Annotated in this window: 95 protein-coding genes, 1 tRNA gene and 1 other RNA gene (1 of these 97 cut by a window edge); 59 read left to right on the forward strand and 38 right to left on the reverse strand. The window is 27.6% G+C overall.

Annotated features, from left to right (window positions below; all coding sequences use genetic code 11):
- The 13 genes from rsgA to HNP63_RS03845 all read left to right on the forward strand — a co-directional run.
- Positions 1 to 791: the 3' portion of a ribosome small subunit-dependent GTPase A gene (gene rsgA, locus HNP63_RS03785; protein ID WP_011600833.1), read on the forward strand. The gene continues 133 nt to the left of window position 1, outside the view; only the last 791 of its 924 coding nucleotides appear in the window; the start codon falls outside the window, past its left edge; its stop codon occupies positions 789 to 791.
- Positions 781 to 3,117, forward strand: coding sequence for an endonuclease MutS2 (locus HNP63_RS03790; protein ID WP_183227244.1), 2,337 nt, complete (start codon positions 781 to 783; stop codon positions 3,115 to 3,117). Before rsgA ends, HNP63_RS03790 begins: the two co-directional genes overlap by 11 nt.
- Positions 3,118 to 3,122: 5 nt before the next feature.
- Positions 3,123 to 3,509 carry a hypothetical protein gene (locus HNP63_RS03795; RefSeq protein WP_004790655.1) on the forward strand — a complete coding sequence of 129 codons (387 nt, stop codon included), beginning with the start codon at positions 3,123 to 3,125 and terminating at the stop codon, positions 3,507 to 3,509.
- Between the two features lie 185 nt (positions 3,510 to 3,694).
- Positions 3,695 to 4,294, forward strand: a complete 600-nt coding sequence (locus tag HNP63_RS03800) for a V-type ATP synthase subunit E (RefSeq protein ID WP_004790537.1) — start codon at positions 3,695 to 3,697, stop codon at positions 4,292 to 4,294.
- A gap of 9 nt (positions 4,295 to 4,303) precedes the next feature.
- A complete protein-coding gene (locus tag HNP63_RS03805; protein WP_183227246.1) occupies positions 4,304 to 4,849 on the forward strand; it encodes a hypothetical protein in 546 nt (181 codons plus the stop codon).
- Between the two features lie 13 nt (positions 4,850 to 4,862).
- Complete coding sequence (locus tag HNP63_RS03810) at positions 4,863 to 6,590, forward strand: V-type ATP synthase subunit A (RefSeq protein ID WP_183227248.1); 1,728 nt, start codon at positions 4,863 to 4,865, stop codon at positions 6,588 to 6,590.
- 21 nt (positions 6,591 to 6,611) lie between these two features.
- Positions 6,612 to 7,916 carry a V-type ATP synthase subunit B gene (locus HNP63_RS03815; RefSeq protein WP_004790416.1) on the forward strand — a complete coding sequence of 435 codons (1,305 nt, stop codon included), beginning with the start codon at positions 6,612 to 6,614 and terminating at the stop codon, positions 7,914 to 7,916.
- Between the two features lie 2 nt (positions 7,917 to 7,918).
- Positions 7,919 to 8,518 (forward strand): V-type ATP synthase subunit D, encoded by a 600-nt coding sequence (locus tag HNP63_RS03820; protein WP_011600829.1) that lies wholly within the window; start codon positions 7,919 to 7,921, stop codon positions 8,516 to 8,518.
- A 10-nt stretch (positions 8,519 to 8,528) separates the two neighbouring features.
- Positions 8,529 to 10,355 (forward strand): V-type ATP synthase subunit I, encoded by a 1,827-nt coding sequence (locus HNP63_RS03825; protein WP_183227250.1) that lies wholly within the window; start codon positions 8,529 to 8,531, stop codon positions 10,353 to 10,355.
- A 16-nt stretch (positions 10,356 to 10,371) separates the two neighbouring features.
- Positions 10,372 to 10,806 carry an ATP synthase subunit C-like protein gene (locus tag HNP63_RS03830; RefSeq protein WP_004790144.1) on the forward strand — a complete coding sequence of 145 codons (435 nt, stop codon included), beginning with the start codon at positions 10,372 to 10,374 and terminating at the stop codon, positions 10,804 to 10,806.
- 77 nt (positions 10,807 to 10,883) lie between these two features.
- Positions 10,884 to 11,855 carry a hypothetical protein gene (locus tag HNP63_RS03835; RefSeq protein WP_183227252.1) on the forward strand — a complete coding sequence of 324 codons (972 nt, stop codon included), beginning with the start codon at positions 10,884 to 10,886 and terminating at the stop codon, positions 11,853 to 11,855.
- A 33-nt stretch (positions 11,856 to 11,888) separates the two neighbouring features.
- Complete coding sequence (gene lepA / locus HNP63_RS03840) at positions 11,889 to 13,694, forward strand: translation elongation factor 4 (protein ID WP_004790503.1); 1,806 nt, start codon at positions 11,889 to 11,891, stop codon at positions 13,692 to 13,694.
- A gap of 120 nt (positions 13,695 to 13,814) precedes the next feature.
- Positions 13,815 to 14,765, forward strand: a complete 951-nt coding sequence (locus HNP63_RS03845) for an L-lactate dehydrogenase (RefSeq protein ID WP_011600826.1) — start codon at positions 13,815 to 13,817, stop codon at positions 14,763 to 14,765.
- Positions 14,766 to 14,794: 29 nt separating this feature from the next.
- Here HNP63_RS03845 and HNP63_RS03850 read toward each other — a convergent pair whose 3' ends face one another.
- The 3 genes from HNP63_RS03850 to HNP63_RS03860 all read right to left on the reverse strand — a co-directional run bounded on the left by HNP63_RS03850 (position 14,795) and on the right by HNP63_RS03860 (position 18,233).
- Positions 14,795 to 16,330 carry a YifB family Mg chelatase-like AAA ATPase gene (locus HNP63_RS03850; RefSeq protein ID WP_011600824.1) on the reverse strand — a complete coding sequence of 512 codons (1,536 nt, stop codon included), beginning with the start codon at positions 16,328 to 16,330 and terminating at the stop codon, positions 14,795 to 14,797.
- Positions 16,327 to 16,755, reverse strand: coding sequence for an iron-sulfur cluster assembly scaffold protein (locus tag HNP63_RS03855; RefSeq protein WP_011600823.1), 429 nt, complete (start codon positions 16,753 to 16,755; stop codon positions 16,327 to 16,329). Before HNP63_RS03855 ends, HNP63_RS03850 begins: the two co-directional genes overlap by 4 nt.
- Before the next feature lie 209 nt (positions 16,756 to 16,964).
- Positions 16,965 to 18,233: a cysteine desulfurase gene (locus tag HNP63_RS03860; protein ID WP_004790191.1), complete on the reverse strand. Its 1,269-nt coding sequence runs from the start codon at positions 18,231 to 18,233 to the stop codon at positions 16,965 to 16,967.
- A gap of 184 nt (positions 18,234 to 18,417) precedes the next feature.
- Between HNP63_RS03860 and HNP63_RS03865 the strand changes: the two genes are divergently transcribed.
- Positions 18,418 to 18,738 carry a hypothetical protein gene (locus tag HNP63_RS03865; RefSeq protein ID WP_004790586.1) on the forward strand — a complete coding sequence of 107 codons (321 nt, stop codon included), beginning with the start codon at positions 18,418 to 18,420 and terminating at the stop codon, positions 18,736 to 18,738.
- Positions 18,728 to 20,026, forward strand: a complete 1,299-nt coding sequence (locus tag HNP63_RS03870; RefSeq protein ID WP_110482910.1) for a hypothetical protein — start codon at positions 18,728 to 18,730, stop codon at positions 20,024 to 20,026. The genes HNP63_RS03865 and HNP63_RS03870 overlap by 11 nt, the downstream gene beginning before the upstream one ends.
- A gap of 10 nt (positions 20,027 to 20,036) precedes the next feature.
- On the opposite strand, the gene HNP63_RS03875 is transcribed toward HNP63_RS03870, so the two are convergent.
- The 13 genes from HNP63_RS03875 to HNP63_RS03935 form a co-directional block, all read right to left on the reverse strand.
- Positions 20,037 to 21,290, reverse strand: coding sequence for an ABC transporter permease (locus HNP63_RS03875; protein WP_004790267.1), 1,254 nt, complete (start codon positions 21,288 to 21,290; stop codon positions 20,037 to 20,039).
- Positions 21,287 to 21,967 carry an ABC transporter ATP-binding protein gene (locus HNP63_RS03880; RefSeq protein WP_004790318.1) on the reverse strand — a complete coding sequence of 227 codons (681 nt, stop codon included), beginning with the start codon at positions 21,965 to 21,967 and terminating at the stop codon, positions 21,287 to 21,289. Before HNP63_RS03880 ends, HNP63_RS03875 begins: the two co-directional genes overlap by 4 nt.
- A gap of 1 nt (position 21,968) precedes the next feature.
- Complete coding sequence (locus HNP63_RS03885; protein WP_004790409.1) at positions 21,969 to 23,222, reverse strand: ABC transporter permease; 1,254 nt, start codon at positions 23,220 to 23,222, stop codon at positions 21,969 to 21,971.
- Positions 23,223 to 24,251: a hypothetical protein gene (locus HNP63_RS03890; protein ID WP_004790749.1), complete on the reverse strand. Its 1,029-nt coding sequence runs from the start codon at positions 24,249 to 24,251 to the stop codon at positions 23,223 to 23,225. It lies immediately after the preceding gene.
- The gene (ftsY, locus tag HNP63_RS03895; protein ID WP_044052109.1) at positions 24,248 to 25,093 is read right to left on the reverse strand and encodes a signal recognition particle-docking protein FtsY; all 846 of its coding nucleotides are present in this window, start codon (positions 25,091 to 25,093) and stop codon (positions 24,248 to 24,250) included. The genes HNP63_RS03890 and ftsY overlap by 4 nt, the downstream gene beginning before the upstream one ends.
- 36 nt (positions 25,094 to 25,129) lie before the next feature.
- Positions 25,130 to 26,539, reverse strand: a complete 1,410-nt coding sequence (locus HNP63_RS03900; protein ID WP_183227254.1) for a hypothetical protein — start codon at positions 26,537 to 26,539, stop codon at positions 25,130 to 25,132.
- A protein-coding gene (gene prfB / locus HNP63_RS03905; RefSeq protein ID WP_150119844.1) for a peptide chain release factor 2 occupies positions 26,521 to 27,598 on the reverse strand; the annotation gives its coding sequence in 2 pieces (ribosomal slippage) (positions 26,521 to 27,540 and positions 27,542 to 27,598; 1,077 coding nt in all). The genes HNP63_RS03900 and prfB overlap by 19 nt, the downstream gene beginning before the upstream one ends.
- A 15-nt stretch (positions 27,599 to 27,613) precedes the next feature.
- The gene (locus HNP63_RS03910) at positions 27,614 to 28,174 is read right to left on the reverse strand and encodes a hypothetical protein (RefSeq protein WP_004790555.1); all 561 of its coding nucleotides are present in this window, start codon (positions 28,172 to 28,174) and stop codon (positions 27,614 to 27,616) included.
- The gene (locus tag HNP63_RS03915) at positions 28,171 to 30,489 is read right to left on the reverse strand and encodes an RnfABCDGE type electron transport complex subunit D (RefSeq protein WP_183227256.1); all 2,319 of its coding nucleotides are present in this window, start codon (positions 30,487 to 30,489) and stop codon (positions 28,171 to 28,173) included. Before HNP63_RS03915 ends, HNP63_RS03910 begins: the two co-directional genes overlap by 4 nt.
- A gap of 7 nt (positions 30,490 to 30,496) precedes the next feature.
- Complete coding sequence (locus HNP63_RS03920; protein WP_011600816.1) at positions 30,497 to 31,969, reverse strand: hypothetical protein; 1,473 nt, start codon at positions 31,967 to 31,969, stop codon at positions 30,497 to 30,499.
- 16 nt (positions 31,970 to 31,985) lie between these two features.
- Positions 31,986 to 32,447, reverse strand: coding sequence for a divergent PAP2 family protein (locus HNP63_RS03925; RefSeq protein WP_004790747.1), 462 nt, complete (start codon positions 32,445 to 32,447; stop codon positions 31,986 to 31,988).
- Between the two features lie 14 nt (positions 32,448 to 32,461).
- Entirely contained in the window at positions 32,462 to 33,700 is a 1,239-nt protein-coding gene (locus HNP63_RS03930; protein WP_011600815.1) for an aminopeptidase, read from the reverse strand.
- The gene (locus tag HNP63_RS03935) at positions 33,685 to 34,593 is read right to left on the reverse strand and encodes an HAD family hydrolase (protein ID WP_011600814.1); all 909 of its coding nucleotides are present in this window, start codon (positions 34,591 to 34,593) and stop codon (positions 33,685 to 33,687) included. The genes HNP63_RS03930 and HNP63_RS03935 overlap by 16 nt, the downstream gene beginning before the upstream one ends.
- A 114-nt stretch (positions 34,594 to 34,707) precedes the next feature.
- Between HNP63_RS03935 and HNP63_RS03940 the strand changes: the two genes are divergently transcribed.
- From HNP63_RS03940 to HNP63_RS03960, 5 genes are read left to right on the forward strand one after another with little or no spacing between them, the layout of a single operon-like run.
- The gene (locus tag HNP63_RS03940) at positions 34,708 to 36,486 is read left to right on the forward strand and encodes an aminopeptidase P family protein (RefSeq protein WP_183227258.1); all 1,779 of its coding nucleotides are present in this window, start codon (positions 34,708 to 34,710) and stop codon (positions 36,484 to 36,486) included.
- Positions 36,483 to 37,169: a hypothetical protein gene (locus HNP63_RS03945; RefSeq protein ID WP_004790198.1), complete on the forward strand. Its 687-nt coding sequence runs from the start codon at positions 36,483 to 36,485 to the stop codon at positions 37,167 to 37,169. The genes HNP63_RS03940 and HNP63_RS03945 overlap by 4 nt, the downstream gene beginning before the upstream one ends.
- 32 nt (positions 37,170 to 37,201) lie before the next feature.
- Complete coding sequence (def, locus tag HNP63_RS03950; RefSeq protein WP_015055280.1) at positions 37,202 to 37,699, forward strand: peptide deformylase; 498 nt, start codon at positions 37,202 to 37,204, stop codon at positions 37,697 to 37,699.
- Positions 37,696 to 38,643, forward strand: coding sequence for a methionyl-tRNA formyltransferase (gene fmt / locus HNP63_RS03955; protein WP_011600809.1), 948 nt, complete (start codon positions 37,696 to 37,698; stop codon positions 38,641 to 38,643). Before def ends, fmt begins: the two co-directional genes overlap by 4 nt.
- A gap of 49 nt (positions 38,644 to 38,692) precedes the next feature.
- Positions 38,693 to 39,700: a PASTA domain-containing protein gene (locus tag HNP63_RS03960; RefSeq protein WP_073999232.1), complete on the forward strand. Its 1,008-nt coding sequence runs from the start codon at positions 38,693 to 38,695 to the stop codon at positions 39,698 to 39,700.
- Positions 39,701 to 39,750: 50 nt separating this feature from the next.
- Here the strand turns inward: HNP63_RS03960 and HNP63_RS03965 are convergent, their stop codons facing one another.
- Positions 39,751 to 40,467, reverse strand: coding sequence for a 16S rRNA (uracil(1498)-N(3))-methyltransferase (locus tag HNP63_RS03965; RefSeq protein ID WP_183227260.1), 717 nt, complete (start codon positions 40,465 to 40,467; stop codon positions 39,751 to 39,753).
- Positions 40,468 to 40,540: 73 nt separating this feature from the next.
- On the opposite strand from HNP63_RS03965, the gene trxA reads away from it, so the two are divergent.
- The 8 genes from trxA (at position 40,541) to secG (ending at position 47,611) form a co-directional block, all read left to right on the forward strand.
- Complete coding sequence (trxA, locus tag HNP63_RS03970; protein WP_015055275.1) at positions 40,541 to 40,894, forward strand: thioredoxin; 354 nt, start codon at positions 40,541 to 40,543, stop codon at positions 40,892 to 40,894.
- An 82-nt stretch (positions 40,895 to 40,976) separates the two neighbouring features.
- A complete protein-coding gene (ybeY, locus tag HNP63_RS03975; RefSeq protein WP_011600806.1) occupies positions 40,977 to 41,435 on the forward strand; it encodes an rRNA maturation RNase YbeY in 459 nt (152 codons plus the stop codon).
- Positions 41,436 to 42,215, forward strand: coding sequence for a hemolysin family protein (locus tag HNP63_RS03980; protein WP_011600805.1), 780 nt, complete (start codon positions 41,436 to 41,438; stop codon positions 42,213 to 42,215).
- Positions 42,212 to 44,182, forward strand: a complete 1,971-nt coding sequence (locus HNP63_RS03985) for a tetratricopeptide repeat protein (protein ID WP_183227262.1) — start codon at positions 42,212 to 42,214, stop codon at positions 44,180 to 44,182. Before HNP63_RS03980 ends, HNP63_RS03985 begins: the two co-directional genes overlap by 4 nt.
- A 74-nt stretch (positions 44,183 to 44,256) precedes the next feature.
- Positions 44,257 to 45,264 (forward strand): type I glyceraldehyde-3-phosphate dehydrogenase, encoded by a 1,008-nt coding sequence (gene gap / locus HNP63_RS03990; protein WP_011600804.1) that lies wholly within the window; start codon positions 44,257 to 44,259, stop codon positions 45,262 to 45,264.
- A gap of 24 nt (positions 45,265 to 45,288) precedes the next feature.
- Positions 45,289 to 46,470, forward strand: coding sequence for a phosphoglycerate kinase (locus tag HNP63_RS03995; protein WP_183227264.1), 1,182 nt, complete (start codon positions 45,289 to 45,291; stop codon positions 46,468 to 46,470).
- Between the two features lies 1 nt (position 46,471).
- A complete protein-coding gene (tpiA, locus tag HNP63_RS04000) occupies positions 46,472 to 47,233 on the forward strand; it encodes a triose-phosphate isomerase (RefSeq protein WP_004790299.1) in 762 nt (253 codons plus the stop codon).
- 15 nt (positions 47,234 to 47,248) lie between these two features.
- The gene (gene secG, locus HNP63_RS04005; protein WP_044052101.1) at positions 47,249 to 47,611 is read left to right on the forward strand and encodes a preprotein translocase subunit SecG; all 363 of its coding nucleotides are present in this window, start codon (positions 47,249 to 47,251) and stop codon (positions 47,609 to 47,611) included.
- A 73-nt stretch (positions 47,612 to 47,684) separates the two neighbouring features.
- On the opposite strand, the gene ung is transcribed toward secG, so the two are convergent.
- On the reverse strand, positions 47,685 to 48,356 hold the full coding sequence (gene ung, locus HNP63_RS04010) for a uracil-DNA glycosylase (RefSeq protein ID WP_011600801.1): 672 nt from the start codon (positions 48,354 to 48,356) through the stop codon (positions 47,685 to 47,687).
- A gap of 82 nt (positions 48,357 to 48,438) precedes the next feature.
- Here ung and HNP63_RS04015 point away from each other — a divergent pair, with 82 nt between their 5' ends.
- Entirely contained in the window at positions 48,439 to 49,095 is a 657-nt protein-coding gene (locus tag HNP63_RS04015; protein ID WP_044052099.1) for a TrmH family RNA methyltransferase, read from the forward strand.
- Here HNP63_RS04015 and HNP63_RS04020 read toward each other — a convergent pair.
- Both HNP63_RS04020 and HNP63_RS04025 read right to left on the reverse strand, forming a co-directional pair.
- The gene (locus tag HNP63_RS04020) at positions 49,092 to 49,793 is read right to left on the reverse strand and encodes a queuosine precursor transporter (protein WP_004790644.1); all 702 of its coding nucleotides are present in this window, start codon (positions 49,791 to 49,793) and stop codon (positions 49,092 to 49,094) included. The two genes, HNP63_RS04015 and HNP63_RS04020, sit on opposite strands and share 4 nt — an antisense overlap.
- A 64-nt stretch (positions 49,794 to 49,857) precedes the next feature.
- Positions 49,858 to 50,532 (reverse strand): queuosine precursor transporter, encoded by a 675-nt coding sequence (locus tag HNP63_RS04025; RefSeq protein ID WP_004790481.1) that lies wholly within the window; start codon positions 50,530 to 50,532, stop codon positions 49,858 to 49,860.
- A 109-nt stretch (positions 50,533 to 50,641) separates the two neighbouring features.
- Here HNP63_RS04025 and ssrA point away from each other — a divergent pair.
- Positions 50,642 to 51,003, forward strand: a transfer-messenger RNA (tmRNA) gene (gene ssrA / locus HNP63_RS04030).
- Positions 51,004 to 51,080: 77 nt separating this feature from the next.
- On the opposite strand, the gene HNP63_RS04035 is transcribed toward ssrA, so the two are convergent.
- A tRNA-Gly gene (locus HNP63_RS04035) sits at positions 51,081 to 51,152 on the reverse strand.
- Positions 51,153 to 51,303: 151 nt separating this feature from the next.
- Here HNP63_RS04035 and bpuR point away from each other — a divergent pair.
- A complete protein-coding gene (gene bpuR / locus HNP63_RS04040; protein ID WP_004790392.1) occupies positions 51,304 to 51,675 on the forward strand; it encodes a transcriptional regulator BpuR in 372 nt (123 codons plus the stop codon).
- A gap of 17 nt (positions 51,676 to 51,692) precedes the next feature.
- Here the strand turns inward: bpuR and rnhB are convergent, their stop codons facing one another.
- A complete protein-coding gene (gene rnhB / locus HNP63_RS04045) occupies positions 51,693 to 52,238 on the reverse strand; it encodes a ribonuclease HII (RefSeq protein ID WP_004790588.1) in 546 nt (181 codons plus the stop codon).
- A gap of 92 nt (positions 52,239 to 52,330) precedes the next feature.
- On the opposite strand from rnhB, the gene HNP63_RS04050 reads away from it, so the two are divergent.
- The 4 genes from HNP63_RS04050 to phoU are packed head-to-tail and all read left to right on the forward strand — an operon-like array spanning position 52,331 to position 56,921.
- Positions 52,331 to 54,781, forward strand: coding sequence for an AAA family ATPase (locus tag HNP63_RS04050; RefSeq protein WP_004790413.1), 2,451 nt, complete (start codon positions 52,331 to 52,333; stop codon positions 54,779 to 54,781).
- Positions 54,782 to 54,806: 25 nt separating this feature from the next.
- Positions 54,807 to 55,208: a hypothetical protein gene (locus HNP63_RS04055; RefSeq protein ID WP_004790522.1), complete on the forward strand. Its 402-nt coding sequence runs from the start codon at positions 54,807 to 54,809 to the stop codon at positions 55,206 to 55,208.
- Complete coding sequence (locus tag HNP63_RS04060; protein WP_183227266.1) at positions 55,205 to 56,239, forward strand: tetratricopeptide repeat protein; 1,035 nt, start codon at positions 55,205 to 55,207, stop codon at positions 56,237 to 56,239. The genes HNP63_RS04055 and HNP63_RS04060 overlap by 4 nt, the downstream gene beginning before the upstream one ends.
- 10 nt (positions 56,240 to 56,249) lie before the next feature.
- On the forward strand, positions 56,250 to 56,921 hold the full coding sequence (gene phoU, locus HNP63_RS04065) for a phosphate signaling complex protein PhoU (RefSeq protein ID WP_004790733.1): 672 nt from the start codon (positions 56,250 to 56,252) through the stop codon (positions 56,919 to 56,921).
- A gap of 64 nt (positions 56,922 to 56,985) precedes the next feature.
- Here the strand turns inward: phoU and HNP63_RS04070 are convergent, their stop codons facing one another.
- Positions 56,986 to 57,837, reverse strand: coding sequence for a protein-glutamate O-methyltransferase (locus tag HNP63_RS04070; protein ID WP_157859659.1), 852 nt, complete (start codon positions 57,835 to 57,837; stop codon positions 56,986 to 56,988).
- 195 nt (positions 57,838 to 58,032) lie between these two features.
- On the opposite strand from HNP63_RS04070, the gene HNP63_RS04075 reads away from it, so the two are divergent.
- From HNP63_RS04075 to HNP63_RS04100, 6 genes are all read left to right on the forward strand, one after another.
- The gene (locus HNP63_RS04075; protein WP_183227268.1) at positions 58,033 to 59,535 is read left to right on the forward strand and encodes a peptidylprolyl isomerase; all 1,503 of its coding nucleotides are present in this window, start codon (positions 58,033 to 58,035) and stop codon (positions 59,533 to 59,535) included.
- A gap of 12 nt (positions 59,536 to 59,547) precedes the next feature.
- Positions 59,548 to 61,071: a pallilysin-related adhesin gene (locus HNP63_RS04080; RefSeq protein WP_183227270.1), complete on the forward strand. Its 1,524-nt coding sequence runs from the start codon at positions 59,548 to 59,550 to the stop codon at positions 61,069 to 61,071.
- 8 nt (positions 61,072 to 61,079) lie between these two features.
- On the forward strand, positions 61,080 to 61,817 hold the full coding sequence (locus HNP63_RS04085; RefSeq protein ID WP_011600792.1) for a 1-acylglycerol-3-phosphate O-acyltransferase: 738 nt from the start codon (positions 61,080 to 61,082) through the stop codon (positions 61,815 to 61,817).
- A 20-nt stretch (positions 61,818 to 61,837) separates the two neighbouring features.
- Positions 61,838 to 63,637, forward strand: coding sequence for a DNA topoisomerase IV subunit B (locus tag HNP63_RS04090; RefSeq protein ID WP_004790466.1), 1,800 nt, complete (start codon positions 61,838 to 61,840; stop codon positions 63,635 to 63,637).
- Complete coding sequence (locus tag HNP63_RS04095) at positions 63,637 to 65,517, forward strand: DNA topoisomerase IV subunit A (RefSeq protein ID WP_004790601.1); 1,881 nt, start codon at positions 63,637 to 63,639, stop codon at positions 65,515 to 65,517. The genes HNP63_RS04090 and HNP63_RS04095 overlap by 1 nt, the downstream gene beginning before the upstream one ends.
- A gap of 67 nt (positions 65,518 to 65,584) precedes the next feature.
- On the forward strand, positions 65,585 to 66,121 hold the full coding sequence (locus HNP63_RS04100; RefSeq protein ID WP_183227272.1) for a P13 family porin: 537 nt from the start codon (positions 65,585 to 65,587) through the stop codon (positions 66,119 to 66,121).
- An 81-nt stretch (positions 66,122 to 66,202) separates the two neighbouring features.
- On the opposite strand, the gene smpB is transcribed toward HNP63_RS04100, so the two are convergent.
- Positions 66,203 to 66,655, reverse strand: coding sequence for an SsrA-binding protein (gene smpB, locus HNP63_RS04105; protein WP_004790217.1), 453 nt, complete (start codon positions 66,653 to 66,655; stop codon positions 66,203 to 66,205).
- Between the two features lie 2 nt (positions 66,656 to 66,657).
- Complete coding sequence (locus tag HNP63_RS04110) at positions 66,658 to 68,121, reverse strand: SUMF1/EgtB/PvdO family nonheme iron enzyme (protein WP_183227275.1); 1,464 nt, start codon at positions 68,119 to 68,121, stop codon at positions 66,658 to 66,660.
- A 70-nt stretch (positions 68,122 to 68,191) separates the two neighbouring features.
- Here HNP63_RS04110 and lepB (HNP63_RS04115) point away from each other — a divergent pair, with 70 nt between their 5' ends.
- The 3 genes from lepB (HNP63_RS04115) to HNP63_RS04125 are packed head-to-tail and all read left to right on the forward strand — an operon-like array spanning position 68,192 to position 70,230.
- On the forward strand, positions 68,192 to 69,172 hold the full coding sequence (gene lepB / locus HNP63_RS04115) for a signal peptidase I (protein ID WP_048830483.1): 981 nt from the start codon (positions 68,192 to 68,194) through the stop codon (positions 69,170 to 69,172).
- A gap of 1 nt (position 69,173) precedes the next feature.
- Positions 69,174 to 69,809: a signal peptidase I gene (lepB, locus tag HNP63_RS04120; RefSeq protein ID WP_004790444.1), complete on the forward strand. Its 636-nt coding sequence runs from the start codon at positions 69,174 to 69,176 to the stop codon at positions 69,807 to 69,809.
- Entirely contained in the window at positions 69,799 to 70,230 is a 432-nt protein-coding gene (locus tag HNP63_RS04125) for a DUF188 domain-containing protein (protein WP_004790159.1), read from the forward strand. Before lepB (HNP63_RS04120) ends, HNP63_RS04125 begins: the two co-directional genes overlap by 11 nt.
- Here the strand turns inward: HNP63_RS04125 and bamB are convergent.
- On the reverse strand, positions 70,216 to 71,265 hold the full coding sequence (gene bamB, locus HNP63_RS04130; protein ID WP_011600788.1) for an outer membrane protein assembly factor BamB: 1,050 nt from the start codon (positions 71,263 to 71,265) through the stop codon (positions 70,216 to 70,218). The two genes, HNP63_RS04125 and bamB, sit on opposite strands and share 15 nt — an antisense overlap.
- Positions 71,266 to 71,272: 7 nt before the next feature.
- Positions 71,273 to 71,908, reverse strand: a complete 636-nt coding sequence (locus tag HNP63_RS04135; protein WP_004790180.1) for a BB0027 family outer member beta-barrel protein — start codon at positions 71,906 to 71,908, stop codon at positions 71,273 to 71,275.
- Positions 71,909 to 72,054: 146 nt separating this feature from the next.
- Between HNP63_RS04135 and HNP63_RS04140 the strand changes: the two genes are divergently transcribed.
- Entirely contained in the window at positions 72,055 to 72,960 is a 906-nt protein-coding gene (locus tag HNP63_RS04140) for a bifunctional 5,10-methylenetetrahydrofolate dehydrogenase/5,10-methenyltetrahydrofolate cyclohydrolase (protein ID WP_183227278.1), read from the forward strand.
- Entirely contained in the window at positions 72,961 to 73,692 is a 732-nt protein-coding gene (locus HNP63_RS04145) for a YebC/PmpR family DNA-binding transcriptional regulator (RefSeq protein WP_011600786.1), read from the forward strand. It abuts the gene before it with no gap.
- A gap of 14 nt (positions 73,693 to 73,706) precedes the next feature.
- Here the strand turns inward: HNP63_RS04145 and HNP63_RS04150 are convergent, their stop codons facing one another.
- Positions 73,707 to 74,846 carry a PQQ-dependent sugar dehydrogenase gene (locus tag HNP63_RS04150; protein ID WP_183227280.1) on the reverse strand — a complete coding sequence of 380 codons (1,140 nt, stop codon included), beginning with the start codon at positions 74,844 to 74,846 and terminating at the stop codon, positions 73,707 to 73,709.
- 69 nt (positions 74,847 to 74,915) lie between these two features.
- Between HNP63_RS04150 and ruvA the strand changes: the two genes are divergently transcribed.
- From ruvA to HNP63_RS04180, 6 genes are all read left to right on the forward strand, one after another.
- Positions 74,916 to 75,506 carry a Holliday junction branch migration protein RuvA gene (ruvA, locus tag HNP63_RS04155; protein WP_004790661.1) on the forward strand — a complete coding sequence of 197 codons (591 nt, stop codon included), beginning with the start codon at positions 74,916 to 74,918 and terminating at the stop codon, positions 75,504 to 75,506.
- Between the two features lie 59 nt (positions 75,507 to 75,565).
- A complete protein-coding gene (gene ruvB, locus HNP63_RS04160) occupies positions 75,566 to 76,609 on the forward strand; it encodes a Holliday junction branch migration DNA helicase RuvB (RefSeq protein WP_004790515.1) in 1,044 nt (347 codons plus the stop codon).
- Positions 76,584 to 77,624 carry a tRNA preQ1(34) S-adenosylmethionine ribosyltransferase-isomerase QueA gene (gene queA, locus HNP63_RS04165; protein ID WP_004790512.1) on the forward strand — a complete coding sequence of 347 codons (1,041 nt, stop codon included), beginning with the start codon at positions 76,584 to 76,586 and terminating at the stop codon, positions 77,622 to 77,624. The genes ruvB and queA overlap by 26 nt, the downstream gene beginning before the upstream one ends.
- Before the next feature lie 79 nt (positions 77,625 to 77,703).
- The gene (locus tag HNP63_RS04170; RefSeq protein ID WP_183227282.1) at positions 77,704 to 79,371 is read left to right on the forward strand and encodes a diphosphate--fructose-6-phosphate 1-phosphotransferase; all 1,668 of its coding nucleotides are present in this window, start codon (positions 77,704 to 77,706) and stop codon (positions 79,369 to 79,371) included.
- Between the two features lie 7 nt (positions 79,372 to 79,378).
- Positions 79,379 to 79,891 (forward strand): DUF8521 domain-containing protein, encoded by a 513-nt coding sequence (locus HNP63_RS04175; RefSeq protein ID WP_004790285.1) that lies wholly within the window; start codon positions 79,379 to 79,381, stop codon positions 79,889 to 79,891.
- A gap of 6 nt (positions 79,892 to 79,897) precedes the next feature.
- Positions 79,898 to 80,878, forward strand: coding sequence for an RluA family pseudouridine synthase (locus HNP63_RS04180; RefSeq protein WP_183227284.1), 981 nt, complete (start codon positions 79,898 to 79,900; stop codon positions 80,876 to 80,878).
- Here HNP63_RS04180 and HNP63_RS04185 read toward each other — a convergent pair.
- Positions 80,875 to 81,849 (reverse strand): YitT family protein, encoded by a 975-nt coding sequence (locus tag HNP63_RS04185; RefSeq protein ID WP_004790380.1) that lies wholly within the window; start codon positions 81,847 to 81,849, stop codon positions 80,875 to 80,877. The genes HNP63_RS04180 and HNP63_RS04185 overlap by 4 nt on opposite strands.
- Positions 81,850 to 81,976: 127 nt before the next feature.
- On the opposite strand from HNP63_RS04185, the gene HNP63_RS04190 reads away from it, so the two are divergent.
- Positions 81,977 to 82,351, forward strand: a complete 375-nt coding sequence (locus HNP63_RS04190; RefSeq protein WP_004790706.1) for a rhodanese-like domain-containing protein — start codon at positions 81,977 to 81,979, stop codon at positions 82,349 to 82,351.
- Positions 82,351 to 82,974 (forward strand): uridine kinase, encoded by a 624-nt coding sequence (gene udk / locus HNP63_RS04195; RefSeq protein ID WP_004790381.1) that lies wholly within the window; start codon positions 82,351 to 82,353, stop codon positions 82,972 to 82,974. The genes HNP63_RS04190 and udk overlap by 1 nt, the downstream gene beginning before the upstream one ends.
- Here the strand turns inward: udk and priA are convergent.
- The 7 genes from priA to cdaA are packed head-to-tail and all read right to left on the reverse strand — an operon-like array spanning position 82,971 to position 89,281.
- Complete coding sequence (priA, locus tag HNP63_RS04200; RefSeq protein WP_004790377.1) at positions 82,971 to 84,962, reverse strand: replication restart helicase PriA; 1,992 nt, start codon at positions 84,960 to 84,962, stop codon at positions 82,971 to 82,973. The two genes, udk and priA, sit on opposite strands and share 4 nt — an antisense overlap.
- Entirely contained in the window at positions 84,955 to 85,554 is a 600-nt protein-coding gene (locus tag HNP63_RS04205; protein WP_015055244.1) for a uracil-DNA glycosylase family protein, read from the reverse strand. The genes priA and HNP63_RS04205 overlap by 8 nt, the downstream gene beginning before the upstream one ends.
- Entirely contained in the window at positions 85,547 to 86,287 is a 741-nt protein-coding gene (truA, locus tag HNP63_RS04210) for a tRNA pseudouridine(38-40) synthase TruA (RefSeq protein ID WP_004790594.1), read from the reverse strand. The genes HNP63_RS04205 and truA overlap by 8 nt, the downstream gene beginning before the upstream one ends.
- Complete coding sequence (locus HNP63_RS04215; RefSeq protein WP_004790625.1) at positions 86,288 to 87,127, reverse strand: DUF2225 domain-containing protein; 840 nt, start codon at positions 87,125 to 87,127, stop codon at positions 86,288 to 86,290.
- A 3-nt stretch (positions 87,128 to 87,130) separates the two neighbouring features.
- Positions 87,131 to 87,505 carry a holo-ACP synthase gene (gene acpS / locus HNP63_RS04220; RefSeq protein WP_183227286.1) on the reverse strand — a complete coding sequence of 125 codons (375 nt, stop codon included), beginning with the start codon at positions 87,503 to 87,505 and terminating at the stop codon, positions 87,131 to 87,133.
- Positions 87,502 to 88,506 (reverse strand): YbbR-like domain-containing protein, encoded by a 1,005-nt coding sequence (locus tag HNP63_RS04225; RefSeq protein WP_004790379.1) that lies wholly within the window; start codon positions 88,504 to 88,506, stop codon positions 87,502 to 87,504. Before HNP63_RS04225 ends, acpS begins: the two co-directional genes overlap by 4 nt.
- 4 nt (positions 88,507 to 88,510) lie before the next feature.
- Positions 88,511 to 89,281, reverse strand: coding sequence for a diadenylate cyclase CdaA (gene cdaA / locus HNP63_RS04230; RefSeq protein WP_014486333.1), 771 nt, complete (start codon positions 89,279 to 89,281; stop codon positions 88,511 to 88,513).
- Positions 89,282 to 89,389: 108 nt separating this feature from the next.
- Between cdaA and HNP63_RS04235 the strand changes: the two genes are divergently transcribed.
- From HNP63_RS04235 to trpS, 3 genes are read left to right on the forward strand one after another with little or no spacing between them, the layout of a single operon-like run.
- Positions 89,390 to 90,247: a haloacid dehalogenase-like hydrolase gene (locus HNP63_RS04235; protein ID WP_015055238.1), complete on the forward strand. Its 858-nt coding sequence runs from the start codon at positions 89,390 to 89,392 to the stop codon at positions 90,245 to 90,247.
- Between the two features lie 57 nt (positions 90,248 to 90,304).
- Entirely contained in the window at positions 90,305 to 91,393 is a 1,089-nt protein-coding gene (locus HNP63_RS04240) for an AI-2E family transporter (protein WP_004790344.1), read from the forward strand.
- 2 nt (positions 91,394 to 91,395) lie between these two features.
- On the forward strand, positions 91,396 to 92,442 hold the full coding sequence (gene trpS / locus HNP63_RS04245) for a tryptophan--tRNA ligase (protein ID WP_048830476.1): 1,047 nt from the start codon (positions 91,396 to 91,398) through the stop codon (positions 92,440 to 92,442).
- A gap of 76 nt (positions 92,443 to 92,518) precedes the next feature.
- Here trpS and HNP63_RS04250 read toward each other — a convergent pair whose 3' ends face one another.
- A complete protein-coding gene (locus tag HNP63_RS04250) occupies positions 92,519 to 94,309 on the reverse strand; it encodes a phosphoglucomutase (RefSeq protein WP_183227288.1) in 1,791 nt (596 codons plus the stop codon).
- Between the two features lie 142 nt (positions 94,310 to 94,451).
- Here HNP63_RS04250 and HNP63_RS04255 point away from each other — a divergent pair, with 142 nt between their 5' ends.
- Both HNP63_RS04255 and HNP63_RS04260 read left to right on the forward strand, forming a co-directional pair.
- The gene (locus HNP63_RS04255; RefSeq protein ID WP_183227290.1) at positions 94,452 to 95,927 is read left to right on the forward strand and encodes a UTP--glucose-1-phosphate uridylyltransferase; all 1,476 of its coding nucleotides are present in this window, start codon (positions 94,452 to 94,454) and stop codon (positions 95,925 to 95,927) included.
- On the forward strand, positions 95,915 to 96,934 hold the full coding sequence (locus tag HNP63_RS04260; protein ID WP_004790329.1) for a glycoside hydrolase family 3 N-terminal domain-containing protein: 1,020 nt from the start codon (positions 95,915 to 95,917) through the stop codon (positions 96,932 to 96,934). Before HNP63_RS04255 ends, HNP63_RS04260 begins: the two co-directional genes overlap by 13 nt.
- 75 nt (positions 96,935 to 97,009) lie before the next feature.
- On the opposite strand, the gene HNP63_RS04265 is transcribed toward HNP63_RS04260, so the two are convergent.
- Entirely contained in the window at positions 97,010 to 97,585 is a 576-nt protein-coding gene (locus HNP63_RS04265; RefSeq protein WP_110482918.1) for a hypothetical protein, read from the reverse strand.
- Positions 97,586 to 97,779 lie beyond the last annotated feature (194 nt).

A 97,779-nucleotide genomic window follows, 5' to 3' on the forward strand; every position in this document is an offset into this window, starting at 1 on the left:
CTTTAGTTCCGGGGGATATAGTCTTAGGGTATATTTATGGTTCTCGTAAAGTGTACATTGATAAGCGAGCAAGTAGAAAAAATATTCTTTGGCGTTATAACAGAAAAGCAGATCTTAGGCAGACGATTGTTTCTAATATTGATAACATTTTGATTGTAAATTCTGCTAACTTCCCTGAGATGAAAAATTTTTTTATTGACAGAGTTCTTGTTGTTGCAGAAGAGCAAAATATTGTTCCTATTATTGTGATTAATAAAATTGATAAAGGAATAAGTCAAAGGGTTGAAGAATTTTCTGAAATTTATAAAAATCTAGGATACAAGGTTTTAAAAACCTCTGTTAAAACTTTTGAGGGCATTAAAGAAATAAAAGAGGTTTTGAGAAATTCAAGAACTTCTTTTATTGGTCAATCTGGTGTTGGTAAATCTTCTTTAATAAATTTAATTGATTCAAAAGCTTCTCAATCAGTAAATGAAATTTCACATAAGTATTCTAGAGGAAAACATACTACCGTTTATGCAATATCATTTTATTCTGAGAGCGGTATAATAGTTGACACTCCCGGAATAAAGGAGTTTGGAATTGAAACATTACCTTTTGAAAATCTTAGGTATTATTTTAAAGAGTTTGAAAATTTTGCTAGTCTTTGTAAATATAAATCCTGTTTACATGTTAGCGAACCTTGTTGTTCTGTTATTAGTTCTTTAGGTAATGGTATTTCTAAACTTAGGTACGAAAGCTATTTAAAGATTTTGTCAGAGCTTAAAAATTATAAAAATTATGCAAGATAAATATTTAAAAAATATTGACTTTTATGAAATTTTATCTTTAGTATCCAAATATGTTTCTAATCCAGATACTGTTAATTTACTAAATAATCAAAAAATATTAAAAACAAGAGAAAGTTTAGAAAAAATGTTTTCCTTTGTAAATCTTATTAGAATGCTTTTTGAGACTTGTAAAGGATATCCAAACTCTTTTATAAATAGCTTGAAATATCCCATTTCATTATTATCAAAAGAAAATTCAAGAGTTTCTATTGAAAATTTAAGAGATATTGTGAGGTTTTTAGATGAGGTTTTAAGAATAAATTTATTTTTGGATAAAAATGGTGATACCAAGTATTTTAATGCTCATATTTTGTCTGATTTATTATTTTTAAGTCCAGAGTTAAAAAATTTGCTTAGTGAATTGAAAGAATATATAGATTTTGACACTCTTGAATTGAAAAGTGGTGTTGTAAAAGAATATGATTCGATTGAATTTGAAATTAAAAATTTAAATAGGCGAGTTGAAAAGCAGATAAAAAAAATAATTAGCTTGAATGTAGAATATTTGGCTTCTAATTTTGTTTATTATAAATCAAATAAATATACTCTTGCTCTTAAGTCTAATTTTAAAAGTAAAATTAAGGGTAATGTTATTTCTATTTCCTCATCAGGTGAAACATTTTATATTGAACCAAATGATATTGTAAATGATAACAATAGACTAAATTATTTGAGTTTAGAAAAAAAAAGAATAATTTTGAAAGTTTTACAAAATCTTTCTAGTAAAGTTCATAGTAACATTGTTTTTTTAGATAATCTTTATAATAATTTTTTGTATTATGATTCTTTAAAAGCACGAGCTATTTATGGAATCGAAACTAAAGGGGTATTTCCTGAGATTTCAGATGTATTAAATATTTTTGATGCACATCATCCTTTGTTAAAGGATTCAAAGGCAATAACTTTTACTCCTATTGAAAATCGTGTTGTAATTATTACTGGTCCTAATGCTGGTGGAAAAACTGTAACTTTAAAGACAATTGGACTGCTTAGTGCAATGTTTCAATTTGGGATTCCTATTGCTGTTAGTGAGTCTAGCACTTTTAAAATTTTTGACAACATTTTTATTGACATTGGTGATGAACAGTCAATTTCTAATTCTCTTTCAACTTTTTCAAGCCATATGAGTAATATTTCTTATATTTTAAAACATGCTACAAAAAATAGCCTTATAATATTTGATGAATTTTGCTCAGGAACAGACATTGATCAAGGGCAGGCTCTTGCTATTTCAATTCTTGAATATTTAATTAGTATTAATTCTTATGTTTTAATATCAACTCATTATAATGCTCTTAAATATTTTGCGTATACCCATGAAGGTGTTATTAATGCTTCTATGCGAATGGATTTAGAGACAATGCAGCCCAATTATGATTTAATTTTTTCCATTCCTGGTGAAAGTTATGCGTTTAATGTTGCTAGTAGAGTTTTGATTGACAGCAATATAATAATTCGTGCTAATGAAATTTATTCATCTCAAAAAACAGAAGTTAATAAAATTTTAGAAAGATTAATAGAGAAAGAGAAAGATTTGCTTTTCATTAAAGAAAGCATGAATGAGAAATTAATCCAAATAGAATTGCAAAAAAAAGAAGTAGAAAATATTTGCCAAGATCTTTTGTTAAAAGAAAAAAATATTGAGATAGAGCTTTTAAATGAGCAGAATGAATTTTTAAAAAATTCAAGAAAAGTTTTGGAGAATTTAGTCAGAGAAATAAAAGAGGGCAATATTAATGTTGCAAAGAATAAAGCTTTTATATCAGATTTGGAGAAAAATATAGATTTCAAGTCAAATAAAGTAAGTTCTCTTAATAATAAGAGAAATGTAGCCACAGATTTTAAAATAGGAGACAAGGTTAGAATAGTTAATTCTAATGCAAAAGGAAAAATAGTCGGGATTTCTAAAAAGAAAATTACTGTTAATGTAGGTGCTTTTAATGTTAGTGTTTCTAGCTCAGAGATATCTTTGGAAAACTTTACAGAGCATAAAAAAGAGGGTAGTAAAAATTTCAGCTTTTCAATTGATTATAATAAGGAAGACATGTTAAGTTTTACCATTGATATTAGGGGTATGAGGGCTATTGATGCTCTAGACTTTTTGAATAAGAAAATAGATAATATTATATTAAATGGCATTAATAAATTTGAGATTATTCATGGAAAAGGTGAGGGGCATCTTATGAGGGAAGTTCACAGCTTGTTAAAAGACTTGAAGTTTGTTAAAAAATATTATTTTGCTCATCCTAGTGATGGAGGGGCTGGAAAAACTATAGTTGAGATTTAATTTAAGTGAATATATCAAAATTTAATGAATTTGAAAATGTATTGTTTAACATTTGTCTTGATGTTGATTTTGTGCTTGAAGATGAATTTGGCAATTCTTATGATATTCATCCCAATAGGCCTTTTAGGGGTAAGGCTGCAAACGGGCTATTGGACGGTCTTTTTAGCGTTACAACAACTTTTACATCAGGCTATGGATCTAAGTTTGGAAGAGGCTATTTGATTATTATTGAGATATTAACTTTAAATTTTGTTGATGGTGAATTTTGGGATAAGATAAATAGAAGGGGTATTGAAATCTTTAGAGAAGGGCTTAAAAATAAATTTCCAAGCAAAAATCTCGACATAGTGCTTGATGGCAATGTTTATAAAATTATTGGGCAATTTTTTTAATAGTTGTATTATTTCTAATAATTGAGAATGAATATATTCTTTAAAGAAGCATTATTATGTTAATTTGATGTGTTTTATTAATATTATAAAATTTTTGATATTAGAAATTATTGTATGCTTTTTTAAAGTTTTTTTACTAATAAGTGTTAAGTTATTATTTTTATGTTATATGATAAGGAGTTTTAATGCAATTTGAAGTAAAGGATCTGATAAATAAAATTAAAAAAGATGGACTTGAAGAAGCTGAGAGAGTATCTAATGATATTATTTTAAAGGCTAAAAGAGAGGCAGAAGAAATAGTTGCTAGAGCAGAAGAATCTGCTAGAGCATTAAAGGCGAAATCAGAAAAAGAAATTAATGATTACAAATCCCATGCCCTTGAAGCTTCTCGTCAGGCAATCAGAGATTTAATTATTGGCGTTGAGAAGAATCTTAAATCTCTTTTTGAAAATACGTTAAAAGATAATGTGGTGGAAGTTTTTAGTGATAATAATTTCTTAGCAGAGCTTATAATTAAAATAACGGATTCTTGGGCTAAAGAAGAAAAATTAGTTGTTCAATTAAATGAATCTGATTTTTCTAGCTTAGAACAGATATTAAGATTAAAACTTGGAAATAAGCTTGCACAAGGGATAGAAATTAAACCTTTCAAAGGCATAAGCAAAGGTTTTAAGATTCAAAAAAAGAATATTGGTTTGCAGTATGATTTTTCAGCAGAAACCGTTGCAGACATTCTTTTTGATTATCTTAATCCAAGATTTAAGGAAATTATAAAAGTAGTCTAGGAGACTTTTGTGTTGGATTCATATTATTATGTTTTATCTTCTTTGCCTTATCTTGATTTAAAATCTTTAAAAAATTATAGTGTGTCATATTTTTTGAATAATGTTGAGATTTCTTTAAGCGAAAAGGACTTCAATTTTTTAAAAAGCTTGCTAGAATTTAAGGCAGATAAGGGTAAATCAAGGGTTGTTGATCTTTTTCTTGATTTTGAAGATACAATAAGATATACACTTGCCGCTTTAAGGGCAGAAAAATTGGGATTGTCTAAGGATTTTTATTTAGAATCTGTGTATTTCTCAAGTTATTATCTAAGTATTTTGAGAAATATTTGTTTGAAAGAAAATTCTTTTGAAATAGAATTGGGGGTTGACCTTCTTAAGTGGCAATTTTTGACTGATCTTGAGGTTGGTCATGAATTTGATTTTGAGAAAGTAATAATTTACTTTTTAAAGTTAAAGTTATTTTTAAGGCATAGTTTATTTAAAGAAAAATTAGGTATTCAAAATTTTGACAATATTTGTCAAAATTTAATTGATAAAACTAATGAAAAAGTTTAGAAAAGGAATTTTAATGAATACAAAAGGAAAAGTCGTTGGAGTAAATGGAAACTTAGTTACTATTGAGGTAGAAGGTTCAGTTTCTATGAATGAGGTTTTATTTGTAAAGACTGGTGGTAGAAATTTAAAAGCAGAAGTAATCCGTGTTAGAGGGAATGAAGTTGATGCACAAGTTTTTGAATTGACAAAAGGAATATCTGTTGGAGATTTAGTTGAATTTACAGATAAGCTTTTAACAGTTGAATTAGGACCAGGTCTTTTAACTCAAGTGTATGATGGGCTTCAAAATCCTTTGCCTGAACTGGCTATTAAATGTGGATTTTTTTTAGAAAGGGGAGTGTATTTAAGGCCTTTAAACAAAGATAAAAAATGGAATTTTAAAAAAACCTCCAAAGTTGGAGATAGCGTTATTGCAGGAGATTTTTTGGGATTTGTAATTGAAGGAACTGTTCACCACCAAATAATGATTCCATTTTATAAAAGAGATTCTTATAAAATTGTGGAGATTGTAAATGATGGTGATTATTCAATTGATGAGCAAATTGCTGTAATTGAAGATGATTCTGGTATGAGGCATAGTATTACAATGTCTTTCCATTGGCCTGTTAAAATTCCTATTACTAATTACAAGCAACGACTTATCCCTAGTGAGCCTATGTTGACTCAAACTAGAATTATAGATACATTTTTTCCAGTAGCTAAAGGAGGAACTTTTTGCATTCCAGGTCCTTTTGGAGCTGGAAAAACGGTTCTTCAGCAGGTTACAAGTCGAAATGCCGATGTTGATATAGTAATTATTGCAGCTTGTGGTGAGCGAGCAGGTGAAGTAGTAGAAACTCTTAAGGAGTTCCCCGAATTGATAGATCCAAAAACTGGCAAATCTTTAATGGATAGGACTTGTATTATTTGTAATACATCTTCAATGCCAGTTGCAGCTAGAGAAGCCTCTGTTTATACTGCTATTACTATTGGTGAGTATTATAGGCAGATGGGTCTTGATATTCTTCTTTTGGCAGATTCAACTTCAAGATGGGCTCAAGCTATGAGAGAAATGTCTGGTCGCCTTGAGGAAATTCCTGGTGAGGAGGCTTTTCCAGCATATCTTGAGTCTGTTATTGCTTCCTTTTATGAAAGGGCGGGCATTGTAGTTCTTAATAATGGTGATATTGGATCTGTGACAGTTGGTGGTTCTGTAAGCCCTGCTGGTGGCAATTTTGAAGAGCCAGTTACTCAAGCAACCTTAAAGGTTGTAGGAGCATTCCACGGGCTTACAAGAGAAAGGTCTGATGCTAGGAAATTTCCAGCTATTAGTCCTCTTGAATCTTGGAGTAAATATAAAGGTGTTATTGATTCCAAAAAGACAGAATATGTAAGATCTTTTTTGGTAAAAGGCAACGAAATTAATCAAATGATGAAAGTTGTTGGGGAAGAGGGAATAAGTAACGAGGATTTTTTAATTTATTTGAAATCTGAACTGCTTGATTCGTGCTATTTACAACAAAATTCATTTGATTCTATTGATGCTGCTGTTAATTCAGAGCGTCAAAATTATATGTTTGATATAGTTTATAATATTCTTAAAACCAATTTCGAGTTTTCTGATAAGCTTCAAGCAAGAGATTTTATAAATGAATTAAGGCAAAATCTTTTAGACATGAATCTTTCTTCTTTTAAAGATTCTAAGTTTAATAAATTAGAGCATACTTTGAGTGCATTGGTAAATTTTAAAAAGGTAATTTAGGGGGTTTGGAGAAATATATATATGAAAAGAGTCTATAGTAAAATAGAGTCTATAGCAGGCAATGTAATAACTGTTACAGCTCAAGGTATTAAGTATGGTGAGCTTGCTATTGTAAAAGCAAAAGATACAAGTTCTCTAGCCGAAGTAATTAAACTTGATAGAGAAAAAGTTTCTCTTCAAGTTTATGGTGGTACAAGAGGTGTTTCCACTTCAGACGAGATTAAGTTTTTAGGGCATACAATGCAAGTTTCATTTTCTGACAATTTGTTGGGCAGAATTTTTGATGGTTCTGGGAATCCTAGAGATGGAGGCCCTTCTCTTGATGATAATTTGATTGAAATTGGGGGGCCTTCTGCGAATCCTACAAAGCGTATTGTTCCTAGAAATATGATAAGGACAGGACTTCCAATGATAGATGTTTTTAACACTCTTGTTGAATCTCAAAAATTGCCAATTTTTTCTGTTTCTGGCGAGCCTTATAATGAGCTTCTTGTGAGAATTGCACTTCAAGCAGAGGTTGATTTAATAATTCTTGGTGGGATGGGACTCAAGCATGATGATTATTTGACTTTTAAAGATTCTTTAGAAAAAGGTGGTGCTTTAAGTAGAACGATTTTTTTTGTTCATACCGCTAATGATTCTGTTGTTGAATCTTTAACTGTTCCTGATATTTCGCTTTCTGTTGCTGAAAAGTTTGCCCTTAAGGGTAAAAAAGTTTTAGTGCTTCTTACAGACATGACAAATTTTGCTGATGCGATGAAAGAAATATCTATTACGATGGAACAAGTGCCTTCTAATAGGGGTTATCCTGGAGATTTATATTCTCAGCTTGCATATCGTTATGAGAAAGCTATTGATTTTGAGGGTGCAGGATCGATTACAATACTTGCGGTTACAACTATGCCGGGTGATGATGTTACTCATCCTGTTCCTGATAATACTGGGTATATTACAGAAGGTCAGTACTATTTAAAGGGTGGCAGAATAGAACCTTTTGGATCGCTTTCAAGACTTAAGCAAATGGTAAATAGTAAGACCAGAGATGATCACAGGACTATAATGGATACAATGATCAAACTTTATGCATCTTCAAAAGAGTCTGTAGAAAAGAAGGCTATGGGATTTAATATGACTAAGTGGGATGAAAAATTGCTCAAATATAGTAACATGTTTGAAAGCAAAATGATGGATTTATCTGTTAATATTCCCTTAGAAGAGGCTTTAGATTTGGGTTGGGATATTCTTGCTAGTTGTTTTAGCCCAAAAGAAACGGGAATAAAAACGGACCTTATTCAAAAATATTGGCCTAAAAAAGAGACTTATTGATTATGTCTAAAATTAAATTGACCAAAAATGATCTTAAAAAGCAAAAAGATGAACTTAAAATGTTTAAGAGATATTTGCCTACTTTGCAGCTTAAGAAGCAACAACTTTATATGGAAATTGTTAGAATTGAGAATTCTTACAAAAATAAAAATCTTGAGCAACAAAAACTTAAAGGTAGTATTTCTAATTGGATTTCTCTTTTTAGCGAAGAATTTCCTTTTGAGAGTTGGATTCAAGTAAAAACAGTGGTCAAAAAGTCTGTAAATATTGCAGGAGTTGCAATTCCTATATTCGATTCTATTGAATATGAAGATATAAGGCATGACTTACTTTTTACCCCTTATTGGGTAGATAAGGGGATTGAAATTCTTAAAATTGTGATTCAAATTGATGTAGAACTTAAAATTTTAAAAAAGCAGATTGATTTGCTTTTAAGAGAGTTTAGGGTAACATCCCAGAGAGTTAATTTATTTGAGAAAGTTATGATACCGACAGCAAAGGCTAATATCAAAAAAATTAATATATATCTTGGAGATCAGCAAACCGCGGCTGTTGTAAGAGGTAAAATTGCTAAGTCTAATTTGATTGATAAAAAAAAATAGGAACAAGCTTATGATTGTAAAAATGAAAAAAGTTTTACTTTTGACTTTATCAAAATATAAAAAAGAATCTTTAGAGATTTTAAGAGATTTTGGAGCAGTTCATATTAATTCTTGCAATAAAAATTCAGATTCTTTAAAAAAAAGCATTGATAATCGAAGAATTTTAATGCAAGCTTTTTCACTACTTAGAGAAGATGGGGGCGTTAAGGCTTTAAAATCTTCTAATGGAAATTTTTTAGATATTGCAAAAAGCATAGTCAATTTAGGCAATGAGATTAAAGAATTTCAAGATATTAAACGATCTTTATTGCATGAAAGGAATTTGATTTCCGTTTGGGGAAATTTTTCTTTAGAATATATTGACAAGTTGAAAGAATCTAATATTTATATTCAATTTTTTAAAATTCAAAAAAGTGAATATAAAAATTTATTAAGAGATCCTAATGTTAATGTGCTTTTGATTAAAAATGTAAAAAACATTTCTTACTTTGTGAGTGTTGGTGAGTTTGAGCAAAAAATTGAAATTGCTGATGAGTTTAAGTTTAATTTTGATCTTAATTATATTAATAATAAATTAAAGGTTGTTGATGAGATTTTAGATCAAAAATTGACTCAAATTTCTCTTTTTAATAAATATATTGATATTTTAAGAGATGAGATAAAAAATTATGATCAAATTGTAGAGTTTGAGCAAGTTTTAGCTGATATGCAAACTGATTTTGATGATTTTTCGTATGTTACAGGATTTGTTCCAGTTGAAAGTCAAGAATCTCTTAAAAGCTCAGTTTTAAAAGCAGGTTTTGCAGTTCAATTTGCAGATCCTGAAGAAAATGATATTATTCCAACTTATATAAAAAGAAAAGGAATTGCCAATTTAGCTGCACCTATTTTTAACATTTTAGAGACAATTCCTGGTTATAAAGAAAGGGATATAAGTTTTATTTTTATGTTATTTTTCTTTGTATTTTTTGGTATGATAATAGGTGATGCGGCTTATGGAGTGATATTTTTTTTGATAGGAATTTTGCTTAGTTTGAGTTTTGTTCTTAAAGGCAAGCCCTTAACTTCAGTTCATGGATTAATATTTTATCTTAGTATATCATCGATACTTTATGGATCTATGACTGGTACTTGGTTTGGCAGTCCTTTAATTCTTGAAATGTTTCCTATTTTGAATTCATTTAAAGTTAGTTATTTGACAGAGAAAAATAGTGTACAAAATATTATCTTTATCTGCTTTTCAATAGGGGTTTTGCAAATTTCATTGGCTCATGTTTGGAATTTTTTCAGACAAGTAAAGGAAAAGCCCCATATCCATGCAATTGCACAGATTGGTTGGCTTATATGTATAGTTGGTCTTTATTACCTTGTTTTGAATTTAATACTAAGTCAATCTCGGTTTCCAATGTATAATGCTATTTATAATATAATATATTTGGGTGTTGCACTGGTATTTGTTTTTGGCAAACAAGATGGTTCAAATTTTTTCAAGTGTATATTGAAAAGTTTTGGGGGTATTATAGAGCAATTTTTAACCACTGTGTCAGGGTTTGCAGATATAATATCTTATATTAGACTTTTTGCAGTTGGGCTTGCAGGACTTTCAATCTCAGCAAGTTTTAATGCTATGTCAATGCCTTTATTAAAATCTTCTAACATTGGTCTTATAGTAGTTGGAATTATTGTTATACTTTTTGGGCATGTTTTAAATATAATGTTATCTTTGCTTTCAGTAATTGTTCATGGGGTAAGGCTTAATATGCTTGAGTTTTCAAACCATTTAGGGCAAGAATGGAGTGGATATGCTTATAAGCCTTTTAAAAAAATAAAAAAATAAATAAAAAGGAGTACTTATGGATATAGGTTTAATAGGAGTTAATTCAGCTTTGACAATCTCAGCAATAGGTTCTGCGTTGGGTATGGGAGCAGCAGGCAGCGCTGCTATTGGAGCATGGAAGAGGTGTTATATGCAAGGAAAGCCCGCACCATTTTTATTGATTGTTTTTGTATCAGCACCATTGACTCAAATAATATATGGATATATTTTAATGAACACGTTATATGAGGTAATGATGCAGACAAATCCGTGGCTGTTACTTGGAGCTGGTCTTGGTGGTGGATTTGCGATTGCTGTTTCTGGATTTGCTCAAGGTAAAGCTGCAGCAGGCGCTTGTGATGCTTTTTCTGAGACTGGGAAGGGATTTGCTACATACCTATTAGTTTTGGGGCTAATAGAATCTGTTGCTCTTTTTGTAATGGTATTTTTAATGATATTTAAGTTTGTTTAATTTTGATTTATTATCTCTTTTAATTTTAATATTAAATTTTCTCGTAATTTATGAGTTAATTTAATATATTTATTATTATGAGAAATTTGGTTTTATTTTTTTTTGCCCTGCCTTTTTCTATTTCTTTGAATTCCTCAAGTGATAGAAATTTTCCGTATTGGATTTTACTTGAAAAAGGTAGGCAATTTCTTTATTCTAAATCTGAATTTAGTAAGTCTAATCTTACACATGCTATTAATTATTTGCAGGAAGCTTTGCTTAGAAAAGGTGTTTATCCTGAAGCTAGTTATTATTTGTCAGTAGCTTATGGTATGTCTGGTAATTCTGTTCTTGAAAAGTTAAACCTTTACAAATCTTTTGAAGACAAAGATTATTTACTAGATGGATCTTTTGAAAAAAAAATACTTTTTTCTTTAGCCAAAATGGCTGAACTTGAGAATAATTATGTTGATATGATTGATTATTTAAATGATATACTAAATAAGTTTTCAACTAAAAAAGATTATTATAATTATCATGATTATTCTCAAAGCGAAAATAGCACATCAAATGATAAATTTAATGTTTCATTTTATCTAACTTCTTATTTAAAACAAGTAAGAGGAGCTTTTGGTATTGATTTTACTTTCAATCTTTATAGATTTAAAAACTACAATGTTATTGATACTCATCAATTATTGTCAAAAGTTTATTTGCATTTAAAAGCTTATGAGCTTTCAATTACTCATGGACTTATAGCTGCGGTAGGGATTTTAACAAGAATGTATGAGTATGTTTGTTATTATGAGCCTGTGTATCAGTTTGGAAATTTAAGGTCTTTTGTTAAAAAAATTAATGAGTATAAAGCAATAAAAAATGCTTTTGAATCTACAGATTTTTGGGAAATAGTTTATAATATTGCTGTTGCTACTTATGCATATTCTAATGGTAATTATAGATTTAGAGCAATAGATACTTGGAAATTAATAGTAGATCTTGCACCAAGATTTTCTCCTTATATTGCGAAATCAAGAAGTCAAATTAAAAATTCTGTATTTAAAAAAAGGTAAATTTTTGAATTTTGATTTGTATTTCAGGAAGGAGTGAGTATTAGTATTCGTAAGAAAAATTTTTGCATTATTGCACACATTGATCATGGCAAATCTACATTAGCCGATCGATTTATTCAAAAGGCTAAAATAATATCTGATCGCGATTTTAAAAGTCAAATGCTTGACAGTATGGAGATTGAGCGAGAAAGAGGAATTACAATAAAAAGTCAGGCAGTAACAATCACTTATAAAAGTAATGATGGAGATTTTTATGAGTTAAATTTTGTAGATACTCCAGGTCATGTTGATTTTTCTTACGAAGTCTCAAGAGCAATTTCATCTTGTGAGGGTGCTCTTTTATTAATTGATGCAAGCCAAGGAATACAAGCCCAGACAGTTTCTAATTTTTATATGGCTTTTGAGCATGATTTAGAAATTATTCCTGTTATTAATAAGATAGATCTTCCAAATGCTAATGTTGATTTTGTAAAAAAGCAAATAAAAAATGATTTAGGATTAAATGATGAGCTTGCTATTTCGATTTCTGCTAAGAATGGAATAGGAATTGATGATTTACTTGAAGCTATTTGTAAGTATGTGCCATCTCCTAAAGGAAGTATTAAGGATCCATTAAGAGCATTAATTTTTGATTCACATTATGATTCTTATAGAGGGGTTGTTGTTCACTTTAGGATTTTTGAAGGACAAATCAAGACAGGTGATAAGATTAGGTTAATGCATACTAATAGTGACTATTTAATTGAGGAGATTGGAGTTTTTAAAATATTACTTGAAAGAAAAGATAGGTTAGAAGCAGGAGATGTTGGATATTTTATTGCAGGAATAAAAAATATATCAGATGTGAAGATTGGAGATACAGTAACTCTTTGTGATTGTCCTGCATTATCTCCTCTTGAGGGGTTCAAGGAAGTTAAGCCTGTAGTGTTTTCCTCAGTGTATCCGGTTGATGCTAATCAATATGATGATCTTTTAAGGGCAATGGATAGATTAAAGCTTAATGATGCATCCTTAACATTTGAAAAAGATTCATCGTCGGCTCTTGGACATGGTTTTAAGTGTGGGTTTCTCGGTCTTTTGCATTTAGAAGTTATTCAAGAACGTATTGAGCGCGAATTTGATTTAAATGTGATATTGACTTCTCCTTCTGTTAGATACAAAATAATTCCCAAAAAAGGAAAATCTTATTTTATTGAAAGTCCTGAACAATTTCCTGGAAATGAAGCTATTGAAAGTGTTCTTGAGCCTTATATTAGAGCTAATATTATTGTTCCTACAGAATTTTTAGGAAATATTATGAGTGTGTGTTTACTAAAAAGAGGTGTTCAAACAAACTTAATTTATCTTAATACTAAGCGTGTTGAACTTATTTATAAAATGCCTCTTGCTGAAATCCTTTTTGATTTTTATGATAAGATTAAATCTGTAAGTCGTGGGTATGCTTCTTTTGATTATGAACTTTTAGATTATGAATATACAGATTTAGTAAGATTAGATATATTAGTCAATGGGGATAGGGTTGATGCACTTTCTCAATTAGTTTTTAAAGATAGTGCAAGAACTAAGGCTGTTGGGATTTGTAAAAAGTTGAAAGATGAAATAGCAAGACAACAATTTAAAATAGCTATTCAAGGTGCTATTGGCTCCAACGTTATTGCTCGAGAGACAATCTCTCCTGTCAGAAAAGATGTTACTGCAAAGTGTTATGGTGGTGATATTACTCGTAAGCGAAAACTTTTGGAAAAACAGAAAGAAGGTAAAAAGCGAATGAAGATGGTAGGAAATGTTGAGATTCCACAAAGCGTTTTTCTTTCAGTTCTGAAATCCAATGATAATTAAATGTGGTTTTAATTTTTTAAGGTATGTGATTGGCAAAGCCTTTATAAATGCGATAAAATATTTTTATCATTACTTATTTAAAATTAGTTGTATGTAGTTTAAATTTATATGGAGTAATTTATGCTTAAGTCTAATAAAGTTGTTCTTATTGGAGCTGGTGGAGTAGGTTCAAGCTTTGCTTATGCTTTGACAATAGACAATTCGCTTGTACATGAACTTGTAATTATTGATGTTAATGAGGATAAAGCAAAAGGTGAGGTTATGGACCTTAATCATGGCCAAATGTTTTTAAAGAAGAATATTAATGTATTGTTTGGGACTTATAAAGATTGTGTTAACGCAGATATTGTTGTAATTACAGCAGGACTTAATCAAAAACCTGGTGAAACAAGACTTGATTTGGTTGGTAAAAATTCTAAAATCTTTAAAGATATTATAACTAATGTTGTATCTAGTGGTTTTGATGGTATTTTTGTCATTGCAAGTAATCCTGTAGACATTATGACTTATGTTACAATGAAATATTCTAAATTTCCTATTCATAAGGTTATTGGTACCGGTACTATTCTTGATACTTCAAGACTTAGGTATTTTTTAAGCGATCGTTTTAATGTGAACACTCAAAATATACATTCATATGTTATGGGCGAGCATGGTGATAGTTCTTTTGTTACTTGGGATGAAACAAAAATAGCAATGAAGCCTTTATCAGAATACCTTTCTGAAGGCAAAATAACTGAGTTGGAGCTTGATGAAATTCATAAAAAGGTTGTGAATGCTGCTTATGAGGTGATTAAGCTCAAGGGAGCAACCTATTATGCTATTGGACTTGGTATTAAGAATATTGTAAATGCAATAATTGGAGATCAGAATATCATTCTGCCAATATCTTCTTATATTAATGGCCAGTATGGGGGATTAATTAAAGATATTTATATTGGAGCACCTGCTATAGTTTGTAAAGAAGGAGTCAAAGAAGTTTTAAACTTCAAGATAAGTCCTAAAGAGCTTGAGAAGTTCAACAATTCTGCTAATCAGCTTAAAAGCTATATTGATAAAATAGAATTTTAGTTGCAAGACCCCAAATATTTTAGGGGTCTTTATTTTTCAAGCATATTTTCTCCGTTTTTTCTATGTTCAATTGCTTCAAGTAAGGCTTCTCTTGAAATATTTTTTTCTTCTTTTAAATCAGAGATTGTTCTTGCAATTTTTAGTATTGAATGTGTTGCTCTTGAAGATATGTTGAGTTTGTTTAGAATGTAAATCAAATCATTTTTTAAGATTGCATTTAATTCACAAAATTTTTCAATGTTATCAGAATTAAGATCAGAATTTTTATTTATGTTTGCAAAATTTTCGTATCTTATATTTTGAATGGTTCTTGCTTTTATTATTCTTTGTTTTATTTCGCTTGAACTTTCGCTTGTTTCGCTGAGTAATTTTTCATTATTAATTGCTCTTGTTGGAACCCTAATATCAATTCTATCAAGCATTGCAGCTCCAAGTTTTTTCCAATAATTTGAAATTTCTTGTTGTGAGCAAAAACAATCAGTATTTTTTTTCCCAAGATTTCCACAAGGGCAAAGATTCATTGCAAGCATTAGTTGGAAATTGGCGGGGTATTTGAATAATTTAGAACTTGCTCTTGAGATTGAAATTGATTTATCTTCAATAGGTTCACGCAAAGATTGTAAGATAGATTTTTTAAATTCTAAAGCCTCATCGAGAAATAATATTCCATTATGGGCAAGAGACACTTCTCCAGGTAAAGGATTAGGACCTCCTCCGATTATTCCTTCTTTACTAGCAGTATGGTGAGGATTTCTAAAAGGTCTTTGTTTTATTATCTTTCTGTCTATTAATTTTCCTGATATTGACCATATTCTATTTGTTTCTATTAGCTCTTTGTTTGTAAGTGGGGGAAGAATAGATTGAGCACACTTAATACTAAGTGTTTTGCCGCTTCCAGGTGGACCAAATAACATGATGTTATGTCCACCAGCAATTGCTATTTCAATTGCTCTTTTTACTCTTTGTTGTCCTTTTATATTTTTAAAGTCATAATCCAAGATACAATCTTGTTCAATTGTTGTTTGTGGTTTAATATTTGTTCTTGGAGGAAGTATATTTTCGTTTAATTGTTCTATTATTTTTATAGTTTCTTTTAAGTTTTTAACACCCCAAATATTCAAGCCATCTATTAGGTGAGCTTCTTCTAAATTTTCAAGGGGAACTATTGCAAATTTTATTTCTTTTTCTTTGGCAAGAGCAATGGCTGGTAAAACCGCTTTTATTGATCTTATTTTGCCATCTAATTGTAATTCTCCTAATATTAAGATTTCTAAATTGTTGTTATTTTTGGTTTCTTGGATTTTAATGATGCTAATAGCAATCGAAAGGTCAAGAGCTGTTCCAATCTTTTTAACTCCGGCTGGTGCAAGATTTATTAATATTCTATCTTTAGGGAAATGAAAATTTGAATTTTTAATAGCCGATTTTACTCTTTCTCTTGATTCTTTAATTTCGCTTCCAGCAAGCCCTACGATATCAATTCCAGAAATTCCTTTTTTAAGGTCTATTTCAATCTCAATTAGTTCTCCTTCATATCCGATTGATGAGTGTGAATAGATTTTCATTTAATAGTGCTCCTTAAGGGCTTGTAGTTTTCTAAACTATCTTTTAATGATTTGTATGGCAGTAAAAAACAGTCTTTTCTATTTGTATTTGTAAATGTATTAAAAATTTTTAAACTTGAGTCAATTTCTTCTAGATTTTCAAAATCACCGTTTATCACTTTTTGTACTAAGTTTATGATTTTAGGTTTTGGTTTGTTGTTGCACAATTTGTTTAAAGCGTTGGCGCTTGCAAGTAAAATCATGCACCCAGATGCATAATGTTTTAAATTAAATTTTCCGTTATTTTCTTCTATTATTTGGAATAAAATTTGATCTCCACATTTAGATTGATATTTAAAATTTTGGTTTGTTTCTATTTTATGTATTATGTAATTATTTACTTTACTAAGCCTTATTATTTTTTTTTTAGTTTTTTCAGTGAGCATAATTTAATTTTATTTTCTTTGATTTATTAAATCAATAATAAAAGAGAATATGAAGACTTTTAAATAAAAATTTTTAAAAATATCAAAACAATTTCAACTGTATTTTTAAAAATTTAAATAATGTCTATTAATCCTGAAATGAAAGTTAATCAAAAAAGAAAGATTTTTGATTAACTTTGTTTTTATGTTTATTTCTTAAATTTTTATTTTTATGAAAGCTCTTTTATTACTTTTTTTAATCCTAATATGAAAATATCAATTTCTTCTTGTGTATTATAAAAATAAAAGCTAATTCTTAAAAGATGGTTTTTATTTAAATTTTCTGGAAAAAATGCCACATAGGAACAAGTTTTTCCGGCTCTAGTTGCTATTCCTAGTGTATCTAGATAGGTTTCAATATCGTGTGAGTGAATATTTTTTACTGTAAATGATATTATTGAATTTCTTTTAAGATTTGTATTTAGTAAAAATTCGACTTCATCAAGCTCTTGTAATTTTTTTACCCCATATTCGATTAATTGCTGATCATGTTCTAAAATAAAATCCATAGAAATATTATTGATATATTTTATTGCTTCTTTAAGTCCGATAATTCCTGCAATATTTGGGGTTCCTGATTCAAATTTATTGGGAGTATCAAGTGATTTAAATTTAATTTTTTTATTTTCTATGAATATTTCTTCTACGGTATTTCCCCCCAATTTTGAGCTATTAAGCTTTTCAGCCATATTATTTGAAATGTATAAAATTCCTATTCCTGTTGGAGCAAGCATTTTATGTCCAGAAAATACCAAGAAGTCACAGCCAATTTTTTTAACATCTATTTTCATATGAGGTGCCATTTGCGCAGCATCTACAAAAAGACTTATATTGTATTTTTTTGCGATTTTTCCAATAGATTCTAGATCATTAATGGTTCCCAAGGTATTATTTATTCCTGAAATACTGATGAGCTTTGTTTTTTCTGTAATAAGTTTTTCAATTTCTTCAGGAGTAATAATTCCCATTTCATTAAATTTAGCAAATTTAATTGTTAGATTAGCTAAATTTGCAAGATTTGCCCACGGGAGCAAATTACTATTATGTTCGAGAGTTGTAAGAATAATTTCATCTTTTTTTTTAAAGTATTTTGAGTAAAAAAATGAGTTTGCAACAGAATTAATTCCATCTGTAGTTCCAGAGGTAAATATTATATTTTTTGCAGATTCTGCATTAATGAAATTTTTCACAAGTTCTCTTGTTTTTTCTATTTTTATGCTAGATTGAATTGCAAATTTGTGACCGCTTCTGTGTACATTTGCGTTATAATTTTCATAATATTCAATGCTTGAATAAATTACTTTTTTGGGTTTTTGAGATGTTGCTGCATTGTCAAAATAAATTATATGCTTATTGTCAAACTGTTTATTTAAAATAGGAAAATCTTGTCTTAAAAACTTGACCTTTTCAGTATTGCTTTTTATTTGTTTGAAATCCATAATCCTTACAAGTTCCTTTGTTTTGATTTTTAGCTTTTAATAATTATAGCATTATTTTTTAATTTACAAGAAAAGTTTAAAATGATTATTAATTAATAATCATTTTTTTAAAAAAATTTAAATTTATTTTTTGTATAAATTTTGTTTATTGGCTATGTTTTTTGATTATGATATACTCGTTTATATGAAAGAAGTAATTTATAGGTTTGAAAAAACTGAGGATTATAAATTAGTTCCTGTTAATAATATTTATGGGAATGTAACTAATACGGGAGAGATTTTTTGTGATCTTGTTTTTGAGTCTACAGAGATTTCCGAAGAGATTGCTTATACAAAAACCAAAGAAGGTGTTTTAGAAGAGGCTTCAAAAGAATTAAAACGTGGAGAAGAAGGAAAAATAGTATTAATCAACTCTTTTATAGGAATTTCTATTACAAAGACTACTGCCAGAAATATTGCTTATTGGCTTTTAAAAAAAGTTGATGAATTAGAAGATAATGAATAGCAAAACATCTGAAGATAGAATTAAGATTTATTTATCAAAACTTAGGAAGCATAGAAATAAAATTTTAAGCAAAAAGAATATTAAAAATATTATTGAAATATCAGATATTTCTGATAATGATATTGAAAATATTGGACTTCATTTTAGAAGATCTTATGAGAGAGTCAAAAGATTTGTTGATATGGGTAAGATAGATGTTGCTTTTAGAGAGCTTGAATCTATCTATTTTTATTCTCTTCACGATAAATCAATGTTTAGTTTATTTTTTTTTCTTTTTAAAGAAATTACTGATAAGGTAAATACTAAAGAAGCCAAAAAAAAAATGATTCATGTAAGTTTACAAGCAAAAGAATTTGGAATAAGAAATGATTTGGATTTAATCGACTATTATGAATTTAAGAAATCCAAGAGCAGAATGTTAATATTAGCTTTGAGTTCCATTTTGATATTTTTTATTTCTTTGATTACTTACAGATCTTTTCAGAGTTTCATTAGTGCAAATGCAAATGGTAAAATGGATTTAAAAGAAAAATCCATTTCTTCTTCTACATTGCAAGGCCTTCCCCCTATTACCATGGCTACAGATTTAGTAGTTGAAACCGTCAATCTTATTTCACAGCCTAAAGAATTATATTACATAGAAATAGAGGATGCTAAAGTTTTAGTGTTTGAAGATGCACATTTGTATCAGCTTAAAGCGGGGATTGTATCATCAACGCATCCTGTGAAAAAGATTTCCTACAGAGTTACAGTTTACGATGATCTTGGCAAATCTGTGTTTAATCAGGTTTTTGACAAAGAGAGCGATTTTTCTGCAAAATGGGGTAAAAATGTTTATATTCCAATTGATGTTATATCAAGTATACCAAGAGCTATTGATGTTAACCCTAAAAAAATAGTATTAGATATTATTGAAGTTGATTTTTTTAAGAATGTTGATGATCAAATTGGTGTAAATCTTGATTCAGATTCTTTTATATTAAAATTTAAATACATTGGAAATTATTTTAAAAAATCTTTTGGTATTTGCAAGGCAAATACTGTGATAGAAGTTTTCAATTCTTCAAAAGATGTTGTTAAGAATTTGGAGATTGAAATTGGTTATATTGATAAGGAAGGTAGGATTATTAGGTCTTTAAGACGTAAATTAATCTCTTCTTCCAATTCTTTTTTAAAATCTAAATCTAAACAGAGTTTTACAATTAGTACGATTTTCCCAAATGAGATTTATCCTACAATTGAAAAGGATTTTTCATCTATTAAAATTTTTGATGTGATAATTAAATAGAGCTTTAAAACTATCTCAAGATTTCTTTTTCTTTTAGATTGGAGATAATGTTAAGCGGAATCATTGTAGTTAAAATGCTTATTAGCATATATAAGCCAAGAAGTGTTAAGCTAAAGCTTAAGCTTAAATGTATTTGAAATTCAGATACGTAATATTCTGAGTTTAATATTTCAGAATATTCTTCTCCAAATATTTTTAAAAAAAAGTTTAAAACATTATCAACAAAGTTTATTAAATAAGATATTTTAAGTGTTAAATAATTTCCAATTATTATTCCAATTCCACAAAAGGTGGTGCTTAATGTGAGCGATATCAAAAGAAATATTATTTTTATATTTAAATTATTCATTCCAATTGATTTTAGTATTGCAATTTTCTTTTTATTTTCAAAAATAAGCATTGAAAGGGACGAGGATATATTGATACTTGCAAATATTATAATCAAAGCCATAATGAATATTAAAAGTTTTTTACTTATATCTAGATTATTGTATTTATTTAAGTAAAGTTCATAGAATGTTTTTATTTGGAATTCTTTAAATTCAGTTTCTAAATTCTGCTTCAAGATTTCATTGTTTTTTATGGAATTTGAACTTGTTTCAACTCCAATTATGCTTTTTGAAAACTTTTTTGACATTAAATTTTCGTTTTCAAAAGAAATTAACACCAAATTATTATCAATATCTTTTAGTCCGGTTTCAATTATTCCTGAGATATTAAACTTTTTTATTCTGGGCATTATTTTATTGTTTTTTGTATTTGGAATCAAAATGTCAATTTTTTCATTGAGATTTAAATTAAGTTTATTTTTTATTTGATTTGAAATGAGTATGGAATCCTTTTTTAAATTTTTAGCACCTTGTAGTAATTTTATTGATTTGTTTTCCAATATGAATTTATTTTCTATTGCTCTTATTAATACACCTTGTTTTTTATTATTTCCAATAATTCCATAAGTTCTTTTCTCAAAAAAATAATTTAAATCTTTGTAATTATATTTTTTTTTAAATGAGTCTAATCTGTCTTTTAGTTGATGAGTTTTATTTGTGTCATTATATTCTATTTGCGTGGAAAATCCTTCACTTTCAATATATTTATTAATAGTAGAAGTCATAATATTACTAGACATATAGTAGACAATAATTAATGGGATCATTACTAAACTTAATGATATTCCAGAACCTATTAAAGCTATTTTATTTGTTGAATTTTTAAAAATTATATACGCAATTTTTGTAATTTCTGTTAGCTTTAAAAGCATCATAGTTTTTTTAATGTCCTATCTTTGAATTCATATTTTGAATCTGCTTTGTTTGCAAATTGCGGATTATGACTAACTAGTATTAAGGTTTTTTTAAAATTTTTTGCTGTATTGATGAGTAGATTTTCTACAGTTTTAGCTGTACTTAAGTCTAAATTTCCCGTAGGTTCATCACACAAGATTATATTAGGTTCATTGATTAACGCTCTAGCAATAGCAACCCTTTGTGATTCGCCTCCTGAGAGCTCTGAAGGATAATGTTTTGCTCTGTTTTCTATTTTTAGTATTTTCATTAGATCTAGAGCTTTTTTATTTATTGTGTTCTTTGTTTCTTGGCCTGAGATAATTTTAGGTAGAATTATATTTTCAATTACATTAAACTCATTTATTAAGTTATAATTTTGGAATACCAAGCCTATTTGTTTGTTTTTATACAAACTTAATGTTTTTTCATTGGCATTTTTCAAATATATTCCACACGATATTATCTCTCCAGAATCTATTTTATCAATTCCTGAAATCATATTAAAAAGAGTTGATTTTCCACAACCACTTTTTCCCTGGATTGAAATAAATTCACCTTTTGTTACAGTTAAGTTTAAATTTTCTATTACTTGAATTTTTGTTTTATTTTTTTTGTATGCTTTACAAAGATTTTTTATAATTAATATATTTTCCATTTTAAGATCCATTTATAGTTTCAATGTTTTTTTGACTTCCAATTTTTTTTGTTGCTTTCATGCTTGAATATATTGTAGAAAAGCATGCAAAACAGAAAGTAAATGCTAAATCGCTTAAAAATAATTTAGGAGTAATTATATTTTTTACTATTTGTATTTTAATGCCTTCTATTTCTAAAGCAAATATTTGATTTAGAAAATTTATTAAAGTGTTTACCAGATTGTCAATTATTTTTAAAATTTCATTTATATTCAAAGAAATTGAAATCCCCAGTATCAAACCAAGAAGTCCCCCTATGGTGCAGATTATTATTGAGTGAATAATAAAAATTTGTTTTATTTTTTTTATTCTAAGCCCCATGGCTAATAGTATTGAAATAGCTTTATTTTTGTTTATTATTATTCTTTTTTGTAGATAATATGAATTAACGGCAATAACAATGAAAATGCTTGCTAAAATAATTAACATTGTATTTCGTTCTATTTTTAATGTTTTATAGAATTCTTTATTGTATTCATTCCAAGTTTTTACTTTAATTTTTGGATTAATAGCTTTGATTTTTTCAATTAATTTATTGCTTGGATTTAAATTAGTTGTTTTTATTTGGTAATTAATGCTAGAATTACGTAAAACTTTATTTTTAATAAAATAGTCTATATTCATAAAAATTAAAGTTTCATTTATTTTTGCATAATTACTTTTGAAAATTGATTTTATTTTAAAGTTTTTTATATCATTTTCTAATGATATAAAGTTTTTTATTTCATCAATGATTATTAATCCTAAGTCGTCATTTTCGAATAAGTTGAAATTGTAAGAGAGTATATTTCCAATAATGATTTCATTGTCTTTAAGATCCAATTCAGCTTTTTCAAGGCCTGTAAATGAAATAAAATTTTGGTCTTTTTTAAGATCTTGAATATCAATTGCAATGATATTCAAAATAGTTGGATAATAATAATTTTGAATTCCAATACCTTGTGTTTCGTACATTTTATTTATATGGTTTATTCCCTCAATCTTTTTAATTTTCTTGAGTTCTTCTTGAGTAAGTTCATTTTCTATTTTTAAATTTCCACTTTCTACATTTGTAATGCTAAGGAAAAAATCGTTTTGAAAACCATTCATGATTGATATTGTTAGGATAATTATTATTTCACCTAAAGCAATACTTAATATTATTACAATTGTGAGAGCCAGGCTATTTTTTTCTTCCAGTATTAATCTTTTAAGCAAAAAATTTCTTATACCCATTTAATTTGTTCCTATTGGTTTTTCTTCGGTGACTTTTCCATTTTTGTGTTTTACTCTAAGAGCGGGGGTTTTATTGTAGTAAATTTCTTCTTCATATTCATTATCATTGTGGTATTCGGTTTTTAGATAAATTGTATCGTTTTCATAAATTTTTTTGCTTTTTAATTGGTTGTCTTGGTTATATTCATATTCAATTTTAGTATTGGTGTATTGGTCTTTATCCTTTTCTTTAGTGCTTTGAAGAATCATCATATCAGATGAGTTGTATTGAAAATCATTTATTTTTATAAGTTCATTATTTTTATATATCTCTTCTTTAATTAGGTTGTTTCCTTGATAGGTAGATATAATTTTTGAATTTTCTTCTTCAAAAATATTTACTGTTTTTTGTTCATCTAAATATTGGTTTTTTTCTTTAGATTTTATTTTATTATTAACAATTATTGCGCTGTCTAAACTTCTTTTTTTGTCGTCATATTTTATCACTTTTGTTGTTGATTTTTTGATGTCAAAATATGTAGATTTTATGTCGCCATTAATTCCATAGTTCCAAATTTGAAAATCCGATCCTGTTATTTTTAGTAATTTGCCATTTTCATCTTTAGAATAATAGATTGATTTTGGTTTTTGGTTTTTGGTTTTTAAATTTTTGGATATTAAGTTGCCGTTTTCATAATAGTAATTTACTGTTTCAAGAATTTTTCCTTTGTTGCCATATTCAATTTCTTGTATTTTATTATTTAAATTGTCGTAAATTTCTTCTTTTCTTTTTGTATCTTTTGTATCATAATATGTGATTTTTCTTGTGTTTTCTATGATTTGAATTGTCTTGTATTTTATTAAATTATTTTCTTTATATAAGTAGAGTTTTTCAATATCATCAATAAAATAATATTCAATGTAAAATCCCGTTTTTGGTTTTTCGTTTAATTTTTGGTATTTATTGAAAAATACATCGGATGCAAAATAGCTTTTTGCATAAATAATTTGTGGTATAAATAGAAGAAGTATTAATTGGTTTTTTTTCATAGCAATTTATTAAGATATTCATTGATATCAAATTCTTTAATGTCTTCTAGTTTTTCTCCAAATGTAGTAAAGTATATAGGTTTTTTAAGAATTTTTGAAATATTTATTATTGCACCTGCTCGGGAGGATGAATCAAGTTTTGTGATTATTATTCCGTCTATTTCTATTGCTTTATTAAAAATTTCTGCTTGGCTATTTGTATTTTTCCCAATAGTAGAATCGATTACAAGTATTTTTTGATAGTTTATATTGGTGTTTTTTATTTGCTTTAATATTACATTGTTTATTTTTTGAAGCTCTTTTATTAAATTTTCTTTATTTTGTAATCTTCCGGCTGTATCAATAATTAATGCATCGTAATTTTTAAGTTTAGCGCTTGAGATGCTGTCGAATATTACAGCTGATGGATCGCTTCCTTGGTTTTGAGATATTATTCTGATTCCGATTTGTTCGCCATAAATTTTCATTTGTTCAATTGCGGCTGCTCTAAATGTATCAGCAGCTGATATTAATATATTTTTACCTTCATTTTTTAATTTATTTGCAAGTTTTGCTATGCTTGATGTTTTTCCAATTCCATTTATACCAACTATTAACAAAATGTTTAATTTATTATTTTCTAGAGTAAATTTTTTTGTGTTGATATAATCACTTAAAAGTTCTTTTAGTTTTTCAATAATAGTTTTTTCGTTTTTATTTTTTTCTTTTGTTAATTTGTTTATTATTTCTATTACAATTTCATTATTAATGTCTGATTCTAATAAAATGTCTTCTAAGTTTTCAATAACATTTTCTTGTTCTTTGTTTTTAAATAAATTTTTTATTTTTTTAAAAATGCCCAAAAGTTTGTTCTCCTATTTTGTTTTTAATTGTTAAATCTATTCTCCTAGATTTGCTTCTTTAATATATTCTACTAAATGAGTTATTAATGAAATAAAGCTGCCAATAGTTAAAGTGATGCCTGCTCCAAATAGAAATGTTGCAGTCATTTGTTCTGCTTTTGCCATATAAACATCCCCAGCTGTTAAATTTTTGTTGATAAAGTGATTGCCAGTTATTTTGTAAAGTGCTTCGGAATTGTTAAGTAATGTTCCTGCAAAAATGGTTCCTATTGTGCTTAATGTAAAAACAGCCAGATTAATATAAAATTTATCTCTTGTATTGCTAAGTCTATTTTTACTAGTTTTTATCATTTCTATATTTACTTGATCTTCTTCTTTATTTATTAGCTTGAATTTATCTTTATATCCTTCAGATTTAAGCAAAATGATGTCTTGATTTTCTGGTTTTTCAATTTCAATTGGGGTTTCTCCCATAAATATGCCTTTTTTAAAAACCTTAGATTTTACATTGCTTGTAATCTCTACTTTTTTAGAGATTGTTCTTTTTAGGTTAATATTTAATATTATTGAATCTGCATTTTTTACCTTTTTTTTAATAGAGTAGTTTTCGAAATTTGTACTTGTGATTTGTATTTCAATTTCTTTGTTTGGGATTTTTGAAATGTCAAAAATATTATCGTAATAGATTCCTTTTGAAACAAATTTTTCATTGATATAGATTTTTGCATCGGGGTTGTTTTTAACGTTAATGTTGATTTTTAAAAATTCTCTGCCTAATATTTCTTTGAAACTGTGTTTTGTGATTGTATCTGCAATTTCATTAACAGAAGATGATGTTTTAAATACTTCTTTTTTGCTCTCAATTTTTTCAGGAGTGATGTTGCTAATTTCTAGTAAATAATAATTTTCTATTTTTTTCAGGTCAATATAGTTAATAAAAAATAATTCTTCTCTTATGAAAAATTCTTTATTGAAATTTGAGATATTTGTTTGTTCTTTGATTTTTTTATGTTTTACTTTTAGTTTGTTTAGATTGTTAAGATATTCTGCAAATCTTTTTTTTTTGCTGTTAATGTTTTCAATATTTTTTTTAAGCTCATCAATTTTGGTTTTTGTGTCATGTTTTTCTTTTGCGGTTATTATGTTTTGCAGTTTTTTTTTATCCATTTCGTTTTTTAATTTGCTAATTTCAATTTCTGTTTTTATTATATCTTGATTTATATAAATATCTTCAATGATATTCTTGTCATCATTGTCTACGATATGTTCTGTTATTTTGTCATAGATTTTGTCCAATTGTTTTTCAATGCCTTTTTTAAGGTCAATATTTTCTTTTTTTGTATTAATGATATAAGAAAAGTTGTATTCGATATTACCTTGAGAATGTATTTTGTATATTGTAAAAATTAGTAACGGTATTACTAGTGTTAGTTTAAGCTTTTCCATTTTAAATACTCTTCTATGAAATTATCTATATTGCCGTCCATAACCGAAGTGATGTTTGAATTTTCAAATTTTGTTCTATGATCTTTTACCAAATTGTAAGGCTGAAATACGTAAGATCTTATTTGGTTGCCCCAAGAAATTTCTTTTTTTGTGTCTTGCTTGGATTTGTTTTTTTCATCTTCTTTATTCTTATAGTATTCGTAAAGTCTTGATTTTAAAACTTTCATTGCCATATCTTTGTTTTTGTGTTGACTTCGGTCGCTTTGGGATTGAGTGACTATTCCTGTTTCAATGTGAGTTATTCTTACAGCAGAAGATGTTTTGTTGACATGTTGTCCTCCGGCTCCCGATGCTCTGTATGTATCAATTCTTATATCTTCTGGTTTGATTATTATTTCTATTTTTTCATCAATAACAGGGTCAATAAATACCGATGCAAAAGAGGTATGTCTTTTTTTAGCAGCATCAAACGGAGAAATTCTTATAAGACGATGTATCCCGACCTCACTTTTTAACAGTCCATAAGCATATTCACCTTTGATTTCTATTGTAACAGATTTGATTCCACCTTCTGCTTCAAGCAAATCAATAAGTTCTGTTTTGTATTTTTTTCTCTCAGCATATCTTGAATACATTCTGTAAAGCATTGCAACCCAGTCACATGCTTCAGTGCCTCCAGCACCAGAATGAATAGTTAAAAAAGCGTCATTTGCGTCAAGTTCTTCTTTAAAGTAAGAAATTGTGAGTAAATCTTTGTACTGTTTTTCAAGTACATTAAATTCGATTTCCAAGCTACTAATATCTTTTTCATTTTCAATAATCTCACACAGATCGCTTAAGTCTTTGATTTTGTTGATTAGCCCTACCCATGGATCAATTTTGTTTTTTAAGATACTTTGAGCTTTAATAACTTCTTGGGCTCTTTTAGGGTCATTCCAAAAATTTTTCTGGTTTATTTCTTTCTCATATTTTTCGATTTTAGCTTGAATTTCTTTTTTGTCAAAGTTTCCTCCAAATGTCTTCGGCTTGTTTAAACAATGTATTTATTTTTTCTTTCATTTTTATTTCTCGCTATTATTGATTGTATATTAATATAATTATATTTGGAATTAAAGATAAAATAAACATTATAAAAAAATATATTGGTTCGTTTTCTAATATATTGATTTTAGGGTTTTTATCAAAGTTTTTTTTTATCGATGTTATTAATATTAAAGCTACTAGTATGCCAAGTGCAGACAGAATAAGTATTTCTAATCCTTCAAAAAATCCGTTGTTCTTATCAAGCGCAAAAAATGTTATTGCAATTAAGCTGCTATTTGAAAGCATAAAATCGTTTGAATAATTTGATTTTCTGTTGTAAACAATAAATATATCATTTATTACTTTAAATAATAATATCAACATGTAAATTAAAATTACATAAAAAATTGGCATTAAGAATAATAAATTGTTCTTTGCAAGCAGTTTATAAAAATAAAATGATATTGAATATATTAATAAGGAGGTAATTGTTATTAGGACATATTTTTTAATTAAGATTACATTATTTTTTATTTTTATGTCCTCAAATCCAACAAAGTGTATTAAAGTTAAGTTGTTAATAATCAAGCATGTAATCAAATTATTAATCATAGTTTTATTATATCCTTTTCATTTTTAAAAGGGGTTTTAAGTGCTTTTTCTTTATTTGTTTTCCAAAAATGTATTATTTTTTTAATTTTAAAGGTTAAACTGTATTTTTTTATTAAGTTTGAGCTTGCTTGTAAAATAAAAATAGATATTATAACCGATAAAGTTTCAAAAGGAATATAGCTTAATGTTAAAAAGTATATAAATGCCAATAGTGTTCCGTAGAGTATTTGCTCAAATTTGAAATGTGGTGTTATTTGTACTTCTGTTGCAATTGTAAAAATTAGGAGCATTGGTATTGGAGAAATAAGTAATGTTAACATATCTGAGCTGATGTGACTTAAGGCTCCCATATTATGCATTATGTATGAGATTGTCATTAAACTTATATAAAATGACAATGGTATTAATTTGTTAATTATATATTTGCCAATTATTAATAAGAGTCCAAAATAAAGCAAGATTGGAGATAATTTTTTTTCATTATTAACTCCTAAAAGACTTTCAATATGAAATCTTGTGACAATTATATTGAAAACGGAAAAAATTTTTTTATTTACAAAGTTTTCAATTGCATCGATTTTTTTGTTTTCATATCTTGTTAGGGTATTCAAACTTTTTAAATTTTTTATGTCTGGATTTGTGTCAATTATTTTACTCCAGGTTGGAATTATTGATGTTGAGTTTTTAAGCGATTCTTGATAGGTTTGTTTAAAACTTGCTGGAAAATTTAATACAAAAAACATAAAAGAAATTAATATAGGATTTGCTAAAAATGTTGATAACCTGAAAAAGTAAAAGAATACTAAAAAAGTAAATAGCAAGGAGGTTATTTTTAGTGTAATTTCTAAATTTAAAGGCAATATAATACTTATCATTAAGGCACTGTAAACGAAAAAAGACAAACATTTGTAATTAATTTTTAGCATTATTGGCATATAGATTGCCACACTAATAAATATTAACAGCAAAGTGTCTATCATGAATTTGGTGTTATTTAGGAAAGAAAATATTAGACTAGGCAATAATGATAGTATGATAATAAAGTATATATCTTTTAAATTGTTTTCAGTATATATTACCCCATTTATTAGGCTTTCATTTAGAATTTTGCCTTTAATTTCTTTTTGAACTTTATGTATTTCTTCTTCTACTTCTTTGTCTGTATATTTAAATATTTTTAATTTACTGTTATCATCTTTTTTTTCATTCTTTAAATATGAAAAAATAATATTTTCCATTTGCAATGGGGAAAAACTGGATATAAACAATGCTCTAATTTTGTCATATATTGATTTCTTTTTTAATATGGTGAGGCTATAAATATCTCTTGTTATTGGTATGTTTAATGTTTCAATTTTTATGTTGTTGGCTGGGTTGTTTAAAAAAAATTCATATTTTTTTGTATCAATTTTTTCATTTATTATTTGGCTAAAAGAAGTTCCAATTTTTACTTTCAGTATTCTACTTTTTATTTTTTTATTTCCATTTATAGCTACAAATTTTTCTTTATAAGGATTGTTGTTTTTTATAACAAGATTTGTGTTATAAAGATCTTCAATATTTGCTAATAAAATATTGTTGTGGGGGTTTATATCATCTTTTGTGTTATTGTTGTTGTATAAAAAGTGCATTATCATTTCATGATTTGTATAAGGATATTCATTTTCTAAAGATTTAATTTTTATTTTTCTGTTTTTAAAAATACTCAAATTTTCTAATTCTTTTTTAAGTTTATCTTTATTTGATATTATTGTTATTTCTTTGAATTTAAATATTTTGTCGATTATTTGGAATCCTGAAAGAATATCTTCTAATTTTTCTGCCATCAGTGCTTCTGAAATATTTGTAAATACATCTTTTCCGTTTGTTAATAAAATCATTTTGTCTATTTTTTTACATTTATTTATGAATTGAAATAAGGAATTTTCGTTAAACCAAGGAATTCCCAGTTGAATTAATTTTGCCAGGGTTTTTTCTCTTGAGATTTCATCTTCTATTGGGGTTTTTTCAGTTTTTATTTTTCCTTGAAATTTGATTAGTGCTGATTTTAATTTTTTTCCATCTGGAAAGTTGGCTGTGTATATTTTTTCTACTATTCCAGATATTGGAGAGTATGTGTATAGTTCTATGTTTGAATTTTTCGATAAAATTTGATTTTCTTCTATTTTTTGTTTTTCAATTATATATATTATGGATTTTGAATTTTCTGTTTCAAGGGGTATTAGGGCATACTCAGGTATTTGAATCTCGTCAATGTTTATCTTGTATTTATTATATTTTTTGAAAATTGTTTTTACTTTTTCTAAGTTTAGCATTAGCTATTTATCCTTGAATATATTTTTTATAGGTTTTTTCATTTATGTTTAAAAGAATTGTAAATCTTATTGCTTTAAATAGGAATAGCAACACAAATAAAGGTAAAGAGAATAAGAAGAGCATTTTGGAATTTTTTTTATCTATGTTGATATTATTTTTGTTTTCTTTATATATTAAGATTGGGTTTTTATTTTTTAAGAACAGGTTTGCAAGATCTTTTTTAAGAGTTTCATCAATAAATGATTTGTCTACTTCGTAAACAGTTTTAGGATTAATTTCTATCTTGTCGTTTTTGATATCAAAGTAATTTTCTTTTATATTTTTAGGAATTTTTCCATATTTAGCGGTAATATTGTATTTTAGTTCGTTTTGATAAATAATATGGGAGACATACCCCACAATATTAGGTATGTCTTTATTATATCCTAGCATTATGTATATATTGTTAGGATTTAAATAATCAAAATGATTTAATTTTTTACTGTAAAGGTAGTTGATGTTTTTATAAGAGTTTAGCATGTAACTTGAATAAGTGAATGGCATTAATGAGAGTATAAATAGTAGCAGATGTATTGCTATTTTTGATTTTAAAGCTTTTTTTTCGTCTTTTTTTTTCTCTTTAATTTCGATCGGGAATAAAAATGTATCTTTAAAATTGCTTTCTGTTTTAATCCAGCTGAAAATTAGGAAAATGCAAAGGGCCGGCATTGCAACAAATGCAATGAAAGTGGGGTCAATATTTGTAGTAAAAAATGTTGTGATTATAATGAAATATAAGGTTGTAAATATAAACAAAAATAATAAGTGTTTTATTTTTGTTATTAGTGTTAAAAAATTTATTTCTTTTAAATATATTTTATTGTAATTTTTGTTAAAATTATTGATTATTAAATATAACAAATAGGAGAGAACTGTAAATGGATAAAAATACATTATTTCTTTGCTTATTATAAAAGTAAGAGATGAAATTAATAAAAAAATTAAAGTAAATATAGAGTTTGTTGGGTCTAAAAAAATTAATAAAATTATTATGATTAAAAATATTATGCTTAAAATGAAATTGATTTTTATTTTGTAGTCAAGAGAATGCATATCGACATTAATATTGAGATCTTTTTTTAGTTGTTTAAAATTTACAGTTTTGAACCTGTTTTCAACATAAAGAAGTTTTTTATCTTCTACATTGAAAAGATTGGGGAGTTTTTTTAAAAATATATTTTTTCTTAGATCAAGATTATTAAGTTTGTTTATTTCATTTATTATGATTTTTTTATTTTCGGGAAAGTCCAAAATGTCAATTTTTGTTGTGTATTCTGAAATTGTTTTGAACCCTAGTGAATTTATATATTCATTAGCAGTTTTTAGATCAGCTTCAGTTGTAAAGTATAATGGGTTGTAATCTCCAAATTGAGCTATATCGCAGGAATTGATAAGTGGCATTGTTGTAATTAAACATAAAAAACTTAAAAAACGTACCATTTATTTTTTTCCTATGCTATAAATAACATACAATATATGCAGAGACTATTCCTATTATTATGCCCGTTAGAACCTCTTTTTTTTTGTGTCCTTTGACCACTTTTATTTTTGTTGTGTCAATTTTTATTTCTTTTTTTAATTTTTCTGATAATGCATTTAAATATTCTGCCTGAACCCCAGACATATATCTTACGCCGAAAGAATCTCTTATTGTAATAAGGGCAAAGGCAAGAGCTATTATAAAATTTGTACCTATTCCTTCAGTTAGTGCAATTGAGGTTGCAAGAGCGGTGACTGTTGATGAATGACTGCTTGGCATGCCCCCTGTTTCTAGAAAAATCTTTTTTAAAAGATGCGTTGGAGTTAGTTTTAACTTTCTTGTTTTTACGGTTTGGATGCTATATTTAATTACTTGCGCAGAAATTCCTGATACAAGACAAGATAAAAAAAGATCGTTGGTAAGCAATGCCCTTATCATTATTAAATCCCCCTTTATATTGCGAATTTACCAGCTTTTATTATTGTGTACTCTTTTCCATTTTTATCTACACCAATAACGTCCAAGTCATCGCTTCCAATCATTAAATCTGTATGTATTAATGAAACGTTACATCCGTAAGCTAGTTTATCAGTGTCGGTTTTTAAATCTTCTTCATTGCTTAAACAAGATGGGTATGCAGCGCCGAGTGCTATGTGGCAACTTGCATTCTCATCGTATAATGTGCTGTAAAAAATAAGATTGCTTTGATAAATAGGGGAGCTGCTGTCAACTAGTGCTACTTCTCCTATATATTTTGCTTGAATGTCGGTTTCGATGTGTGATTTTAATATTTCTTTTTGTTTCTCATCATTGCATCCAAAATCAACGACTTTTCCATTTTCAAATTTTAACCATATTCCAGATATTAGGGTGCCAAGCACCATGACAGGGCGGGTAGCATATACAATGCCTTTTGTTTTTTTATAGTTTGGAGTTGTAAAAACCTCTTCTGTTGGCATATTGGCATTGAATTCTATTTCTGTTCCTTTGACTTTTTCGCTTCCACCTGTCCATAGAGAAGTTTCAAGTAGATATACTTCCAAGTTTGTTTTTTCGTTTTTAAAAATTACTTTTTCTAGGTTAAGTTCATTTAATATTTCACATCTTTTGTGAAGTTTTTTTCCATGGGATTCCCATTCTTTTATTGGATTTTCTCTATCAAGTAACAATATTCTCTTTTGTATTTTAAAAAATTCTTCTAAAGTTTTATTTCCATCTTTTTTATTTAAAACTTTAGAAGCCCATTTTGGACCTGGTGAACAAACAACGCACCAAGCTATTTCGTTGCTCATTATCGCTTGTGATAAGGTTTTACTTGCCAGATTTAATGCTTTTTGATAAATTGACATTTTTTGACCTATGCTATCTTTCAAGTCTTCAAAATTTTCTGTATCATCGACGTTTATTCTTGCCCATTTATCTTGAACCATTTCATCTAAAAAGCTTTTTTCGGCATTTGGAATAAATTCCAAGCTTTTCTCTTGTGAAAATTTTAATCTTGATTTTAAAATATCAATATCTTTAATATTTAGCTTGACATACTTAGCTCCATATTCATAAGCTTTTTTTGCTAATATTTTCAAAAAATTGTAATTTTCGATTGAACCTTGAATTAAAACACATTGATTTTTTTGTAAATTAATTCCTTTTAAAATTATAAGTTCTGCATATTTTATTAAATCTTTTTCCATTTATTATTCCTCCTGAATGGGTTTTCTAAAACATTCTCATTAATGTAATTTGCAACAGCTTCTTCATCATTTGTGCCTATTACTTCTAAGTAAGGTAGCATTGCTTTTAATCTATAATTTGCATTTCCCATTAGTAATCCCTTTTTTACATTTTCTAGCATATCAGTATCATTAAATCCATCACCAAAAGCTATGGTTTCGCTTAAATCAATATTAATAGTTTTAAGAACTTCTTTTAATGCCTTTCCTTTTGAAACTTTATGGTCTACAATTTCTAATGAATTTGGAGTAGAAAGGTATGCATTTATTTCTCCTTTGTATTTATCTAAAATCATTGCTTCATATTCTATTAGGCTCTCTTCTCTGCCAGCTAATATTATTTTTGCAACATTTTCAAAATTTTCAAGCTCGCTAAAGTCTTTAATTTCTTGAATTTTATTAATTGGACTAATTATTTCATGTCTAAAGACATTAGATTCTTTTTTAAATTTTTGGAATTGATCAATTGCAATTTGAGTCTTGATGTCAATATTTAATTGGTCGTCGTATTGATCTGCTTTATGTAAAAAATGAGGTATGTGGCTAAACTTCTCATCTCTTAAACTTAAAATCTTCTTTACTACTTCAGGAGATAAATTATGACTTTTTATTAATCTCCAATCTTGGTTGTAAACTTTTGCTCCGTTTAATGTAATGAAAAATGTAACTTGCAGTTGATCTGTGTTTTTTGTAATTTGAATGATTTCATTTTTGCTTCTTCCTGTTGCTATTATGAATTTCTTTTTTTCTTTTGTTAATTTTTTAATTACAAGTTCTGTAAAGGCTCCAATATAGCTTTTTGATAGCAAAAGAGTGCCATCAAGATCAGAGGCAACCGCTTTAATATTTTTCATATTTTATCCTTTAGGAGTAAATTTCAAGCTAAATTATATCAAATAATTTTTTTTTTTTAAATTGATAATTATTTGGTATAATTGTATTAATAGGGTTTTATAAAGGGGATTTTTTTGGATATTAATAAAAGATTGGATTTGCTTAGAGAGCATATGAAGGAAAATGGGGTTGATGCTTATTTGGTAGCAGGATATGACCCTCATTTTAGTGAATATTCCCATGAAAGGTATAGTACTCGCAAGTTTATTACAGGCTTTTCTGGTAGTTTTGGTACGGTAATTGTAACATTATCCCAAGCTGTTCTTTTCACGGACGGTAGGTACTTTTTGCAGGCCGATCAAGAACTTAAGGGAACTGAAGTTTCATTAATAAAGCTTGGAGTAAAAGGATCTCCTGATGTTTTTACGTATATAAATTTAAATTTACAAGGATTAAAGCTTGGAATTTACTCTGATGAGATTAGCATAAAGTTTTATCAAGAGTTGTGTGAAAAATGTAAAAATACACATATCAAGGTTTTAAATCAAGATCTAATTGATTTAATTTGGAAATCCAGACCTCAGATTGAGTTTAGTCATATAGTTGAATTAATTGATGTTGAAAAAAATAATAAAAGAGTTGAAAAAATTAAGTCTATTTGTTTTTTCTTAGAAAAGAATTTGGCAGATTTTTATGTTATTACTGCTCTTGATGAGATTGCTTGGATATTGAATTTAAGAGGGTCAGATGTTAAAAAGTCAGCATTGTTTTATTCGTTTCTTTTAATATCTAGGAATAAAGATCGAAAAAACGTTCTTTTTATTGATACAAAAAAACTTGATTTGGGTGTTAAAGAAACACTTGAAATGGAGAATTTTGAAATAGAGCCCTATAGTGATTTTTACTGTTTTCTGGATCGGATAAAGCATGAAGGTAAATTTTTTGTTTCATTTTATACTAATGTCAAGGTTTTAAAAGTTCTTGGTGAGACTAATATCATTTTTGGAGAGAGCATTATAGGCAATCTTAAGGCCATAAAAACCGATTATGAAATTCTTAAGATGAAAGAAGCGCATGTTATTGATGCTATTGGTTTGATTAAATTTTTATGTAAGTTTAAAAGTCTGAGTAAGGTTGAATTGGCTGAATTGGATGAAATAGACATTGCTGATATGCTTTTGCATTTTAGGGAGTTGAATAAAGAATTTTTTAGTTCTAGTTTTGATTCAATAGTTGGTTTTAAAGAGAACGGAGCTCTTCCGCATTATAAGCCCAAAAAAGGCAAAAAAATAAATACCAAGGGCCTTCTTTTGATTGATTCTGGAGGCTCGTATTTTGGACTTGGTACGACGGATGTTACAAGAGTTTTTCTAATAGGGAGTGCTTCTAGTGAAGAAAAGCGTGACTATACTTTGGTTCTTAAGGCTTTCATTAGTCTTGCTTCTTTAAAGTTTCCATATGGATCTTCAGGGGCTTTTCTTGATGGAATTTGTAGATTGCCGCTTTTAAAAAATGGGTTGAATTTTATTCATGGCACTGGGCACGGTGTTGGGTTTTTTCTTAATGTTCATGAGCTTCCAGTTTCGATTAGTCCCAATTCCAGTTATCTTTTTAAAGGATCTGAGGTGGTTTCAATTGAGCCTGGTCTTTATCGAACATTTAGCCATGGGATAAGGATTGAAAATTTAGTTTTTGTAAGGCAAGCTTTTACAAATGATTTTGGATCTTTTTTAGAGTTTGAGAATTTAACTCTTGTTCCTTTTGAAAAAGAATTGATAGTAAAAGAGATGCTCTCAGAAGACGAGTTAAATTATGTTAATAATTATCATGAATATGTGTTTTTAGCTTTAAAAGAGCATTTTGATGATGAAGGAGAGTTGGAATTTTTAGCAAAGCTGACAAGTAAAATATGAGATTTATAATTGCATTTTTAATAATTTTAAATCAAGGATTTTCAGACTTGTTTTCTTTGTCGCAAGATATTATTTTTGAGAGTTCTTATGAGATCGCAATTAAAAAAGCCCAAAAATTGGGTAAAAATGTTTTAATTTTGGTTGGCAGAGATATTAAAGAAAATTTAATAAAAGATTTTTTAAATTCTTTTAAAAATGATGAAATTATTCATACGGTATCTAAAAAAAATGTTTTTTTAGTTATTGATAAGGATAATGAAATTTTTAATAAAATTAATCTGCAAAAAAGTCCAACTGTTTTTTTTGTGGATTCTAATAATGAGCAAATAAAGGCAGCTTATGTGGGAACTGTTTTAAACAACATTCAATTTGATAAAGATTTTTTAAGCTATGTTATGGGGGCTATAAAATCAACAAGTGTTTTAAAAAAGCAAAGAAATTATGAAATTAATACTCTTGATGAGAAGATCTTTTTTTATAAAACATTAAAAGGTGATTGGCGATTAAAGTCTTATGGTAAAGACAGAAAGCTTATTCTTTTTGATACAGAACTTAAAGAATTTTTAGTTTTTAAAGATATTGATGAGAACAAGCTTTATGCTATTCCTAAGTCCAGGGTTGGCAATATCTATTTTTCGTTATTGGGAAATGAGGAGTGGAAGCTTTTTGGAAAAATAAAATAAGTGTTTTTTGTTTGAAGGGGGAATGAGCTTTTATGGAAATGGTATTTTATCCTAATGATTTACTTCGCGTTAAGACAAAACAAATCGATAATATTGATAATAAAATTAGAGATTATGCAAAAAAGATGATAGAATTGATGGATATTAGTGGTGGAGTTGGACTGGCTGCTCCCCAAGTAGGCCTTGATTTGTCGATTTTCGTAGTTAGAGAGAATAAAATGGCAAAGCCTTTGGTTTTTATTAATCCTGTAATCACAGAAACTTCTTATGAGCTTAATTCTTACAAAGAAGGGTGTTTAAGTATACCGGGAGTTTATTATGATTTAATGAGGCCTAAGGGTATTGTGATAAATTTTTATGACGAGAATGAAAAATCTTTTACTATAGAAAATTCTGATTTTTTGGCAAGAATTATTCAGCATGAAATGGATCATTTGAATGGAGTTCTTTTTATTGATTATTACGAAGAAAGGATAAAAAATAAATTATTAAAGCCTTATATGAGAGAAAGAGGTCTTAAGGCAAAATGAAAATATTTTTTGTAAGTTCTTCTTCTATTGCTTTAGAGGTTTTCAAGGAGATTGTAAAGCATTATGAAGTGGTGGGAGTTTTGACCTTGCCCGATAAACCTAAAGGTAGAGGACAAAAGTTAAGTCAAAATGTAATAAAGTTAGAAGCTATTGCTAAGAATATTAAAGTTTTTGATCCCTTGATTCTTGATGATAATATATTAAATTTAATTAGGGATTTGAATCCGGATTTAATGTTAGTTTTTTCTTATGGCAAGATCTTTAAAAAAGAATTTTTAGATATTTTCCCAAAAGGATGTATCAATGTTCATCCTTCTCTTTTGCCCAAATATAGAGGTGTTTCTCCTATTCAATCTGCAATTTTAAATGGCGATTGTGTTAGCGGTATTACTATTCAGAATATGGCTTTGAAAATGGATAGTGGAAATATTTTAGTGCAGAAAAATTTTAAAATAAAATCTTGTGATACAAGTTATGATATTTCAAAACTTGTATCAAGTCTTAGTCCAAACCTTGTTTTAGAAGCTTTGGAAAAAATTGGCAAGGGGTTTTTGGGAATTCCTCAAAAATCGAGTGAAGCCACTTTTTGTTCTTTTTTTAAAAAAGAATCGGGATTTGTAGATTTTAATTTAAGTGCATTTGAGATTAAAAACAGAATTAATGCATGCAATCCTTGGCCACTTGCAAGAGCTAGGCTTGATTATGGCGATATTATTTTTCATCGTGCTGATTTTTTGAAAATAGATTTATATAAAGAGAAAAAAGTAGGAGAAATTGTTGATTTTGATTCTGAAAAAGGATTATTTGTTAATACCGGAGAAGGGATTCTTTTGCTTTTAGAAGTTCAAAGGCCCGGAAGAAGGGTTTTAGATTATAAGTCTTTTTATAATGGGAGCAGACAGCTAATAGGACAAGTGTTTTCTTCAATAGGAGGGGTATATTAGTTTTAATAATAATGACAATCTAGAAAATAAATTTTCTAATGAAGATCAATTGTTTAAAAATAAATTAGATCTAATTCAAAGTGATAAAAATTGTAATGATGAAATGTTAATTTTGCCCAAAGCTACAATCAAGGCATTGCTTTTGGTTATTTTTGGATCTTTAATTGTTTCTTTTGCAATTTTCTTTATGGTTTTAGAAAATAAGGAGATTGTAGTTGTTCCAAATCTTTATTCTCTTACTATTGAAGATGCTATTATTGAATTACAGAGAAAAGAATTGATTCCCCACATTGAATTTAAATTTTCTTCAAGTGCTCTTGACAAAGGAAAAGTTATAGAGCAGGGTCCAAAACCAGGAACCGTCTTAAGGCATGGCAATAAGGTTATAATTTTTATTAGCAAAGGGGCTATAATAAACAGAGTCGATAGTTTTATTGGGAAAAACATTGATGATGTTATCATTAATTTAAAGGCTAATTCTTTTGATAATTCTAAATTACTTTACCATATTGTTGAACCTCTTGAGGTTGAGAGTGAATTACCAAGAGGTATAATAATTCGTCAAAATCCATCACCAGGTACTCAAATATCAAGTTTAACAGATCTACAATTTTTAATTAGTAAGGGTAAAGATCGTTTAGATAAGCATGTTAAAAATTATATTGGAATTTATTATAAAGATGCGATTGCTTCTCTTTTGAATGATAACATTAGCTTTGATATTAATTTGGCAAATACAGGCGACTTTGGAAATATTGTTTTTCAGTCTATTCCACCTGGAACTAAAATAAATGAATCAGATAAAATTTTAATTACTATTGCAAAGCCTAAGCTTGACAATAAAATTATTTTTGGGATTTTGACTTATAAATTAAGGCAACATCCATCTTATGTTGATATATCTGTTAGGCTAAAAAGTTTGGATGGTGAAAATTCTTTGATTTATTCCTTTAAGTCAAAAGGAGGGTTGATTAAATTGCCCTATGAGGTTTACAAAGGCTCTACGATCGAACTTTATATTTATGATAAGCTTATCAATAAAACAGTTGTAAATTGATTATGTTTAAATGGATTGATTTTAAATAATAAACAAATTCTAACATTAAATCATATATTAATTAGTTTCGATGCAGTAATAATAGATGCAGCAATTATAGCTGTTTCTGTTCTTAGGATGTTTGGGGATATACTATAAGAGGAAAAATTATATTGTGTTATTAATTGTTTTTCTTTCTCTGTAAACCCTCTCTCAGGTCCCACAATAATGGTTGCATTGTTTGTTTGTTCTATGTCAATTAAATTTTTTTTGCTATTTTTTTCAAGCAATATTTTTATTTCAAAATTTTTTTGTTTAATATATTTAAGGCTGTCTTTTAAATTCCCCATAATTTTTATTTTTGGGAAGTATGTTATTCCTCCTTGCATTGCTCCAGCTATTAAATGTTTTTCGTAATCATTGTTTTTAAAGATTTTAGAATTTAAATATGATTTTTCAGTAAGCTCAGTGTTAAAAAAAATTATTTCGTATATTCCAATGCTAGCAAGTTCTTTTATTATTCTCTTAGCAACAATTGGCCTTATCATCCCAATTAGTACATTTATTTTTTTAAGTTTATTAGATTCTCCTATTTTAAAAATTTTCTTGAAAAATAATTTTTTATCTTTTTTATAAATGCAATGGTAAATGTTTTTTTCTCCAAGAATACCAAATTTAAATTTGTCGTTATCTTTTAATTTTAAGATTTTAACAAGATGTTCTGCTCTAGTGTCATTGAGCGAAATTCCTGTTTTAAATTCATTGAAAGTTATTAACATTAGATTCATTTCTTATAATTCCTTATTATTAATATTGTATTTGTGATATAATTTTAAGTCGATAGGGGGGCATGTAGAATATATGGCTATTTCTTTAACCAAAGAAGATTTTGTTGTTAAAGTTTTTGATTATAAAAATAATAAAGAGTGGAGTTTTAAAGGGGAGAGGCCCGCAATAATTGATTTTTATGCTGATTGGTGTGGTCCATGTAGAATGCTCTCTCCGATTTTTGAAAAACTTTCCAAAAAGTACGAGAATAGTATTGATTTTTACAAAGTAGATACAGACAAAGAGCAAGATATTGCTTCTGTTCTTGGGGTAAAAAGCCTTCCGACTATTCTTTTTATTCCTATTGATGGCAAGCCAAAGGTTTCTGTTGGGTTTTTGCAAGAAGATGCTTTTGAAAATATAATTAAGGATTTTTTTGGTTTTTAGTTTGCAAAATAAAATAATTTAATTTATAGCAATTAATGTATGTTTGTAAGTTATATATGGATTTTTCTAAGGTATAGTTAATTTGTCCAAATCTGATTTGAATTTATTGGTAGAAAATATTAAATTTGAACATCTTAGTATTTTTTATGATTTTATTTTATCTGTTTTAAATACCCTTTCTATTAGTGATTTTGAACTTTCGGTTATTCTTTGTGATAATGTTTATATACAAAAATTGAATAATAAATTTAGAAACAAGAACGAGCCAACCGATGTTCTTTCTTTTAATTATAATGAAGTTAACGAAGATTTGGTTGATGGTATAAATTATAAAATACAAGGAGATCTTATAATATCTTTTGAATATTTAAAATTTAGTGCTCAAGAGTTTAATGTTGAAATTTATGAAGAACTTCAACGTGTCACTATTCATGGGATTTTACATTTAATGGGATATAAACATGAAACTAATGATTTTCAAAAGGAAGGTATGTTGATTCTTCAAGAAAATATCTTAAGAAAAAATAAAAGGGTATTTTAGATGTTGGGATTTTTTAATTTTAAAAACAAAAATAAGAAAAAAGGAAGTCCTGAAAATGATCTTGAAGATAAGTCGAGTATTGAGACTTCTTTGATAAAAAATTTCAATGCCCTTAAAGAGACTATTGTAAAAGAGATTATGATTCCTAGGATAGGGGTTATATTTGTTGATTATGCTAAGAGTAAGGATGAACTTTTAAAGGTTGTAACATCTAGCAGTCATTCAAGATTTCCCGTGTATCACGGTACTATTGACAATATTGTTGGGATAATTCATACAAGAGACATACTATTGCATATGTGTAAAAAAGATTTCTACGAAATAGATTTAAAAGATATTATGCGAAAGGTTATGTTTGTCCCTGAGAGCAAAAAAACAGACTCTCTTTTAAAAGAATTTCAAGAAAATCATGTTCACATTGCAATTGTAGTTGATGAGTATGGTGGAGTTTCAGGGCTTGTAACTCTTGAAGATATTCTTGAAGAGATAGTGGGCGACATTCAGGATGAATTTGACAATGAGCTTGATGAAATAGTTCGTCTTGATGATGGGTCTTATCTTTGTGATGCTAGAATTTTAATAGAGGATTTAAATGAAAAGCTTAATTTAAATTTACCAAATGGGGATTTTGATACTCTTGGTGGTTTCGTTTATGATCTTTTTGGGAGGATTCCTTTGAAAAATGAAAAGGTAGAATATGGTAATTTGGTTTTTTCGATTAAAAATATGCATCAAAGAAATATTAAGGTAATAAAGATTTCCGAGAAGGAAGGTTTATGAAATTTAATCGATTTTTAATGTTATTCCTTTTTAATTTTGGTGTTCTGTTAGGCAGTGATACTACAGCATTAGGGCATTATCAAAAGGCCCATGAGTATTATTTGTCTAAAAGGTATTATGATGCTATTGATGAGCTTGTTGAGGCCATAAAAATTAATCCCAATTATTATGAAGCTTATAAATTTATTGCATCAATTTATTATTCTCTTAAGATATATACTCAAGCACAATTTTTCATAGAGAAAGCTTATAAAATGTCTAACGAAGACACGGAATATAAAATTCTTTATGCGAATATATTATTAAAAAATAATAAAATTGATCAAGCAAAAAAAATCTATTCTGAGGTTTTAGTTAAACAGAGAAACAATATTGATGCTTTGGTTGGACTTGCTTCAATTTTTGAAAAAAATGGATTATTCATAGCTGCTGCTAATTATTATTTATCTATTCTTGATTATAGTCAAAATAATTATAGTGCGTTTGAGCATCTTATTGATATTTATCAAAGGTTAGAAATGCATGACAAGATTAGGCATTTGATAAATAAAGTTAGAATAAATTTTTTATCTTTTCCAGATTTTCATAAAAGAGTAGCCGAATTTTATATTAGCATTAATAATTTAGGACTTGCTGAAAAGTATGCTTTAAATTATTTAGCTTTAATTGAAAGTTCTTACAAAGATTTTGGGGTTGTCGATGCATATCGATTGCTTGCGCTTGTTTATTTGCATGAATTTAAATATGAGGATGCAATAGAAGCATTGCAAAAAGCTATTTTAGTTGATAAAGAGTCCGATGAGCTTTATTATTTATTAGGTTATTCTTACTTGAAATTTGGGAATGTTGAAAAGGCTATTTTAAATTTAGAGCGAGCTAAAAATCTTAAAAAAGATATAGAATTTTATAATATTGCTCTTGAGGAGAGTTTTTTTGCATCTAACTTTAGAAATTTTTTAAAAAATGATTCCAATACTAAAATTTCTAAGCATTATGAAAATGAGGGATCTAAAGCTTTTAAATCTTTAAATTTAAACAAAGCATTGTTTAATACAAAAAATGCTGTTGATATTTGGCCTGATAATGATAGTGCCAGGTTTTTGCTTTCAAAAATATATAAGCTCATGAATTTAGATATTATGGCTTATGAGCAGCTTTTTTATTTAGTAAAACAGAGAAATTCTACTGATTCTAGAATTTTGGATTTTTATGATGTTGTGTCTTTTGATGTTAGAAAGTCTTTATTTTATAAATATGGATATAAAAGTATTGCTGATTTTAATAAACTTTACGATGACAGAATGGTTTATAGAATGGCTATTTTTACTCAAAGTGAGAATAGGTTTTTTGGTGCAAACGATTTGATATTAAGATACGCTGAAAGGGTGCTTGAGCGTAATTTAAATATAGAAATAGTTAACTATAATTTTGATTACAATAAAAATAAAGATTATCTGATTAATAATTTTTCCGAAGGATTTTCTTATTCAAGAAATAATAATTTGGATTTATTTTTAATTTTTGATTTTAAGGCAGATATTTTGAAAAATACAGCTACTTTGGTAGTAAATGTTTTCTCAGGAAAAACAGGGATTAAGGTTGGTTCTTTCTCTTATGATGTGGGTGGTGTTAATTATTTAAGCAATGCTTTAAATTCCCTTTCTAAAGATTTTTATGATTATTTGCCCAAAAAAGGAAAGATTCTTCAAATTAAAAATGATGATACTCTTATTAATCTTGGTCAAGTAAACGGTGTTGTAAAGGGTGATATTTTTTTGATTCTCAAAGAAGGCGCTTTAAACAGTGGTAATAGAGATTCTAGTTTTATTGTTTACAATAAAACAGATATTTTGGGGGAGATTTTAATTGAGGATGTAAGTGATTATATTTCTAGAGGCGCTATAAAATCTTCTACGTTTTTAAAAGATTATATTCAAGAGGGAGCAACTGTGATTGTAAAAAGATAGTTTGACACTTATTATTAATTTATGATTTAATAATTCTAGTAAGAATAAAATCAAAAAAATTGGAGGATTTTTGTATGAAATTGGCTATTAATGGTTTTGGTCGTATTGGTAGAAATGTTTTTAAGATTGCTTTTGAAAGAGGAATTGATATTGTGGCAATAAATGATTTAACAGATCCTAAAACCCTTGCACATCTTTTAAAGTATGATTCAACCTTTGGAGTATACAATAAAAAAGTTGAGTCAAGAGATGGCGCTATTGTTGTGGATGGAAAAGAAATAAAAATTATTGCTGAGAGAGATCCAAAAAATCTTCCTTGGGCAAAGCTTGGGATTGATGTTGTAATTGAATCAACAGGTGTTTTTTCATCAGCAACTAGTGATAAAGGAGGGTATCTTGATCATGTGAATCATGCTGGGGCTAAGAAAGTTATTTTAACAGTTCCTGCTAAGGACGAGATTAAAACAATAGTTCTAGGTGTAAATGATCACGATATTAATTCCGATTTAAAGGCTGTGTCAAATGCTTCATGCACAACTAATTGCTTGGCCCCTCTTGCAAAAGTACTTCATGAATCATTTGGAATTGAACAAGGACTTATGACAACCGTTCATGCTTATACTAATGATCAGAGAATTTTAGATCTTCCTCATTCTGATCTTAGACGAGCAAGGGCTGCTGCACTTTCTATTATCCCAACTTCAACTGGTGCTGCAAAAGCAGTTGGACTTGTTTTGCCTGAACTTAAAGGAAAGTTAAATGGGACTTCAATGAGAGTGCCTGTACCAACAGGTTCAATTGTTGATCTTACAGTTCAACTCAAGAAAAAAGATGTTACAAAAGAAGAGATTAATTCTGTTCTCAAAAAGGCATCAGAAACATCTGAACTTAAAGGTATTTTAGGGTATACAGAAGATCCAATTGTATCTTCAGATATAAAGGGGAATTCTCATTCTTCTATTGTTGATGGCCTTGAAACAATGGTTCTTGAAAATGGATTTGCAAAGGTGTTGTCATGGTATGATAATGAGTTTGGGTATTCTACAAGAGTGGTTGATCTTGCTCAAAAATTGGTAAAATAAATATAAAGCTTGTAAGGTAATAAAATGTCAATAAAAACAGTAAAAGACTTTAATAGCTTTGCGGGCAAGCGAGTTTTAGTAAGATGTGATTTTAATGTTCCCCTAAAAGAGGGGAGCATTAGTGACGATACTAGAATTAAGGCCGCATTGCCCACAATAGAGTATCTAAAAGAAAGAGGAGCTAGAATTGTACTTGTAAGTCATTTGGGTAGACCAGAGGGTAGGAAAAATCTTAAATATTCTCTTAAGCCTGTTGCCAATAGATTGTCAGAGCTTTTAAACCAGGATGTCAAGATGTTTTCTGATTGCATTGGAAGCGAAATTGTAAATAATACTTTGCAAATGAAAGATGGTGATGTTGTATTGCTTGAAAATGTAAGGTTTTATGCAGAAGAAGAGAAAAACGATAAAAATTTTGCAAAAAAACTTTCTGAGAATGGAGATGTTTTTGTAAGTGATGCTTTTGGTGCGGCTCATAGGGCGCATGCTTCAACGGTAGGGGTTTCTGATTATTTGCCATCTGTTGGTGGATTTTTAATGGAAAAAGAAGATAAATTCCTTGGAGAAGTATTAAAAAATCCCGAAAAACCATTTGTTTCGATTATTGGTGGGTCTAAGGTTTCTTCAAAGATTGCAGTGCTGGAATCACTTTTATCAAAGTCAAATGTGGTTGTGATTGGCGGTGGAATGGCATATACTTTTTTATATTCCAAAGGATATTCTATAGGCAAATCTCTTTTAGAGAGCGAATATATTGATACAGCTTCTTCTTTTTTAAGGAAAGCAAAAGAGTTGGGTGTTAAAGTAATTTTACCACTTGACCACATTGTGGCGGACGATTTTAATAAAAATTCTACTCCTGAGTATATTGATTCCTTAAATATTCCTGAAAACAAGATTGGCATGGATATTGGAGTTAACACTTTGAAAGAAATTGAAAAGGTTGTGAAAACTGCCAAGACTATAATTTGGAATGGCCCTCTTGGTGTATTTGAATTTGATTCATTTTCAAAAGGAACTGCAAAGGTTGCCGAAATGGTGGCGTCTTGCTCAGGTTTAACTGTTGTTGGTGGCGGAGATTCTGTCGCAGCTGTTAATAAATTTAATTTATCTGATAAGATCACACATGTTTCAACAGGTGGCGGTGCGTCACTTGAGTATCTTGAAGGAAAAATTTTACCAGGTATTAAGGTTTTGGAGAAGTAAAGTGAGAAAAACTTTTTTAGCGGGAAATTGGAAAATGCATTATACAAGTGCAGAAGCTTCTATTGTTGCAAAACAAATTGCAACTGAAGTTAAAACTTTAAATGATGATTTTGTAATAATGATAACTCCTCCATTTACGGCTTTGTCTAAGGTTTCAGAATGTATTAAGGGTAGTAATATTCTTCTTGGTGCTCAAAACATGTCTTATATGGAAAGTGGAGCAAGAACAAGCGAGATTTCGCCTTCAATGCTTTTAGAATTTGGAGTAGAATATGTTATACTTGGTCATTCTGAATGTAGATTATATTTAGCAGAAACAGACGAAATAATAAATAAAAAGATTCGTGCGGGGCTTAAGCATTCTTTTAAGTATTTAATTCTTTGTGTTGGAGAAACTCTTGATGAGAGAGATTCTGGAAAAACTTTAGATGTTGTTTTGAGTCAGGTTAAAAAGGGGTTAGATTGTGTTTCTGAGTCAGATATTAAGAGAATAATTTTAGCTTATGAACCTGTTTGGGCAATTGGAACGGGTAAAACTGCAACTAAAGAGGAAGCAGAAGAAGTTCATAAGGCAATTAGACTTGAGATTATGAAGCTTTATTCAAAATCAGCTTCAGATAATATTATAATTCAGTATGGAGGCTCTGTTAATGCTAGCAATATAAAAGAGCTTATGAATGAGCCCAATATCGATGGTGCTTTAATAGGTGGAGCATCTTTGAAGGCTGAATCTTTTTTATCTATAATCAATAACGTTCGTTAGTCAAAGAGGTTTGTTTTGGATTTAGTTAGATTTTGTATTTTTGTAATTTTTGTTATTGTTTCAATTTTTATTATCCTTTTAGTTTTAATTCAAGATGAGCAGGGTGATGGAATAGGCGGTGTTTTTGGGGGCGGTAGTTCTTCTATTTTTGGGGCAAAGTCTTCAAGTGTTGCTGTAAAAATCACTGGATTTTTCATAGCATTCTTTTTTATTTTTGTAGTTTTGTTATCTTTTATGAATACTAGAAGAGCGGATAATAGCTTTTTGAAGGATATAAAGACGGAAAATAAGAATAGTTCAACTTTTTGGGATAATGAGAATAATGAATCAGATACTAATATTGATGAAGTTGAAGAAAAAAATTTAAAAGGAAAATAGAAGTGTTTACGTAAAGAGTTTTTTCTTTACGTAAAATAATTTTAAATCATAACTATTATTAAATTTATCAATTTTATTGAAAGTTTATTTTATTTTTATTGTGTTTTTTTAAATAATCTAAAGTATTGATGAAATGGTTTGAGCCTAAAAACCCATTGTTTACTGAATATGGAGATGGATGACTTGTTTCAAGAATTAGATGCTTTGATGGGTCAATTAGCTTTTTTTTACTTCTTGCTAAATTGCCCCAAAGCATAAATACAATGTTTTTCAAATTTTTAGAGATTATTTTTATTACTTCATCTGTGAAAATTTCCCATCCAATGCCTTTATGTGAAGAAGGCTTGCCCTCTTCGACTGTTAAGATTGTATTTATTAGAAATACACCCTGAATTGCCCACCTTTTTAAATCTCCATTTGGAATGGTTTTTATTTTTAAACTTTTTTCTATTTCTTTAAATATGTTTTGCAAAGACGGTGGAATTTTGATTTCTGAATCTACAGAAAAAGCAAGTCCATTTGCTTGGTTTTTTCCATGATATGGATCTTGTCCAATTATTACCACTTTTATGTCTTTAAATGGCAAAGAATTAAAAGCATTGAATATAAGTTTTGGAGGAGGAAATATTTTCCCGTTTTTTGTTTTATATTCGTGTTTTATAAACTTTACAAGCTTTTTAAAGTATTCTTTATTAAATTCATTGTTTAAAACTTCTTTCCAAGATTCTTCAATTTTTACTATCATTTTTGTATTATATAAGAAATATTTTGTAATTTGAAATATATGCAGGAGCAACGTTACTATTTTTTAGAATTTGATTTTTATTATGGATAATGATGTATTAAAAAGAATAGATGTTTTGTCTGAATTTATTACAGATGGCAAAAAAGCCAGGATTGAGGAAGTATTAAGTCGGCGCACTAATTATTTAACATTTGTACTTGAAGATATTGTTCAGTCCCACAATGCAAGTGCTACTATTAGAACAGGCGAAATTTTAGGACTTAGTGATATTTATGTTATTGATAAAAATAATAAGTACACTTTAAATCCAGATATTACTTTAGGATCTTCACAATGGATAAATTTAAATAAATATAAAAATGCTAAGTTTGCGATTGATAGGTTAAAATCTGATGGATATAGCATAGTGGCCACATCTTTAAGTGAACAATCAGTAAATCTTGAAAATTTTTCAATTAACAATAAAATGGCAGTATTTTTTGGGACAGAGTTAACAGGGCTTAGTTCAGAAGTTTTGGAAGCTGCCGATTTATGTATCAAAATACCTATGTATGGATTTACTCAAAGTTATAATATTTCTGTAGCTGTTGCGATAGTTATGTATTCTTTATTAATTCGTTTAAGAGAAAGTGGCGTTGATTACTTGTTAAATGAAGTTGAGAAATCAAATTTGAGATTAAAATACTATAGACAAGTTGTTAAAAATTATCAAATTATTGAAAATCTTATTAAGTTTTAAACTTCTCTTATTTTTTTCCAAGAATTTAAAAATATATAAAAAATGGTATCGATTGTAATTATTGTTAATGTAATAATTAGAGAACCTTTTGTAAGTTCAATATTTTTTGTTTCGGGATAAAATTTAAATATTGTATTTATGGATATTGAAACTAGTAAATTAGCCAAATATCCAGAAATTAGTCTTGATAGTGGATGTATAATCCATAAAGATTTTATTTTTATTTGTTTAAAATAATCATATATTAAAATGTTTATATATTGAGATAGAAAAAGTACATACGTTCCAATTAATATTGTTAGAATGTATGTAAAGTTATTGAACAATATTTTAAGATGAATATCTGCGGTGTCTAATTTATTATGATTGAATAATATCATAAAATTAATCATAATTGTAAAAGTTATGTTTAACAAAAGATTCAATATTGCGGAATTTGTTGCTTCTTTTTTGTTGTATTTTTCTACCATTAAGTTTAAAGAGAATAATGCTGATAAAAAAGTAATACCTGATAAATTTAAAGACAACCCAAATGTTTTTAAATTTCTTAGTATTATAATATTTGATATTGTTGAAACAATTGCATTAAAACAAAAAAGACCAGATTTTCCGAAAAATTGGTAAAGAATTCCCAATGTTATGTATGTAAAGAGAAACACTCCTACCCACAAGCTTAAATCAAATATATCTTTATTCATAGCATTTAATTGTACCAAATTAATTATCTTAGATAAAGTTTTTTATTTATGTAAATTAACTTTTCTATTTTTGAAGTTTTATATATTTTGCAAAATATATAAAAGGTGTTCCTAAAATCCCCGCCAAACCTTTAATTAGGTATGTGGAAATTACTATATCTAGGAAAACTTCCTTTGGAAATACTTTGAAATAGGTTGCTATGCTTACAAAAATTGTTGTATCTATTAAGCCACTTATCAAAGTTGATCCATTGGTTCTGAAAAATAAAAATTTAGGAAATTTTTTTTTAATAAACTGATATAGATATACATCGTTTAATTGGGACACTAGGTATGCAACAAGAGAAGCTAATAGTAAAGCTGGTATTGAAGAGAAAATGTTTTCTAAGCTTTTAAAATTTTCTTGAGTTCTATTTGATATGAAGTGAACTTGGGCATTTGTTAATACTGCAAAGATAATGAAGCTGATAAACCCAATGTAAACGGCTTTTTTTGAAGTTTTTTTTCCATAAAATTCTGAGAGAATGTCTGTTGCAATATATGACGATGCATAAATAATGTTGCCTAATGTGGCATTAATTCCAAATATTGTAATTTGTTTTAAAACTTGGATGTTAGCTATAATAATTGCTACTGCAACCCACGCGAATAATCCATTTTTTTTAAAAAAAAGGAATATAATAATCAAAAATGAATAAGTAGTAATTAGCATGGCAAACCATAAAATTTCATTAAACATAAAATTCTCTTTTAGTAATATCGGATTTATTATAAAAGTTTAGTTTAGTTTTTGCAAATAAGGTAGTATTGTTGTTTTCTTAAAACTATGGTAATATGACTTTACATTAGGGGATGTTTTGGATTTGACTGAAAATGCTAATATTGTAAGTTGCAAGCAGAGGGAATCTCTTAAAACTTCTAAAATAAATGCAAAAAATAATAACTTTACAAGTTCAAACCTTGTAATGGCTGCTTAAGTTAGCAGAGAGTTTTGTTGAATTTGGCTTTGAGATTCACTTATACTCTTTTAGACATCGAAGCTTGCTTAAAAATGTTTTCAAGTTGATTTTTAGGGACTTTTATACTTGAGAGCAATTTGGCGGTTTGCTAGTATTTCCAAACCATATTGCTTAGTAAAATACTAGATAAGCTTGTAGAAGCTTATAGTATTGTTTTTAGGACGCGGGTTCAATTCCCGCCATCTCCATTTATTTCATTTTTTCCTTATACTTTAAATATAATCCTTAAAAAGCATTACTAAATTTAGAAGACGTGCTTATTATTTAAAGCGTCCTATCGGAATCGAACCGACATCATTAGCTTGGAAGGCTAAGGTAATAGCCATTATACGAAGGACGCAAGACAATACTTTACTTATATAAAAAAAATCAATTTATGTCAATAAGATTTTATTATAATGTTATTTTTGGCTAGCAATTTTTTTTTTAAATAAGTACAATTAATTTAACTTAAATGTAGTCAAGTACAAAAACTTGTGTGGAGGAAATTGATGGGAGAGAGAGGGGAAGTATACTCTGAGAAGTTATTTACAGAGTCCGAGAGAACTTATTTTTTTAATGTCAAGGAAAATAGAAAAGGGGATTATTTTTTAAATATTGTAGAGAGTAAAAGAAGTCCGAGTGGAGATTTTGAAAGGCATTCTATTTTTGTATATGAAGAAAATATAAATGAGTTTGAATCCAATTTGCTTAAGGCAATAGCGGTTATTAAGCAGAAAGTGTCTACAGGAGGATCTATTGATTCTTCCATGAGGCATAATAAAGAGTATGGTGAATATGGCGATAGATCTAAATTAGATGATTCTAGATTTCATAAAAAATCTCATTTATCAGGCGGGCGGTTTAAAAAGAAGGATTATTAATTTTTATTATTTATGTTTTAAATTAGTTTAAAATTTTTTCTATGAAGGCTTAAAACCCCATATTTCTTTATTGCATTTTTATGTTCTTTTGTGGGGTACCCTTTATTCTTTTTAAGTAAATATAATGGATAAATTTTATCGTATTCATCCATAAGTTTATCCCTTTTAACTTTAGCAATAATTGAGGCAGCTTTTATTTCGTCTATTATTGAATCCCCTTTAATTATTGCTTTAACATTTTTTGCTGATATTTTTGGGACAAATTTGCCATCTATAAATACTAAATTACAATTTAATTTTAGGTTTTCGTATGCAGTTTGCATTGCAAGAAGAGATGCGTTGTGAATATTTATTTTTTCTATTGTTATATTTGAAATCTCAGCGAATGCATAATATGAGTTTTCAAGTATTAATGAGGACAGGTATTCTCTTTTTTCTTTTGTTAGTTTTTTAGAATCATCCAGTTCTTTTATAAAGTTAGGTTTTTTTTTGAAAACTACAGCAGCACTTAGAATAGGTCCAAAAATACAACCTCTTCCAACCTCATCTATTCCACAAATCATAATTGACCTTTTTATAAAAATATTTTTATTTATTATAATATGAAATTGTAGATTTATTAGCAATTGGTTTTTAATTTTAATTGGGAGTTAGTTTGGTTTTAAAAAAAATAGTACTCTTGGGGTTTAAATCTTTTTTAAATAGACAAGAGTTTGAAGTAGGTGAAAATTTAAGTTTTATTGTTGGGCCTAATGGATGTGGGAAGAGCAATCTTATTGATGCTGTTCGTTTTTGTATTGGAGAAGATAATTTAAAATTTTTAAGGGTTGAAGATATTTCCGATTTAATTTCTGTTTCAAAGTTAGGAAAATCAAATTTTGCAGAAATAACTCTTTTTTTTAGTAACATTGACGGTGAAAAATCGACTTTAAGAGAATTTGGGGGGGATTTTTATATTCGCAGGCGTCTTTATAAGGATGGTTCAAGTGAGTATTATTTTAATAATAAAATTTTAAATTTCCAAGATTATAATAGACTTTTGAATAGGCTTCAGTTTAAAAAATCGCCTTATATGTTTATAACTCAAGGGAAGGTTGAAGACATTTCTTTGGGAAGAAATGTAAATCTTAAATCTTTAATTGAACAGGCAAGCGGAATAGATGTTTTAAAAATTGAAGAAGAAGAGGCTCTTAAAAATTTTAAGCAGTCTAATCAAAATTTATCATCTTTGTTAGCCTTACAAGAAAATTTAAAGCAAAAGTACGATAACATAAAAAATGTTTATCTTTTGAGAAAAAAACATCAAGATTTAAGTCAAAAATTAGAAGCTTTAGAAAAAACAATAACATTGAAAAAGCTTTTCAATATTAATTTTGATATTAATGCCTTAAAAGGCAAATTAAATTTAGACGGCTTAAGTAGATTTTTATCTTCTAGTTTTAAGGAAAAGTTGGAATTTTATTCATTTAGAGAAAAAAATGTTGCTAATAATATTCAAGCATTAGAAAAGGATCTTGAGCTTATGAAGTCCAAAATTCTTGGACTAGAGATTAAGATTCAAAAATTAGAGCAAGAAAAGACGGCAAAGATGAATTTGGAGGATAAATTTGTCAAGAATAAATCTAAGTTTGAAGAGAAAAAAAAATCTATAAATAACGATTTATATCAATTAAATAGTTTGCTTAAAGAAAAGAAAAATGAATTTTTTTCTTTAAGTGATGAGATTAATAGATATACTAAAAGTTTTTTTGAACTTGTTGATTTAATTTTATCTGTATTAAAGAGTGCTAAATCAGAAGAGCTTGTTTTATTAAAAGAGAATATATTAGATTCTCTGAAACTTTTTGAAGAATCATTGAGTATAAAATATATTAAAGAGATTAGAGTGAATTTAATCAAGTATATAAGCAAAGATGAAAATCTTTTGGCTTTATTGAAGGATAAAATTGAGCCTATTTTCAATCAAAATGTTAATTTGAAAAAATTTTTGCTCGAAAAAAATGCTTTAAAATCAAATCTTGCTAAAGAGATAGCAAATATTGAGAGATTAATTGAAGAAAAGACGCTTCAATTAAATGATGTATTAGGAGAGCTTGAGTATATAGAGCTTTCTAAATTTAAAAATTTAGACGAAATCAAACTTATAGAAGGCAATTTAGAATTTTTATTTGAATCTAAGAATAGTCTTGATGAAGAGCTTAAAGATTTGTATTTAAAGCTTGAAAATTTAAATTTAGAAAAGAGCAATATTGAGCTTAATTTGAGCAATCTTATTGGTACTTCAAAATCCAGCAACGACGAGTCTTTTAAAGAGAAAGATTTGAGCTCTTTAGGGTTTTTAAATGATTTTAAAAAAACTAATTATTATGAATATATAAAAAAACAGACAGAGTATGAATTTCTTTTGAACTCTAATGTAAGCATTAAAAATGAAATAGAAAATTTCAACATTTCTAATGAAATGTCTAATAAATTCGAATTAGAAGAGGATCTTGTAACTAGAGAGCTATTACACAAAGAGATTGATGAAATCAATCTAGGTGATTATGTATTTTTTAATATTGATAAAGAGTTCGATGAAACTAAGGATCGTTTTGAAAAAGTAAGTTTACAAGTAGAAGATTTAAAGCTTTCAAAATATTCATTACAAAAGCTTCAAAAAAAAATAAAAAATGAGATTTATAAAAAATTTAGAGAATCATTTGATGAGATTAATAAAAATTTTTCTTACTTTTTTAAAAAAATTTTCAAAGGAACTGCCAATCTTTTTTATAATGAAAATACCGATAATGTTGAGATTAGAATAAATTTTTCAAATAAATTTGTTAAAACCAATAATATGCTTTCAGGGGGCGAGAGTACTTTAGTTAGTATGGCTTTTTTATTTGCACTTTATTATTATTCTCCTGCTTGTTTTTGCATGCTCGATGAAATAGATGCAGCTCTTGATTTTGAGAATAGTAAAAAACTTTCTTTACTTTTAAAAGAACTGGGGAAAAAAATTCAACTCTTGGTAATAACCCATAATGCATATATTTCTGAGGGTGGTGAAAATTTGATAGGCATTACGCTTGATAATGGTGAAAGTAAGGTGTTTAATATATAATTAAGTTAGATTTAAGGGAATTAACATGCAAGATAAAAAGTTTAGTTTTAGCAAATATTTTTTAATTTTAATATTTTTGATTTTTATTGTTTCGGGTATTACTTATTTCTATTCAACACAAATGTTGGAAAAATCCCAAAAGTCTGTTGAGGACAATTTAGACGCCAAAGTTAAATTAGTTGATATGGAAGATTTTTATTTTGATTTAAATGAGAGTCTAAATATGGATGATTTTTTTATTCCGAGACCTGATTTTTTCAATGAAAATTTAAATAAAAATTTAGTTGTTGATGGGTTGATTAAAAATCAATTTCTTGATGAGAATTTTTTCAAGGATCTTTGGATTAAAAAGGAAAATTTATTCAATATTGATATTGAGAAGGAGAATGAAAAATTAATAGATAAGATTTTAGAAATTTCCAAATGATTAAAAAATATTTGATTTATATAAGTTTGCTATTTTTTGTTTTTGAAGTTTTTCCTGAGCCAACTTTTATAAGTCAAGGTGATTCATATGAGCTTGATTTTAGCAGTAGAGAAGTAGATATTAATGTAAATACTAATTCAAAATTTAATCTTTCTTTTAAAGATGAGTCTTGGATTTATATCAAAAGCAATGAAAATGGATCTTTTATTAAGTTAATTGGAGAATCTTATGAGGACGGGGCTGTTTTTACTTTTCAAACTTTTAAAAAAGAAGGCAAAATTAAATTAATTTTTAGCTATCAAAATGTTAAAGATTTAAGTGAATTTAATAAAATAGTTATCTTGAAAATTACAAATAAGTTTGAAGTTAAAATTCTAGATGGTGGTGGCTCTGACAAGAGTAAGGACATCAGAAGTAAGAATAATCTTGAACTTGGAAGGGATAGTATTAATGGGGTAACCTCTTTAGAGATTGCCACCAGGGCTTTGAATTTATCTTATATAAATGATTACAAAGGAGCAATAGATTTACTTAATAGGTATAATTTTAATGATGATAAATATATTTTATTAAAGGCAGAAATTTATTATAAAAATAAGGATTATTTAAAATCTTATGAAAATTATTTGAAATTGAAGAGCAGATGCTTTCAAAGCATTGTTTTTGATTTAATTAAGCTTGGTATAAAATTAAATATTAAAGAAGAAGTCTTAGAAAATGCTAGATATTTAGTTGAAAAGAATATTGATTTTTCCGAGAGTGTTTATCTTGAGATTTTTGAATTCTTATTAATAGGGGGGGAGTATGAGTTTGCTTTAAACTTTAGTTCTTTGTACTTTCCTAAATATATTAATTCAAGCTTTTCAGATAAGTATAGTTATTTGTTGGGAAAACTTTATGAGTCTGAGAGTAAACATAAAGATTTTTTAAAGGCTTTGCATTACTATAAATTGGTTATTGATAATTATCCTTTTAGTGATTATTATGAGAGAGCCAAGATAAGATATTTATTTTTAAAGCGGTTTTTTTAGGAGATATGATATGATACGAAGAAGGCTTACTAAACAACTTGAAATAATAAAAGATTATCTTTGGGATATGAAAGAATGTGTGCTTAAAATTATAGATGACTCTTTAATAGCCTTAGAATCTAAAGATAAAAGTTTAGCTAAAAAAATAATCAATGAAGATGAAAAAATAATAGATGATTATCAATATGATATTGAGGATTTGTGTGGAAGAATAATTGCGACTGAACACCCTGTTGCTACAGAACTTAGAGAAATTTTAGCAATTATTAAGATAATAAGTTCCCTTGAAAGGATTGCAGATCATGCTACTAAGATTGTAAGAGTTGTTCTTCTTCTTGAATCAGATTTGGACGATTTTGATTTTCTTAATTTATATTTTAAACCTTTAAGAGAAATGGCCGATACAGCCAAAGAGATGTTATCTGATATTTTTGATGCATATTTTGATGGAGATTTTACTAAAATATTAAAGATAGTTAAGTATGACAATATAATAGATAAATTATTTTCAAAGCAAAAAAGTATTGTTGTTGATGCAATGAAAAAGAATCCTGAAAATTTGGATTATCTTTTAAACATATTATTTTTAAATAGTTTTTTGGAAAGAGTTGGTGATCATGTAGCAACAATTGGCGAGTTGCTCTATTTTATTAGAATAGGTGAGAAGGTAAATTTAACCTAGCTTCATTATTTTTAGGCTTTTTAATCTAAATAAATCTTATAAGAAGAATTAATAATCATGATTATTAATTCTTCTTATAAGTGGCAGGCATTATGTATTTAAGATTTTTATTTCCCCGGATTGTTTCTGAATGTCCAATTAAAAGATAAGAATCATTTTTAAGATAGTAGTTGAATTTATTGGCAAGGTCGTTTCTAGTTTTTTCGTCAAAATAGATCATAACGTTTCTGCAAAATATCAGGTCAAATTTCTTACTAAATGGAAATTTCTCATCCATTAAATTTAATTTTTTAAAGTAAACCATTTTTTTTAAAATTTCTTTAACTTGAAATTTATCATCTTTGAGTTGATTTAAATATTTAGTTTTTAAATATTTGGGCAAATTTATTGTACGATCTTCAGGATAAATCCCCTCATAAGCTTCGTGTAGAACGCTAATTGAAATGTCTGTTGCTAAGATTTTGACTTTAAAATTTACTTTGTTATTTTCCATATATTCTTTTAGTATCATTGCAATTGTATAAGGCTCTTCACCACTTGAACAGCCGGCTGACCATATTCTAATTTCTGAGTTTTCCGATTTTAATATTTTTTCAGCAAGCTTGGGTAATATTTTGTTATTTAAAAAATCAAAATGTTTAGATTCTCTGAAAAAATAAGTATGATTTGTTGATATTTTGTCTACTAATTCAATTAATTGAAGATTTCCAGTGCTTTTTTCTAAAAAGTCGATGTATTCAGTAAAATTTTTAAAACCTTTAACCTTGAGAAGAGATGATAATCTACTTTCAATTAGCATCTTTTTTTTCTCGCTGAGATTGATTCCAAAATTGTTGTAAACTATTTTTATTAACCTTAAAAGTTCGTCCTTAGTTATATTTATATTAAGGTTGAATTTGTTTTGATTCATATTTATATTCATATACTTTCGACTTCATTCTCCTTTTTGATCCAGAGAGATTTGTTTTCATGCTAGAAATGTAAAATTTTTTTTTAGTTTTATAATACTTAAGCGTACAGCTTAAGTTAGATATTTCAATTGCAATAATTTTTTAATTGTGATAATTTAGTAGTTAAATTATTAGTATACTTACTTATTAAAGGTTGTTTTATGCTAAAGAGAAGTAGAAAAGTCAAGAATGATTTAGTTACGCTTGAGTCCAAAGAAAAAAAAGTTGGTATGTGGGGTATTTTTACCCTTATTTTAATTGTTTTTGGATTTATTATTGCACCTTTGCTCCCAGGAATATTCGATAATGCTCATTCATCTGGTTTAAAATTTGGTTCTTATAAAGGTCAACCTATTTACTATAAAAAAGATAATAAATTTGCCAAGTATGTTAATTATTATTCAAATCTTTATTCTAGATTACAAGGGAATGCTAAAAATATTAATGTAGATTATAACGCCTGGTATTTGGCATTTATGAAATATGTTGAGGATGTTGCTTTTTTTGATTTGATAAAAAAATATAATTTTTATATTTCTAAGGAAATGCTGAATAAAAATTTACTCAGATCCCCTGAATATTTAGACCCTAATGGGAATTTTAGTTCTAAAAGATATAATAAAGTTTCTGATTATCAAAAAGTTAAAATTTATGATGATATGGTAGAAAATATACTGTTTTCTAATGTTAAAATTTTTTTAAATAGTAATTTGATATTTTCCGAGTCTCTTTTTAACATGATTAAAGATATGAGTGCTGTAGAAAGGCACATTTCATATCTTTCTCTTTCTTATCAGGATTTTTCTAATAAAGAGGTAATACTTTATGCTGAGAAGAATTTAAATTTATTCAAACGTTTATCTCTTGCGTCTATTCGTTTTAAAAATGCAAGTGATGCTAGGAGTGCTTATGATAAGCTGTTAAACAAAACTCCATTTGAAGAGCTTGCTAAGCTTTATTCAGATGATATGGCTAATTTCAAAGGCGTTGTTTCTTTGGATAAGTATTATTTTGATTTAGATCTTAACGTTGAAAATAAAGAAGATCTAAATTCCATTTTTTCTTTAAAAGAAGGTGAATTTAGTAAGCCTATTAAGACTAAAAATAAAAATGAATATCAAATATATAAGGCATTTAGCAATATTTATGATTTTGATAAAAATTCAGATCGCGATATTAGTGCTGTTAAAAATTATATTGAAACTTATGAACCAAGTGTTATTGAAGCTTATTTGGAAAATAAGCTAAATGATTTTCTAAGTGATGTTAAATTAAGCAGTTTAAGCCAAGCTCTTGAAAAAAATCGTTTTAGTTTAAAAGAAGAAATTGTTAATTTATCTTACAATATTAATATTTATCCTAATACTTTAAAAGAGTTAGTCGAATTTAATAATAGCAAGTCTTTTTATAATGTTGTTTTTGGATTGAAAGAAAATTCTTGGTCTAAGCCTTTTGTGGCGAATAAAAAAGTTTATTTGTTTTTCCTTAAATCAGCTAAAAAAAGATCTAACCGGCCCGAAGAAGAGATTGAAAATGAAAAACTTCTTGACAATTTTAATATTGCAAATAGTGGTTTGATTACAGATTTTTTGTTGAATAAAAAAGATTTTGTTAATAATTTTAATGAGGCGTTTTTTGCTTTGCAAAACTTTAGTCAAAATTGAGAAATAAATACTATGATAAAAGTTTTGATTGCTAGTATAATTAATTTTAATAAAGAATCAATTTGGTTTTATAATTATTTTTATAGATTTTTATTTATATTCTTTTTTTTTACATTACTTGCTTGTTCCAAGGTAAGCAAAGATTTTATTGTTTTTAACAAAGATGTAAAATCTGTTTCCAAGATTGATAACCTAAATTCTAATGTATTAGAAATGAACAAAATGGAAGATTTTTTTGGAGATATTATAGATTTAAAAGGTTATAAAATTCTCGCAGTTCAGCAAGAAAATTTGAATCTAGATGTTTATTTTGAACAGGTGGTTTTAGCTCAAAATTTTTCAAATCTTAATGCGTATTTATTTATTATTGGTTTTGATCCCAAAATTAAAGTTGGAACGATTCTTTTTAAAACCCAAATAGATATTGACCCAAAAAATTCTTATAACATGTATCTTGAGGACATTACGGGTGATTATGATTTTAATATAGTTGTTCAAGGATTTTTAAAAGATAAATCTGTTTTGTACGTTTTTCAAAAATCTGTTTTAAATGATGTGTCTTCCTATAAACCCATATTTTTTGATAAAGTTAATGGCACTGTTCTTATCAATAAGTATGCAAGATCTTCAGCTTATGAAGAAAACAGATCAAGAGAAAGCTATCCTATTTCCTTAGAAAAATATGAAAAAGTGGGAGAAGATTTAATAATCAGTAAGATTGAAAAATATGAATATTCTCATATTCAAGGCAAATATTATCTTTCTTCTGTGAGTGAAAAAGTTGGTAAGATTGATAATAATATTTATAAAACTTTAAAGAATTTAAGCAAAGATGAAGTTTATAGATTTTTGCATGGAGTTTGGTATGACGATCATGATTATAATAAGAAACAGGGCAAAGATATTAATGAAACTTTATTTTTATCTTTTGAAAGGCAATCAAACGAGATTAATCTTTTTAGAAAAAATTCTCAAGAAGTTGCAAAGATTAAATATATTTCAAAACCGGCTTACAACACTCTTAATGTTAGTGCCAAGTCTCTTTTTTCAGATTTAATAGTTTACAACTTTTGGATAAAAATTGTAGATAAAGAAAACATTGAAGTCAAAATTGACACTAGTACAAACTCCTATGATAATAGTGGATTTTCAGGGACATTTAAGAGATTTGATGGAGATGTTTTAAATGTTGAAAAAAATGGTAATAATATTTATTTTATTCCTAGTGGAAATTATGTGTATAAGGACAAAATTTATGATTTTTCTTACCCCTCTTTAACTTATATTGATGAAAATAAAATTTATTATGGCATTTTTAATATTTTCCCTTTAAAAAATAATTTTGTTCTTGAATATGAAATTGATATGGGTAGTTACAAGCTTGTTGAATCTTTTTTTCTTGAACATAATGAAAGAGTTGTTCAAAAGCAAAAATTTTCTACAATCATTCTTAATCCTATTAAAATTTTAAGAGATGATGTAAGCTTAATTAAAGGGCAAAAATTAAAACTTGAGCGAATAGAAAAAATAGGGTAATAGTTTTTATGAAAATATTGAGAAGTATTATAGCTTATTTTAGTGTTTTATTGTTCTTTTTTATTTTTATTTTTTTTTTATTTCCTTTTTACTTGGTTTGTAAAATTTTTTTACTCGAGCGCTATGTTATTAGATTCAGTTTTATTATGATGCGAGTTTGTATTAAGATTGGTTTATGGCTTGCTGGAATTAAAATTATTGTTACAGGTTCTGAGAATATTCCCCAGAAAAGCAATATAATAATAATGGGAAATCATATTGCAGCTATGGATCCTTTAATTTTTATTTATACTTTTGTTAATCCATTTGTAATATTGGCAAAACATTCTTTACTTAGGGTTCCTTTTGTGAATCTTGTTTTAATTGTTATGGGCGCTATTTTTGTTAATAGAAAGAGTATAAGATCTGCTGCTGCTGCTGAGGCTAAGGCAATAAAGGTTATGAGAGAGGGTAGATCTATTGGAATTTTCCCTGAGGGGACCAGAAATAGGGGTGGGGATACTAAGGTTTTTAAAAAAGGTTCAGTTAAGATGGCATTAAAGACAGGAACATCTATTCTTCCTGTTACTCTTTATAATACTAATAACTTTTTCATTAAAAATATTATTTTTAATTCTGGACTATCTGTTTATATTCATGTTCATCCTTTGATAGATATTTTAAAATTAAGTGAATATGAAAAAGAGAATCTTGCTAGTATTATTAGAGATCAAATAGTTAAAAAGCTTGAAACTATTAAAATTTAATTTATAAAGCAAGGATTTAGATGAAGACTCAAAATTATGATGAAAGTAAAATAATTACTCTATCTTCTCTTGAACACATTAGATTAAGATCTGGCATGTATATTGGACGTTTAGGAGATGGTTCTAATATTGATGATGGTATTTATGTTTTAATTAAAGAGATAATAGATAATTCAATTGATGAGTTTATTATGGGCTATGGAAATGAAATTTTTATAAAAAAAGAAAATAATCTTATTTCTATTAGGGATTATGGAAGGGGAATTCCTCTTGGAAAAGTTGTTGAGAGTGTTTCAGTTATTAATACTGGAGCCAAGTATAATGATGATGTTTTCCAATTTTCTGTAGGTCTTAATGGGGTTGGGACTAAGGCAGTTAATGCTTTAAGTTCAAAATTTCTAGTAAGATCAACAAGAAATGGCAAGTCTTTTGAGGCTTTGTTTTCTAAGGGAAAGTTATTGGAATCCAGAGAAATAGAGTCTTATGATAAGGACGGTACTTATGTTGAGTTTTTAGCAGATCCAGAGATATTCGGAAAATATTCTTACAGTGAAGATTTTCTAAAGAGAAGATTTTTCCATTATGCTTGTTTGAATAAAGGACTTGTAATAAACTACAATGATCAAATTTTTGAATCCAAAAATGGTCTTTTAGATTTTTTAAATTCAGAAATTAAAAGTGATGACTTGCTTTATGATATTGTTTACTATTCTAGTAAAACCTTAGAATTTGCTTTTTCTCATACAAATAATTATGGTGAGACTTATTTTTCATTTGTTAATGGGCAATATACTAACGATGGAGGCACCCATCAGACTGGTTTTAGAGAAGGCTTTGTAAGAGCTATTAACGATTTTCTTAAAAAAACATATTCATCAACAGATATTAGAGAAGGGCTTGTTGCAACTCTTTCTGTTAAAATTAAAGATCCAATATTTGAAAGCCAAACTAAGAATAAGCTTGGAAATATTGAAACTAGAGGTAATGTTGCAAAGGAAGTACAAAAGATAATTTCTGAGATTTTGTATAAAGATAAAATACTTGCAAAATTGATTGAGAAAAAAGTAGTTGACAATGAACGACTTAGAAAAGAATTAAGTAGTGTAAGAAAAGAAGCAAGAGAGAGAGCGAAAAAAATATCTTTTAAAATCCCTAAACTTAAGGATTGCAAATTTCATTTTAATAGCAGTAGTAAGCAGTCAGAACAAACTATGATCTTCTTGACAGAAGGGGATTCTGCAACAGGTTCAATGGTTTCTTGTAGAGATGTTTATACTCAGGCTATATTTTCTCTTAGAGGGAAGCCTCAAAATATGTTTGAAAAAAATAAATCTGAAATATATAAAAATGAAGAGCTTTATAATATGATGGTGGCTCTTGGCATTGAGGAATCAATTGAAAATTTAAGGTACAATAAGGTTGTAATAGCAACCGATGCAGATTTTGATGGATTTCATATTAGAAATTTGTTGTTAACTTTTTTCTTGACTTTTTTTGAAGATTTAATTTTAAATGGTCATATGTATATTTTAGAAACTCCTCTTTTTAGGGTTAGAAATAAAAAAAACACGATCTATTGTTATTCTGAAGAAGAAAAGCAAAAAGCTATTCTTCAGCTTAAAGGGGGATGTGAAGTGACAAGATTTAAAGGTCTTGGTGAAATTTCTCCAAATGAATTTAAAGGTTTTATTGATATTAATAGCATTAAACTTACAAAAGTGGATCTTTTTAATATTAAAGAAATAAAAGAGAAGTTGGGTTTTTATATGGGGCAAAATACTCCTGAGAGGCGGAATTTTATTATGGAGAATTTGATTTAATGGATATCAGAACCTTACTTAAAGATAATTTTTTGCAATATTCATCTTATGTTATTAAAGATCGTGCTATTGCTAGTGTTGTTGATGGATTTAAACCAGTCCAAAGGAGAATTATACATTCTCTTTTTGAAATGCATGATGGTAATTTCCATAAAGTTGCGAATGTTGTTGGCAATACAATGAAATACCATCCTCACGGCGATACGTCAATTTATGAGGCCCTTGTTAATATTGCTAACAAGGATCTATTTATTGAAAAGCAGGGTAATTTTGGCAATTTATTTACAGGTGATCCTGCTTCTGCCTCTCGATATATTGAGTGCAGATTAACCCCTTTAGCTTTTGATGTTCTTTACAGTAAAGAGATAACAATTTATGAATCTTCTTATGATGGAAGAAATAATGAACCTTTGCTTTATCCTGCAAAAATTCCTGTTATTTTAATTCAGGGAAGTGAGGGTATTGCTGTTGGAATGGCAGCCAAAATATTACCTCACAATTTTAATGAGATTTTAAATGCAGTAAAGAGTGAGCTTCTTGGAGAGACTTACGATATTTATCCTGATTTTCCAACAGGAGGAATAGTTGATGTTAATGAATATGCTGATGGTAACGGTAAAGTTTTAGTTAGAGCTAAAATTGAAACTATAGATGAAAAAACAATTGTAATAAGGGAATTGCCTTTTGGAGAGACTACTGAGAGTTTGATATCTTCGATTGAGAAAGCGATTAGAAAAAATTATATTAAAGTTTCAAGCATTAATGATTTTACTGCTGAAAATGTGGCCATAGAACTGTCTTTGCCGAGGGGTGTTTATGCAAGTGAAGTGATTGAAAAGTTGTATCATTATACAAATTGCCAGATATCAATTTCTGTTAATTTGTTGTTGCTTAGTGAGAGGTATCCTGTTGTTTATACCATTAAGGATCTTATTAAGTTTCATGCAGATCATCTTCAAAAAGTTTTAAAAATGGAACTTGAATTGCAAAAAAGTAAGATTCTTGAAAAAATATTTTATAAAACACTCGAGCAAATTTTTATTGAAAAAAAAATTTATAAACTTCTTGAAACAATTTCTAAAGAAGAAAATATTGTAAGTATAATATTGTCAGAGGTTCTAAGGTGCAAAGAATCTTTTTCAAGAGAGGTTTTAAAAGAAGATATTGAAAATTTGCTTAAGATTCCAATTAGGAAAATAAGTCTTTTTGATATTGATAAGAATTCCAAGGATATTAAAATTTTAAATAAAGAATTAAAGATTATAAATAGCAATATTTCTTCAATAAAAGAATATTCAATAAATTTTATTGATTTATTGCTTGCAAAGTATTCTAAAGAGCATCAAAGGAAGACTGAAATTTCTTTAATCAAATCAAAGAATGTAAAAGAAATCGCTACAAAGAATATGAAAGTTTATTTGAACTTGGCAGAAGGTTTTGTAGGAACTAGTCTTTTTGATGGAGAATTTATTGGAAATGCTAGTTATTATGATAAAGTATTGGTTTTTAGGAAAAATAGTTATGTTCTTAAAAATATTGAAGACAAGGCATTTATAGATAAAAAGAATATATGTGTGTTAGTTTATGATATAAATAATTCAAAAGAACAAATATTTTCAATAATTTATCTTAATAAACTTGACAATTTTTATTATGTTAAAAGATTTAAAATAGATAAATTTATTGCAGATAAAGTTTATGAATTTTTAGGAGACAATGATGAATTTGTTGATTTTTCATTAAGTCCTAAATTTGTAGAATTTTCGACAAATAAAGACATTATTAAAAGAATTGAAATTGCTAATTTTATGGTCAAATCAAGAAGCTCTATTGGGAAGCGAATTTCAAGTAATACTTTGAAAAAAGTTAAATTTAAATAGTTTTAAAAACCTTTTTTAAATTTCATTAATATGTTACTATAATACCAGTTTTAATAAAGAGGTTTTTATGAATAAATTTTTAATTGTTGTTTTGCTAGCCTTTTGTGTTTTTTCTAACTTTGCTCAAGCTGATGATTCTAAAAGCGCTTTTAATTTGGGAGCGGGAGAAAAACTTTTAGCTTATGAAACTAGTAAGAAAGATCCTATTGTGCCATTTTTATTGAACCTTTTTTTAGGGTTTGGAATAGGTTCTTTTGCTCAAGGAGATATTCTTGGGGGTTTTCTTATTCTTGGATTTGATGCAGTTGGTATAGGGTTAATACTTACAGGAGCTTATTTAGATATCAAAGCTCTTGATAAGAATGCTCCAAAAGCCGCTTTTAAGTGGACTTGGGGTAAGGGAATGATGTTGGCAGGTGCAGTTACTATGGCTGTGACAAGATTGACAGAAATTATTATTCCGTTTACATTTGCTAATAGTTATAATAGGAAACTGAAAAATAGCCTTAATATAGCTTTTGGAGGGTTTGAGCCTAGTTTTGATATTAATATGGGCCAAACTAGCGCTCTTGGGTTTGAACTATCTTTCAAAAAAAGTTATTAATTTTATTTTATTATTAAAATGAGTGATTGCAATTTTGTATTGTGATTGCTCATTGTAATTGAAAATTAGAGCTTTTGTTTATTATTTATATTTTATTTCTCTGCTAAGGTCTTTTTTTATGCTTTTTTGTTTTAATATTTCTCTTTTATCATACAATTTTTTCCCTTTACATATTCCAACCTCTACTTTAATTATTGATTTTTTTAAATAAAAACTAATAGGAATTAAAGTATATCCCTCTTTTTCTTTAAATTTTTTTAGTCTTTGTAATTCTTTTTTTTTGATTAGAAGTTTTCTGGGTCTTAATTCATCATGATTAAAGATATTTCCTTCTTTGTATTTTGATACGTGCAAGTTTTCAAGCCACAATTCTTCTTTTTTTATGATTGCAAAGCTATTATTAAATGATAATTTTTTTGCCTTTATTGATTTCACTTCGGTCCCTTTCAGTACTATTCCACAACTTATTTTCTCTTCAATAAAGTAGTTAAATTTCGCCTTTTTGTTTTCAATAAGCAAAGTGTTTGTGTTCAAATCTATTCCTTTGATACAATCAATCTAAAACCAATGTTTGGAGAACTCCAATTTTTCAAGAAAGAAGCTTTAGTTGATGGATTGAGTAAATTATTATTTTGATGAGAGTATGTTCTAATTTCTGTTATTAATGAATAAAAATTTGAATTTTCGTTATAAAAATTTTTTTCATTTTTAAATATTGCAATATCGTTAAAAGACGAATTTTGCATTAAATTCCAAAATCCAACTTTTTTTGATATTTCATTAATATTTAATGGTTTTTTGTTCGGTTCTTTTTGGTACAATTCCCATTCTTGTGATATGGGAAGTCTTGCCTTGAATCCATTGGGAAGTTTTTTAGAGTACCAATTGGCATATTCTATTGCTGAAAAATAAGATATTCCCGTGATAGCTTCATTTAAGCCTATTTGATTAAAATTTTTAAGATAATTTTCATCTACAAGTTGTTCTTTTATTAAATTTTCTTTGTTATTTAATGCCCATTTTGGATTTTCTTTTAAAAAATCTTGATACTCATATTTTGTAACATTTTGTTCTTGAATAAGAAATTCTTTTATACCATAGGTAGATTTTAGTGCAATATTTTTTGAATCTAATTCATAATTTTGAATTTTTTCGATTTTATTTGAATTTATTTTTTTAAATCCAGGTAACTTTATATTAATTTTTTCATTTTTAGAAATTAATTGAATATTTTCATTGTCTAGAGTTTTGGTTAATGTTTTAACCCAAGACTCATTTTTTGTTAGCATTTTCAGATCTTTATCTAAATTTTCTAAAAACCAAAAAATAGCTCTATTTTCTAAGTCAAAATTTGTTTTTAGAGAGTTCCAGATTTCTTCTTGATTGTTATTGCTTTTGTCTATGGAATATACTACTTTGTATGAATTTAGAAAATCCTTAAACATTTCGATTGAATTTAAGTAAGGTATGGAATTTTTTAGAAATTGTTTAATGTACTTAGGATGTTCTTTAAGTTCACTAGATATTAATGAAAATACAGGAATTAATTTTGTATTTTCGTTAATATTTTTTATTTTCACCATTATAGAAAGCTCTTTTTGTCTTTGTTTGATGATCTTTTCAGGATCAACCAGTTCTAAATTTATTTGTAAATTATAGCTTCCAAAGAATTTGTTGTTAATTTTTATGTTTTGCTCATAGGTTTTAAATCCCATCCTTTTTGCTTTAATAATTCCTTCTGTGGTATTTATATACTTTTTAAGTGGAGTTCTGCCTATATATTTTTCGTTTAAGTAGATGTAAGTATTTGCAATATTAGAATTTATTTTTAAATATGCTCCTGGATTTTTAAATTTAGGTATGATGATTAAGATTGATACCAAACTTAAAAGCAATATTATTGTTATAAAAAATACGTAAATTTTGGGTGCTATTCCTAGAATTGGCTTTAATTTAACTTCAAGAAGCTCAATATTTGAATTCTCTTCGGTTTCTTTCATCCTTTTAAGTATAGAAAAGTATTTAAATAAGTGTCAATATTTTGTATGATTTAATTCTTGAGGTTAGGTTATGCAGTTAAGAAGATTGGATAAATTTGCATCTTTTTTGGTATGTTCTATTGAGAGATATTTGACATATCGAAAGAGAAAGAAGTATTTTTGCAAATTAAGGGCGAAGAAGCGGGGATTTTTGCTCAACTTTTTATTTGATTTTGTAGCGGCGGCAATTTTTGTACTGGTAATAAATCAGTATTTTATTCAAGCTTATAAAATACCATCAGGTTCAATGGAAAATACTCTTCAAATAGGGGATTTTTTATTTGTAGATAAATTTTCTTACGGCCCTGAACTTTTACCAGGATTGTTTAAGATTAATGGTTTTAAAACCCCAGAAGAATCCGATGTTATTATTTTTGAAAATCCAGAGTATAAATCAAAAGGTGTTTTTTTTGATATCTTTCAAAGAATACTTTACATGTTAACGTTATCTTTTATTGATCTTGATAGAGATGAATATGGCAATCCCAATGTTAGATTTCTAGTGAAAAGAGGTGTATTTGCAGACGGTAAAATTGTTAGATTTAACAGCGGTAAAGCTTACATCAAAAGAGAAGGCGAAGAAAATTTTATTTTAGAAGATTCTTATCGGGATTTAGTTGATCAAAATTTTAGCATTAAAAAAATTGTGGCAAATGAAGACTATGGGATTTATGGTGATTTTGCTATGTTTATTGCTTTGAACCAGTTGAATATAAATTTAAGTAGCACCCCCGATTTCTCATTTTTTGATGTTAGAGTGATTGATAGGTTTGAGTTTGAAAGATTGGAATATAAATATTTATCTGCCTTTATGCCCCATGTTGATTATTATATGGAAAAAGCTATAATAAGGGATTACGGAATTTATGTCCCTTATGGATATATTTTGCCAATTGGGGACAATAGAGACAATTCTCATGATGGTCGATTTTTTGGAGTAATTAATAAGAATAAAGTGCTTGGAAGAACCTTGATAATATATCTTCCATTTTCTAGAGTAGGATTTATTTAACGTGGCTCCATATTTAACTTTCGAACAAAGGCTTTTGAGAAAAAAGCAAAGAAAAATTTTTTTAAAATATGTTTTAACATTTTTAATATTAAATTTTTTTTTCACAAAGTTTGTTTTGCAAATTTTTATGATAAAGGGTAATGAGATGTTACCAACAATAACAAAGAATGCTAGTTTATTTTTTGTTGCAACGCATGTAACTTCTTTTTTTATTCCTTTGAAAATGAATGATATTGTTCTTTATGAAGATTTTAGATTAAGTGATAACTTTTTATTAAAGTTAATAAAAGATTTCTTTTTTTTAAATAAAATTTTCAAAAGAGCAAGCTACAAAGTATCAAGAATAGCAGCTGTTCATGGCGATTCTGTTTATGTTCGGGGTTTGAATGTTCTGGTAAATAAAAAGGATACAGATTTTTTTTATTTGAATGGTAATTTAGTTAGCTATTATAAGTTGAATAATTTTTTTAATACGGATGAAGTGGTTAAGTGTTTTATTTTGAAAAAAAATGAAATTTTTTTATTAAACGATAATTTAAGTGTTTTGAATGATTCTAGAATATTTGGACCTATTAACAAAAGTGCTATTGTTTCTTTTTTGGCCTTTAAAGTGGTGGACTATAAGATTGTTAAATAAAATTTTTGTTGATGCTGATTCTTGTAATTTTAAGATAATAAAATTTTTACAAAAATTTATATTGCATAATAAATCAAAACTTATTGTAGTTTCTAATAAGTTTTTGAGTTTGGAAAAAACAGAAAATGTTGCTTTAGAAGTGGTAGACAATGTTGATGCATTTATTTTAAATTTAGCAGATAGGTACAGTCTTGTGATTACTCGAGATATTTTTTTTGCCAAACTTCTTTTAGATCTTGAGGTTAAGGTTATGAATGATGAAGGTCGAATTTTTAATATAAATAATATAAATTATTTATATTTTAGATCTAAGATTAATTTCAATTTGAAAATTAAGATTAAAAAATATTATGATGGAGATTTTAATAAATCTAGATATAAGAAATTTATAACGAATTTTTATTCTTTATTCTTTAGTTAATTTTCTGTTTTCCAATTTCCACAAACCTTTGCCTTGAGTTAATATGTAAATTGTGTTGTTTGATACAGGAATAATATCATTAAGACCTGTTTTGCTTAGCTGGGAACCGTTATAAGCACCAGTTTCTACAGATTTTGAGGGTGCTTGTAAAGCAAAAATCCCTTCTTTATTTTTTGTAAATTCTGCAAATCCATTATTACTTCCGATTAATATCGCTCCATTAAATTCCCTTGCAAAGTAGCCACTAAATTCGCCTACTTCGTCTTGAGTAAATATTGGTGTTGTGTAATTATTTACACTTGAATACACTTTAAATTTTGTGTCTAAATTATTATAACCACCAGTCATTACTAAAATTTCAGAAGAACCCCTAATGTTTGTTTTAATGATAGGCATTATTTCTTTGGCTTGTTGATGGTCTATGCTTGTGTATGTATTGTTATTTGTGTTCCATATTTTAAGCGAATTTCCTGTAATTAAGTTATCCTCATTTGATATTTGATAGAATTTATCATTTTCAGTGGCTTGTGATGGGGTTTTGTCAACTCCTTCTAGATCAAAAATTCTTTCCTGATTATTTTTGTCTATAGCTAAAACATATGCTTCTTTTATGCCGCTGTTTCCCACAGATTTCAAGAATTTATATGCTTTTAGCGGTTTTTTAAATTTTGATGTCCAACTTTTTCCATTTAACTCGCAAACCTCTAGTTCTGCGTTTTTGTTTTGTGCTAAAAGATAGGTTTTCCCTGAAACATTTACAATGTCATTTATAAACTCATAAGAATTGTTCAAGTCAATTTTTTCAATCTTCCCGTTTTCTTTTTTAAATAAATGCATGGCTGCAATATAGAGAGTTTCTCCTACTAGAGAAATTCCGTTTGGACTTGAGCTTCCTAAAATATTATTTTCATGATTTATTTTCTGCAGATTTCCTAGTTGGGAAAATATGGATTCGCTTGAGCATGCTAGTAGTAAAAGTATTAATAGGTTTAAAATTAATCTGTTTTTAAAATAGTTTTCATATTTTTGTTTCATTTTTATCCTACAATTTATTTACATTTACTGTAACTGATAATGATACAATTGCAAAATGTGCCATTTTAGCAGAATTTCCAAATTCAAACATCATCCACCAGGATGTTGTTGCTCCAAAAGACCATTTATAGTTAAAGTTCCATAAAATTCCAGATCCGAAAGAGATTGTAGGGAGTGCATCAAAAGTTCTTAAATTTGTAATATTGTTATTTCTATCTCCATATGTATTAAGAGAAAATCCTACATTTGTGAAAACTGGAATTTGAAATAATTCTCCTATATCAAATATATAGTTTATTGAAAATGTAATAGGTACGCTATAAAAAATTTTGCCTACACTTGAATCTGGATTTAATATATTAAAAGAATGGTTGATATCAAAATTAAACATATATCTTAGTTCAAGTCCAATTGCTAAATTGTTTAAAATGTGGTACTGATATTTTATTGCCCCAATACCTCCTGGGTATAAATTAGTAGGATACGCTTTTGATAAGTCATTGTAAAAAATAGGTATTCCAACACTTAAATCTATTCCTAAAGTGGAGTTTGTATGTCTATCAATAACTGCGGCTTCAATTTTTTTTATGTTTACACCAATTAGTAAGATTGCAATTAGTGTTATAAAAAGATACTTTTTCATTATTCTCCATTCTTTTAAAATTATTACCCTTGTTTATTATAGTTGAAAATAAATTTAATTACAATTTGAAATTTATTAGTTTAGCTTTTCTTATATTGACAATCTAAGTATAATATAATAACCTTATTGGGTTTAAGAGGCATATTTTGAATACTGTATTTAATGGAAAGGATTTTGCAAATAAGTATTATTTAATGCTTAAAGAATTCTTAAAAGATCGCAACTTGAGAAATAAAATTACATTAAAAGTTGTTTTGGCAAATGATGAACCTGCAAGCAAGCTTTATGTTTCAATTAAGAATCGAGTTGCAAAAGAGATTGGCTTAAATGTTGAAGTAATTAAATTGTCTGCAAATTCTGTTCAAAGCGATATCTTAGAAGTAATTGATAGAGAAAATAAAAATTTAAGTACAGATGGAATTATTGTTCAATTGCCCCTTTTGAAAGGTATGGATTTAAATTCTATTTTAAATGGTATAGTTTCTTCAAAAGATGTTGATGGTTTATCTTTTGTTAATTTAGGTAAAATGATTTTGGGCGATAAAAAAGGATTTGTTCCTTGTACGGCTCTTGCTGTATTAAAGATTTTGCGAGATGAAGGAATAAAAACATCTGGGAAAACAGTTGTTGTGGTCGGCAGAAGCCCTCTTGTAGGAAGGCCTATTTCAATATTACTCTCATCAAAGCCCCATGATGCAACTGTTATTGCTTGTCACAGTAAAAGCATTTATTTGGATGTTTATTTAAGACAGGCAGATATTATTATTTCTGCTGTTGGTAAGCCCAAGTTAATAGATAAAAGCATGTTGTGCGGAAAGCCCTATGTGATTGATATTGGTATTTCTGAAATTGAGACTGATGCCGGAAAAATTCTCTCAGGTGATACAGATTTTGACAATATTAAAGATTGTGTTAAATTTATTACCCCTGTTAAGGGAGGAATAGGACCTGTTACGGTTCTTATGTTAATGTTTAATACAATTAAAGCTCATTTGATTAATAATAATATGTTTGACGTTTTAGATCGGTTGGAAAAATTGGTGGAGGTATAAATGTCTGGTCACAGCAAATGGTCAACAATAAAGAGAAAAAAAGGCGCTCTTGATGCAAAGCGTAATAAAATTTTTACAAAGCTAATAAGAGAAATAACTATTGCAGCTAAAATAGGGGGAGGGGATATTGAGTCTAATCCGAGACTAAGAGTTGCTGTTAGTAAGGCCAAGGTTGCCAATATGCCAAAGGATAATATTGAAAAGGCAATAAAAAAGGGTATTGGTGGCAATGAAGGGGTTGAATATTTTGAAATCACCTATGAGGCTTATGCTCCTTATGGAGTGGCTCTAATGATTAAATGCTTGACAGACAATAAAAACAGAACCTCTAGTGATGTAAAAAGCGTTCTTGCAAAAGGTGGAGGATCTCTTGGCACTCCAGGTTCAGTATCATATATGTTTTATAGAAAGGGACTTGTTGTTTACAATTTAGAAAAATATCTTGAGGATGAAATAATGGAATTTGCATTAGAATTTGGTGCTGAGGATATTTTAGTTTCAAACAATGAAGCAGAAGTTATAACAAATCCCGATGATTTTGATAAAGTCTTATCTTTGTTAAGAACCAAATTTAAAGAAGAGATGGCAGAAATAGCTTTAATTCCTGAAAATAAAATTTCTCTAAACAAAGAGCAAGCAGAAAAAATAATTCTTCTTATTGAAAAGCTTGAAGATTTTGATGATGTTCAGGAAGTAATTCATAATTTGGAGATCCCAGAAGAATTAAGCTAGTTTTCTATTTTTATTTAAATCTTTTCGTAGTAGACTCTGTAGATTTTATTTCCAAAATCATCTGAAAAAAGAATTGAACCGTCATAATATGTGATTATATCAACAGGGCGTCCAAATTTAGAGTTATCGGGCTTTAAAAATCCATATAAAAAATCCTTGTAATTTTTTGCTATTCTGGTTTTAGGATCAATGTCTAGTGTGGTTATTTTGTATCCAACAGGAGAGGATCTGTTCCATGAACCATGTTCTGCTATGAATAATTTATTTATATATTCTTTTGGAAAGTTATTTCCTTTGTAAAAGTGTATTCCAAGTGGAGCTACATGTGCAGGAAGTTCATAAATAGATGGACTAAATTTAGTGTTTTTGGGTGCTTTGTTATAAAAATTGTGATTTTTTTGGTTTTTCCCAAACACATAGGGGAATCCAAAATGTTCTTTATCTTTTATTATTAGGTTTATTTCATCTGGAGGAATGTTGTCTCCTAATCCGTCTTGGCCATTGTCGCTAAAATATATTTCATTGCTAATTGGATGAAAATCAAACCCAACTGAGTTTCTTACTCCAAAAGCTATTATGTCTTCTTTTTTTGTTTTTAAATCGATGCTGAGAAGTATTGCTTCTTTTTGTGGGGGAATTTTAGCATTATGTTGGGATCCTATGTTTACTATTAATTTGTTATTTATAGGATCCACTTTAATATAGCGCCCAGAGTGCATTTGGGAAGTGTTTTTTGGCAAAGGTGAAAAAACTTGCATTTCCCATGTATAGTCTTTGCTTGATCTTATGCTTTTATTAATTTCTTCTTTTACATTTTTAACTACATATATTTTATCGACAGAAGATATATATAATTTATTGTCCCAATAAGCAATACCAATAGGGGTTTTTAAGGTTTTTGCTATTGTATAAATTTTTTTGTCTTTTGTTGCAAAATATGCAAAGTTACTCTTAGATCCTATGAATATGTTTCCATCTTGATCGCTTGTAATTCCTCTTGGTTTTTCAATTTTATTGTTTAAAAAAATTTCGACTTTAAATCCATTTGGAACTTTTAGTGAGTTTGTTGTTTCTTCTGCTGCTATAGTTATAGATGAGATTAAAAAAATAGTTGTAATTAATTGAAAATAGCTATTTAAAAATTGATTTTTCATTTAATGTCCTTTTTCTATTTAAGGCTTTTGCTTTAAATTGGATGTTTCTGTGTAATATAATTTAATTATATGATAAATAAGATTTATGGTAAAGTTATAGAAAAAAAAGAATCTAGTTTGGTTTTAATGACGGCTGTTTTTGAATTTGAGCTTTTAGTTAGTGCATTTTGCCTTGCTAATTTTAAGTTGTTAGACAAAGTTGAACTGTTTACCTATCTTTATACGAAAGAAAATGAATTAAAACTTTTTGGATTTTTGAATTCAGATGAAAGAGAGACTTTTAAAAGTCTTATTGGAGTAAGTGGAATAGGCCCAAGGGCTGCTTTAAGAGTGCTTTCTAATATAAGGTATAATGAGTTTAAGGACGCTATTGATAGAGAAGATATTGAGCTTATTGCTAAAATCAAAGGTATTGGCAAAAAAATGGCTGGTAAAATGTTTTTACATCTTCAGGGTAAGCTTTTGATTAATAATGAGCTTGAATCTAGTCTTTTTAGATTTAAAGAATTAGAAGAATCGATTGTTAGTATGGGATTTGACAGAAAAATTGTTAATAGTAAGCTTAAGGAGGCTTTCAATCTGGTTGAATTTTCAAATTTAAAAGACTCTGAAAAGGAACAGTTTTTATTTAAGGAGGTTTTAAAAAGAATGTCAAATTAATTGTTAGTTTTTGATAGTTATAAAAGTTATAAAATTAAAATAGTCTTTAGGGAGCATTTATGAAAGATGAAAATAGTATAAACTTTTTAAGTTCTAATGAAAATTATTTATATGATAAGAGTGAAAATGAGCTTAGGCCTAAAGTTTTTGAAGATTTTAAAGGTCAGGCTAATGTTAAAGAAACCCTTAGTATTTTTATAAGAGCTTCTAAAGAGAGGGATGAAGCTTTAGATCATGTTTTTTTAAGTGGTCCACCAGGACTTGGAAAAACTACTCTTGCAAGTATTATTGCTTTTGAGATGAATGCTTCGATTAAGATTACCTCAGCTCCGGCTTTTGACAAACCGAAAGATATTATTGGAATTTTAACAGGTCTTGATGAGAAGAGTGTTTTGTTTATTGATGAAATACATAGACTTAGACCAATAATAGAAGAAATGCTTTGTATTGCCATGGAGGATTATGAGCTAGATTGGGTAATCGGGCAAGGAGCTAATGCAAGAACTGTTCGAATGCCACTTCCAAAATTCACATTGATTGGAGCTACTACTAAACCAGGAAAAGTAACATCTCCACTTTATGCGAGATTTGGAATTACTGCAAGATTTGAACTTTACAGCGAAATAGAGCTTGTTGAGATAATAAAGAGAAATTCTATTATTTTAAATATTGAAATAGAAGAGGATGCTGCTTTTCTTCTTGCAAGAAGTTCAAGAGGAACTCCTCGTATAGCAAATAGATTGCTAAGACGAATAAGGGATATTGCTCAGGTAACTGGAAGTTTGGTTGTTACAAGTGACATTGTTGCAATTGGGCTTGAGATGCTTAGAATTGATGGAGAAGGTCTAGATGAACAAGATAGAAATATTTTAAGAAGTTTAATATTGAAATTTAATGGAGGGCCTGTAGGTGTTGATACCTTGGCTATTTCTGTGGGAGAAACAGCAGATTCTCTTGAAGACTTTTATGAACCTTATTTAATTATGAAAGGATTTATTAGCAGAACTCACAGAGGTCGTAAAGCTACTGAGTTTGCGTATCTTCACTTAAACTTAGAGATGAAAGAGGACAATCTTAATGAAAACCAAAGAGTTTCATTTTAATTTACCCTATTCTTTAATAGCTCAATATCCAAGTGAAAAAAGAGGATCTTCAAGGCTAATGGTGCTAGATCCTAAATTGCAGAAAATTTATCATGAAAATTCTGTAAACAATATTTTAAAATATATAAATAGCGATACTTTTATTGTTTTTAACAACTCAAAAGTTAGAAAATCAAGAATGTATGCAGAATCAGAGATGGGTAGTAATGTTGAATTTTTAATTTTAGATAGAATTGGCACTGATTTGTTTACTGCATTGATTTCTAAGTCTAAAAAGCAAATTGTTGGCAATGTTTACAAATTTCCTGAAGGATTAATGGGTAAAATTTTGTCAAAAAATAGTAGTGAGATTGTTTTAAAATTTAATGATGATGTTAGGGAAGATTATTTTGAAAAACATGGTTTTGTTCCCATACCTCCTTACATTAAAAGAGATTATGACAAAATAGATGAAGATCGATATCAAACTATTTATTCTAAATATGTTGGGTCTGCAGCTTCTGCAACCGCAGGATTGCATTTTAGTAGGGATTTATTTTCTGCTTTTGAAAAGAACAATATTGAATATGATTTTATTACTCTTCATGTGGGTCTTGGCACTTTTCTTCCTGTAAGATCAAAAAAGGTTGAAGAACATAATATGCATTTTGAAACTTTTTTAATAAAAGATTGTGTGGCTAATAGATTGGAGAATGCGAAATTTCTTGGTAAAAAAGTTTTATCAATCGGTACTACAACGCTTAGGGCCCTGGAGTCATCTTATGATAATAAACTTAAGAAGTTTAAAACAGGCCAGCAAAGTACAAATCTTTTTATTTATCCGGGTAAAAACTATTGTTTTAAGTTTGTCGACATGCTTTTTACAAATTTTCACACACCACAATCTACTCTTTTGATGTTAGTCTCTGCGTTTGCAGGCAAAGATTTTGTGTTTAGCTCTTATGAAGAAGGAATAAATAAAGGTTATAAATTTTTTTCTTATGGTGATGCTATGTTAGTTTTAAATCATATATAGATATTAGTTGTGAATTATTTTAATATTTAAGTTATGATAGAGGTTTAATTTAATTAATTAAATATTAGGAGGAAAATGTATGAATACTTCTCTTTTTCAGCAAGAAAGGCAAAAGTATATTCCCAAGTTGCCAAATATTTTAAAAAAAGATTTTAAGAATATTAGTTTAGTTTATGGAGAAAAGACTGAAGCAATTCAAGATAGACAGGCTTTGAAGGAATTTTTTAAGAATACTTATGGGCTGCCAGTTGTAAGTTTTGCCGAGGGCGAGTCCAATTTATCTTTTTCAAAAGCTTTAAATATTGGAATTATTCTTTCTGGAGGACCTGCTCCTGGGGGGCATAATGTTATATCTGGTGTTTTTGACGCAGTAAAAAAATTTAATGCAAATTCAAAGCTTTTCGGATTTAAGGGGGGCCCTTTAGGTCTGTTAGAGAATGACAAAATTGAACTTACTGAGAGTTTGGTAAATTCTTATAGAAATACTGGGGGCTTTGACATTGTATCTTCTGGAAGAACAAAAATAGAAACAGAAGAGCATTATAACAAAGCCTTATTAGTTGCAAAAGAAAACAATCTTAATGCAATTATTATTATTGGTGGTGATGATTCGAATACCAATGCTGCTATTCTTGCAGAGTATTTTAAAAAGAAAGGAGAGAATATTCAGGTTATTGGAGTCCCAAAGACAATTGATGCTGATCTTAAAAATGATCATATTGAAATTTCATTTGGGTTTGATTCTGCTACAAAAATTTATTCTGAAATGATAGGCAATTTGTGTCGAGATGCTATGTCAACTAAAAAATATTGGCATTTTGTCAAACTTATGGGTAGAAGTGCATCTCATGTTGCTTTGGAATGTGCTTTAAAAACTCATCCAAACATTTGTATTGTGTCTGAAGAGGTTTTGGCCAAAAAGAAAACTTTGTCTGAGATTGTTGATGAAATAGTGTTTGTTATTTTAAAGAGATCTTTAAATGGGGATAATTTTGGAATAGTTATAGTTCCTGAAGGCGTAATTGAGTTTATTCCAGAAGTTAAGTCTTTAATGCTTGAATTGTGCAATATTTTTGATAAAAATGAGAGCGAGTTTAAGGGACTTAATGTTGAAAAGATGAAAGAAGTTTTTGTTGCCAAGCTTAGTGATTATATGAAGGAAGTTTATTTGTCTTTGCCTTTGTTTATTCAATTTGAACTTGTAAAATCAATTTTAGAAAGAGATCCTCATGGGAATTTTAATGTTTCAAGAGTTCCTACTGAAAAATTGTTGATTGAAATGGTTCAATCAAGATTAAGTGATATGAAAAAAAGGGGAGAATATAAAGGAAGCTTTATTCCAGTTGATCATTTCTTTGGCTATGAAGGTAGAAGTGCTTTTCCTTCTAATTTTGATAGTGATTATTGTTATAGTTTGGGGTATAATGCTGTTGTTCTTATTTTAAATGGTTTTACAGGCTATATGTCTTGTATAAGAAATTTAAATTTAAAACCAACGGATTGGATTGCAGGAGGAGTGCCTTTAACAATGTTGATGAACATGGAAGAGAGATATGGGGTGCAAAAGCCTGTTATAAAAAAAGCTTTAGTTGATTTAGAAGGAAGACCATTTAAAGAGTTTGTTGAAAATCGTGATAAGTGGGCTTTAAATAATTTGTATTTATATCCAGGTCCTGTACAGTATTTTGGTTCTTCTGAGATTGTTGATGAAATAACTGAAACTTTAAAGTTAGAATTACTGAAGTAGAAAATTTATGCTTATTAAAAGCTTGTTGTTGCTTTTTAGTGTTTTGAATGTTTATTCAAATTCATTTGATCATTTCAAGCTAAATTTTAATTATTTAAAGTTAAGTATTGCCCAAAGTTTGCCATTGCAAGAAAAATTAACTTCCAGTGGCAATTTTATTTCTCATGAAAAAAATAATATATCTGTTGTTGATAAGGACGATTCTTTTCTTTATAAAAATATTCAAGAGAATAAAGCTTTAAATCTTGAGAATGATATTGAGTCAAAGTCAGTAAAAGATTTGTATAGGTTTTCAGCTATTAGTATTGGATCTTTTCCAATAGCTTTATTTTTGAGCTTGTTTTTTTTTGATGTAGGATACTATTTTTATAGCGGAATGAATGCAAATTACGTTCCATATCCCTTTTCAAATGGGCCTAGTTTTTCAAAAGATGAAATTTATAAAAAATTTATTATTTCAGCTTCCATTGGGGCTATGATTGCATTAACTATTGCTTTGATTGATTATTTACTTCAGTGAAGTGATATGATAAGACTTAAGAAAGAATTTACTGTTAAAGAAAATGCTTTAAGATTGGATCTTTACTTATCAAATAATTTGGAATTTTTTACTAGAAGTCAGATTAAAAAAAGAAATGTAGAAGCGTTCAAAAAGAGTAATGGAGAATTTTTTAAGATAAAATTATCTAAGCCTGTTTTTAAGGATGATGAAATGCTTATTGAATTTGACGAAGAGAGTAGTCAAATTGATTATCTTAGGCCTAATAATATTTCTATTGATATAATTTATGAAGATTCTAATATTATTGTTCTGAATAAACCACAAGGAATTTTAAGTCATCCTGGAATATCGCATTGGGATAATACTGTTGTAAATTTTCTTTTATACCATATAAAAGGATTAAAAATTAATTTTAATGAAGAAAAAATTAGACCCGGAATTGTTCATAGATTAGACAAAGATACCTCTGGGATTTTAATTTGTGCAAAAAACATTAGCACTGTGAGGTTTTTGGCCCAGCAGTTTAAAGATAGAAGGACAAATAAAGTCTACATTGCAATTGTTAAGGGCAATTTTAATAGTTTTTTTGGAAGTATTGAATCTTTTATAGATAGAGATAAATATAATAGAAAAAAATTTAGTGTTTCTAAAGATAGAGGTAAAAAAGCGTTAACAGAATATAAATTGTTGCTCAATTTTGGAGGATATTCTCTTTTAGCTTTAAAGCCTAAAACTGGTCGTACGCATCAATTGAGAGTTCATATGAAATATCTTAATTTTCCAATATTGGGAGATGAGGTGTATGGCAGAGTAGATGGCAGTTTTAAAAAAATAACTTTAATGCTTCATTCTTATAAGCTTGAAATTGATGTTGGAAAAAATTCTTTTAAGAAATTCATTTCTGAATTTCCCAAAAGATTTGTTATTTTTTTGTCAAATTTTTATAAGAGCGATGAATTGAATTTGATTATTGATAATTTGGTTCTCTTCTTAAAAGATTTTTAATTTAAAATTTCTTGTTTTTCTTGTTTTAATGAGATTGAATTAGTTATTATTTTGCCCCCAGTAATTTCATTAGTGTTAATAACAGTAATGAAACAATTTGGATCAACTTTTTGTGATATATACTTAATTCTTGATAAACGCATTATTGGAACTACTATAAATACTATAGTTTTTTCTGTTCCTGCCCAAGCTCCTTTCCCGCCTATTAACGTAGCAGCTAATTTTAACTTGTTTGTAAGAAGATAAGCAATTTCTTTTCCTTTATCCGAAATGATTAATATCGCTTTTTGATTGCCAAATCCAGTGCTTGTTTTGTCTGTCATGATAGATGTTACAAATGATGCTATTAGTGTATAAAGGGCGATTTCAATATTAAAGAAAAATGTTGCAAGCATTAATACTACTAAATTAACTATAAAGTTTGTTGTTCCAATACTAATTGAATATTTTTCTTTAATGATCATCGCAATTATATCTGATCCCCCTGAAGATCCTTTACCTTTAAATATTAGTCCAAGCCCAAGTCCAGAAATAAGTCCAGCTAATATTGATACAAGCATCATGTCATTAAGATGTATTTTATTTTGTAAAAACTGGGAGTAGTTTATGATAATAGAATATAATCCCATTGAAATCCAGCTTTGAATGATGAATGTTATATTTAAAAATTTTATTCCAATAAGAAATAATGGGATGTTTAATGCAAATATTGTCCATCCTAAATTGAAGCTTAACAGGTAATGAAGCATTAATGAAATGCCCCCAATTCCTCCACTAAGAAGTCCGTGAGGAATATATAAAACATTTGTAGAAATTGCCATTAGTGCAGACCCCAAAGCTATTTGCATTGTGCTGTCAAATATTAACTTGGGATTTTTAGCTATGGTTTTTAATTTTTTCGCTAGTATAATGAATAATAGTTTGAGTTTTTTTTTAATTCTACGACAACGTATCTTTTTTTTCTTTTTCATCTTAACTATAGTGTTACTTTTTAAGCTATAAAATAACTTACTTGAAGTTTATATTAATTTTGCAAAAAAAACAATTTTATTCCCTTTTTTTATTTTTTTTGATATCATGTTCATGAAAACTATGGCGATGAATTATGTAAAATTTATAGTATTGGTTGTTCTTCTTTTTTTTTATATTTGGTTTTTTATTGTTCTTAGAATGAAAAGGATTAATCTGTTTTTATTGGAAAAAATCAAAAATGGAGCAAAAATTTTAGATATTCGATCTCCCAAAGAATATAGTAAGTCTCATTATGTGAAATCAATTAACATTCCTTTTAATAATTTGTTTGCTAAAAAGGATAAATTGGGTGATTTTGAATCCCAAATAATTGTTTATGGTAAAAGTTTTAATAAGTCTTACGAGGCTAAAAAAGTTCTAAAAAGTATGGGATTTAAGAATGTATTTGTGGCTGGTACTTTGAAAGATATGCCACAAATGAAAGAAAAAGAAGTTGATTGATGGCTAAGATTATTGGGATATCTGGCGGTTCTGGAAGCGGAAAAACTACAGTTGTAAGCAAGATTAGTGAGTTTATTCCGGAGTTTGTCCTTATTTCTCAAGATAATTACTATAAAAGTGTGGGTGATTATGAATATGAATTTTCTAAGGTAAATTTCGATCATCCTGATGCTTTTGATAATAATTTGTTTTATGAACATTTGAAAAATTTAAAAAAAAATAGCCCAATAGATATGCCCCTTTACGACTTTATTAATCATAAAAGGCAGCTTAAAACGGTTTTGGTTGTTCCAACTCCTGTTATTATTGTTGAGGGTATTATGATTTTTGTTGAAGAGAGGGTAAGAAATTTAATAGATCTCAAAATATATATTGACACCCCAAATGATATTAGATTTATTAGGCGGTTAAGAAGAGATATTTCTAAAAGAGGACGTACTTTAGAGTCGGTTATTGATCAATATTTAAACACCACTAGATGGGGTTATTATAGGTTTATTGAGCCTACCAAAGAATATGCTGATCTTATTATTCCTGAGGGAGGCCACAATGATAAAGCGCTTTATGTACTTTCAACTTTTCTTAAGTCTTTAAGTAAAGAAGGAGGGCTAGATTTTATCTAAATTAATGATATTGGATAATAATCTATTTCAATATAAACAGCATTTGTTATTTTCACCTTTTCTCTTGTTTTGTTAACTAATTTTTCAAGTAAGCTATAGGACTTTGACAGGTATATTATATTGTATCTGTAATTTTTAGATATTTTTTTCATAATAGCTTCTGATGGTCCTAAGTGCTCAATTCCTTCTTGCAAAAATTCTTTAGATTTTTCAAAAAATTCCCAGCATTTTTGTTTAACAGATTTTTCATTTTTGCTTCTAAATACTATTCTAATAATTTTGTTAAACGGAGGGTAGTTTAATTTTTTTCGTATATCTAGTTCTTGTTCGTAAAATTGTTCATATTGATTCTTATAAGCATATTTTATGGCATAATAATTAGGATTTTTTGTTTGTATGATAATTGTGTTATCATCTTTAAATCTTGCAACTCTTCCCATAATTTGTGAGAGTGTTGTAAAAATTCTTTCGCTGCTTCTAAAGTCAGGTAATCCTATTCCAATGTCTGCGTTGATTATACCCAGTGTTTTTATATTTTCAAAATTGAATCCTTTTGCAATGATTTGTGTCCCGATAAGTATGTCTATTTCTTTGTTTTCAAACTTATTTATTGAATTTATATTTTCTATTTTTGTAATATCAGAATCTATTCTTGCAATTTTTGCATTTGGCAAAAATTTTCTTAACTCTTTTTCAACAAGTTGAATTCCATAAGTTTTGTATTTAATGTCTTTTGATTTGCATTGAGGACAATGGTTTGCTGTATTTGTTTTATAGCTACAATAGTGACATGAAAGTTTGTTTTCTTTTTTGTAGTAAATTAGACTAAATGAGCAATTTGGGCAACAAATTACATGCCCGCATTCGTTGCATTCGAGATTTTTTAGGTATCCTCTTTTATTAATGAAAATTAAAGATTGTCTTTTTTCATTTAAACTTTTTTGTATACTGTATAATAGTTCTGATGAAATTGTGCTAGGTTCTTTTTTCATATTTATTATTTTTATATCTTCTATTTTGTTTTGAGAGAATTTGTTTTGCATTATAATTTTTTTTATTTGATTATGTTTCATTGCGTAGTATGCTTCAAGAGAAGGTGTTGCGCTTCCCATTATAAATTTAGCATTAAATTTTTTTTGCAAAAAAAATGATATGTGTCTTGAGTGAAATCTTGGAATATTTTCAGATTTGTATGTAGTTTCGTGTTCTTCGTCCATAATTATTAATTTTAATTTTGTAAAAGGTAGCATTAGTACACTTTTAATGCCAATAACAACCAAGCTTTCTCCATTTTTGACTTTATTCCATATTAAATTTTTATTAGAATTTGAAACTTTAGAGTTATATTCATAAATTTTATGGTGCATATTATTTAATGCATATTTTATTCTTTTTATTATTTGATATCCTAATGATATTTCAGGAATCAAGAAAAGTACTTGTTGTTCTAGTGTTAAGTAGTATTCACACAATTTGATAAATATTTCAGTTTTTCCAGATCCAGGTATTCCAAAAAGGTAAAAAACATTAGTTTTTTCTGATCCAATGATTTCTTTGTAAATATTTTGTTGTTCGTTGTTTAGTTGAAGGCACTTTTTATGATCCAGATACGAATACTCATTTATTGAAGGCAATATTTGATTTTTTTTAGATTTTGAATTTTTGGGCAACCCAAAGAATAAAGTTTCTCCAAATCCCGAAAATGTTTTTTTACTAATCCAATGTGCTAAATCAATGTTATGTTCTGTTATTATTTTGGTTTTATCTATTATTTTAATAATGTCTTTTATTTTAAATTCAAAATTTTCTTTAAATTCGTTTTCAAAATATTTTTTAATAATTATTCCAATTTTATTAGAGCCATTAAAATCAACCATTACTCTTATTCCAATTTCTAGATTCAAATTGAACCTGTAAAAAAAAAGTTTATTTAAAGGAATATTTATTGCAATTTCATAGTAATAACTTGAATTAGGATGTTCAACCATATTTTATTATGCCTTTTATTATTTTTAAATCTTGCCATATTTCTTTTTTTAATTCTGGATTTTTTATTTGATTTGTAGGAAGGTATGTAAAAACTAATGGAATGCCTTTAAATCTTAGTTCTATTCCTCTTACAATTTGAATTCTTAGTGGTTGATTTAAGAAAAAATCTATTTCTTCGCAAGACAAAATTGCTTTAGGGTTTTTGTTGTTGATTTCTAAGTTAAGTGATTCAATAGTATCTATTATTTTATAATTGTGTATGTTTATGCTTTTGCACCATTTTTTTATAATGTCTTTTGAGGGTTCGTTAAGATAGTTTTTGTTTACATATATTATGATGTGGTTGTTTATACTTTTTTCTTGTAAGCTATTATGTGATAATAGGTTTGTTAAGTTTTTGGTTTTTACAGGTACTTTTGTAAGTTCTTTACTATTTTCATTTTTTTGATAAATTTTAACATTTTTAACCTTTTCTATTTTTTGTTTAATCTCATTATCTATTTTTTCAAAATTTTCTGTAATTTTGCCTTCGATATTATTTGTTAATATTTTAAGTAAAAAAAGTTTTTTAGTTAAAATATTGTTATTCATAGTAAACCTTATCTAAAAATAAAGCATTTGCGGGTGCGGTAGTTCTTGCAAGGTTTCTATTTTTTGATTTTAGTATTGTTTCGAAAGTAGAAATTGATTCATTTTTTATTTCAATATCCAACATTGTACCTATTATTGATCTTACCATTTTCCACAAAAAAGAAGATCCTATTATTTCAAAAATAATATATTTTCCTTTTTTTTTAAATTTGGCAGAATGTATATGCCTAAATTTGGATTTGCTTTTATCTTTTATACATGAAAATGTGGTAAAATCATGGTTTCCAATTAATATTTTAGCCATTTGGTTTAAATTGTTAATGTTTAGTTTTTTATTTACATAGTAAGCTTGATAGCTTTCCCAGGGATAGTAGTTATCGCTGTTTAATATACAGTAACTGTATTTTCTTTTTTGAGCGTTAAAACGCGGATGAAATGAATTTTTCACATGTTTGAGTTTTAGTATTTTTATACCGGGTTTTAATAATATTGCATTTAAAGCTTTTTTTAGATTGTTTAACTGAATATTGATGTTTATATCAAAAGTTATTATTTGTCTTTTTGCATGAACTCCTTTATCTGTTCTTCCGGATGAATGAATCTTTATTTTTTTTTTGTTGATTTTCATCAAAGCTTTTTCAATTTCTCCTTGAATCGTAGGCTTTGTTGGTTGTATTTGAAATCCATGGTACATAGATCCGTCATAAGCGATTTCAGCTAATATTTTTTTCATTTATTTAAGATTTTTCATTTCCTTTGATATTTTAAAGTAAACCTCTTTGATTTTATCTAAAAGTATTGAAGGTTTTTCTTTTGAAGATTTACCCATTCCCGCTATCTTAGAAAGAGTAGTTTTTATGTCGTTTAGTTGTTTGTATCTGTATTCTTTATTGTCTTTATTTCCATAAAAGTATTCTAGAAGGCCTGACAAGTAGAGAACACTATCGTAGCCATAATTTTTATCTGTATCTGGGCCAAATATGGTTGATGCGCTAACAGGTTCTGAATTGTCTTTGTCTTTTTCGATAACTAGTTTATAAAGATACGCAGCTTTGTGATAAAATATTTTTTGAAGATAATTATAGTTTTTGTCTGGTTCTTCTTTTTCAAGGTCTTCAAATGTCCAAGCGGCTCTTATTGCTGCTTTTGCTTGATTTAGTGTGGGGTTATGATTTTTTTCAAGATGTTCATAACACAACATGGCAAGAATATAACTTGCAGCCCCTTCTTTTAATGTTCTAGATGTGCTGAAGTTGATCATATTATCAAAAATCGCATTTATTTTTTTTCTTTCGGATTTTTTATTTTGCAAAATTTCTTTTTTGTTTTTAGGAATTGAATTAAATTCGCTTGGGAATGCTGCAAAGTAGCATTTTGGACATACTATTACAGAATATATTCTAGGATAAATATTGCCATATTTGTCGTTTTTTATATATTCTCTTTTTAGATCAATTTTTAACTTACCAGCTATTAATCTACTACTTCCAGTCAAAAGTTCTTCTTTTTGAAATTTAAAAGAGCATATAGGGCATTCAATTTTTTCTTTTGTAAAAAATGATATTTTTTTCATGAATTAATTTTCTACCATTACAAATGCAATAGCGTACTCCTTTTCATGGGATATTGTTAGATATAGCCTTAAATTCATTTTTATTGCAAATTTTTCAATTTCATTATGCAAACAAAATTTTGCATTTCCTTTTAAAGATTTTATTACCTCAATATCTTTAAGACTATAACGTATTTTATATTGCAACAGTGGAGTTAACGCTTTGATTAAAGATTCTTTAGCTGCAAATTTTCCAGCTAAACTTTCTATAATGCTGCCCCCTTTTAATTTAAAATTTTCAATTTCTTTGTGTGTAAAGAATCTCTCCATTTTTTTTTTATTTTCTAAAAAACTTTTAAATCTTTCAACCTTTATTATATCACATCCTATTGACTTCATGGTTTAATCTCTGAGCTTTCAATTATTTCAAGTTTTATTTTTTTAGGTTCATAATCATATATTTCTGTTTCATTGATATTCTCTTTAAGAATTATATTTGTGTTAATGTTGTAAATTCCAGGGGTTTTTATATTTGCTAAATCAAAAGCAAGGTTTATATTTTGTTTGTTTATATGGGTTTTAATTTGTTTTTCAGAAAGTCTTGTTTTTATTTTTACAAACATTTTGTTTTCTGGGTTTATTATTTTTTCTTTATCTTTAATCTCAAGACCATTTTTTAGATTATTAAAAATAAGATTAGGAGATTTTATTATTGTGTTTGAATATTTTTTGTTTAAATAAATATTGATTACTACATGACTTTTTTCAAACACAACTAGGGGATTTGGAGGTACTACTTCAAGATAATCTGATACAAATAGGGTTCTTGTATCAAACTCTTTTACGTTGGTTTGAATAGTGTTTATTTTTTTGAGCTCTTGTTCGGGGCCACATACTAATAAATGTTCAGGTAATATATTGTATTTTGCAATAAAATATTCTCCTTTACCATCTTTTTCTATAAGTTTAAACTTAGGTTCTATTTTAACTAATTTGGAGATTTTGTTATCAAGATCCAGAACCACATTTGTTTTTGAGAGTTTATATTCTGCAATGTGTATTGAGTTAAGATTTTTTATTTTTATTGGGAGCTTATATTTTCCAGGAATTTTTATTTTTGATGCTTCAATAAATAATATTATTTTATTAAGATCAAGATATTTTAAGTCATCTTTGTTAACTTTTATTGTAATCTTGACCTTGCTAAAGTCAGGCATTTTTCTAAGAGCTATTTGATCGTTCAAGATAATGTTGAATTCTTTTTCAGTTGTTATTGATTCTATTTTGTTGAAATGAAACGCTACAAACATTAGAATAGCTATTAAAATGGAAATAGCTTTATTTTGCCAATCATCAAATAGTAATTTTATTATATTTGTTATTTTTTTGCTTATTTTCATTATTTTACTCTATTAGCTCGAGATTCAATTTATTTCTAATTTCGTTTAAACTTAAATTGTATTCCAATTTTGCATTGATTGTAATAGAAATAGATCCAGTTTCTTCGGAGGTTATTATTGTTATTGCATCAGAATTTTCAGAAATCCCAAGTCCTGCTCTGTGTCTTGTTCCAAATGCTTTGCTAATAGAATCAACATTGGATAATGGTAAAAATGAACCTGCGTATTTTAATTTATTTTTACTAATTATTACAGCTCCGTCGTGAAGAGGGGTTTCGCGCTCAAATAGTGATATTAGCAGTTCGCTAGATACTAGTGCATCAATTTTAGTCCCTTTGTTTATTATTTGCTCCAGCTGTATTTTTTTTTCGATGCATATTAGGCTGCCAGATTTGTTTTCAGAAAGATGTTTAACTGCTTTGAGGATTTCAGCAACAACTTTTAAAGTTTCTTCTTTTTTATTTGAAAGCTTAAAAGCTAAATTAAAATTTCCAATTTGCATTATTATTTTTTTTATTTCTTGATTAAAAAGTATGACTATTGCTATTGGCAATATATTGGCTATATAATTTAACAGCCAGCTAATGGTATAGAGATTTAAATAATATGAGATAATTCCTATAGAGGTTATGATCAACATTCCTTTTAGTAGATTTGTAGAATAAGAATTGATTACATTTTTATATATGTAATATACTAAGATGCTAATTAAGCTTAGATCTAAAATTCTTGAAAAAGTATCTTTTATTTGATTTAAATCATTTATGTCTATCACAAATTTTCTACTCAATGTTAAAACACTGTACTTATTGATCTATATTAGTATAATATAAAATATATAAATAAGCACAGTTTATAATTAAATTAAATTGTTTTTAAATTTATGAATAAAAGAGAAAATATTATAGCTTTAATATTTGATTTTGACAATACTCTTATTTATGGTAATATGCAGCAAGTGCTGTTTGATGAGTATTGTGTTGATTCTTGCTCCTTTTGGAGAGAAGTTGAAAGTTTAGAGTATGTTTATAATCAAAACGGTTATAATATCATTTCTAATGAAATGATATATTTATCTCATTTTTTAACCTATGTAAGAGAGGGGGTTTTTAAAAGTTTAAATAATAAAGTGCTATTTAATTTAGGTGCTAAGTTAAGATTTTTTGAAGGGGTTATTGGTTTATTTGATGAGATATCTCAGATAAATAAGAAGTTGGAAGGTAATAATTCGCAGGTTAAGATTTATATTGTTTCAAGCGGGTTTAGACAAATGATTTTGGGAAGCAAAATTGCACCTTATGTGAGCAAAGTATGGGCATGTGAGTTTATAGATTCTTATTTGATGCCTTTTTATGAACTTAGAGATGAAAAATTTTCTAAAAACAAGGTTTTAAGCAGTGTTTGCTATTTTGTAGATCATACAATAAAAACCAGGGTTATTTTTGAAATTAATAAAGGTTCTTATGAGAAGATAAATCAGAGAGTACCAAAGAGTAAAAGACAAATTCCTTTTAAAAATATATTTTACATTGCAGATGGATTTACTGATATTCCGGCATTTGAAATCTTAAATAATATTTTAAATCATTGTAGAAATACCTTGACAGTGTATCATGAAAATGATACGAATGCAAAAAAATTGTTTTATGAGAATAGGGTAGGAGATTTTGCTGAGGCCAATTATAGTAAAGGCACTAAATTGTATAATTGGATAATGGAGAAAATTTGCTTGAGCGTGTAGTTTATTAATTCACTTTTTTTAGTTGATAAAAGCAGCAAAAAAATAAAAAGAGGAGATATGTTTAAAGATTTAAATACAAATCAAGGGTTAAGGCCTTGGAGAATAGAATCTGTTTTTTATTGTATTGTCATAGTTTTAATATTTATTGGGGCTTTTAAAATAGCAGAGGCTGTATTTAAACCTTTGGCTATTTCCATAGTGTTGGGATTTTTAGTTTATCCAGTTTATACTTTTTTGGCAAGATTTAAAGTTCCAAAATTTTTAATAGTTTTTATTATATTTTTTTTATTATTTTCTTTTTCTTATTTGATTTTTAGTTTTGTTTATTACAGTGTTACTGTTTTAATGAAGCAATTACCCTACTATCAAAATCAATTGGCATTTATTATGAAAGATGTGCTTAGTCGCTATAAAGTTGATAGTTCTGTTATTAATGATATAAATTTCTCTGGGTACATTTATCCGTTTTTAACAAGAGCTTCTAATGAGATTATTGGATTTACAAGTAGCTTGGTAGTAGTCTTTTTGTTGTTGTATTTTTTGCTTTCAGAAATACATGTTTTTGGAATGAAACTTGATAAAGCTTTTAAAAAGCCAGTATCTACTAGATTTATTGGGGCTCTAGATACGATTAATAATCAAATTGGCAAATATTTAGGGATAAAAATTCTTGTGAGCTGCTTAACAGGTATTTTAGTGTTTATTGGATTAACTTTGTTTGGACAAGATTTTCCTCTTGTTTGGGCAGTTCTTACTTTTGTTTTCAATTTTATTCCCAGCATTGGGTCTATATTAGCTGTGTTTTTTATTGTAATAACATCTTTAATTCAATTTTATCCAAATTTAAACATAGTGCTTTATATTTTTATATACAATACTGCTGTTCAAATGTTGATTGGAAATATTCTTGAGCCGAAAATGCAGGGGAAAAGACTTGATATTTCACCATTTTTGCTCTTATGTTTTTTGTTTTTTTGGGGATGGCTTTGGGGTATTGTGGGTCTTTTAATAGCTTATCCTTTTACTGTAATTGTAAAGGTAATAGTTGATAATGTAAGTTGGTTAAAGTCTTTTTCTGTATTTTTAGGTGGTTCTGAGATTTTAAGCAATATTAGCCATGTTTCAGACAAAGATAAGGAGATTTAATTTTGAAAAGAAAGGTTATGCTTACAGGAGATAGACCTACTGGTGCTCTTCATTTAGGACACTATGTGGGATCTGTAGTAAATCGGTTGAAATTTCAAGAAGAGTATGAAACATATTTTATTATAGCTGATTTACATACTTTGACTACAAAACCCGATTTGAAAAGCATCAATACAATACCTTTTAATGTTAGAGAAATGGTTTTAGATTATCTTGCTTGCGGGATTAATCCTAATAAGGTTAGTATATATTTGCAATCAGCCATACCGGAGCTCTTTGAGCTTTATTTAATATTTTCAATGATTGTTACTGTTGCTCGCTTGCAAAGGATCCCAAGTATAAAGGATATGAGCATTGCAGCTGGACTTAAAGAGATTCCTTACGGTCTTTTAGGATATCCTGTTCTTATGAGTGCAGATATTTTAATGGCAAAAGCCAATTTAGTTCCCGTTGGTCGCGATAATGAATCTCATATTGAATTTGCAAGAGAACTTGCAAGAAGGTTTAATCATTTGTATAAAAATAATTTTTTTCCAATACCCGAATCTGTTTTTACGGATTCTCGTCCTTTGGTGGGTATTTGTGGTAAGAATAAAATGAGCAAGAGTCTTGATAATGCAATTTTTTTAAACGATGATGAAAATTTGTTAGAAAAAAAAGTTATGTCTATGTATACAGATCCAAATAGAATAAGGGCAGATATTCCTGGTAATGTTGAAGGTAACCCTGTTTTTATTTATCACAGTATTTTTAATAGTAATCACGAAGAAGTTGAAGATCTTAAAAACAGGTATAAGAAGGGTAAAGTAGGTGATGTTGAGGTTAAAAAGAAATTGTTTTTAGCTTTGAATAGCTTTTTAAAGCCAATCAGAGATAAAAGAAGATTTTATGAAACCAAAAAAAAAGATTACATTGATGAAATTATTTTTGATGGTACTAGCAAGGCAAGGTTTATCGCAAATAAAGTAGTAAAAGATGTGAAAGATTTAATAGGACTTTCAAAAACTTGGAATGGAATAAGATATAGTGCCGAAAAAAATAAAAAATGAAGAATGAAAATCATTGATTTTATGCTAGACTTATAGTGGTGATTAACTTATTATTTAAATCAAACAATATTAATTATTATGGTAGATTTGCCTTTTTTATTAAGCTTTTATTAAATTCTAGTAGCTTGAATAAAATGTTTCTTTTTGTATAAATAACTTCACTGAGAACCCTTATTACGGGTTCTGTTTTTGAGATTCTCATCCATAAGGTTGCAACAATTTCTTTATTAGTTTTTAACAATACCTTTAATCCTCCTGAGGAATCTCCTGTTCTAATCTTAGATTGTCTTGTACCTTCATAGTTAATGATTTCATAATCAACTATTGATAATTCTTGAAATAACTTATTGTTTTTTATCTCTTTGATCAATAGATTTTCATAATTGCTTTTTAAAATTTCTTGATTTTCTATTTTGAGATTTGTTAAATTGGCTTTCTCGGATGATACTATTACATTGCTATAAAAATTTGTTGTATTTAAAATATCTTTTAAGCTATATTTTTCTTTATAGTAGTTTTTAGATAATTTGCACCATATTTGGTAAAGTTCTTTCATTTTTAATAATTTTACGATACTAAGTAGAGTAGTAATTGGGTCTCTTACCCTTGAAGGATGTATTATACAACCCCCATTTGATCCCTCCCCTGAGATTTTTACAATCAATCCCTGAGCTCTTAAATCATCTGCCATTTCTGTTAGATTGGCTTCTCCAACTTCTACTCTATAAACTTTGGCGTTGAAAAAATTTGCAATTTTTTCAATATTTAGAGATGTTGCATCATTGGTTACTATTGCTATGTTATTTTTTATTCCTGTATAGTAAAGATAGCTGAGCTCCGAAATTACTACAAGTGCAAATATTTTTTGTGCTTCGATGATTTTTGGAGTTTTTGTAGCTTTGTCTATAAACACTAAATTACCCCTATCCCCATCACAATCAGGTACATATCCTAGTTCAAAAGAATTGTCTTGTAAATATTTTTCTTGTAGTAGCTTTTTACATTCATTTAAAGATTTTCCTTCAGGGATAATATTATGCTTGAAAACACCTATTTTGTCATTATATAATTCTACTTTTAAACCCAAAGATTCTATCAATTCTTTATCTATTGAATTGATTCTGGAGCTCCCATTCATTTCTGCTATTATTCCGATTGGATTTTTTAGTATTCTTTTCTTTAAAATTTCAATATTTTTATTGTTAATATCGTTTTCATATGTTATTTCATGTATTAATGATTTATATGCTTCGTAAGATTGGTTTTTATTGTGTTTTTCCAACTTTATTATTTTGTTATAATATTCTAAATGGGATTTATCTTCATCAAATTTGTTTAAAGTATTAATTAAATAGTTTATTAACTTTTCATTTTGGCTATTATTTTTAATTTGTTTTATTATTTCATGAGTTTTTGCAGAATTTAGCACGCCACCATCGTTTAATCCTATTTTTATTCCATTGTATCCTGTTGGATTATGGCTTGCAGAGATGTAAATGAAACCCTTCAAATCTTTACTGTTTTTTGTACAAGCCAAAATTTCAGTTATTGGAAGTATGCCAAAAAACCTAACCTTTTCTTTAGTTGTTATTAATATTTTCATTGTTATTTCTGCAATAATGTTGCCAGTTGGTCTTGAGTCTAATCCTAATCCAATATACGGAGGATTGGATTCATTTTTAAAATAATTTGATATTGTGAAGATTATTAGTGCTATTAGTACTTTGTCTTCATTATCTATTTCATTTTCTATTGAATCTTTATTTTTTGATTTTGCAAAAATTTTTCTAAATCCCGAAGGAGAAAATATCGTCTCATTAAAAGCTTTTTTAAAGTTTTTAATATTAAATGAATATTGTTTAAGCATGTAAATTTTTTCCCATTGATATTTTAGCCATATTATTGCTATAATAGTCAAAATAATATGGTAGTTTATATTTATTATACTTAAAAATTTATTTTTTTGCTTGTATTAATTCCCTTTATATTAAAGGTCTTGGTTTTTACTAATGAATGTTAAAGTTGATAAAATTTTTTCTGAAATGATACTTAAAAAACTTAATTCTGGCGAGATAGGGGTTAGTAATTTTGAATTTATCAAATATTTTCCTTGTGATGGTCATAAAAATATTTTTGATATTTCGGATAAAATTTCGAAGTTTAAGTTTAACAAAGGTTTAGTTGAAGATAATTTAAAAAAATATTTTCATGATTTTTCTAAATTTTTGAACTCAGAAGAAGGTGATTATTATATTTTTTCTTCTTGTGATCTTGAAAATTTGGGACTCATTCTTTTTCCATATCTTTCTTTCGGTATCTTAAATGGAGGCTCTGCGACAAGTTATTTTGATTTGGCTAAAAATAAAAAGTTTAATGAAGATTTATATATGTTATATGAATCTAAAATACTTGAATTTAAAGAAAAATTTGGAGAATTCCCAAAGGGGATAACCCCAGCTTATATTAACAAAGACGGTAGTTTTGGATTTTCATTTTTGGCTTTGAAAATCAGACATCTTTTAATGGTTGCCAAAAGATATGAATCTTGTTATGGTAAAAGGATTAAACCTTCAATATTTCAAATGACTAGTTGCAAAACGGATGAATTTATTTCAAAATTTTTGGACGATTTATTTGTAGATGATTTGATTAAAAGTGTAAATTTTTGCAATCTTAAAAAAGATGATATTTTTACAGCTGTCCAACCTTTAGTTTATTGCTATGAAAAATTAAATAGCTCTAATTATCAATATTTTACTTTCAATGATAATAAAAATAATAATTCTATTTTAGCTTTGCCTGCTGGTCATGGTCAAAATTTTAAAATTTTAAAAGATATTTATTTGCAGCTTTATGAATCTGGAAAAAGATTCATATATATTGGCAATGTTGATAATATGGGCTTTACAATTAATTTTAAAGCACTTGCTGTAATGGCTTTAACTAATTGTTCTTCTGGATTTGAATTTAGTTTTAAAAACAAGACAGATTTTAAGGGAGGAGTATTAGCAGTAAATGGTGAAAATCGTTTAACTTGTGTTGATATTGGCGGAGGAATTTCTTCAGAGGTTATACAAGAGTTTGAGAATAAGGGTAATAGACTGTTATTTAATTGTGCTACTGGGCTTTTTAATTTAGAGTATTTGATAAAAAATATTGATGAAATAATAGAAAAAATGCCTATCAGAATTATAGAGCAAGATAAAGAATTTGGTAAATATATTTCGGTTGAGCAAATAACATGGGAAGTGTTAAAATTAATGAAAAATCCATTAATTTTAACAGTTGACAGAAGTAAAAGATTCCGTCCTGCAAAATTATTTATCGACATGTTACTTAATAGTAATTATCTTGAAGATAGGTATGTATATTCTAAGAAGAGAGTCAATAATTTTGATGCTACTAAAGATTTAGATTGTTCTTTTTCTGATTTGTTATCAAAAGATTATGGTTTGCTGCGTGGGTGTTATAGATGGACTTTTTGAAAATTATAACTTTTTTATTTTTTTCTTTAAATTTATTTGCGATAGAATCTTTGCCAGAAATAGATTATGAATATTTTAATAGGGATAAATCAGATCTTGTGGATTTGATGAAATTTTTAGGTGAATTTGATTTTCAAACTATTTTAAAAGATAGAAATCTGTTTATTGGAATTAGAAATTTAACAAATTTTAATAATTTTCAAGGACTTAATACCGACGATATTAATAGAATCAAAAAAATTAATCCGATTGGTATAATTTTATTTAGAGAAAATTTAAAAGATGCTGAGCAGACAAAAAAATTGATTACTGCAATAAAAAGTCATATTGGACATGATATTTTTGTTGCTATTGATGAAGAGGGAGGGGTAGTTAGTAGGGCTAGTGAAAATAAAAAAATGGGGGTTTATAATTTTCCAGCCATGGAGTATGTAGGGGGTGTTGAAGATTTACATCTTATTTATAAAATTGGCGAAGTTCTTGCTAAACAATTGCGTAGACTAGGTATTAATTTAAATATGGCTCCAGTTGCCGACATAAAATTTGTACCACATACCCCTTTACTAAATAGAACATTTGGAGGATATTCTGCTTATAATATTGGGCTTATGGTAGAAGCTTTTATTGATGGCATGCAGAATCATGGAGTATTTTCGGCAATTAAACATTTTCCTGGATTAGGAGGAACGACCATAGATACGCATAAATATTTGGCGTTTTTGCCTTATAGTAAAAGTTTTTTAATGTTAAATAACTTTGTTCCGTTTGTTTTTGGCAAGGCTGCTAAATTTATTATGATTGGCCATGTAAATGTCCCAAAAATTTCCAAAGATATAACTAGCATGTCCAAGAGTATTGTTAATATTATAAGGGAAAATTTAAATATTACTAGTATTATGATAACAGATTCTTATGATATGGGAGCAATTACAAAAAGTTTTTCTAATGTTGAAAATGCTATTAAAAAGTCTTTAAGTTCAGGTATAAATATAGTTCTTATTCCTTAGTAGAATTATTTTAAAGATTTGTTGGTCTTTGTCGATTTGGTGTGTATATATTGGATAATCTCTTGTTTAAAATTTTTATGGTATAAATATAGAAATTCCTAGATCTAAAAGAATAAATTCTTTAAAGGAAGTTGATACTTTATAGTAAATGCTGTAGTTATTAGGTATGAAATCAATTTCAAATTTTAAGGTAATTATGGGAAAGATCGGATAGAGAAATGCATTAGTTGTTTTTCCTGTAAAAATAGTAGTTCTTAGAGTTAAATCGATTTGGGTTCCAATGAAGAATTTTATGGTAAGTGTATCAGCTAAAATTGAATATTTAACAATGTAAATAGTGAAAGCTAAATTAAAATAAGTATTTGAAATAAAATCTTTCTTTGTTGGGATAGTGAAAAAATTTATAGGACTGAACTGTATTTCAATCCATTCATTATAAGATGTTAATATTCCGATAAAGGCAATGTATTTAGGGTCTTCATTATAAAAGACAGGATTTATATAATTGTGGTAAATTATACCTATTTTTATTTTTTTTTTAATTATATCTCCTTTAGGAAATTCCCATTGAGAAGCAGTTAATTTATTTTGAAAACAAAATAAATTAATGCTACATAATAATAAGATTGATAAAAAAGCAGTATATTTCATTTCAACATAGTTATTTGTATATAATAATATTATTATATACAAACTATTTTTTTTCAACTAATTGTAGAATTCTTTTGAATTGTGAATCTTTTGTATACTATTAGATTATATCTAAATATATAATCTAATTGTATACAAAAGATTCACCATTGAAAAGAATTCTTCAATTAGTTGTAATAATATAGTTTGTATTT

Origin of the sequence: Borreliella afzelii, assembly GCF_014202295.1 — a bacterium.
GTDB lineage: Bacteria > Spirochaetota > Spirochaetia > Borreliales > Borreliaceae > Borreliella > Borreliella afzelii.

Bases quoted from the DNA above. Each gene is read 5' to 3' on its own strand.
- HNP63_RS03790 (WP_183227244.1), top strand. From the start codon at position 781: ATGCAAGATAAATATTTAAAAAATATTGACTTTTATGAAATTTTATCT.
- HNP63_RS03800 (WP_004790537.1), top strand. From the start codon at position 3,695: ATGCAATTTGAAGTAAAGGATCTGATAAATAAAATTAAAAAAGATGGA.
- HNP63_RS03810 (WP_183227248.1), top strand. From the start codon at position 4,863: ATGAATACAAAAGGAAAAGTCGTTGGAGTAAATGGAAACTTAGTTACT.
- HNP63_RS03815 (WP_004790416.1), top strand. From the start codon at position 6,612: ATGAAAAGAGTCTATAGTAAAATAGAGTCTATAGCAGGCAATGTAATA.
- HNP63_RS03820 (WP_011600829.1), top strand. From the start codon at position 7,919: ATGTCTAAAATTAAATTGACCAAAAATGATCTTAAAAAGCAAAAAGAT.
- HNP63_RS03825 (WP_183227250.1), top strand. From the start codon at position 8,529: ATGATTGTAAAAATGAAAAAAGTTTTACTTTTGACTTTATCAAAATAT.
- HNP63_RS03830 (WP_004790144.1), top strand. From the start codon at position 10,372: ATGGATATAGGTTTAATAGGAGTTAATTCAGCTTTGACAATCTCAGCA.
- HNP63_RS03835 (WP_183227252.1), top strand. From the start codon at position 10,884: ATGAGAAATTTGGTTTTATTTTTTTTTGCCCTGCCTTTTTCTATTTCT.
- HNP63_RS03845 (WP_011600826.1), top strand. From the start codon at position 13,815: ATGCTTAAGTCTAATAAAGTTGTTCTTATTGGAGCTGGTGGAGTAGGT.
- HNP63_RS03850 (WP_011600824.1), bottom strand. From the start codon at position 16,330: ATGAAAATCTATTCACACTCATCAATCGGATATGAAGGAGAACTAATT.
- HNP63_RS03855 (WP_011600823.1), bottom strand. From the start codon at position 16,755: ATGCTCACTGAAAAAACTAAAAAAAAAATAATAAGGCTTAGTAAAGTA.
- HNP63_RS03860 (WP_004790191.1), bottom strand. From the start codon at position 18,233: ATGGATTTCAAACAAATAAAAAGCAATACTGAAAAGGTCAAGTTTTTA.
- HNP63_RS03865 (WP_004790586.1), top strand. From the start codon at position 18,418: ATGAAAGAAGTAATTTATAGGTTTGAAAAAACTGAGGATTATAAATTA.
- HNP63_RS03875 (WP_004790267.1), bottom strand. From the start codon at position 21,290: ATGATGCTTTTAAAGCTAACAGAAATTACAAAAATTGCGTATATAATT.
- HNP63_RS03880 (WP_004790318.1), bottom strand. From the start codon at position 21,967: ATGGAAAATATATTAATTATAAAAAATCTTTGTAAAGCATACAAAAAA.
- HNP63_RS03885 (WP_004790409.1), bottom strand. From the start codon at position 23,222: ATGGGTATAAGAAATTTTTTGCTTAAAAGATTAATACTGGAAGAAAAA.
- HNP63_RS03890 (WP_004790749.1), bottom strand. From the start codon at position 24,251: ATGAAAAAAAACCAATTAATACTTCTTCTATTTATACCACAAATTATT.
- HNP63_RS03900 (WP_183227254.1), bottom strand. From the start codon at position 26,539: ATGGAAAAGCTTAAACTAACACTAGTAATACCGTTACTAATTTTTACA.
- HNP63_RS03910 (WP_004790555.1), bottom strand. From the start codon at position 28,174: ATGATTAATAATTTGATTACATGCTTGATTATTAACAACTTAACTTTA.
- HNP63_RS03915 (WP_183227256.1), bottom strand. From the start codon at position 30,489: ATGCTAAACTTAGAAAAAGTAAAAACAATTTTCAAAAAATATAATAAA.
- HNP63_RS03920 (WP_011600816.1), bottom strand. From the start codon at position 31,969: ATGGTACGTTTTTTAAGTTTTTTATGTTTAATTACAACAATGCCACTT.
- HNP63_RS03925 (WP_004790747.1), bottom strand. From the start codon at position 32,447: ATGATAAGGGCATTGCTTACCAACGATCTTTTTTTATCTTGTCTTGTA.
- HNP63_RS03930 (WP_011600815.1), bottom strand. From the start codon at position 33,700: ATGGAAAAAGATTTAATAAAATATGCAGAACTTATAATTTTAAAAGGA.
- HNP63_RS03935 (WP_011600814.1), bottom strand. From the start codon at position 34,593: ATGAAAAATATTAAAGCGGTTGCCTCTGATCTTGATGGCACTCTTTTG.
- HNP63_RS03945 (WP_004790198.1), top strand. From the start codon at position 36,483: ATGAGATTTATAATTGCATTTTTAATAATTTTAAATCAAGGATTTTCA.
- def (WP_015055280.1), top strand. From the start codon at position 37,202: ATGGAAATGGTATTTTATCCTAATGATTTACTTCGCGTTAAGACAAAA.
- fmt (WP_011600809.1), top strand. From the start codon at position 37,696: ATGAAAATATTTTTTGTAAGTTCTTCTTCTATTGCTTTAGAGGTTTTC.
- HNP63_RS03965 (WP_183227260.1), bottom strand. From the start codon at position 40,467: ATGAATCTAATGTTAATAACTTTCAATGAATTTAAAACAGGAATTTCG.
- trxA (WP_015055275.1), top strand. From the start codon at position 40,541: ATGGCTATTTCTTTAACCAAAGAAGATTTTGTTGTTAAAGTTTTTGAT.
- HNP63_RS03980 (WP_011600805.1), top strand. From the start codon at position 41,436: ATGTTGGGATTTTTTAATTTTAAAAACAAAAATAAGAAAAAAGGAAGT.
- HNP63_RS03985 (WP_183227262.1), top strand. From the start codon at position 42,212: ATGAAATTTAATCGATTTTTAATGTTATTCCTTTTTAATTTTGGTGTT.
- gap (WP_011600804.1), top strand. From the start codon at position 44,257: ATGAAATTGGCTATTAATGGTTTTGGTCGTATTGGTAGAAATGTTTTT.
- HNP63_RS03995 (WP_183227264.1), top strand. From the start codon at position 45,289: ATGTCAATAAAAACAGTAAAAGACTTTAATAGCTTTGCGGGCAAGCGA.
- ung (WP_011600801.1), bottom strand. From the start codon at position 48,356: ATGATAGTAAAAATTGAAGAATCTTGGAAAGAAGTTTTAAACAATGAA.
- HNP63_RS04015 (WP_044052099.1), top strand. From the start codon at position 48,439: ATGGATAATGATGTATTAAAAAGAATAGATGTTTTGTCTGAATTTATT.
- HNP63_RS04020 (WP_004790644.1), bottom strand. From the start codon at position 49,793: ATGAATAAAGATATATTTGATTTAAGCTTGTGGGTAGGAGTGTTTCTC.
- HNP63_RS04025 (WP_004790481.1), bottom strand. From the start codon at position 50,532: ATGTTTAATGAAATTTTATGGTTTGCCATGCTAATTACTACTTATTCA.
- bpuR (WP_004790392.1), top strand. From the start codon at position 51,304: ATGGGAGAGAGAGGGGAAGTATACTCTGAGAAGTTATTTACAGAGTCC.
- rnhB (WP_004790588.1), bottom strand. From the start codon at position 52,238: ATGATTTGTGGAATAGATGAGGTTGGAAGAGGTTGTATTTTTGGACCT.
- HNP63_RS04055 (WP_004790522.1), top strand. From the start codon at position 54,807: ATGCAAGATAAAAAGTTTAGTTTTAGCAAATATTTTTTAATTTTAATA.
- HNP63_RS04060 (WP_183227266.1), top strand. From the start codon at position 55,205: ATGATTAAAAAATATTTGATTTATATAAGTTTGCTATTTTTTGTTTTT.
- phoU (WP_004790733.1), top strand. From the start codon at position 56,250: ATGATACGAAGAAGGCTTACTAAACAACTTGAAATAATAAAAGATTAT.
- HNP63_RS04075 (WP_183227268.1), top strand. From the start codon at position 58,033: ATGCTAAAGAGAAGTAGAAAAGTCAAGAATGATTTAGTTACGCTTGAG.
- HNP63_RS04080 (WP_183227270.1), top strand. From the start codon at position 59,548: ATGATAAAAGTTTTGATTGCTAGTATAATTAATTTTAATAAAGAATCA.
- HNP63_RS04085 (WP_011600792.1), top strand. From the start codon at position 61,080: ATGAAAATATTGAGAAGTATTATAGCTTATTTTAGTGTTTTATTGTTC.
- HNP63_RS04090 (WP_004790466.1), top strand. From the start codon at position 61,838: ATGAAGACTCAAAATTATGATGAAAGTAAAATAATTACTCTATCTTCT.
- HNP63_RS04095 (WP_004790601.1), top strand. From the start codon at position 63,637: ATGGATATCAGAACCTTACTTAAAGATAATTTTTTGCAATATTCATCT.
- HNP63_RS04100 (WP_183227272.1), top strand. From the start codon at position 65,585: ATGAATAAATTTTTAATTGTTGTTTTGCTAGCCTTTTGTGTTTTTTCT.
- HNP63_RS04110 (WP_183227275.1), bottom strand. From the start codon at position 68,121: ATGAAAGAAACCGAAGAGAATTCAAATATTGAGCTTCTTGAAGTTAAA.
- lepB (WP_048830483.1), top strand. From the start codon at position 68,192: ATGCAGTTAAGAAGATTGGATAAATTTGCATCTTTTTTGGTATGTTCT.
- bamB (WP_011600788.1), bottom strand. From the start codon at position 71,265: ATGAAACAAAAATATGAAAACTATTTTAAAAACAGATTAATTTTAAAC.
- HNP63_RS04135 (WP_004790180.1), bottom strand. From the start codon at position 71,908: ATGAAAAAGTATCTTTTTATAACACTAATTGCAATCTTACTAATTGGT.
- HNP63_RS04145 (WP_011600786.1), top strand. From the start codon at position 72,961: ATGTCTGGTCACAGCAAATGGTCAACAATAAAGAGAAAAAAAGGCGCT.
- HNP63_RS04150 (WP_183227280.1), bottom strand. From the start codon at position 74,846: ATGAAAAATCAATTTTTAAATAGCTATTTTCAATTAATTACAACTATT.
- ruvA (WP_004790661.1), top strand. From the start codon at position 74,916: ATGATAAATAAGATTTATGGTAAAGTTATAGAAAAAAAAGAATCTAGT.
- ruvB (WP_004790515.1), top strand. From the start codon at position 75,566: ATGAAAGATGAAAATAGTATAAACTTTTTAAGTTCTAATGAAAATTAT.
- queA (WP_004790512.1), top strand. From the start codon at position 76,584: ATGAAAACCAAAGAGTTTCATTTTAATTTACCCTATTCTTTAATAGCT.
- HNP63_RS04170 (WP_183227282.1), top strand. From the start codon at position 77,704: ATGAATACTTCTCTTTTTCAGCAAGAAAGGCAAAAGTATATTCCCAAG.
- HNP63_RS04175 (WP_004790285.1), top strand. From the start codon at position 79,379: ATGCTTATTAAAAGCTTGTTGTTGCTTTTTAGTGTTTTGAATGTTTAT.
- HNP63_RS04180 (WP_183227284.1), top strand. From the start codon at position 79,898: ATGATAAGACTTAAGAAAGAATTTACTGTTAAAGAAAATGCTTTAAGA.
- HNP63_RS04185 (WP_004790380.1), bottom strand. From the start codon at position 81,849: ATGAAAAAGAAAAAAAAGATACGTTGTCGTAGAATTAAAAAAAAACTC.
- HNP63_RS04190 (WP_004790706.1), top strand. From the start codon at position 81,977: ATGAATTATGTAAAATTTATAGTATTGGTTGTTCTTCTTTTTTTTTAT.
- udk (WP_004790381.1), top strand. From the start codon at position 82,351: ATGGCTAAGATTATTGGGATATCTGGCGGTTCTGGAAGCGGAAAAACT.
- priA (WP_004790377.1), bottom strand. From the start codon at position 84,962: ATGGTTGAACATCCTAATTCAAGTTATTACTATGAAATTGCAATAAAT.
- HNP63_RS04205 (WP_015055244.1), bottom strand. From the start codon at position 85,554: ATGAATAACAATATTTTAACTAAAAAACTTTTTTTACTTAAAATATTA.
- truA (WP_004790594.1), bottom strand. From the start codon at position 86,287: ATGAAAAAAATATTAGCTGAAATCGCTTATGACGGATCTATGTACCAT.
- HNP63_RS04215 (WP_004790625.1), bottom strand. From the start codon at position 87,127: ATGAAAAAAATATCATTTTTTACAAAAGAAAAAATTGAATGCCCTATA.
- acpS (WP_183227286.1), bottom strand. From the start codon at position 87,505: ATGAAGTCAATAGGATGTGATATAATAAAGGTTGAAAGATTTAAAAGT.
- HNP63_RS04225 (WP_004790379.1), bottom strand. From the start codon at position 88,506: ATGAAAATAAGCAAAAAAATAACAAATATAATAAAATTACTATTTGAT.
- HNP63_RS04235 (WP_015055238.1), top strand. From the start codon at position 89,390: ATGAATAAAAGAGAAAATATTATAGCTTTAATATTTGATTTTGACAAT.
- HNP63_RS04240 (WP_004790344.1), top strand. From the start codon at position 90,305: ATGTTTAAAGATTTAAATACAAATCAAGGGTTAAGGCCTTGGAGAATA.
- HNP63_RS04250 (WP_183227288.1), bottom strand. From the start codon at position 94,309: ATGCTTAAACAATATTCATTTAATATTAAAAACTTTAAAAAAGCTTTT.
- HNP63_RS04255 (WP_183227290.1), top strand. From the start codon at position 94,452: ATGAATGTTAAAGTTGATAAAATTTTTTCTGAAATGATACTTAAAAAA.
- HNP63_RS04260 (WP_004790329.1), top strand. From the start codon at position 95,915: ATGGACTTTTTGAAAATTATAACTTTTTTATTTTTTTCTTTAAATTTA.
- HNP63_RS04265 (WP_110482918.1), bottom strand. From the start codon at position 97,585: ATGAAATATACTGCTTTTTTATCAATCTTATTATTATGTAGCATTAAT.